The organism is uncultured Marinobacter sp., from assembly GCF_947488835.1.
Taxonomy (GTDB): Bacteria; Pseudomonadota; Gammaproteobacteria; order Pseudomonadales; family Oleiphilaceae; genus Marinobacter.
The window spans coordinates 57059-172401 of sequence record NZ_CANLBK010000002.1; the positions used below are offsets into that span (position 1 = coordinate 57059).

Annotated in this window: 107 protein-coding genes and 3 tRNA genes (2 of these 110 running past the window's edge); 60 read left to right on the forward strand and 50 right to left on the reverse strand. The window is 54.1% G+C overall.

The features are described from left to right. Together Q0824_RS09230 and Q0824_RS09235 are read left to right on the forward strand one after the other, a co-directional pair. Window positions 1–708 carry the 3' portion of an HDOD domain-containing protein gene (locus Q0824_RS09230; RefSeq protein ID WP_298449700.1) on the forward strand. It extends 546 nt beyond the left edge of the window, so only the last 708 of its 1254 coding nucleotides appear in the window; its start codon lies beyond the left edge, outside the window; it ends in the stop codon at window positions 706–708. Next, a complete protein-coding gene (locus Q0824_RS09235) occupies window positions 705–1283 on the forward strand; it encodes an LON peptidase substrate-binding domain-containing protein (protein WP_298449702.1) in 579 nt (192 codons plus the stop codon). Before Q0824_RS09230 ends, Q0824_RS09235 begins: the two co-directional genes overlap by 4 nt. 5 nt (window positions 1284–1288) lie before the next feature. On the opposite strand, the gene Q0824_RS09240 is transcribed toward Q0824_RS09235, so the two are convergent. The 3 genes from Q0824_RS09240 to Q0824_RS09250 are packed head-to-tail and all read right to left on the reverse strand — an operon-like array spanning window position 1289 to window position 4748. Beyond that, window positions 1289–2740 carry a bifunctional DedA family/phosphatase PAP2 family protein gene (locus Q0824_RS09240; RefSeq protein WP_298449704.1) on the reverse strand — a complete coding sequence of 484 codons (1452 nt, stop codon included), beginning with the start codon at window positions 2738–2740 and terminating at the stop codon, window positions 1289–1291. Beyond that, window positions 2737–3735: a GGDEF domain-containing protein gene (locus Q0824_RS09245; RefSeq protein WP_298449706.1), complete on the reverse strand. Its 999-nt coding sequence runs from the start codon at window positions 3733–3735 to the stop codon at window positions 2737–2739. The genes Q0824_RS09240 and Q0824_RS09245 overlap by 4 nt, the downstream gene beginning before the upstream one ends. Continuing rightward, window positions 3732–4748, reverse strand: coding sequence for a diguanylate cyclase (locus Q0824_RS09250; RefSeq protein WP_298449709.1), 1017 nt, complete (start codon window positions 4746–4748; stop codon window positions 3732–3734). Before Q0824_RS09250 ends, Q0824_RS09245 begins: the two co-directional genes overlap by 4 nt. A gap of 133 nt (window positions 4749–4881) precedes the next feature. Between Q0824_RS09250 and Q0824_RS09255 the strand changes: the two genes are divergently transcribed. The 10 genes from Q0824_RS09255 (at window position 4882) to lipB (ending at window position 13956) form a co-directional block, all read left to right on the forward strand. Continuing rightward, complete coding sequence (locus tag Q0824_RS09255; RefSeq protein ID WP_298449711.1) at window positions 4882–6138, forward strand: glutamate-5-semialdehyde dehydrogenase; 1257 nt, start codon at window positions 4882–4884, stop codon at window positions 6136–6138. A gap of 5 nt (window positions 6139–6143) precedes the next feature. After that, window positions 6144–6794: a nicotinate-nucleotide adenylyltransferase gene (gene nadD, locus Q0824_RS09260; protein ID WP_298449713.1), complete on the forward strand. Its 651-nt coding sequence runs from the start codon at window positions 6144–6146 to the stop codon at window positions 6792–6794. Between the two features lie 70 nt (window positions 6795–6864). Continuing rightward, window positions 6865–7215, forward strand: coding sequence for a ribosome silencing factor (gene rsfS / locus Q0824_RS09265; protein ID WP_298449715.1), 351 nt, complete (start codon window positions 6865–6867; stop codon window positions 7213–7215). A 2-nt stretch (window positions 7216–7217) separates the two neighbouring features. Next, entirely contained in the window at window positions 7218–7688 is a 471-nt protein-coding gene (gene rlmH, locus Q0824_RS09270; RefSeq protein ID WP_298449717.1) for a 23S rRNA (pseudouridine(1915)-N(3))-methyltransferase RlmH, read from the forward strand. Between the two features lie 9 nt (window positions 7689–7697). Next, window positions 7698–9593, forward strand: coding sequence for a penicillin-binding protein 2 (gene mrdA / locus Q0824_RS09275; protein WP_298449719.1), 1896 nt, complete (start codon window positions 7698–7700; stop codon window positions 9591–9593). After that, the gene (rodA, locus tag Q0824_RS09280) at window positions 9593–10735 is read left to right on the forward strand and encodes a rod shape-determining protein RodA (RefSeq protein WP_298449721.1); all 1143 of its coding nucleotides are present in this window, start codon (window positions 9593–9595) and stop codon (window positions 10733–10735) included. The genes mrdA and rodA overlap by 1 nt, the downstream gene beginning before the upstream one ends. A 101-nt stretch (window positions 10736–10836) precedes the next feature. Beyond that, the gene (locus tag Q0824_RS09285) at window positions 10837–11760 is read left to right on the forward strand and encodes a septal ring lytic transglycosylase RlpA family protein (RefSeq protein ID WP_298449723.1); all 924 of its coding nucleotides are present in this window, start codon (window positions 10837–10839) and stop codon (window positions 11758–11760) included. Window positions 11761–11807: 47 nt separating this feature from the next. Further along, the gene (locus Q0824_RS09290; RefSeq protein ID WP_298449725.1) at window positions 11808–12989 is read left to right on the forward strand and encodes a D-alanyl-D-alanine carboxypeptidase family protein; all 1182 of its coding nucleotides are present in this window, start codon (window positions 11808–11810) and stop codon (window positions 12987–12989) included. 29 nt (window positions 12990–13018) lie between these two features. Next, window positions 13019–13288, forward strand: a complete 270-nt coding sequence (locus tag Q0824_RS09295) for a DUF493 domain-containing protein (RefSeq protein ID WP_298449728.1) — start codon at window positions 13019–13021, stop codon at window positions 13286–13288. A 5-nt stretch (window positions 13289–13293) separates the two neighbouring features. Beyond that, complete coding sequence (gene lipB, locus Q0824_RS09300; RefSeq protein WP_298449730.1) at window positions 13294–13956, forward strand: lipoyl(octanoyl) transferase LipB; 663 nt, start codon at window positions 13294–13296, stop codon at window positions 13954–13956. Here lipB and Q0824_RS09305 read toward each other — a convergent pair. Beyond that, entirely contained in the window at window positions 13935–15029 is a 1095-nt protein-coding gene (locus tag Q0824_RS09305; protein WP_298449732.1) for a GGDEF domain-containing protein, read from the reverse strand. The genes lipB and Q0824_RS09305 overlap by 22 nt on opposite strands. A gap of 343 nt (window positions 15030–15372) precedes the next feature. Here Q0824_RS09305 and Q0824_RS09310 point away from each other — a divergent pair, with 343 nt between their 5' ends. Further along, the gene (locus Q0824_RS09310; protein WP_298449734.1) at window positions 15373–16818 is read left to right on the forward strand and encodes an AarF/ABC1/UbiB kinase family protein; all 1446 of its coding nucleotides are present in this window, start codon (window positions 15373–15375) and stop codon (window positions 16816–16818) included. Here Q0824_RS09310 and Q0824_RS09315 read toward each other — a convergent pair. Then, a complete protein-coding gene (locus Q0824_RS09315; RefSeq protein WP_200202121.1) occupies window positions 16758–17201 on the reverse strand; it encodes a YqaA family protein in 444 nt (147 codons plus the stop codon). The two genes, Q0824_RS09310 and Q0824_RS09315, sit on opposite strands and share 61 nt — an antisense overlap. Window positions 17202–17396: 195 nt before the next feature. Here Q0824_RS09315 and Q0824_RS09320 point away from each other — a divergent pair, with 195 nt between their 5' ends. Continuing rightward, complete coding sequence (locus Q0824_RS09320) at window positions 17397–17648, forward strand: GrxA family glutaredoxin (RefSeq protein ID WP_298449736.1); 252 nt, start codon at window positions 17397–17399, stop codon at window positions 17646–17648. A gap of 84 nt (window positions 17649–17732) precedes the next feature. On the opposite strand, the gene Q0824_RS09325 is transcribed toward Q0824_RS09320, so the two are convergent. Beyond that, window positions 17733–18995 (reverse strand): 6-phosphofructokinase, encoded by a 1263-nt coding sequence (locus Q0824_RS09325; protein WP_298449738.1) that lies wholly within the window; start codon window positions 18993–18995, stop codon window positions 17733–17735. 155 nt (window positions 18996–19150) lie between these two features. Here Q0824_RS09325 and mpl point away from each other — a divergent pair, with 155 nt between their 5' ends. The 4 genes from mpl (at window position 19151) to Q0824_RS09345 (ending at window position 24502) form a co-directional block, all read left to right on the forward strand. After that, window positions 19151–20545, forward strand: coding sequence for a UDP-N-acetylmuramate:L-alanyl-gamma-D-glutamyl-meso-diaminopimelate ligase (gene mpl / locus Q0824_RS09330; RefSeq protein WP_298449740.1), 1395 nt, complete (start codon window positions 19151–19153; stop codon window positions 20543–20545). A gap of 36 nt (window positions 20546–20581) precedes the next feature. Next, window positions 20582–21253 carry a flavin prenyltransferase UbiX gene (locus Q0824_RS09335; protein WP_298450491.1) on the forward strand — a complete coding sequence of 224 codons (672 nt, stop codon included), beginning with the start codon at window positions 20582–20584 and terminating at the stop codon, window positions 21251–21253. 85 nt (window positions 21254–21338) lie between these two features. Continuing rightward, window positions 21339–22478, forward strand: a complete 1140-nt coding sequence (locus Q0824_RS09340; RefSeq protein WP_298449742.1) for an acyl-CoA dehydrogenase family protein — start codon at window positions 21339–21341, stop codon at window positions 22476–22478. 143 nt (window positions 22479–22621) lie between these two features. Then, a complete protein-coding gene (locus tag Q0824_RS09345) occupies window positions 22622–24502 on the forward strand; it encodes a hypothetical protein (protein WP_298450493.1) in 1881 nt (626 codons plus the stop codon). A gap of 72 nt (window positions 24503–24574) precedes the next feature. Here the strand turns inward: Q0824_RS09345 and Q0824_RS09350 are convergent, their stop codons facing one another. Continuing rightward, window positions 24575–26944, reverse strand: a complete 2370-nt coding sequence (locus Q0824_RS09350) for an arylsulfatase (protein ID WP_298449744.1) — start codon at window positions 26942–26944, stop codon at window positions 24575–24577. A gap of 186 nt (window positions 26945–27130) precedes the next feature. Here Q0824_RS09350 and Q0824_RS09355 point away from each other — a divergent pair, with 186 nt between their 5' ends. After that, a complete protein-coding gene (locus tag Q0824_RS09355) occupies window positions 27131–29431 on the forward strand; it encodes a tetratricopeptide repeat protein (RefSeq protein WP_298449746.1) in 2301 nt (766 codons plus the stop codon). Window positions 29432–29630: 199 nt separating this feature from the next. Here the strand turns inward: Q0824_RS09355 and Q0824_RS09360 are convergent. Continuing rightward, window positions 29631–29717 (reverse strand) — tRNA-Leu (locus tag Q0824_RS09360). Window positions 29718–29971: 254 nt separating this feature from the next. On the opposite strand from Q0824_RS09360, the gene rnr reads away from it, so the two are divergent. From rnr to alr, 8 genes are all read left to right on the forward strand, one after another. Then, complete coding sequence (gene rnr / locus Q0824_RS09365) at window positions 29972–32494, forward strand: ribonuclease R (RefSeq protein WP_298449748.1); 2523 nt, start codon at window positions 29972–29974, stop codon at window positions 32492–32494. A gap of 15 nt (window positions 32495–32509) precedes the next feature. Continuing rightward, window positions 32510–33247: a 23S rRNA (guanosine(2251)-2'-O)-methyltransferase RlmB gene (gene rlmB / locus Q0824_RS09370; RefSeq protein ID WP_298449750.1), complete on the forward strand. Its 738-nt coding sequence runs from the start codon at window positions 32510–32512 to the stop codon at window positions 33245–33247. A gap of 228 nt (window positions 33248–33475) precedes the next feature. Further along, complete coding sequence (gene rpsF, locus Q0824_RS09375; protein ID WP_298449752.1) at window positions 33476–33919, forward strand: 30S ribosomal protein S6; 444 nt, start codon at window positions 33476–33478, stop codon at window positions 33917–33919. 25 nt (window positions 33920–33944) lie between these two features. Further along, the gene (gene rpsR / locus Q0824_RS09380; RefSeq protein ID WP_114613426.1) at window positions 33945–34175 is read left to right on the forward strand and encodes a 30S ribosomal protein S18; all 231 of its coding nucleotides are present in this window, start codon (window positions 33945–33947) and stop codon (window positions 34173–34175) included. Window positions 34176–34201: 26 nt separating this feature from the next. Continuing rightward, the gene (locus tag Q0824_RS09385; RefSeq protein WP_298449759.1) at window positions 34202–35068 is read left to right on the forward strand and encodes a hypothetical protein; all 867 of its coding nucleotides are present in this window, start codon (window positions 34202–34204) and stop codon (window positions 35066–35068) included. A gap of 20 nt (window positions 35069–35088) precedes the next feature. Continuing rightward, the gene (gene rplI / locus Q0824_RS09390) at window positions 35089–35535 is read left to right on the forward strand and encodes a 50S ribosomal protein L9 (RefSeq protein ID WP_298449760.1); all 447 of its coding nucleotides are present in this window, start codon (window positions 35089–35091) and stop codon (window positions 35533–35535) included. 231 nt (window positions 35536–35766) lie between these two features. After that, entirely contained in the window at window positions 35767–37173 is a 1407-nt protein-coding gene (gene dnaB, locus Q0824_RS09395; RefSeq protein ID WP_298449762.1) for a replicative DNA helicase, read from the forward strand. After that, window positions 37173–38249: an alanine racemase gene (alr, locus tag Q0824_RS09400; protein ID WP_298449764.1), complete on the forward strand. Its 1077-nt coding sequence runs from the start codon at window positions 37173–37175 to the stop codon at window positions 38247–38249. The genes dnaB and alr overlap by 1 nt, the downstream gene beginning before the upstream one ends. A 5-nt stretch (window positions 38250–38254) precedes the next feature. On the opposite strand, the gene Q0824_RS09405 is transcribed toward alr, so the two are convergent. Beyond that, window positions 38255–38611, reverse strand: a complete 357-nt coding sequence (locus tag Q0824_RS09405; RefSeq protein WP_298449767.1) for a hypothetical protein — start codon at window positions 38609–38611, stop codon at window positions 38255–38257. A 173-nt stretch (window positions 38612–38784) separates the two neighbouring features. Here Q0824_RS09405 and Q0824_RS09410 point away from each other — a divergent pair, with 173 nt between their 5' ends. After that, on the forward strand, window positions 38785–39663 hold the full coding sequence (locus Q0824_RS09410) for a sugar nucleotide-binding protein (protein WP_298449769.1): 879 nt from the start codon (window positions 38785–38787) through the stop codon (window positions 39661–39663). Window positions 39664–39690: 27 nt separating this feature from the next. Here Q0824_RS09410 and fnr read toward each other — a convergent pair whose 3' ends face one another. Further along, window positions 39691–40446: a fumarate/nitrate reduction transcriptional regulator Fnr gene (gene fnr, locus Q0824_RS09415; protein ID WP_298449771.1), complete on the reverse strand. Its 756-nt coding sequence runs from the start codon at window positions 40444–40446 to the stop codon at window positions 39691–39693. Window positions 40447–40544: 98 nt separating this feature from the next. Then, window positions 40545–41480 (reverse strand): ribosome biogenesis GTPase YlqF, encoded by a 936-nt coding sequence (gene ylqF / locus Q0824_RS09420; protein WP_298449773.1) that lies wholly within the window; start codon window positions 41478–41480, stop codon window positions 40545–40547. A 215-nt stretch (window positions 41481–41695) separates the two neighbouring features. On the opposite strand from ylqF, the gene Q0824_RS09425 reads away from it, so the two are divergent. Further along, complete coding sequence (locus Q0824_RS09425; RefSeq protein WP_298449775.1) at window positions 41696–42142, forward strand: Spy/CpxP family protein refolding chaperone; 447 nt, start codon at window positions 41696–41698, stop codon at window positions 42140–42142. A 96-nt stretch (window positions 42143–42238) separates the two neighbouring features. Here the strand turns inward: Q0824_RS09425 and Q0824_RS09430 are convergent, their stop codons facing one another. From Q0824_RS09430 to Q0824_RS09440, 3 genes are all read right to left on the reverse strand, one after another. Continuing rightward, the gene (locus tag Q0824_RS09430) at window positions 42239–42769 is read right to left on the reverse strand and encodes a hypothetical protein (protein WP_298449777.1); all 531 of its coding nucleotides are present in this window, start codon (window positions 42767–42769) and stop codon (window positions 42239–42241) included. Window positions 42770–42949: 180 nt separating this feature from the next. Continuing rightward, the gene (gene lipA, locus Q0824_RS09435; protein ID WP_298449779.1) at window positions 42950–43993 is read right to left on the reverse strand and encodes a lipoyl synthase; all 1044 of its coding nucleotides are present in this window, start codon (window positions 43991–43993) and stop codon (window positions 42950–42952) included. A 154-nt stretch (window positions 43994–44147) separates the two neighbouring features. Next, window positions 44148–45425: an aminotransferase class I/II-fold pyridoxal phosphate-dependent enzyme gene (locus Q0824_RS09440; protein ID WP_298449781.1), complete on the reverse strand. Its 1278-nt coding sequence runs from the start codon at window positions 45423–45425 to the stop codon at window positions 44148–44150. A gap of 161 nt (window positions 45426–45586) precedes the next feature. Between Q0824_RS09440 and Q0824_RS09445 the strand changes: the two genes are divergently transcribed. Next, a complete protein-coding gene (locus tag Q0824_RS09445; RefSeq protein ID WP_298449783.1) occupies window positions 45587–45919 on the forward strand; it encodes an SMR family transporter in 333 nt (110 codons plus the stop codon). On the opposite strand, the gene Q0824_RS09450 is transcribed toward Q0824_RS09445, so the two are convergent. Together Q0824_RS09450 and Q0824_RS09455 are read right to left on the reverse strand one after the other, a co-directional pair. Continuing rightward, entirely contained in the window at window positions 45916–46347 is a 432-nt protein-coding gene (locus Q0824_RS09450; protein ID WP_298449786.1) for a PACE efflux transporter, read from the reverse strand. The genes Q0824_RS09445 and Q0824_RS09450 overlap by 4 nt on opposite strands. A 91-nt stretch (window positions 46348–46438) precedes the next feature. After that, window positions 46439–46515: transfer RNA gene (locus Q0824_RS09455), tRNA-Met, on the reverse strand. Between the two features lie 265 nt (window positions 46516–46780). Between Q0824_RS09455 and Q0824_RS09460 the strand changes: the two genes are divergently transcribed. After that, the gene (locus Q0824_RS09460; RefSeq protein WP_298449788.1) at window positions 46781–47164 is read left to right on the forward strand and encodes a nuclear transport factor 2 family protein; all 384 of its coding nucleotides are present in this window, start codon (window positions 46781–46783) and stop codon (window positions 47162–47164) included. An 11-nt stretch (window positions 47165–47175) separates the two neighbouring features. After that, window positions 47176–47952 carry a 16S rRNA pseudouridine(516) synthase gene (locus tag Q0824_RS09465; RefSeq protein WP_298449790.1) on the forward strand — a complete coding sequence of 259 codons (777 nt, stop codon included), beginning with the start codon at window positions 47176–47178 and terminating at the stop codon, window positions 47950–47952. Here Q0824_RS09465 and ychF read toward each other — a convergent pair. From ychF to Q0824_RS09505, 8 genes are all read right to left on the reverse strand, one after another. Further along, a complete protein-coding gene (gene ychF, locus Q0824_RS09470; RefSeq protein ID WP_298449792.1) occupies window positions 47942–49033 on the reverse strand; it encodes a redox-regulated ATPase YchF in 1092 nt (363 codons plus the stop codon). The two genes, Q0824_RS09465 and ychF, sit on opposite strands and share 11 nt — an antisense overlap. A gap of 114 nt (window positions 49034–49147) precedes the next feature. After that, on the reverse strand, window positions 49148–49741 hold the full coding sequence (pth, locus tag Q0824_RS09475; RefSeq protein WP_298449793.1) for an aminoacyl-tRNA hydrolase: 594 nt from the start codon (window positions 49739–49741) through the stop codon (window positions 49148–49150). A 21-nt stretch (window positions 49742–49762) separates the two neighbouring features. Beyond that, window positions 49763–50410 carry a 50S ribosomal protein L25/general stress protein Ctc gene (locus Q0824_RS09480; protein WP_298450495.1) on the reverse strand — a complete coding sequence of 216 codons (648 nt, stop codon included), beginning with the start codon at window positions 50408–50410 and terminating at the stop codon, window positions 49763–49765. 186 nt (window positions 50411–50596) lie between these two features. Then, on the reverse strand, window positions 50597–51547 hold the full coding sequence (locus Q0824_RS09485) for a ribose-phosphate pyrophosphokinase (protein WP_298449795.1): 951 nt from the start codon (window positions 51545–51547) through the stop codon (window positions 50597–50599). Between the two features lie 52 nt (window positions 51548–51599). Beyond that, window positions 51600–51674: transfer RNA gene (locus Q0824_RS09490), tRNA-Gln, on the reverse strand. 19 nt (window positions 51675–51693) lie between these two features. Next, complete coding sequence (gene ispE / locus Q0824_RS09495) at window positions 51694–52557, reverse strand: 4-(cytidine 5'-diphospho)-2-C-methyl-D-erythritol kinase (RefSeq protein WP_298449797.1); 864 nt, start codon at window positions 52555–52557, stop codon at window positions 51694–51696. Then, on the reverse strand, window positions 52554–53189 hold the full coding sequence (lolB, locus tag Q0824_RS09500; RefSeq protein ID WP_298449798.1) for a lipoprotein insertase outer membrane protein LolB: 636 nt from the start codon (window positions 53187–53189) through the stop codon (window positions 52554–52556). The genes ispE and lolB overlap by 4 nt, the downstream gene beginning before the upstream one ends. Continuing rightward, window positions 53189–54949: a tetratricopeptide repeat protein gene (locus Q0824_RS09505; protein WP_298449799.1), complete on the reverse strand. Its 1761-nt coding sequence runs from the start codon at window positions 54947–54949 to the stop codon at window positions 53189–53191. Before Q0824_RS09505 ends, lolB begins: the two co-directional genes overlap by 1 nt. A gap of 247 nt (window positions 54950–55196) precedes the next feature. On the opposite strand from Q0824_RS09505, the gene hemA reads away from it, so the two are divergent. Genes hemA through moeB form a run of 4 tightly spaced genes read left to right on the forward strand, consistent with a single transcriptional unit; the run spans window position 55197 to window position 59166 of the window. Then, a complete protein-coding gene (gene hemA / locus Q0824_RS09510) occupies window positions 55197–56486 on the forward strand; it encodes a glutamyl-tRNA reductase (RefSeq protein ID WP_298449800.1) in 1290 nt (429 codons plus the stop codon). Next, complete coding sequence (gene prfA, locus Q0824_RS09515; RefSeq protein WP_298449801.1) at window positions 56483–57571, forward strand: peptide chain release factor 1; 1089 nt, start codon at window positions 56483–56485, stop codon at window positions 57569–57571. The genes hemA and prfA overlap by 4 nt, the downstream gene beginning before the upstream one ends. After that, window positions 57561–58427: a peptide chain release factor N(5)-glutamine methyltransferase gene (gene prmC, locus Q0824_RS09520; protein WP_298449802.1), complete on the forward strand. Its 867-nt coding sequence runs from the start codon at window positions 57561–57563 to the stop codon at window positions 58425–58427. Before prfA ends, prmC begins: the two co-directional genes overlap by 11 nt. Further along, window positions 58417–59166, forward strand: a complete 750-nt coding sequence (moeB, locus tag Q0824_RS09525; protein WP_298449803.1) for a molybdopterin-synthase adenylyltransferase MoeB — start codon at window positions 58417–58419, stop codon at window positions 59164–59166. The genes prmC and moeB overlap by 11 nt, the downstream gene beginning before the upstream one ends. A gap of 224 nt (window positions 59167–59390) precedes the next feature. Here the strand turns inward: moeB and phrB are convergent, their stop codons facing one another. Continuing rightward, window positions 59391–60797, reverse strand: coding sequence for a deoxyribodipyrimidine photo-lyase (gene phrB / locus Q0824_RS09530; RefSeq protein ID WP_298449804.1), 1407 nt, complete (start codon window positions 60795–60797; stop codon window positions 59391–59393). Between the two features lie 156 nt (window positions 60798–60953). Between phrB and Q0824_RS09535 the strand changes: the two genes are divergently transcribed. From Q0824_RS09535 to Q0824_RS09560, 6 genes are read left to right on the forward strand one after another with little or no spacing between them, the layout of a single operon-like run. Then, complete coding sequence (locus Q0824_RS09535; RefSeq protein ID WP_298449805.1) at window positions 60954–61763, forward strand: hypothetical protein; 810 nt, start codon at window positions 60954–60956, stop codon at window positions 61761–61763. 51 nt (window positions 61764–61814) lie between these two features. Further along, window positions 61815–62675, forward strand: a complete 861-nt coding sequence (locus Q0824_RS09540) for a mechanosensitive ion channel family protein (RefSeq protein ID WP_298450497.1) — start codon at window positions 61815–61817, stop codon at window positions 62673–62675. Then, window positions 62656–63153: an ATP-dependent zinc protease gene (locus Q0824_RS09545; protein WP_298449806.1), complete on the forward strand. Its 498-nt coding sequence runs from the start codon at window positions 62656–62658 to the stop codon at window positions 63151–63153. The genes Q0824_RS09540 and Q0824_RS09545 overlap by 20 nt, the downstream gene beginning before the upstream one ends. Beyond that, window positions 63150–64055 (forward strand): 30S ribosomal protein S6--L-glutamate ligase, encoded by a 906-nt coding sequence (gene rimK / locus Q0824_RS09550; protein WP_298449807.1) that lies wholly within the window; start codon window positions 63150–63152, stop codon window positions 64053–64055. The genes Q0824_RS09545 and rimK overlap by 4 nt, the downstream gene beginning before the upstream one ends. A 3-nt stretch (window positions 64056–64058) precedes the next feature. Further along, window positions 64059–65123, forward strand: a complete 1065-nt coding sequence (locus Q0824_RS09555) for a succinylglutamate desuccinylase/aspartoacylase family protein (RefSeq protein ID WP_298449808.1) — start codon at window positions 64059–64061, stop codon at window positions 65121–65123. 15 nt (window positions 65124–65138) lie between these two features. Then, complete coding sequence (locus Q0824_RS09560; protein ID WP_298449809.1) at window positions 65139–65564, forward strand: secondary thiamine-phosphate synthase enzyme YjbQ; 426 nt, start codon at window positions 65139–65141, stop codon at window positions 65562–65564. 30 nt (window positions 65565–65594) lie between these two features. Here the strand turns inward: Q0824_RS09560 and Q0824_RS09565 are convergent, their stop codons facing one another. Further along, a complete protein-coding gene (locus Q0824_RS09565) occupies window positions 65595–66506 on the reverse strand; it encodes a LysR family transcriptional regulator (protein WP_298449811.1) in 912 nt (303 codons plus the stop codon). Between the two features lie 206 nt (window positions 66507–66712). Here Q0824_RS09565 and Q0824_RS09570 point away from each other — a divergent pair, with 206 nt between their 5' ends. The 4 genes from Q0824_RS09570 to Q0824_RS09585 all read left to right on the forward strand — a co-directional run bounded on the left by Q0824_RS09570 (window position 66713) and on the right by Q0824_RS09585 (window position 71849). Further along, the gene (locus tag Q0824_RS09570) at window positions 66713–67339 is read left to right on the forward strand and encodes a glutathione S-transferase (protein ID WP_298449813.1); all 627 of its coding nucleotides are present in this window, start codon (window positions 66713–66715) and stop codon (window positions 67337–67339) included. 362 nt (window positions 67340–67701) lie between these two features. Then, entirely contained in the window at window positions 67702–69492 is a 1791-nt protein-coding gene (locus tag Q0824_RS09575; protein ID WP_298449815.1) for an amidohydrolase, read from the forward strand. A 194-nt stretch (window positions 69493–69686) separates the two neighbouring features. After that, window positions 69687–70466 carry an isochorismatase family protein gene (locus Q0824_RS09580; RefSeq protein ID WP_298449817.1) on the forward strand — a complete coding sequence of 260 codons (780 nt, stop codon included), beginning with the start codon at window positions 69687–69689 and terminating at the stop codon, window positions 70464–70466. 135 nt (window positions 70467–70601) lie between these two features. Further along, window positions 70602–71849 (forward strand): alpha-hydroxy-acid oxidizing protein, encoded by a 1248-nt coding sequence (locus Q0824_RS09585; protein WP_298449818.1) that lies wholly within the window; start codon window positions 70602–70604, stop codon window positions 71847–71849. Window positions 71850–71917: 68 nt separating this feature from the next. Here Q0824_RS09585 and amn read toward each other — a convergent pair whose 3' ends face one another. The 11 genes from amn to betI all read right to left on the reverse strand — a co-directional run bounded on the left by amn (window position 71918) and on the right by betI (window position 86015). Then, complete coding sequence (amn, locus tag Q0824_RS09590; RefSeq protein WP_298449819.1) at window positions 71918–73393, reverse strand: AMP nucleosidase; 1476 nt, start codon at window positions 73391–73393, stop codon at window positions 71918–71920. 62 nt (window positions 73394–73455) lie between these two features. Beyond that, on the reverse strand, window positions 73456–74910 hold the full coding sequence (locus Q0824_RS09595) for an MFS transporter (protein WP_298449821.1): 1455 nt from the start codon (window positions 74908–74910) through the stop codon (window positions 73456–73458). A 156-nt stretch (window positions 74911–75066) separates the two neighbouring features. Next, the gene (locus Q0824_RS09600; RefSeq protein ID WP_298449823.1) at window positions 75067–75645 is read right to left on the reverse strand and encodes a TMEM175 family protein; all 579 of its coding nucleotides are present in this window, start codon (window positions 75643–75645) and stop codon (window positions 75067–75069) included. Between the two features lie 35 nt (window positions 75646–75680). Next, window positions 75681–77105, reverse strand: a complete 1425-nt coding sequence (locus Q0824_RS09605; RefSeq protein WP_298449824.1) for a diguanylate cyclase — start codon at window positions 77103–77105, stop codon at window positions 75681–75683. A gap of 338 nt (window positions 77106–77443) precedes the next feature. Further along, window positions 77444–79075, reverse strand: coding sequence for an alkaline phosphatase (locus Q0824_RS09610; RefSeq protein ID WP_298449826.1), 1632 nt, complete (start codon window positions 79073–79075; stop codon window positions 77444–77446). 58 nt (window positions 79076–79133) lie between these two features. Then, window positions 79134–80315 carry a choline ABC transporter ATP-binding protein gene (gene choV, locus Q0824_RS09615; protein ID WP_298449828.1) on the reverse strand — a complete coding sequence of 394 codons (1182 nt, stop codon included), beginning with the start codon at window positions 80313–80315 and terminating at the stop codon, window positions 79134–79136. Continuing rightward, window positions 80312–81160 carry a choline ABC transporter permease subunit gene (gene choW / locus Q0824_RS09620; RefSeq protein WP_298449830.1) on the reverse strand — a complete coding sequence of 283 codons (849 nt, stop codon included), beginning with the start codon at window positions 81158–81160 and terminating at the stop codon, window positions 80312–80314. Before choW ends, choV begins: the two co-directional genes overlap by 4 nt. Window positions 81161–81260: 100 nt before the next feature. Continuing rightward, window positions 81261–82190 carry a choline ABC transporter substrate-binding protein gene (locus Q0824_RS09625; protein ID WP_298449832.1) on the reverse strand — a complete coding sequence of 310 codons (930 nt, stop codon included), beginning with the start codon at window positions 82188–82190 and terminating at the stop codon, window positions 81261–81263. Window positions 82191–82224: 34 nt separating this feature from the next. Next, window positions 82225–83892: a choline dehydrogenase gene (betA, locus tag Q0824_RS09630; protein WP_298449834.1), complete on the reverse strand. Its 1668-nt coding sequence runs from the start codon at window positions 83890–83892 to the stop codon at window positions 82225–82227. A 63-nt stretch (window positions 83893–83955) separates the two neighbouring features. Further along, complete coding sequence (gene betB, locus Q0824_RS09635) at window positions 83956–85419, reverse strand: betaine-aldehyde dehydrogenase (protein WP_298449836.1); 1464 nt, start codon at window positions 85417–85419, stop codon at window positions 83956–83958. Next, window positions 85416–86015 (reverse strand): transcriptional regulator BetI, encoded by a 600-nt coding sequence (gene betI, locus Q0824_RS09640; RefSeq protein ID WP_298449838.1) that lies wholly within the window; start codon window positions 86013–86015, stop codon window positions 85416–85418. Before betI ends, betB begins: the two co-directional genes overlap by 4 nt. 422 nt (window positions 86016–86437) lie before the next feature. Here betI and Q0824_RS09645 point away from each other — a divergent pair, with 422 nt between their 5' ends. The 5 genes from Q0824_RS09645 (at window position 86438) to Q0824_RS09665 (ending at window position 94800) form a co-directional block, all read left to right on the forward strand. Continuing rightward, window positions 86438–87415, forward strand: a complete 978-nt coding sequence (locus tag Q0824_RS09645) for a TAXI family TRAP transporter solute-binding subunit (RefSeq protein WP_298449840.1) — start codon at window positions 86438–86440, stop codon at window positions 87413–87415. Between the two features lie 98 nt (window positions 87416–87513). Then, entirely contained in the window at window positions 87514–89694 is a 2181-nt protein-coding gene (locus Q0824_RS09650; protein ID WP_298449842.1) for a TRAP transporter permease, read from the forward strand. 85 nt (window positions 89695–89779) lie between these two features. Next, window positions 89780–91594 (forward strand): ATP-binding protein, encoded by a 1815-nt coding sequence (locus Q0824_RS09655; RefSeq protein WP_298449844.1) that lies wholly within the window; start codon window positions 89780–89782, stop codon window positions 91592–91594. After that, the gene (locus tag Q0824_RS09660) at window positions 91591–92943 is read left to right on the forward strand and encodes a sigma-54 dependent transcriptional regulator (protein ID WP_298449846.1); all 1353 of its coding nucleotides are present in this window, start codon (window positions 91591–91593) and stop codon (window positions 92941–92943) included. The genes Q0824_RS09655 and Q0824_RS09660 overlap by 4 nt, the downstream gene beginning before the upstream one ends. 162 nt (window positions 92944–93105) lie before the next feature. After that, entirely contained in the window at window positions 93106–94800 is a 1695-nt protein-coding gene (locus Q0824_RS09665; RefSeq protein WP_298449848.1) for a methyl-accepting chemotaxis protein, read from the forward strand. A gap of 53 nt (window positions 94801–94853) precedes the next feature. Here the strand turns inward: Q0824_RS09665 and Q0824_RS09670 are convergent, their stop codons facing one another. From Q0824_RS09670 to Q0824_RS09680, 3 genes are all read right to left on the reverse strand, one after another. Then, window positions 94854–96209 (reverse strand): PhoH family protein, encoded by a 1356-nt coding sequence (locus Q0824_RS09670; protein WP_298450499.1) that lies wholly within the window; start codon window positions 96207–96209, stop codon window positions 94854–94856. Between the two features lie 68 nt (window positions 96210–96277). Continuing rightward, complete coding sequence (locus tag Q0824_RS09675) at window positions 96278–96775, reverse strand: CBS domain-containing protein (RefSeq protein WP_298449850.1); 498 nt, start codon at window positions 96773–96775, stop codon at window positions 96278–96280. A gap of 66 nt (window positions 96776–96841) precedes the next feature. Next, entirely contained in the window at window positions 96842–97582 is a 741-nt protein-coding gene (locus Q0824_RS09680; RefSeq protein WP_298449852.1) for an START domain-containing protein, read from the reverse strand. A gap of 136 nt (window positions 97583–97718) precedes the next feature. Here Q0824_RS09680 and Q0824_RS09685 point away from each other — a divergent pair, with 136 nt between their 5' ends. Further along, complete coding sequence (locus Q0824_RS09685; RefSeq protein ID WP_298449853.1) at window positions 97719–98726, forward strand: DUF2804 domain-containing protein; 1008 nt, start codon at window positions 97719–97721, stop codon at window positions 98724–98726. 66 nt (window positions 98727–98792) lie between these two features. On the opposite strand, the gene minE is transcribed toward Q0824_RS09685, so the two are convergent. The 5 genes from minE to Q0824_RS09710 form a co-directional block, all read right to left on the reverse strand. After that, complete coding sequence (gene minE / locus Q0824_RS09690; RefSeq protein ID WP_298449854.1) at window positions 98793–99044, reverse strand: cell division topological specificity factor MinE; 252 nt, start codon at window positions 99042–99044, stop codon at window positions 98793–98795. Between the two features lie 3 nt (window positions 99045–99047). Next, window positions 99048–99860: a septum site-determining protein MinD gene (gene minD, locus Q0824_RS09695; RefSeq protein WP_298449855.1), complete on the reverse strand. Its 813-nt coding sequence runs from the start codon at window positions 99858–99860 to the stop codon at window positions 99048–99050. Window positions 99861–99940: 80 nt separating this feature from the next. Further along, complete coding sequence (minC, locus tag Q0824_RS09700; protein WP_298449856.1) at window positions 99941–100690, reverse strand: septum site-determining protein MinC; 750 nt, start codon at window positions 100688–100690, stop codon at window positions 99941–99943. Beyond that, window positions 100687–101076: a HopJ type III effector protein gene (locus tag Q0824_RS09705; protein WP_366521645.1), complete on the reverse strand. Its 390-nt coding sequence runs from the start codon at window positions 101074–101076 to the stop codon at window positions 100687–100689. The genes minC and Q0824_RS09705 overlap by 4 nt, the downstream gene beginning before the upstream one ends. Then, on the reverse strand, window positions 101073–101351 hold the full coding sequence (locus tag Q0824_RS09710; protein WP_298449857.1) for a DUF1244 domain-containing protein: 279 nt from the start codon (window positions 101349–101351) through the stop codon (window positions 101073–101075). The genes Q0824_RS09705 and Q0824_RS09710 overlap by 4 nt, the downstream gene beginning before the upstream one ends. A gap of 115 nt (window positions 101352–101466) precedes the next feature. Between Q0824_RS09710 and dinB the strand changes: the two genes are divergently transcribed. Continuing rightward, entirely contained in the window at window positions 101467–102531 is a 1065-nt protein-coding gene (dinB, locus tag Q0824_RS09715; RefSeq protein WP_298449858.1) for a DNA polymerase IV, read from the forward strand. Between the two features lie 22 nt (window positions 102532–102553). Here dinB and Q0824_RS09720 read toward each other — a convergent pair whose 3' ends face one another. Beyond that, window positions 102554–103105 (reverse strand): phosphatase PAP2 family protein, encoded by a 552-nt coding sequence (locus tag Q0824_RS09720; RefSeq protein ID WP_298449860.1) that lies wholly within the window; start codon window positions 103103–103105, stop codon window positions 102554–102556. A 217-nt stretch (window positions 103106–103322) separates the two neighbouring features. Here Q0824_RS09720 and Q0824_RS09725 point away from each other — a divergent pair, with 217 nt between their 5' ends. The 6 genes from Q0824_RS09725 (at window position 103323) to Q0824_RS09750 (ending at window position 110364) form a co-directional block, all read left to right on the forward strand. Beyond that, on the forward strand, window positions 103323–104360 hold the full coding sequence (locus Q0824_RS09725; protein WP_298449862.1) for an NADP(H)-dependent aldo-keto reductase: 1038 nt from the start codon (window positions 103323–103325) through the stop codon (window positions 104358–104360). 244 nt (window positions 104361–104604) lie between these two features. Then, window positions 104605–104934 carry a hypothetical protein gene (locus Q0824_RS09730; protein ID WP_298449864.1) on the forward strand — a complete coding sequence of 110 codons (330 nt, stop codon included), beginning with the start codon at window positions 104605–104607 and terminating at the stop codon, window positions 104932–104934. Between the two features lie 205 nt (window positions 104935–105139). Then, window positions 105140–107350: an acetyl-CoA hydrolase/transferase C-terminal domain-containing protein gene (locus Q0824_RS09735; RefSeq protein ID WP_298449866.1), complete on the forward strand. Its 2211-nt coding sequence runs from the start codon at window positions 105140–105142 to the stop codon at window positions 107348–107350. After that, a complete protein-coding gene (locus Q0824_RS09740; RefSeq protein ID WP_298449868.1) occupies window positions 107350–107823 on the forward strand; it encodes a peptidylprolyl isomerase in 474 nt (157 codons plus the stop codon). Before Q0824_RS09735 ends, Q0824_RS09740 begins: the two co-directional genes overlap by 1 nt. A 179-nt stretch (window positions 107824–108002) precedes the next feature. Continuing rightward, on the forward strand, window positions 108003–108731 hold the full coding sequence (locus tag Q0824_RS09745; RefSeq protein ID WP_298449870.1) for a response regulator: 729 nt from the start codon (window positions 108003–108005) through the stop codon (window positions 108729–108731). 64 nt (window positions 108732–108795) lie between these two features. Continuing rightward, window positions 108796–110364, forward strand: coding sequence for an ATP-binding protein (locus Q0824_RS09750; RefSeq protein ID WP_298449872.1), 1569 nt, complete (start codon window positions 108796–108798; stop codon window positions 110362–110364). A gap of 234 nt (window positions 110365–110598) precedes the next feature. Here Q0824_RS09750 and Q0824_RS09755 read toward each other — a convergent pair whose 3' ends face one another. After that, the gene (locus Q0824_RS09755; RefSeq protein ID WP_298449873.1) at window positions 110599–111672 is read right to left on the reverse strand and encodes an ABC transporter ATP-binding protein; all 1074 of its coding nucleotides are present in this window, start codon (window positions 111670–111672) and stop codon (window positions 110599–110601) included. A gap of 5 nt (window positions 111673–111677) precedes the next feature. Beyond that, the gene (argF, locus tag Q0824_RS09760) at window positions 111678–112592 is read right to left on the reverse strand and encodes an ornithine carbamoyltransferase (RefSeq protein WP_298449874.1); all 915 of its coding nucleotides are present in this window, start codon (window positions 112590–112592) and stop codon (window positions 111678–111680) included. Window positions 112593–112836: 244 nt separating this feature from the next. Between argF and grxD the strand changes: the two genes are divergently transcribed. Continuing rightward, window positions 112837–113163 (forward strand): Grx4 family monothiol glutaredoxin, encoded by a 327-nt coding sequence (grxD, locus tag Q0824_RS09765; protein ID WP_298449876.1) that lies wholly within the window; start codon window positions 112837–112839, stop codon window positions 113161–113163. 29 nt (window positions 113164–113192) lie between these two features. On the opposite strand, the gene Q0824_RS09770 is transcribed toward grxD, so the two are convergent. Both Q0824_RS09770 and Q0824_RS09775 read right to left on the reverse strand, forming a co-directional pair. Beyond that, entirely contained in the window at window positions 113193–113975 is a 783-nt protein-coding gene (locus Q0824_RS09770) for an energy transducer TonB (RefSeq protein ID WP_298449878.1), read from the reverse strand. 82 nt (window positions 113976–114057) lie between these two features. After that, window positions 114058–115343, reverse strand: the 3' portion of a protein-coding gene (locus Q0824_RS09775; protein WP_298449880.1) for a DUF1631 domain-containing protein. The gene runs 919 nt beyond the window's last position; 1286 of the gene's 2205 nt are visible here — the last part of the coding sequence; the start codon falls outside the window, past its right edge — the gene reads right to left on this strand; the stop codon is at window positions 114058–114060.

Below are 115343 nucleotides of genomic sequence, written 5' to 3' on the forward strand. Positions count from 1 at the left end.
GTGTCTGCCGATCCGGCCATGGCGGCCAAGCTGGTGCGGGCCTGTAACAGCCCGCTTTATCGGGGCTTCAGTGATGTACGCAACGTGCGCGAGACTGTGGTGCGTTTGGGAATGCGAACAACCCGGCAGTTGGTGACGGTGTTTTCCATGCGGGAAGTGTTCAAAAGTCGGCATCCGTCATTGCAAAAGGAAATGGAAAAGCTTTGGCGCCACTCTCGCGAGGTAGCAGCGCTTTGCTGGGTATTGGCCGACCATGCAACCCGCCTGAATCCTGAAGAGGCGTTGCTGGCGGGCTTGCTTCACGATATCGGCGTGGTTCCCGTACTGGTGCAAGCGGAACATCACGTAAACCTGTTTGCAGACGATACTAATTTGCAGAATGCCCTCAGCGAACTGCGGGCTGACGTGGGTACCGCTGTGTTGGGAAGCTGGTCGTTTCCGCCGGCCTTTGTCGAAGCTGTACGTCATGCGGAAGACTGGGGGTACGAAAGCCGGGAGGCCGAGCCGCAACTGGTTGATGTGGTTATTGTTGCGCAGCTACACGCCATGATCGGATCAAGCCAGAACGAAGGTTTGCCTGCATTCGATGAGGTGCCAGCCTATCGCAGGTTGGGCAAACTTGAGCTGAACGCATCCCGCAGCCTTGAGCTTCTCACCGAAGCGCGAGCTCGAGTTGAAGAAGTGCAACAGCTGCTGTCGATTCGATGAAGGTACCTGTCTTCCCACTCAATTCCATTGTTTTGCCTGGCGGCAGGATTCCCTTGCAGCTGTTCGAGCCGCGCTACATCGATATGCTGAGTCGTTGCATGAAAGAGGACCAAGGGTTTGTTATCAGTTTGCTGCGCAACGGCAACGAAGCCGGCCGCAGGGCATCCTTTTATGAAACAGGCACCTATGTGCGCATTGTCGATTTCAAAACGTTGGATAACGGGTTGCTGGGAATCACCGTTGAAGGCGATTCAAAAGTGTCCATCATGGACTCCTGGCAACAGGATGATGGGCTGAATCTGGGTAAGGTGGCGTTTTTGCCGGCCGAACCCGGTGCGGGTATACCCACTGCATTTCATGAGTTGCCATCCGTGCTGCGGGCCTTGTTTCGACACCCCGTGATTGATGAGCTCGGCATGAGTGTTGATTATGAGGATGCCCGCGATGTCAGCTGGCGATTGACGGAGCTGCTGCCTTTGCACAAGCAGGATAAGCAGCAGCTTTTAGAAATGCAGGATCCATTGGCGCGACTTGCTCGTCTGCAGGAACTACTGGATGCGCTTGACGAGAGCTGAGCGCATCAAAGTGCTGGGGCATAATGCTGTATGGTTTCAGTCCATTTGAGCCAGATGTAGCCCCCGCAAAACAACAGCCATGCCAGTGCTGCCGATACGCTCGTTACGTCCAGGGCAATAGGCACCCTGTCGAACCGGCTGAAGCTGGCCCTTATTGCGCCAGTGATCGCCAACCCGAGTAACAGACCCCCTACTATATCGCTGAACCAGTGTACGCCCAGGTAAAGCCGGCTGATGGCGACAGGTATCAACGGTAGTGAGAATAGTATGTAGGTTTGCCAGCGCTTCCGGGTGTGTGTTTCTGCCGCTATGAAGCTGGCCAGCATAGTGAAAAGCACTGTGATGCCTGTCGTGTGGCCGCTGGGAAAAGAGCCTGATGAAGGCGGGTTCATAACCTGATCCGGACGCACAGAGCCAATGGCGTATTTAAGGCCCCATACCAGAAAAATTGTCAGGATTGCGGCTGAAAAAACATGCACAGACGCTGCATAGTGGCCCCTGAACGCCAATGCAACGCACGCCAGGACGGCGGCGGCGATAAGAACAGTAGGGTCACCAAGTAGTGTGGCTGCAATGACTGGCGCATCCAGCAGTGGTTGGCGAAAATCACTGAACCAGTGCATCACCAGTTGATCGAACGGCGTGATCACGTCGGTCATCGTTGCGAGCTGGCCCCAGAGAATGAACAGGGCAAGAGCGCCAAAAGCAAGCATCAGTGAAGCAAGTGGAAACTCGCTCTCTTTTGCTGGGCGTTCGTTGGAATAGAGGCGCCAAAAACGATGCGTTGTTTCGTACTGAGCCATCTTTCGCTGAAGCCACAAGTAGAGGCGGCTGTTGTCGCCAAGGCCCAGCTGAAAGCGGAAGATAACCAGATAGATGACAGCTAGAGTTGCCAGGCTGATGCCGGTAACCAAATACACGTGCGCTGGTGGCTGAAGTTCGCTGGCCAGTGCGCCGCCCACCAGAAAACCCGGCAAAATATAGGCCGGCGCCCAACCAATGGCTGAGCCAATGTTGAAGGCCAGAAAGCGGCGCCAAGGCATCAGCAGCGCGCCCGCAACCAAGGGGATTATGGGGCGCAACGGCCCCACAAAACGCCCGATAATAACGCTCTTTCCGCCATGTAGCAGGAAGAAGGTTTCTGCTTTTCTGATGTGTTCCGGGTAATGGTTTAATGGCCATACACTTGCCAGACGTCCCTGAAACAGCCTGCCAATTGCAAAACTTACAGTGTCGCCGCTGACTGCACCCAGCCACGCCCAAACCAATACGGTCATAAGGGGCATGTCTATTTGAGCAGCCATAACCGAAAGGGTGAACAGGAAGGCAACGCCGGGCACAAGAATGCCGGCAATCGCCAAGGATTCAATAAATGCGGTGCTGAATAAAGCCAGAGATACCCAGCCAGGGTTGGCGCTCAGCCACGCAGTCAGATCTGAAAGCCAGGCGCTGCTCATGTGCGGAGCGTCTCTCCCGGGCTGAACCAGGCCGTATCAGCTCCGCGCTTGCGCGCTTCAAGCATGGCTTGATGGGCACGTTTTCGGAGAGTGTCGGTGCGGGTATCGCTGCTCCCGCGGGTCGTGCAGCCGAGGCTCACTGTAGCCTTGCCCGTCACAGGCCATTCGCTTTCGGAAATTGTCCTCCGGATACGTTCTGCAATTACGCGTACACCTTCTTCAGGCGTGAAAGGCAGGATCAGGAAAAACTCGGAATCGTTCAATGTATACAGAGTGTCGCCAGCACGAATTACACCAAAAAGATGTTGGGTCATGTTGTAAAACAGCGCTTGCATGCCTGGCTCGCCATAGAGTTTAGAGGCTTCGTCGGCGTAATCGATGGTCAGGTTTATTACTGAGAGGCTGTGACCGGTGGCAATGGCCCGGCTGATTTCTTTCTGCAGGGTTTCGTCAAGAAAACGGGCATTGTGAGCGCCGGTAACAGGATCAGTAATGGCAAGATCTTCTGCAGATTGCGCCATGTGGTCATACTGCCATATATAAAGTGCAGCAACCGTCAGGACAATGAATAAGCCGCTGATAGCAATAATCGCATCGGCTGCCGGCTGCTTTATAAACAACTGGATCGACATGGGGATAAGCAGAAGCAAAGAAAGCATCAGGGCGTGGCGAAGGGGCAGTATGAGCAGATTAAGCAGCAACAACGGCATGGCCCAGTGGGTAATACTGGTGCTGCCGATTGTAACCATCGCCGCCAAGAGGCCGCTGTTCAGGCTTGCGAGAATAATCAGGTGGCCTGGTGCCGAGAGTTGGCGCCGGCGACTCATGAGTGTGTAGGCCATGCCGCCAAGAGTCAGGGCGGCCATGCCAGCGGCAAGGTAGAATAGCTCGTAGAAGCCGTATTGAAGGTTTTGCAGAGCCAGAGTAAATATAAACACGGTGGCAATGCCATAGCCAATACTGTGAGTCCAGGTTCTCAGCCGGGTTTCGGTCATGGCGCAGATCCCTCCGCACGAGGCTGGGTTGGGGGTGTAGTTGGTGACCGTGTGCTGTATGCCTGCGTCCGGTTGCCGCCCTGTTGCTGCGCCCGGCGCAGGGCATTTGCGGCGCTCTGCTGGAGGCTGTCGGCGTTGTCACCAATGTTCAGCCCGGCGATGCCGGTACTGACGGTCAGATTCATACCGTGGGTTTCCAGCAGTGCTCCCAGCCCCTTGCGGATCGACTCCGCCCGCAGGATGGCCTCTTGAGTGGCTATGCCGGGTAGTATCACCAGAAACTGCAGGTCTGCGGCCCGGTAGTAGGTATCAAAATCCCGCAGTTGAGAGTGCAGAAAGCGGCCAATTCTCGGGAGAATTGACCGGATATCTTCGTCAGGGTCGTTGTCGCTGGCGTGGGCATCCAGGCCGATCATAATGACGGACATATCCGTACCCTCGCGCTCGCTGCGCTGGATTTCCTTGTGCAGATCGGCAGAAAGATATTCACGGCTGGCGGCTTGAGTTAGCTCATCTGTGCGCCTCAGTGGGGCTAGTTGGCGGGTTTTATACTCGCGCAAAAATATGAGTACCGCAGAAAGCAGCACCGTTAGCAGGAGGGCGCTGATCATCTGATGTCGGTCAGCTATGCCTTCTGCCCAGTGGGCTGCGGTCACCGCAAGAGCTACTATTACAATGGTTGTGGGCGCTGCGATGCTGCGGGGCATCAGGGCAAACACAGCCAGCGGGAGTCCGTAGAGCCAGTGACTGAGAGCCCAGGGGCCTGTCCAGAAGCTGCTCATCAACAGGAGGATAAGCGCTACAAAAAACAGCCTTTGAACCATTGGCCATGGAGTGGTGCCTCGGCCGGGGTGAAAGCTGCGCCCGCTGATAATAACGCCGGCCGCAGCTGCGGCGCTTGCCGCGGTAAGCGGCTCGCCCAGTAAGGCGCACAAAACAGCAATTGCCACAAAAACGGCGAGGCTGGCGCGTGATAACCGGTTCAGCAAAAACTTATCGGCCGTCTGGGCCATGGTATTCGTCCTTTTTCGGGGTTCCCGTTGTACCGCAACGGTATAATATCTGTTTGGGGTGCGTACTTGAAACGGGAAAGGTAAAGTTAACCTCTATTTACTGAATTCTGGCAAAAATACATAGGGTAAAGGGATGGATATTGCAGCTTATATGACCGAAGTCGGGCAGCAAGCCCGGGCAGCGGCGACACTCGTCGCCCGGTCTACCACTGAAGTGCGAAACCGGGCGCTTCTGGCAACGGCGGAGGCGCTGGATGCGGCGCGCAGTGAGCTGGCTGAGGCAAATGCTCGTGACCTTGGTGCCGGGAAAGAAAGTGGTCTGGACGCTGCTATGTTGGACAGGCTGGAACTTACGCCTGCGCGGGTGGATGCCATGATTGAAGGTCTGCGGCAAGTTGCTTCCTTGCCTGACCCCATCGGTGCAATTACCGATATGACCTATCGCCCATCTGGCATTCAAGTGGGCAAGATGCGTGTGCCCTTGGGTGTTATCGGCATTATCTACGAATCCCGGCCCAATGTGACGGTTGAGGCTGCCAGCTTATGCCTGAAGTCTGGCAACGCCACGATTTTGCGCGGTGGTTCCGAATCTATCCATTCCAACCAGGCCATTGCCTTGTGTTTGGCCCGGGGACTCGCAGATGCAGGCTTGCCGGAAACAGCTGTTCAGGTTGTCAAAACGACAGATCGAGCGGCGGTTGGTGAGCTGATTACCATGCCGGACTATGTGGATGTGATTGTGCCCAGGGGCGGTAAGGGACTGATTGAACGCATCAGCCGGGACGCGCGGGTGCCCGTTATCAAGCATCTTGATGGCGTTTGCCATGTGTATATCGACAGCCATGCAGACCCAGAGAAAGCTCTGAATGTAGCAGTAAATGCGAAAACCCACCGCTACGGCACATGCAATACAATGGAAACCCTGCTGGTGGACAAGGAAATTGCCGCCGATATGCTGCCACTGTTGAGCTCTGCTTTTACTGAAAAGGGTGTGGAGCTGCGGGGATGTCAGCAGACCCGGGAAATTCTTCCGGATATAAACGCGGCCACAGAGGCAGATTGGGAAGAGGAATATCTGGCGCCCGTTCTGGCCATTCGTGTAGTGGACGGGTTGGATGGCGCCATTGCGCATATCAACCGATACAGCTCGCAGCATACTGACAGTATCATTACAGAGAACTACACCCGTGCCCGGCGCTTTATCACCGAGGTGGATTCAAGTTCTGTGATGGTCAATGCTTCCACCCGTTTTGCGGATGGCTTTGAGTATGGCCTTGGCGCTGAGATTGGCATCTCCACCGACAAGATACACGCCCGTGGGCCGGTTGGACTTGAAGGGTTGACCTCGCAAAAATACGTGGTGTTCGGCGATGGGCACATTCGGGCCTGATGCAGATGCATGTAATTTATGGTGGAACCTTCGACCCGATACATCATGGGCATTTGCGCCTTGCGCTGGAGGTTGGCGAGCGGCTTCGAGGCGTGCCTGTAAGCTTGATGCCTTGCCATATTCCACCGCATAAGGGTGATACTGGCGCAACAGCCGAGCAAAGGCTGCGCCTGCTTGAGTTGGCGATTGCCGGTGAACCGCGCTTAAGCGTTGACGATCGAGAACTGCGCCGGGGAGGCGCTTCCTTCACAGCGGATACCTTGCGCCAACTGCGCAAAGAGTTGGGTGCCAAGGTGCCGCTGGCTATGGTTGTAGGTACCGATGCCTTTGCCGGCCTTGATCGCTGGAATGACTGGCGGGAAATTCCTGAGTTGGCTCACATTATTGTTGTGCAGCGCCCGGGCATAGTGTTGGACCCGAAAGGTGAGCCGGCCAGGTTGCTGGAAGAGCGCAGTGTTGGTAACGCGGAAGTTCTATACCGCAGTGCCTCCGGGAAGATTCTTAACCTGAATCCGCCCTGGCTGGATATTTCAGCAACCGGCATCCGTGACCGGATTGGCCGTGGCCTGTCACCCCGTTATCTGGCTCCGGATGCAGTCTTGGCGGAGATTCAACGTATGGGGCTTTACGGGGCATGCCCCGCAAAGAACTTTTAGTGCTACAATCGCGATCGAAAATGACTTTTCGGGTGGCCATTCCGGCCGGCACCCGGACAACAGGGTAATTATGCACGCAGAGCAACTCAAAGATCTGATAGTGAATGCACTTGAAGATGTGAAAGCAAAAGACATCAGCGTTGTTGATGTGCGGGACCGTACCAGCGTTACCGATTTTATGGTTTTGGCATCCGGAACATCCAATCGTCACGTTAAATCCCTTGCGGATTCGGTCGTCCTTGACGCCAAAGAGAAGGGCGTTCGAGTCAATAGCGTGGAAGGCGGTGGCGGCAGCGACTGGATTCTGGTGGATATGGGCGACGTGGTTGTACACCTGATGCTCCCCGCCACCCGTGAATTTTATGATCTGGAACGCTTTTGGCGTGACGCGCCGGATGTCGAGGCTGAGGGCAGCGAGTAATCATGCGACTGCGCCTGATCTGTGTGGGGCAAAAGATGCCCGGCTGGGTCAGTAAGGGCTACGACGACTACGCTCGTCGTATGCCTCCGGAAATGCCTCTTGAGCTGGTAGAAATTGCCATGCCTCATCGCGGCAAAAACCCCGATATTCCCCGGCTGATGCAGCGTGAAAGCGACGCGATACTGGCAGCTACCGGTCCTAAAGACAGAGTGGTTGCGCTGGAGGTGACAGGGCGTGCCTGGTCTACCGAAAAGCTGGCCAGTCAGTTGGAAAGCTGGCAGCAAGACGGAAGGGATGTGAGCTTTCTTGTTGGTGGGCCTGATGGTTTGGCCGAGCCTTGCCGTCAGCGCGCAGATCAGCAGTGGTCGCTTTCCCCTCTCACTTTACCTCACCCTCTTGTTCGGATTCTGTTGGCAGAACAGTTATATAGAGCCTGGTCGATTACCCGTAACCACCCGTACCACCGGGCTTAGGAAACATCCATGCCGTGGGGTGAATTCAAGGATACTGCCGCCGAGCGCAGACTGTTCCAGCGTCGTGTCACTGTTATGCTGGTATTGGTATTCCTCCTTTTGTCAGTGCTTGTCGCCCGTATGTATCAGCTCCAGATTGTCGAGCATGATATTTACACCACCCTCTCTGATAAAAACCGTGTACAGGTCCAGTCTGTGCCGCCCCCCCGCGGTCTTGTATACGATCGTAACCAGGTTTTGCTGGCGGAAAATCGCCCCGTCTTCAGTGTAACTGTCGTGCCGGAACGTGTTGGCGATACAGGTGCTGCGCTTGAACAGCTTGTCAGTATTCTTGATATATCCGATGAGGATCTGGAACGGTTTCAACGCCGCTTACGCGAGCCCCGCCGCCCGTTTCAGGAGATTCCGTTGCGCTACGACCTGACCGAACATGAGATTGCTCGTCTGGCGGTACACCGGCACGAGCTGCCGGGCGTAGAGGTTGAGGCCGAACTGGTTCGATATTACCCCCATAGTGAACTGACGGCCCATGCGCTGGGGTTTGTCGGACGAATCAACCGTGACGAATTGCAGCGGATAGACCCGGTTAATTATGCTGGCACCAACTACATTGGCAAGTCTGGTGTAGAGAGGTTTTATGAAGAGTTGCTGCACGGAAAAGTTGGCTACCAACATGTAGAAACCAACGCCCGAGGCCGTACCCTCAGAGTTCTTGAGCACGAAAACCCTGTGCCCGGTGAGGATCTGAAGCTGCACCTGGATTTGCGATTGCAGGAACGGGCGCATGAGCTCCTTGACGGTCGCCGGGGGGCTATCGTCGCCATCGAACCTGCAACAGGGGGGATATTGGCGCTTGCCAGCGTACCGGGCTTTGATGCCAACCAGTTTGTAACTGGAATCAGTGTGGCAGACTATCGAGAGCTGAGTGAGAGCAAAGACAAGCCCTTGTTTAACCGAGCTTTACGAGGGCAATACCCTCCAGGATCTACGCTCAAACCCATGCTGGCGATTGCGGCTCTGGATAGTGGGGCGGTCACAAGGGATCACACCATTTGGGACCCGGGGCACTTTCAAATCAATTCGGCAGGTCGCCGTTGGCGTGACTGGAAGCGGGGCGGCCACGGCTGGGTTGATCTGACCTATGCAATGGCGCAGTCCTGTGACGTCTATTTTTATGAAGCAGCTATCGAAATGGGTGTGGACACCATGGTCGATTATTTGGCTCGTTTCGGCTTTGGCGAGGATGCGACTCTGGATGTGTCCGGCGCTTTAAGCGGCATTTTGCCTTCCCCGGACTGGAAAAGAGGCACACGCAATGAGCCTTGGTATCCGGGAGACACTGTCAATCTAGGTATAGGGCAGGGCTTTATGTTGTCTACCCCACTGCAGTTGGCCACCGCCACTGCGCTGATTGCCAACCGTGGCGAGTGGGTAGAGCCAAGGTTGCTGAAAGATATCCAGGGTGACCGTTCCGCAGACGAGTTTTTGCCTTCCGAAACCCACGAGCCGTTAAAACTCAAAAACCCGAGTGACTGGGAATTCATAGCCGACTCCATGGCCGAAGTGATGCATGGAGTGAGGGGCACCGCCCGTGCTGCAGGCCGCGGAGCTCCTTACCGCATGGCCGGAAAAACCGGTACCGCCCAAGTATTCAGCCTTGCAGAAGATGAAGAGTACGACGCAGAGGAAGTGCGGGAACGATTGCGCGACCATGCTCTGTTTGTTGGTTTTGCGCCGGTTAAAAAACCACAGATTGCGGTTGCTGTGATTGTTGAAAACGGCGGGGGTGGCAGTAGCACCGCAGCCCCTGTGGCCCGAGCTCTGTTCGATGCCTGGATACTGGAGTTTTCTGCCGCTGCAGGTTCCCTCATCAGCAAAACCGATTCGCAAAGTGAGGCACCTTGATGGCCCCCCGGGAAGTGTTCAGCTCAACAGCCAGCAATCCTCTTGGCCGCCCAAAAGGCCTGTGGTCTGCCCTGCATCTGGACCCGATTCTTCTCTTCCTGCTCATTGCCCTGATTTCCAGTGGCCTTTTCGTGCTGTATAGCGGAGCTGATCGGAACCTGGATGTTGTTAAAGCACAGGGCGTGCGCTTTGCCATCGCATTTGTAGTGATGCTGGTTTTCGCTCAGCTTGATCCTTCTGTTTTCCGGCGTTGGGCGCCCTGGCTCTATATTCTCGGGCTCGCGGGCCTGGTTGCTGTGCTATTTGTGGGCGTTGGTGCCAAAGGTGCGCAGCGCTGGTTGGCATTGCCGGGTTTGCCACGGTTTCAACCATCGGAACTGATGAAGCTGGTTGTCCCGATAATGGCAGCCTGGTACCTCTCGCGCCATTTCTTGCCGCCGAGGTTGTCACGCATTGGTGTCGGTCTGGCAATAGTGCTTCTTCCGATGCTTCTGATAGTGAGGCAACCTGATCTCGGGACCTCGCTTCTTGTGGGCATGGCTGGACTGTTTGTGGTGTTTTTTGCTGGCATGAGCTGGAAACTCATAGGCGCATTTATGGCAATGGTGTCTGTGGCCGCGCCGGTAATGTGGTTTTTCGGGATGCGCGAATACCAGAAACAGCGAGTGCTAACGCTGCTGGACCCTCAGAGCGATCCGCTGGGTGCGGGCTGGAATATCATTCAATCCAAAACTGCCATTGGTTCTGGTGGTTTTGACGGCAAAGGCTGGCTTCAGGGCACCCAGTCGCATCTTGAGTTTCTTCCGGAAAGCCACACGGATTTTATCGTGGCAGTTCTGGCGGAGGAGTTCGGGTTTGTTGGGATTCTGCTGTTGCTCAGTGTGTATTTCCTGATTATTTTGCGCTGTCTTTTTATTTCCGTTACCGCTCAGGATTCGTTCAGCCGCCTTGTGGCGGGAGCGTTGACCATGACCTTCTTTATCTACGTGTTTGTCAATGTCGGCATGGTGAGTGGTCTACTACCAGTGGTCGGGGTCCCTTTGCCGCTTGTGTCCTATGGCGGAACATCAACCGTTACCCTGATGGCAGCGTTTGGTATTCTGATGTCCATACATACCCACCGCAGGATGATCTCGGCCTGATGTCAGGCCGGTAATGGTGATAGGGGCCACGAACCCGTTACAATGATCGCGAGCGCTGTATCTTTTATTCGGCAGCGCATATTTCAGAGGGCATCTGTACAGTGACATTTTATCGCTCAGGGTTACGGCTGTTGGGCTTGGCGGCAGTAACTCTTGCCGGCTGCGCTTCGGCCCCAACGCCTGCGCCAAACGGCACCGATCATTCATCACGTTACACGATTACTCAGGACCGGGCGCCCACAGGAAACTTTGATGCCTCGGGCTTGTCAGATGCAGTGCCCGTATATCAGGCTCCAGTCAGGGCGGGGAACAAATCCCCCTATACAGTTTGGGGCAAGCACTACACAGTAATGGACAGCAATGACGGCTATGTCGCTCGCGGAACCGCAAGCTGGTATGGCGAAAAGTTCCATGGCCACAAAACGTCTAACGGCGAAACCTTTGATATGTACGAAATGTCCGCCGCCCATAAATCGCTGCGGATTCCGGGTTATGCAAAAGTGACCAATCTGGATAACGGCCAATCTGTGATTGTCCGGGTTAATGATCGGGGGCCGTTCCACGGCGACCGCCTCATTGATTTGTCTTACGCGGCGGCCAAGAAATTGGGTTATCAGTCTCGTGGAACGGCACGCGTAGAAGTGGCGTCCATCACAGTGAAGCCAGACGGCAGGATGTTCCTGGCTGGTCAGCCTTTTGCGCTGGACGGGCAGCAGAGGAGCAGTCCAGTGCAAACACAAGCTGCTGGCACCGCATTTGACGGGCAGGGCGGCGGGCTGTTTGTTCAGCTCGGCTCCTTCAGCAGTCGCGACCCGGCAGAAAAGTTACAGACCCGCGCCATGGATATGCTCGGTAGCTCTTTAGGTGGTAACTCTGTGCGAGTGCGCGCAGTGGACACAGCCTCAGGGCGCTTTCACCGGGTTCAGGTTGGGCCGTTTCAGGATGAAGGCACAGCACGAAAGACACAGAGCCTTTTGGAAGCTGAAGGATTTGCGCAATCAATTGTGCTGACCGATTCTGACTAATTGTCAGATCACACAAAAAACACACTTAACGACGAACGAATGGACCCATGGCATTAAAATCAGTTTTTCGCTCACTCTCTTTTGTTTCAGCAATCTTTGCGTTTGTGCTGATGCTGACGGTATCAGGTCAGGCAGCTTCACAGACAGTACTGATTCCTTCGCCGCCGCAAATTGCTGGCAGTTCCTACGTGCTGATGGATCCGAAAAGTGGTCGAATCATCATGGAGGAGAACAGTAACGAGCGCTTACCGCCGGCCAGCCTGACCAAAATGATGACAGCGTACATTGTTGAGCGGGAGCTGGACGAAGGCCGGATCAGCATGTCCGACATGGTTCCTATCAGCGTTAACGCATGGAAAACCGAGGGCTCCCGTACGTTTATCAAGGAGGGCACCAGCGTATCCGTAGAGGATCTCCTCAAAGGCGTAATCATTCAGTCGGGCAACGATGCGTCTGTAGCACTGGCGGAGTTTGTTGCCGGCAGTGAGGGTGCGTTCGTGGATATCATGAACCAGCAAGCTCAGCTACTGGGCATGAAGGATACTCACTTCCAGAATGCTACCGGCCTGCCCGCCGCCGATCACTTTTCCACCGCCTATGATCTGGCTGTTCTGGCCCGTGCGATCATTAATGATTACCCGGAGAACTACCCGATATACGCGGAGAAGCACTTTACTTACAACAATATCCGTCAACCTAACCGCAACAGCCTGTTGTGGCGCGATGAAAGCGTCGATGGGCTCAAAACCGGCCATACTGAAGAGGCAGGGTACTGTCTTGTTGCTTCAGCCAAGCGCAACGACACACGCTTTATTGCGACAGTGATGGGAACCAGCAGTTCTGAGGCGCGGTCTCAGGAAATTCAGAAAATGCTGAACTACGGGTTTCGCTACTATGAAAGCGAGCGCTTGTTCCGCGCTGGTCAAGAGCTGATTGAAGCCAAGGTTTGGGGCGGTCAGTCTGACAAGCTTTCGGTGGGCATGCTTGAAGATGCCTACGTGACCATTCCCCGCGGGTCCCGCAACAGCCTTGAATCCAGCGTGGATCTGGATTCCGTGATCAAGGCACCGATTCGTGCCGGCGATGAGCTCGGGCGTGTGAAGGTGTCCTTTAATGGCGAAGTACTGATAGACCAACCAGTTCTCGCGCTGACGGAAGTTCCTGAAGGCGGTTTGTTCAAGCGCATCTGGGACGCCATCAAATTGTTTTTTGTTCAGTTATTCCAGTAAGGGCGAGTTGAGCCCGGGAGAAAAGCGGCATGAGCGAGCCGAAAGCGCCAAAAATAGAGTTTCCCTGTGATTACGGCATCAAAGTGATTGGCGATGCCGCACCGGATTTCAAAGAGTTTGTGGTAGCGGTTGTTGAACAGCACGCTCCGGGAATCAAGGAAGAAGATGTCTCTGTAAAAGACAGCAGGGAAGGCCGGTTCTGCTCGGTACGGCTGAATATTCTGGCGACCGGCGAACCGCAGCTAAAGGCCTTGTTTGAGGATCTCAAGGCCAGCGGCCGCGTTCACATGGTGTTGTAAGCGCCATGCCTGATCTGATTGTCAGGTCTTTGGGGCAACAGCCCTATCTGGAAACCTGGGAAGCCATGAAAAGCTTCACGGCGGAAAGAGGCGACGACGCCAATGACGAGCTTTGGTGCCTGGAGCACCCCCGTGTGTACACCCAGGGCCAGGCCGGCAAGGCGGAACACATTCTGGCGCCGGGTGATATTCCGGTAATCCAGGTAGACCGTGGTGGACAGGTGACCTATCACGGGCCTGGCCAGCTGGTGGTTTACCTGATGATTGGGTTAACCCGTCGCAAGATAGGCGTGAGAGGGCTGGTCGACATTATTGAGCAGGGTATAGTGCGCACGCTTGCTGAGCTTGATATTGCCGCAGAGCCTCGGCCGGATGCGCCGGGTGTCTACGTGGGTGATGCAAAAATTGCCTCCCTCGGATTGCGAGTTCGTCGAGGCTGTTCGTTCCACGGTCTGGCACTGAATGTGGATATGGACATGGAGCCGTTCCGGAGGATTAACCCCTGCGGCTATTCAGGTTTAGCCATGTGCCAAACCAGTGACTTTGCAGCCTCGGCGTCAATTGATGATATTGAGCAGCGGCTGGCAGCGCAGCTCGTTGCAGGGCTGGGCGATACTGCAGTGAGTTATCGGAAGGGCTGGGAAGATCAGGCTGGTTCGTGGGACTGATGAACGCAAACACGGTTGCGCCCGAGCGCTTTTGCACGATATAAGGCTTCGTCTGAACGCTGAAGAAGCTTGTCGATAGACTCCGCCCCCTTGATACTTGCGACGCCAATGCTGGCAGTGCAACGCACTTCTGTGTGTTCCATCATCACAGCTTTTTCAGCGATTGCTTCACGAATCCTGTTGGCAATCTGCATTGCCCCATCTGCGTCGGTCTCTGGTAGCAATACCAGATATTCCTCGCCTCCCCAGCGAGCAGTGGTGTCCAGTTTTCGGGCCCCTCCATGTAATGTTCTTGCAACCAGCACAATCAGCTCATCACCTACATGGTGACCGTAAGTGTCGTTTACGCTCTTGAACAGGTCGATGTCCACCAACAACACGGAAAATGGCCTGCTGGTGCGAAGGTAACGCTCGTATTCCGCTTCCAGTTGCGCCAAAGCCTCTCGGCGGTTTGCCAGTCCTGTGAGCGTGTCGTGCTTGGCGGCGTATTCAAACTCCTGAGCCAGTGCCAGCAAACCAAGTTTGCTGCGGCGCCGGCTCCGATCAAGGATGTAGCAAGTGATCATTTCAAAGCCGAGGGCTACAACCATGGTAATCCGGAAGCTGGTGCTATAGGGCAAATTCAGTAATTGGTCTGAAAGCGGGCTGAAGAACAGCAGCATAACCCCTGTAAATCCGAAAAGGCAGGCGCCAATACCAAACCGCGCATCGCTGATGTAAAAAATGATGGGTGGGTAGGCAAAAAGCCAGATAATCGCTGAACCATTCTCTAATGCGCTGACGGACACATAGATAAACACGGTGGTGGTCAGGCCAATAAACGCGCGTCGCTGAAAGGTTTTATGGCGAAACGCAGTATAAATCAGCAAGTTGGTGACCATCAGAACGGCAAATACTATGAGCAGGCCAGCCGAGAGGTGTTCGCCTTGCTCGACAGACCGAGAGGCAAAAAAACCAAGCAATGGCACTGCTGCAATGCTCAGCCAGTTAATCAGAACCGGGACTGGAATTTCACCCGACACTCGAAGCTGAGAGTGCTCATTTGCAGGAGGGTCAGGCGCAATATTCGACATAGAGTGAACTGGATCTTTTGATGATTATCAGCACGTTTGATTCCGTGTCCATCCAATAGTAGACCGTATTCAGAGCCCGAGTTGTGTCAAAACGTAAAAATAGCCCGAGGCTGACAGCAAACTACTTCGGCGATGGCCAGACTGTATGGATATCAGAGCAGGTATAAACCGACGAGCATGGGTGAGCAATGGCCGGCAAGCCGCAAAACATGGGTCGAATCGGAGAGGTCGGGTGGCTGAAGTATCCGTATAATGACACGAGACACCCACTGCTGTTACGTTTAGAGTGCTAGTCAGAGAGCCATTCAGGGTTGGTAAATTCTCAGATCCGGACAGGTCATACATGTCATCCAGACAGTCAGGTAATTCAGTCTCCCGTATCAAGACCGGCAGCTTTGAGCGTCGGCTGAGCCTAACTCGCGCCGGGCTCTTTGCCGGAACGCGTGTCGCTTCGCATATGGCGACAAACTGGTTCAGCAGCAAGGATAAGCGGGATGAACGCCACCGCGCCATGCTGTCCAAGCAAGCCCATCTTCTGGTGGAAGAGCTGGGGAGGCTGAAAGGCAGTGTGGTCAAAATTGGCCAGGTGATGGCGCTTTATGGCGAGCATTTTCTGCCCGAAGAGGTTACGGAAGCTTTACATACGCTGGAGGATCAGACCACCTCGCTGGAGTGGCCTGCCATCGAGCGTGTTCTCAAAGCCGAGCTGGGCAGTGATAAGTTTGCTGAACTGGATATAGACCCCGAGCCTATTGGGGCTGCATCTCTGGGGCAGGTGCACCGTGCTTTGCGGCGCAGCGATGGACTGGAGTTGGTGCTCAAGGTTCAGTATCCGGGGGTTGCCGATGCGGTTGATAGCGATTTAAATGCGGTGGCTCAGCTACTCAGAGTGGCTCGGTTGGTGAGCTTCGGGCCGGAGTTTGAGGACTGGCTGGAAGAGGTGCGACAGATGATGCACCGGGAGGTGGATTACCATCTCGAGGCGCGCACCACAGAGAAGTTTCGCCAAATGCTCAAGAGCGATCCTCGGTTTGTGGTTCCCCGAGTGTTGCCGGAGTACTCTGGCGCGCAGGTGATTGCGTCCACCTACGAGCATGGCCATTCGGTGAGTGCGGACGTGGTAAAGGAGCTGTCACTGGAACGCCGCAGTGCGCTTGGAGAAGCCGCGCTTGAGCTGTTCTTTCGGGAGTTGTTTGTATGGGGTGAGATACAGACAGACCCCAACTTCGGCAACTACCGTATTCGCATTGCCGGAGAAAGCGGGGAAGGTGTGGAGCATGATCGAATCGTGTTGCTGGACTTTGGCGCAGTGCAATCCTACACCCGCGAATTTCTCGACCCTGTTATCCAGATGATTCGTGCTTCCTATGAAAATGACCTGGAATCGGTGATCGACGGAGGGGTAAAACTGCGCTTCATGAGCACAGACTGGCCCAAAGAAGTCTTGGAGAAGTTTGGCGAAGTGTGTATGTCGGTACTGGAGCCCTTATCGAATGATCACGTAAATTGGCCGGACTACGCAGTAAACAGCAAAGGCGAGTATCGTTGGAAACAAAGCGACCTGCCATCACGGGTAGCGCGGCAAGCTGCACGTTCCGCCATAAGCCGTTACTTCCGCGTGCCGCCCAAGGAATTCGTGTTCCTCAACCGTAAGCTTATCGGTGTGTACACCTTTATTGCTGTGCTGCACTCGGAATTCAACGGCGAGCCCTTGTTGCGCAAGTACCTCTATGGTGACGGTGATGATATGCCCGATGCTTCAGCGACCAGCCAGATCACAAAGGCGTAACGCACACCCTTACCGATTCCCACAAGTACAATGAAGTTGAGCCAGGGCACGCGCATAATGCCGCCAACCAGCGTCAATGCGTCACCGCCCAGGGGCAGCCAGCCCAAGAGTAAAGACCACTGGCCATAGCGGTTAAAACTGTTTCTGGCCTTGTGCAGCTGCGTTTCACTTAGGGGGAACCAGCGCTTGTGTTTGAAACGATCCACCTGCCTGCCGATGATGCCGTTCACCACAGACCCCAATGTATTGCCCAGTGTGGCCCAGAACCACAGCCACCACATGGGATAGCCCTGGACGACCAGCGTGCCTGTCAGTATCTCCGAATAGGCAGGCAACAGAGTGGCCGCTGCGAACGAGGTCAGAAATAACGTCAGGTAAACCACAGAGTTGTCCTTAAGGTGATGGGTGTTTGTGCTTTCGCCCTGCTAAACCCTACTAAGTATGAACCGTTACTATAGCGGTTATTTAGCGCTTCAATTTTTTAAATTCCCTCAATCATGTCATCATGAATTCAGGTTTATTTATACACCTTGTAACCACCCTGGAGTCGTTCAGGGGTAACTTTTTTGGAGGCGTTTATGGAACAAGTAACAATATACGGCCGTTCAAGTTGCGGGTTTTGCGTGCGTGCAAGAAGCCTGTGTGAATCTCGCAATATGCCTTACATCTGGGTTGATATGATCGAGCATGAAATGACCAAGGAAGATATTGCCGACAAAATTGGCCGTGCCGTTCATACCGTGCCCCAAATTCTTGTGGGCGAAACCTACATTGGTGGTTATGACGAATTTTCGGCGTACGTGCGTGAGTTGGAAGCGGGAAAGGTTTAGTAAGTAACGCTTCTGTTAATGAAAAAGGCTCTGCAGTTACCTGCAGAGCCTTTTTTTAACGGCACAGAATGGGCCGAGTATTAATCAGAGCTGAAAGTCGGTTTTCAGTTTCTTTTCCGCGAGAGTGTTCTTAAGCTTCGCAACCCGCGGCAGGCCGTTATCAAACGGAGGGAAGTTCTCGCCGGCGATCAGAGGCAGCAGGTAGTCGCGGCACTCTTGTGTAATGCCGAAGCCATCATCCGTAATGTAGTGGATCGGCATCTTCTTTTCCTGGTTAGCGACTTCACTAAGTGGAGCTTCACCAATCGACCATACGTATGGCTTTGATTTCTCGCGAACAATAGTAGGCATAACCGCCTGCTTGCCAGCCAGAGCCATTTCCACAGCGGCTTTGCCAACGGCGTAAGCTTGCTCAACATCAGTTGCAGAGGCGATGTGTCGAGCGCTGCGCTGGAGGTAATCGGCAACCGCCCAGTGGTACTTGTGCCCCAGAGCCTGCCTGACCATGTTAGCCAGTGCTGGCGCTACACCGCCAAGCTGAGTGTGACCAAAGGCATCTTTGGCGCCGGCATCTGCAAGGAAGCGGCCGTCTTCGTACTGGGCACCTTCTGACGCAACGACTACGCAGTAACCATATTCCTTCACGCAGAAATCGACCCGCTCCAAAAATGCTTCGCGGTTAAACGGAATTTCAGGGAACAGAATAATGTGGGGCGGCTCACCTTCGCCCTGGCCAGCCAAACCACCGGAAGCTGCAATCCAGCCCGCATGGCGGCCCATAACTTCAAGAATGAACACCTTGGTGGACGTCTCGCACATGGACTTAATGTCCAGGCTGGCTTCCAGGGTAGATGTGGCAATGTACTTGGCTACAGAGCCAAAGCCCGGGCAGCAATCGGTAAACGGCAGGTCGTTATCTACGGTTTTGGGAACACCTATGCAGGTAATGGGGTAGCCCAGCTTCTCACCAATTTGTGAGACTTTGTAGGCTGTATCCTGGGAATCACCGCCGCCGTTGTAGAAGAAGTAGCCGATGTTGTGTGCGCGGAATACTTCGATCAGACGCTCGTATTCCCGACGGTTTTCCGAGATGTTCTTCAGCTTGTGGCGGCAAGATCCGAATGCGCCGCCCGGGGTGTGGATCAACTCCTGAATGGCTTCATCACTTTCGAGGCTGGTATCGATCAGCTCTTCGTATAGCGCGCCCAGAATGCCGTTGCGACCGGCAAACACTTTGCCGATTTTGTCCGAATGCTTACGGGCGGTCTGGATGACCCCGCAGGCACTCGCGTTAATTACAGCGGTAACACCGCCAGACTGAGCGTAAAATGCGTTCTTGATGGCCATCTCGGGGTGGAGTCTCCAGTTGATTCAACAATGGTGCAGATGATACGTCAAATGCGCGCAATTTTCATGGCAGGAAGTGCGGATAGCAATGCGCTTGACGGCACCGAATGGATACGGGAGGCTTGTCGGGTTTCAACGTAGAGGACAGACGGCGAATGCATATTCATATACTGGGGATTTGTGGCACATTCATGGGAAGCCTTGCGGTATTGGCAAGGGAACTCGGCCACACAGTTACCGGTTCCGATCAGGGTGTTTATCCACCCATGAGCACGCAGCTAGAGGCCCAGGGCATCAGCCTGATGGAAGGTTTCAGCCCGGAACACCTCGAACCCAAGCCGGACCTTGTATTGATCGGCAATGCCATGTCCCGGGGTAACCCTGAGGTTGAGGCAGTACTTAACCGTAATATCGACTATATGTCTGGCCCGGAGTGGCTGGCGAGAGAAGTGCTGCGGCATCGTTGGGTATTGGCGGTTGCTGGTACTCACGGCAAAACGACCACCACAGCTATGTTGCTCTGGGTTCTTGATCAGGCGGGGCTTGCGCCTGGGTATCTGGTGGGCGGCGTGCCAAAAGATTTTCCGGTTTCAGCCAGTCTGGGTGATAGCGATTTTTTTGTTATTGAAGCTGACGAGTACGACAGTGCTTTCTTCGACAAACGATCCAAGTTTGTTCATTACCGCCCTCATACCCTGATCCTGAACAACCTTGAGTTCGATCACGCCGATATTTTTGAAAACGTAGAGGCGATTGAACGACAGTTTCATCATCTGGTTCGCACGGTTCCTTCCCAGGGCATGATTATTCGCCCAAGCCTGGATGAGCATCTGGATAAAGCCCTTGATATGGGATGCTGGAGCCCGGTTCAGGATATGGCCATCGGCAGCGAAACGGCTGCGTCGGTTGATTGGCGTGCCGAGCTGTTATCCGAGGATGGTAGCCGATTTATGGTGGTTCACCATGAGCAGCCCGTTGCGGTGGTGAAGTGGAATCAAACGGGTATGCATAATGTTCGCAACGCCCTCGCAGCCATTGCTGCTGCGAAGCACGTAGGGGTAACGCCCGATCATGCAGTGGCTGCACTCTGTCGCTTCTCTGGCGTAAAGCGCCGAATGGAACTGCTGGCGGATATTGGTGGAGTGATAGTTTACGACGACTTCGCTCATCACCCAACCGCCATAGAGACCACGCTGGACGGATTGCGCAGTCAAGTTGGCGAGGAGCCGATAATCGCTCTTATTGAGCCTCGCTCCAATACGATGAAGCAGGGTGTTCATCAGCATACGTTGCTGCCGAGTGCTGCTTTGGCAGATAAAGTGTATTGGGCCAACCTGAACAGTATGGACTGGCTACCGGAGTTGGTATCGGCATGGCAGGTCGATAAATCGGAATCCGGCAAGCATCTTGTAGAGGCCACCGTAGAGGGGCTGATTGAGCGTGTTATGGCAGATCTGCCCAGCCCTTGCCACATCGTTATCATGAGTAACGGTGGCTTTGGTGGTATTCACGGTAAGCTTGTCGCCGAGCTTGAGCGTATCCATGGCTGACCTGGCATCCAAGGAGTTACACCTTTGACCCAAGACATGTCCGATAACTTGTCGAAAGCCAGAACCATCAACTTGGCACTCACCGGAGCTTCCGGAGCCCAGTATGGCCTGCGTTTGCTGCAGTGCCTGGTGGCAACGGGCTGCCGGGTTCATGTAATGATCAGCAAGGCAGCGCAAATTGTTATTGCGACTGAAACCGACTTGAAGCTACCGGGAAGCCCGTCAGCAATCCAAAAGGTGCTGACAGAATACGCGTCAGCACAGCCGGGGCAAGTGTTGGTGTTTGGGCGTGAAGACTGGTTTTCCCCGCCCGCCTCCGGCTCAGGCGAGAAGGCACCTCTTGTGGTCTGCCCCTGTAGTACGGGAACGCTATCGGCATTAGCCACCGGTGCCAGTAACAACCTGATTGAGCGTGCTGGCGATGTGGCGCTTAAAGAACGTCGCCAACTGATTCTGGTGACCCGCGAATCACCATACTCACAAGTTCATCTGGAAAACATGCTGAGGCTTACCCAAATGGGTGCGGTCATCATGCCAGCCAGCCCCGGGTTCTACCACCGACCGGAATCGATAGAGGATCTCGTGGACTTTATCGTGGCGCGGATTCTGGATCATCTGGGGTTGCCTCAGGACCTGATGCCGCGCTGGGGCGAGGCTCGGGTGAGCGCCAGAATAAGTCGCAACGATGGTTTTGGCCAGCAGGATTGATGGTTTTAACCATTGAGCAAACCCGCCTGCAAGAAGAGACTTGGTGAACGCTAATTACAACATTGTTCACTGACCGAGGTTTACCATGATTCCACGCACGCTCTTCGACGCAGACCTTGACGGCTTTCGGGACTCTGTCCGGAAATTTCTTGAGCAAGAAGCCGCGCCATACCACGAGCAGTGGGAGAAAGATGGCCAAGTTAGCCGCGAACTGTGGGAGAAGGCAGGCGCATTGGGCTTTTTGTGCCCGACCATGCCTGAGGAGTACGGCGGTGTTGGCGCTGACTTCCGATACAGCGCAGTTATTATGGAAGAAGTCTCCCGTGCCGGGCTTTCGGGCATTGGTTGGACGCTGCACTCCGATATCGTTGCACCTTACATCCTGAATCACGGCTCGGAAGAGCAGAAAAAACACTATCTGCCCAAGATGGCGACTGGCGAGATGATCACAGCTATCGCTATGAGCGAGCCCGGTGCGGGTTCTGATCTTCAGGGGGTGAAAACCACTGCTTTGAAGGATGGTGACAACTACATACTGAATGGCTCAAAAACCTTTATCACCAACGGGCAGATGGCTGATCTGGTGATCGTTGTCGCTAAAACGGATCCAAAGGAAGGCGCCAAAGGTATCAGTCTTCTGCTGGTCGAATCCGACTCGGAAGGGTTTCAGAAAGGCCAGAACCTGAACAAGGTTGGCATGAAGGCCCAGGACACCTCTGAGCTGTTTTTCCAGGATGTGAAAGTTCCGACCAAGAATCTGCTCGGCTCGATGGAAGGGCAGGGCTTTATGCAGTTGATGATGGAGCTTCCTGCCGAGCGCTTGCAGATTGGCATTACAGCAATTGCTGCCGCAGAAGCTGCCTGGCAGTGGACTCTGGATTACGTAACCGAGCGTAAAGCTTTCGGTAAGCCGGTGATCAAGTTCCAGAACACTCGCTTCAAAATGGCTGAGATGAAAGCAGAAATCACGGCTGCCCGAGTGTTCACCGACCGTTGCCTGGAACTTCACCTGGACAAAAAGCTGGATATACCAACAGCGGCCATGCTGAAGCAGTACACCACCGATCTGCAGTGCAGAGTAATGGATGAGTGTGTTCAGTTGCACGGTGGCTACGGTTATATGTGGGAATACCCGATTGCCCGCGCCTGGGCTGATTCACGGGTTCAGCGCATTTACGGCGGAACCAACGAGATCATGAAAGAGATTGTTGCCCGCGCGTTTTAAACCAAGCCAAGGAAAGCCTCGGGCCAGTTCCCGGGGCTTTCTTGTTACTAAACTTTACAGATTGCCAAACCTATCAAGGTCTCCAGCCTCCACATCCCCTAAAGTAACGGCACAACCTCTAACAAGGATAAATGGTTGCCGTGATGAAGCCCCTTATTTTCCTGCCTGTTTCCGTTCTTTTTCTCGCCATTGCCGGCTGCGGCAATGAATCCGATGAGCTGCCTGTGGATGGGCGCGATTTCAACGGTGTGCAATACAGCGAGCCGACACCCTATACGGGACGAGTAATCGACGGCTATCTGAAAAACGCCCGGGTATGGTTGGATATGGATGGCGACAGCCAATTCACGCCGGGGCCCATGGAGTTCGAGTTGGCATCCGGCCGCAAGGTTATCCTGGAGTCTGGAGAACCCACGGCCATGAGTGGCGAGGGTGGTCAGTTCTCCCTGGATATCTCGGAGCTCGTATTGGATCCGGAGATAGGACCAAATATTGATCCAGAAACGTTTCCTTTGTATGCATTGGCATTGCCCGGTAAAACGATGGAACAGCTGCGCACCGGGGACGTTCCGGTTGCCCGGGCGTTTTTGCTATCTGCCGCGCCAGGTGTGAGTAATGTCTCCCCTCTGACGACTCTGGAACGCTATCGCAGGCTCACAACAGCGGGTTTGCTTTCGGGGACCGGAAGTAGCGTGGTACCGGGCCTCGAAGGTGTCAACTTGCGGCGGGATTATGTCCTGGCTAAAGATGATAAGGCACACGCATACGCGCAGGCCTTGGCGCGCTTTTCAGCTAGCCAGTTCCCGGATGACTATAACGATGCGCTGGCTCGGCCAGAAAGCGATGGCAAAGAGCGACTCCTCAGCCCGCAGGGCGCTTATCTTCTCGGGGTTTCCCTGTTGCAGAATGCCGGGGATGTCGTCGCTATTGTAGATTCAGCCGCTCAAGGCAATTATGCAAACGTGGATGTTGATCAACTCGAATTGCCCATGGTGCCGCTGGAGTTGAGTGACCCGGTGTTGCTGACTGGCCAGCGAGTCTATGCTCAGCCCAGACAATCGACTGACCTCCCTACTAACAGTTCAAATTTGATAGTTTCCGCAGAACTTAAGTTTGAATATAGCGAGGATGGACGGCTGCAAGCTATTAGTTCAGAAGGTTGTCTTTCGCCTTCAATACAAGAGATTGCCAGGCTGATCAGCGTAAATGGGTATATGGCTAATCTCAGTACCCAGTGGTTGCCGTCAGCGTCGCTGTCGCCGCAGAGTAAAATTGCCTACGACAATCCCGGTGTGGACGAGCGGTTGGTGTTTGACTGGGCGGCACGCAAAGCAACGTTTGAAACTGGCACCGCCTGTCATCAACTTGAGGGGATTCAGCCAGGATCGACTGAACTGGGGGGTGAGCCCGAGGTAGCGTATAGCTGGAGTTTTAGTAGTGGGAAATTGGCGCAGCTAGAGGCTCGGATTCCCCAGCAAAGCGGCACGATTACCCGAACACTGACGCCAGAGCGGACTAATGCTCTTGAAGGGTTTCCTGGGTACCAGCTAAAGGAAGAGGGTGTAGAGGTGGAGTCGTTGGTATACAGCGATATTTTCCAAAGCTGTGCTATCGGCGACAAAGTTGACCCCGCGACGGCCGCGCATGTGGTTACGGGATTTCAACACTATGACTTCTCTGGCCATGAGCCCCACCCAGCTACATTTACAGGACTTGCCCTGGAATTTGATACCCGGGATGAGCAAGTTCGGCTCCTGCGATACGGTTTTCTGGCGCCGGAAATGTCCGGGCTTGGTAACGTTGATGCCGTTGGTGGTTTCGAGTGGGCGATGTACTACCCGTCAAGATCCAGTGAAACACTGCTTGGCGGCACACCAAATCTCATTCAGAAGGCGTATCTTAAAAACTACAGCTCCAACCAGGCCTGCGGCCGATCCTTCGAGGAATCGCCTTCTGGCGTTTTTGCATGGATAGAGTATGAGTACAGAAATCTTTCCCAGTACCTTGTGGATCAATTGAATTAGCAGATAGTTGGCATTTTAATGTGCCGGCATTAGAGCCACTGGCTTTGCACCAGTGGCTCTCTCCTTGGTTAGTTATTCAACCTCAACTACGATGTCGTGGATTTTACCGGTGAATCGGGTTTCCTCGGGTCCGTAACCGATACCCAGAGCGACGGGCGTCTGGTTGTCCAGACCGACATCGGCTGTTTCATCCGCAGAGAATATGTTCGGCTGGGTCTTTTCAATTCTGCCCTTGGCAACTTGCTTGCCATTGACTGCCAGCGTTGCGTCGCCGCCTTTTCCAAGGCCGCCGCCGTCATAATCAAAATCCAATACAACCGTTGCCTTGCCTGCAGGCAATGGAGTTTCACTTTCCACAACATAACGCTCGAGGCCGAGCCAGTTGTATTCGTAAGCTGGTTTTCCGTCGCGCAAATGCAACGACCAACCACCATAGCGACTGCCCTGAACCAGAAGCGCACCTGATGCGCCGCCTTCTGGCACTTCAATATTGGCAGTGATAGTCAACGATCGGTTCTTTACGTTGATGAAGGTGTTTTCCAGCATTCCGTCCATACCTTCGTACAGCGTCAGTGATTTTCGATCACCGATCAGATCTGGACGCCCGGCTATTGCAGCATTCGTTCGTGCAATGGTCCTGTCGTCGATAGGCAGTACATGGTACTTCTCCGCTTCAACCATGAACTCGTTTTGTAGCTCGGCAAGCTTCTCAGGGTTCGATGACGCTATGTTGGTTGCCAGGCTGAAATCGTCGGGGACGTAGTAAAGCTCCCAGACGTCGTCCTCCAGTGGTGTAAGATCAGACGTTTCCCACGGAGCACGGTGAATTGTTCTTGCCATCCAACCGTCTTTATAGATGCCTCGATTGCCAAACATTTCAAAATACTGAACCGTGTGACGTTCCTTCGCGCCCGCATCGTTAAAGCTATAGAGCAAGCTGGTCCCCTCGATGGGCACCTGCTCTGTGCCGTTGACGCTTTTTGGCTCAGGTAAGCTTGCAGCTTCCAGTACGGTTGGCGCAACATCGATCACATGGCTGAACTGGCTGCGCATCCCGCCTTTCTGCTTGATGCCTTCGGGCCAGTGGACAACCATCCCATTGCGTGTACCACCAAAGTCACTCGCTACCTGCTTGGTCCATTTGAAGGGCGAGTCGAAAGCCACGGCCCAAGCCGCCGCCATGTGCGGGAACGTTTCCGGGCTTCCCCATTTGTCAATAAGTGGCAGCATATCTTCAACTTTTTCCTGCACGCCATTGAAATAGGTCATCTCGTTATACATGCCAATCATGCCGCCTTCGGCACTGGTACCGTTGTCGCCGGCAATATAGAAAATCAGAGTGTTGTCCAATTCGCCAATAGAGTCGACGGCATCAATCAGCCGGCCTATGTTGTGATCGGTATGTGCAACAAACCCGGCAAAGGTTTCAGCCTGTCGCCGAAACAGTCTTTTATGGTCGTCGGGCAGATCTTTCCAGGCGGACAGGTCCGATGGGAGAGGGGGGAGTTTTGTGCTATCTGGTATCACCCCGGCTGCCTTCTGGCGCTCAAAGGTCGCCTGTCGTACAGCGTCCCAGCCGTCATCAAACTGGCCATGAAACTTCTCGATCCACGGCTTTGGTACGTGGTGTGGCGCATGGGTGGCGCCGGTGGCGAAGTACATGAAAAACGGTTTGTCAGGCGTCATGGACTGTTGTGCCTTGACCCAATTGATTGCCTGGTTGGTCATGTCTTCTGTGAAGTGATACCCCTCTATTTTTGGCGGAACGATTCGCTTGGTGCCATCAAAGATCAGCGGCGACCATTGGTCGGTTTCTCCACCAATGAAGCCGTAGAACTTGTCGAAGCCCTGGCGCGTTGGCCAGCGGTCAAAGGGGCCCGAAATGCTGGTTTCCCATGCGGCTGTTTCATGCCACTTGCCAAAAGCGCCAGTGCTGTAGCCGTTTAGGCGCAGCATCTCGGCCAAGGGGGCAACACGGTTCGGAATTCGGCCTGTATTGCCAGGGTAGGCAGTGGCCGTTTCCATTATTGAGCCCGTGTTTGCGGTGTGATGGTTGCGTCCGGATTTTAAAGCAACGCGAGTCGGTGAACACAGCGATGTTGTATGGAAATTGTTATACCGCAGCCCACTCTGTGCGAGTTTGTCCAGTGTGGGTGTCGGGACAGGGCCACCAAATGTCGAGGTTGAACCAAAGCCGAGATCATCAATCAGGACGATCAAGACATTCGGTGCGCCTTTGGGTGGCGTCACTTCCCACCGTGGTGGTGGCTGGGTGTTGCGCACATCCAGTTCGGTGTAATGCTTTGGGTCTGGCTCTGATATGGGCAGGACAGTCCTGTCCAGGTCGTGATCTGCATCCTGCGAGGCAAATGAAATGCCTGGCAAGATAAAACACGCCACTATCAATAGGGACTTCCATATGTTTTCATTGCTATCTTGCACGGTCCTTCTCCTTTCTCCATTTAGATTTCGAGCTTGGGAAGTATAGTTCACGTTAGTATTTGACAAGTAATACTATTGTGTTTTTTTTCAGGTTCAGTGTTGTAGGTATGCGCTGGGGCATCGGGTCTAATCGAACATGGCAATCTGTACCAGACGATTTCAATGAAGAGGCAAGGTCGATCAGGGATGAATACATTGCGGGCCTTTGCAGAATTGATCTGCTTTATCGTCATGGGCGTGGCAGTTTTTGCGCATGCGGCTTCTGCTGACGTTCGTCCAGCCCAGCCATCCGCAGTTTATGTTGGCGAGCCCGTATGCAGTGGTTGTCATGCAGAGCAGTCTGTCAATTGGCAGGCATCGCAGCACGCCCATGCGATGGCGCATGCAACCGATAAGGCGGTACTTGGGAATTTCGAAAACGCCAAATTTCACAACGCGGGTGTTACGACGACGTTCTTCCGCCAAGGTGATGAGTTTTGGGTCAGCACGGATGGCGCAGATGGCAAGTTGGCAGACTTCAAGGTCAGCTACACATTTGGTGTCTATCCGCTGCAGCAATATTTGATCGAATTCCCTGATGGGCGCTTGCAAGCTTTGTCGATTGCGTGGGATGCCCGGCCGAAAAAGGAAGGCGGTCAGCGCTGGTTCCACCTTTATCCGGATCAACGCATCGAAAGCAAAGATGAATTACACTGGACCCGTAGTCAGCAAAACTGGAACTACATGTGTGCCGATTGTCATTCCACCAATCTCCGCCGTAACTACGATACCCATTCGAATACTTATGCGACCACCTGGAGTGATATCAGCGTAGCTTGTGAGAGTTGTCACGGTCCTGGATCTGCGCATGTGGAATGGGCTAAAGCAGTTGATGGCGCACCGTCGGTGCCTTCCATGGGGTTGACGATCCCATTTGATGAGCGCAAAGGGGTTGTTTGGGTTGCGGATGCCGAGACAGGCACTGCGTCACGGAGCCCTCCAATGCAGAATCACCGGGAGGTTGAGACTTGTGCGGTCTGTCATTCGCGTCGAGGCTCGATCAGTACAGATCCGGGGCCCACTGGCAAATTGCTCGATACGCATAAACCATCGTTGTTGGTGGAAGGGTTGTATTTTGCAGACGGGCAGCAAGAGGATGAGGTATACACCTATGGCTCGTTCCTGCAATCGAAAATGTACGCCAAGGGTGTCACCTGCAGTGACTGTCACGATCCCCATACCGCCGAGTTGCGAGCACCGGGAAACACACTCTGCGCCCAGTGCCACGCGCCTGCTAAGTTCGACACGACGGCGCATACCCATCACGAGCCCGACAGCCCGGGTGCGCAGTGTGTAAGTTGTCATATGCCAACACGCGATTACATGGTGGTCGATCCTCGTCGCGACCATTCGTTACGCATCCCGCGGCCGGACCTCAGTGTCAAAATGGGGACTCCAAATGCCTGCAATGATTGCCACACCAAACGCGGGCCAGAGTGGGCCGCCGCCACAATAGAGAACTGGTTCGGTCCCGATCGCAAGGGCTTTCAGATTTGGGGGCCAGTCTTTGATGCGGCGCGTAAAGGGCAGGCTTATACAGTAGAGGGGCTGGAGCGATTGTTTTTTAACCCGGAAATGCCCGGGATAGTGCGTGCTACCGCTTTGACTGAAATGCGACGGTTTCCCGGGCGGGCTCTCTTCACTGCCATCAATGAAGGTTTATACGACGATGACTCGCTGGTTCGGGTTGCGGCACTGGATGCGCTGGCAGACTATCCTCCGGAGGCGCGGTTGGCGGCACTGCCAGCATCAACAAATCACGTACTTGCCGTTAGTGCTGCAGCAGGTCGAGCGCTTGCGCCTGTCGATTCCGGTTCACTGTCGACACAAGAGCGCGCGGCTATTGAGCTCGGCTTCATAAACTACGAAGCGACCCAGTCAGCAGTATCGGAGCGGCCAGAGTCGCATTTGAATCTTGGGCTCTTTCATGCAGAGCGCGGCGATGCAGTTAATTCCGAGGCTGAATACCGGCTGGCCATTCAGCGGGACCCCCAGTTCGCGCCAGCCTATGCGAATCTGGCCGATCTGTACCGAGCTACAAACCGGGATGTGCAAGCGGAGCGTATCCTCGAAGCGGGCCTGACTGCCGTACCTGACAATCCGAGCCTGTTGCACTCGTTGGGTTTAATGCGCATCCGTCAAGGTCGCCAGAGTGAGGCGCTGGAGCTTCTGGCGCGTTCTCGCAAGCTCGCGCCCGGTGATCCCCGGTTTGCTTACATTTATGCGGTCGCATTACGCTCATACGGCCAGCCGGAACAGGCATTACGAATCCTCGACGCAGCACTGGCGGTGAATCCAAATGACCCTGATTTGCTCTATGCGCGCCTTTCCTACGCGTTGGAAGATGGCGACATTCCGACCGCACGAAAACACGCAAGCCGGTTTGTCGCTGTGGCCCCGGAAGACGCCAGGACATCTTTGTTGCTCCAGTCTATTGAGCAGAAGTAACCGGCATTGCATCCATGGTTCGTAAATTTTTCCATGGGGTGCTTGTGCAGGGCTTTAACCGTGCGTGAAAAGGAACTGGAAGGTATTCAGAAGACGGGCGAAACAAACCGTGCCATAAGAAATCTAGCGCGTTAATGCTTTTGATAGACGATAGATGTATGAGTTTAATTCAGATATTTCCATTTCTTGGGGAAAGAAATGGTGCCGAGGAGAGGACTTGAACCTCCACGGGGTTGCCCCCACTAGCACCTGAAGCTAGCGTGTCTACCAATTTCACCACCTCGGCAGGTGATTTGCAGAATTCCCGTTAGTTTGTTGAAAACTGGGCGTTTCTGCCTAAGATGAACAAGGCGTCTCATCCGATGGCGCGTACTTTAGTAATTCCGGCCTAAGCTGTCAAACATTTTTTCAGTAAATGCTTGGCAGGTAATTATGCCTATAAAAGGTGGGTTGTTAGGCAGTTGCTGCCTCCCAACGTATACTGTGTTGCAAATGAATACGAACAGCGCCGCTGTGGCGCCGCATTGAGCAAGGATTTTAATGGTTTCCAGAAATAAAAAACGTAAAGACCCACACGCCAGTCGTGAGGCCCAAAATTATGACAACCCGATCCAAAGCCGGGAATTCATAATTGCGCACTTGAAAGAGCGGGGGGCTCCGGCAACGCACGAAACATTGTGTTCAGAGCTTGGGCAAACAGACCCGGAAGGTATCGAAGCACTTCGGCGTCGTTTGATCGCCATGTGTCGCGACGGGCAGCTTATCTGCAACCGGCGTGATGCTTTTCTGCCGATTGAAGAAGCCGACTTGGTGAGTGGTCGGGTTATAGGGCACAAAGATGGCTTCGGCTTTCTGGTGCCGGATGATGGCGGGTCAGATCTGTTTCTTACTGCCCGGCAAATGCGCCAAGTGTTTCACGGCGATCGGGTAGCCGCCCGGGTAGACAGGGTCGACGACCGTGGCCGGCGTGAAGGCGTTATTGTTGATGTAATTGAACATCGTACACAGCAAACGGTAGGGCGTTTCTTTAATGAAAGCGGCATTGCCTACGTGGTGCCGGAAAACGCCCGCATCAACCACGAAGTGTTGGTGCCGAAAGAGCATGTTGGTGAGGCGGTTCATGGTCAGTATGTCGTTGTCGATATCTTGCGCCAGCCCACCGTGCGTACCCAGCCTACCGGCAAGATAGTCGAGGTTTTAGGTGAACATATGGCGCCGGGGATGGAAATCGACGTGGCTATTCGCTCATACGATATTCCCCATGAGTGGCCCACCGCAGTAGGCGAGCAGACTGCTTCTATTGCTGCTGAGGTTGAAGAGAAGGATAAAAAGAATCGGGTCGATATTCGCAACATGCGTTTGGTGACCATTGATGATGAAACCGCCAGGGATTTTGATGACGCGATTTATTGCGAGCCCAGAGGTCGGGGTGGTTATCGGCTCGTCGTTGCGATAGCAGACGTGTCTCACTATGTGCGCACAGGGTCGCCTCTTGACGAGGAGGCGTTGCGCCGGGGTAACTCTGTGTACTTCCCGGATCACGTGGTGCCCATGCTTCCCGAAAAGCTGTCCAATGGCCTGTGCTCCCTGAACCCGGACGTCGATCGCCTGTGTATGGTCGCAGATATGACCATCAGCGCCGCCGGTAACATCAGTGGTTACACGTTTTATCAGGCAGTTATGCGCAGCCATGCCCGATTGACGTATAACAAAGTCAGCGACATGCTTGAGCGGCCAGATACTGAGCCGGGATATCGCTTGTCTGCCCAGTATGCCGACGTGCTGCCACATCTGCATAACCTGTACGATTTGTACAAGTTGTTGCGTAAGGCGCGTAGAGAGCGTGGTGCTATCGACTTCGAAACCACGGAAACGCGGATTGTGTTCGATGCTGAGCGCAAAATCGAAGAGATTGTGCCGGTGCATCGCAATGATGCGCACAAGATTGTTGAAGAGAGTATGTTGTGCGCGAACGTAGCCGCAGCGCGCTTCCTAAAGAAACACAAAATGCCTGCCCTTTATCGGGTGCACGATGGCCCCTCGGAAGAGCGTCTTAATTCGGTGCGTTTGTTCCTGGGTGAGCTGGGTCTGCAGTTGGGTGGTGGCGATAGTCCAACGTCGGCGGACTACCAGGAGTTGTTATCCCAGATTGTCGATAGACCAGATGCGAATGTGATCCAGACGGTTATGCTGCGGTCGCTGAGTCAGGCGGTTTATAGCCCGGATGAAAGTGGTCACTTCGGCTTGGGCTTCCCGAGTTACGCTCACTTCACCTCGCCAATTCGCCGTTACCCTGACCTGATTGTGCACCGCGCTATCAAGTCACGGATTCATAATCCTGAAGTAACCAAGGATGTGGTGTCTCCAGCTGTACACGATGCAACACTGGTAGAGTATCCCTACGATTACGCCAAGATGGAGCAGCTGGGTGAGCATGTGTCGATGACTGAGCGACGCGCAGATGATGCGACCCGCGATGTTATGGCTTGGCTCAAGTGTGAGTTTCTGAGTGATCATGTGGGTGAAGAGTTTGACGGTGTGATTGCCGCTGTTGTGCCCTTTGGTTTCTTTGTTCAGCTCGCGGATGTGTATATCGAAGGTCTTGTGCATGTGTCCACCTTGAGTGGCGACTATTTTCATCACGATGCTGCCAAGCATCGCTTGATTGGCGAGCGCACGGCCATCAGCTTCCGCCTGGGCGACGAGTTGCGTGTACGTGTAATGCGGGTTGGCATGGAAGATCGAAAGATCGACCTGGAGTTGGTCAGTGAGCCGAAACGGCGGCAAGCTGATCGGGACGGGTTGGGGGTTGCCAAGCGGGATGCCCGTGGCAAGGACGGAAAGCGCGGCGACAAAGTCCGTGGTCGTGGCGGGGCATCTGCGGGGCCAAAATCCGGTAAGAGTGGAAGCACTGGTAAATCCGGGCGTGGCAGCAAGCCTGCGACTGCAAAAGCGCAACTGGTTGCGGAAGCTGCCCGTGATGCTGGCAAAAAGCCCAAGAAGGGTGCGGTCAAGCCAGATGGTGTGAGTAAGCCGCGCAAACCCCGTAAGACAAGCAAATAACAGGAATCCAAACCAGTGTCCCAGGAATTTGTATTCGGTTGGCATGCGGTTGAGGCAGTCCTCAAGCGCGAGCCTGAAAGGTTGCAGCGTGTTTGGATTCAGACCGGCCGGCAGGACAAGCGAGTAAAGTCCATCACAGATGCCCTTGATGAGTTAGGGGTGAAGTGGGGTGTTGTCCATCGCCGTGAGTTGGATGAGCGAGTTGGCGGGGTTCACCAAGGTGTTGTTGCGGCAGTCAGTGAAAGCCGTGAGTGGACAGAGGACGACCTTCTGGCCCAGCTTGCGGCAAGCGACAAGCCTCCATTTCTGTTAGTGCTGGATGGTGTAACCGACCCCCATAATCTGGGTGCGTGTATGCGCACCTGTGATGCGGTGGGTGTGCAGGCTGTTATCGTTCCTAAGGATAAATCCGCTTCGCTTACTCCAGTGGCCCGCAAAGTTGCTTGCGGTGCGGCCGAGACGGTGCCATTCGTGCGCGTGACAAATCTGGCTCGCTTTCTGCGCACTCTGAAGGATCAGGGTGTTTGGTTGATCGGCACTGCCGGTGAGGCGAAGACGACTCTGTATCAGGCTGACTTTAAAGGCCCGGTTGCGCTGGTGATGGGGGCGGAAGGCAAGGGTATGCGCCGCCTTACCCGTGAGCACTGCGATCAACTTATCCACATACCCATGCTTGGCCATGTGGATAGCCTCAACGTTTCTGTCGCTACCGGCGTTTGCCTGTATGAGGCTTTGCGTCAACGCATTGGTTAGCCCTTGCACAGAAGCCCCTGTACGCCTAGAATACGTGACCCCTTTTTTTAGGGGGAGGTTTGTATTGCTTCTAATCAGGTGTACAACACTTCGCTTTTGATTAAGGTTTTTTGTAAGGCCTTATTAATAAAGCACAAAACCGGCAGCTTAGGCTGTCACCTCCTTGCTTTCATGCTTCCCGGTCAGTCCGCGAATTAGAGAAAGCTGTTTAAACCGTAGGGAGAACTCATGCGTCACTACGAAATCGTATTTATGGTACACCCGGATCAGAGCGAGCAGGTGCCCGCTATGATCGAGCGTTATACCAGCCTCATCACTGAAGATGGCGGCAAGGTAGATCGTTTGGAAGATTGGGGCCGTCGTCACATGGCATACCCGATCAACAAGATTCACAAGGCTCACTATGTGCTGATGAACGTTGAATGTTCACAGGCTGCAATGGACGAGCTGACTCACAACTTCCGGTTTAACGATGCCATCATCCGTGACTTGATTCTGCGTCGCGATGAAGCTGTTACCGATATGTCTCCGATGAAAGCCGCTGAGTCCCGTGAGGACCGTCGTTCCGGCGGAGATGATCGTCCGCGTCGTTCGGCTGAATCTTCTGATGACCGTCAAGGCGAGCGCCAAGACGAAGAGCAGTCAGCGGATTCCCAGGACGAAGAAGAGTAATTAACCGGAGTTGAGGAGATACGTTATGGCTCGTTTTTTCAGACGTCGTAAATTCTGCCGCTTCACGGCAGAAGGTGTTAAAGAGATCGATTATAAAGATCTGGACACCTTGAAAGGTTATGTCACAGAAACCGGCAAAATCGTGCCTAGCCGTATTACTGGCACAAAAGCACGTTATCAGCGTCAGCTGGCTACCGCTATTAAGCGCGCCCGCTACCTGGCACTGCTGCCGTACTCGGATAGCCACGATAACTAAGTAACAGAAAGACAGGACTTGGGACCATGCGTGCACTGGCACAATTTGTAATGCGCGGTCCCCTGCAGGCCAGCGGGGTAGCAGCAGTAACAACTGCGGTGCCTTTGCTGTTCTGGATTGGCGCAGCGGTTGTTGGCCTGGTTATTCTCAGGCTTGGCATCAGTCAGGGGCTTAATATTGGCCTTTGGGCACTACTTCCGGCTCTTGGTTGGAGTGTGTTCGGGGGCGATCCTACAGCTCTGGCGGTGCTGCTGCAGGTGATGCTGATGGCATCCATGCTGAGAACAACACTGTCCTGGGAAAGAGCCCTTCTTGGAGGGAGCTTTCTGGCGATCGTCATGGGGCTTATCTTGCCCATGGTGTATCCCGGTTTGATGGACGAACTCGTTCGCACCGGGGTCAGTTTTTACGAACAGTACAATGCTGAAGTGGCCCGTGCGCTTGGGAGCGATCTCGAGACGGTTATACGGGACACCATGAACGCCAGTATGGCCGGTAGTTATCTGGCAATCGGCGTGGGCATGACAATGTTGGCAAGATCGTGGCAGTCGGGATTGTATAATCCCGGCGGATTCCGCAAGGAATTCCACGATCTCAAGCTGTCACCCGCCGTTGCAGTGGTTCTTATCGCCACCATGGTTGTTGGCCCGTTTCTCGGGTTGAATGCTATGTTGCTGGTCTGGATAGCCGGAACGCCGATGTTTTTGGCGGGCCTGGCACTGATTCATGGCATTGTTGGTCGTAAAAATCTGAGTGGCCAGTGGCTTGCAATGTTTTACGTTGCACTGGTGCTTCTGGGCCCAAGCCTGATGATTCTGTTAGTGGTTCTGGCTTTTGTGGATAGCTGGCTGGATATCCGGAGGCGAATAAAGCCTGCCGGGCCGGCTGAATAAAGCACGAAGAGGTTAACGAGATGGAAGTTATTCTGCTCGAGAAAGTTGCAAACCTTGGCACCTTGGGCGACAAGGTAAAAGTTAAGTCCGGTTACGGCCGTAATTATCTGCTTCCGTACGGCAAGGCTGCGCCTGCCACCGAAGCAAATCTGAAGGCGTTCGAAGAGCGTCGTGCCGAGCTTGAGAAAGCAGCAGCCGAGAAGCTGGCAACAGCTCAGGCCCGCGCTGAGGCTCTGGAAGGTGCATCCTTCACAGTAACCTCCAAAGCAGGCGATGAAGGCAAGTTGTTTGGCTCCATCGGTGTACGTGATATTGCTGACGTAATCACTGCTGCAGGTACTGAAGTAGAGAAGAGCGAAGTTCGCTTGCCAGAAGGCCCGCTGCGGTCAACAGGCGAGTACGAGATCGAGCTTCACTTGCACTCTGATGTTGAAGTAACTGTTAAACTGGCGGTTGTTGCCGAGTAAGCTGTCTTCTTCGGAAGCAGTGCCGGGCTTGTCCCGGCTTCGGTAACACGCTGGTGGCTGGTAGAGAGCTCTTCTGGGTTTTCGCCCGGCCAACCCAACAGGCCCGAACCGTTTAATACGGCTTTCGGGCCTGTTGCTTTCTGGTATGCTGTTAACTCCGGTAACCCCCTCCATTGCTGCGACCTTCCGCTTACACTGTCGTGGCTGTGATGTTCAACTGAAGATGTGTTCATGGCGAAGCCTAATCTGAAACCCGCAATTATCGATACCGAAACCAGCCGCATCAAGGTGCCACCTCATTCCGCAGAAGCGGAACAGGCAGTGCTGGGTGGTCTTATGCTGGACAACCGGCGATTTGATGAGATTACCGAGATAATCTCCGCTGCCGATTTTTATCGCCAGGATCACCGGCTGATCTTTGGTGCGGTGGAGCGTCTGGCGAGCGAAAATGAGCCGCTGGATGTTGTTACTCTGGCTGAATTTCTGGAGCGTGCTGGCGATATTGAAGATGCTGGCGGCCTTTCTTATCTGGCGGAGCTGGCGGAGAAAACACCCGGTGCTGCCAATATTCGAGCCTATGCCGAGATCGTCCGAGAGCGCTCAATCCTCCGGCAACTCGTGGAAGTTTCAGGCACGATCACCGATTCGGCGTTTAATCCTCAAGGGCGCAACAGCAGCGAGATTCTGGATGAGGCGGAGCGTAATGTATTCAAAATTGCTGAGTCCAGGGTTAAAGAAGGCTCGGGTCCTCAGTCGATTAATCCGATTCTGACCAAAGCCCTGAGCCGTATTGAAGAATTGTTCGAATCTGGCGAACAGACTACCGGTTTGACGACAGGGTTCAGAGACCTGGATGAGCAAACATCTGGTATGCAGCCTGCCGATCTCATCATCGTGGCTGGACGACCCTCGATGGGTAAGACTACCTTCGCCATGAATATTGTCGAGAATGCCCTGATCAGCACGGGCACACCGGTTTTGGTATTCAGTATGGAGATGCCGGCAGATGCACTGGCCATGCGTATGCTGTCGTCTCTGGGTCGTATTGACCAAAGCAAGGTTCGTGGCGGAAAGCTTGAAGAAGACGATTGGCCAAGGCTTACCTCTGCCGTCAGCCTGCTTAAAGACAAGCCTTTGTATATTGATGATACACCGGGCCTTAGCCCCACTGATCTGCGCTCTCGCGCACGCCGGATTGCCCGTGAGAACGGGGGCAAAATCGGCTTGATCATGGTCGACTACCTGCAGTTGATGCGGGTGCCGGGCAATACTGAAGGCCGGACCGCGGAGATCTCGGAGATTTCCCGGTCTCTGAAAGGCATTGCAAAAGAACTTAGCTGCCCAGTGGTGGCACTTTCGCAGCTTAACCGGAGCCTTGAGCAGCGCCCCAACAAACGCCCGATTAACTCTGACTTGCGAGAGTCTGGTGCGATTGAGCAAGACGCAGACGTCATCATGTTTGTTTATCGTGATGAAGTGTACAACGAAGATACGCCAGATAAGGGCGTTGCCGAAATCATCATCGGTAAGCAGCGTAATGGTCCTATTGGCACCATACGCCTCGCCTTCATTGGTAAATATACAAAATTTGAAGACCTCGCTAGCGGTGACTACGGGGATTATGGTGGAGAATACTAATGCCGCGCAGTACCGTCGCCCGCATTAATCTTGATGCCTTGCGCACTAACTATCGAGCAGCTTGCGAGCGTTCAGGTGGTGCCAAAGTCATGGCCGTTGTGAAGGCTGATGGCTACGGCCATGGTATTGCCCGGGTTGCATCGGCCTTGGCGGATATGGCGCCCAAGTTCGCCGTTGCCTGTATTGAAGAAGCTTGGGCTATTCGCGCGGCGGGCCATGCGCAGCCAGTGGTATTACTTCAGGGTGTGCATGCCGCGGGTGACCTGGCAGACTGCGTACACAGTAACTTTGAGCCGGTGGTGCACGGTGAGCAGCAGCTGGCGTGGATGGAGCAGAGTGGCGATGCGCCGACCTTCTGGCTGAAGGTTAACACTGGGATGAACCGTCTGGGCTTCCGGGGAGATGCTCTGCCTGCCGTTATGACCAAGCTCGAAAAAATGGGTGCTGCGCCCAAGCTTCAAGGGTTTGTTGGCCATTTCGCGTGCGCTGATGATGCCAGTAGCACAATGACACTTGCCCAGACTGCAAACTTTGAGACAGCAACCGCGCCCTGGCCCACACTGATGAAAAGCGTGGGGAATTCTGCAGCCCACTTTATTCCAGGTCAGCCGCTGTTTGACTGGAGCCGCCCGGGCATCATGCTCTATGGGGGCTCACCGATCGTTGGGAAGACGGGCCCCCAACTCGGTCTTGAACCAGTGATGAGCCTTGAGGCGCCGCTTATTACCACGCGGGTTGTGAAAGCGGGTGAAAGTGTAGGCTATGGCGCAGGCTGGGTTGCTGAGCGCGACACCCGCATGGGTATGGTCGCCATTGGCTACGGAGACGGCTACCCCCGCCATGCCGGAACGGACACGCCAGCGGCCATTGCTGGCCGGCGTATCAGGCTGATCGGTCGGGTCTCCATGGATATGCTGGCAGTGGATTTGAGCAATGTGTCAGAGGCGAGGGAAGGAGATCTTGTTGAGTTGTGGGGGCGCACGGTTGGAATCGACGAGGTGGCAAGCTGTGCCGGAACCATCTCTTATGAGCTACTCACGGGGCTTACCAGCCGGGTTCCTCGAGTCTCCCAATAGCCTGCTCAGGTAGTTTCAGGCTCCTGGATGATTTCTTCAATGAAGTCGAGAATGGATGCCAGGCTGCGGTCGTCCAGCTTTTTAAGTACTTTGTGGACAACCATCTTACTGCCTTTGAGCATGCTGCTAATGCCTACTTTGGCCATGCTTAGCATCATCTTGCTGGCCCTCAGTCGCCGTAGAGGCTCAATAAAAAAGAAATCCAGGCCTGCGTCGGTCATGTCTACAATCAGGGCGTAGAGCTTGTCGATCGCTTCTTTGTCAGCTTTGCCACGCCCCCGTAGCTCTTCTACGGTATAGAGGGCCCGCATGCGCAATTCGTCTGGAATTGGGGCAACAATATGGCTCTGTTGTTTCAGCATGGTGATCCTGTTGTTGTATGCTTCTTGAAGGAATAGCAAGTGCAGTGCCGAGCAGGTTCGCCTGACGGCATCTTGAGTTGCGAATCATTCTACGAAACGGCAGCAGGAAGCCATTGGCCAAACAGGGCCCCGTGGCGCGTCATATCAGTATTATCCGGAGGCATTGAACCCTAGTGCATGTACTTGTTGTTCACGATTACGGCCCCTTGGGGAAGGTTCTGCTCGAGCGGCTCAGAAATACCTCTCTGCGTGTTAGCCCGTTGCTGGTCAGCGATCCGGCTGGCGCTAACCTGAGTGCCCTTGAGCGCTGGATCCCGGATGATACTGATCTTATTGTTAATGCGCTCTGGATGGCAGACCCTGAAGTAGCAGAGCGCGATCCTGAAGGCACCCACAAAGCTGCATTTTCGCTTCCGGTGGCCATCGCGGAGTATGCCCGCGACAAAGGCATGGCGCTGTTCCAGCTATCTTCGTGCTACGTGTTTGATGGCCGTAAGCAAAGCGGCTATATCGCTTCTAACCCCGGCCAGCCGGTGAATGAACTTGGCAACTGGCAGTGGGAGTGTGAACAGGCATTGCGCACACTCTTGCCCCGGCACATTATTTTGCGTACCGGCTGGAGTTTGGGGCGCTTCATTCGCAAAGTTCAGGCGAGCACGGCAGCGAATGAGACTCTGACTTTACCCGGGCGTTGTGTGGGGCAACCTGTGTCAGTGCAGGATCTCGCGAGGGTAATGACCGCTGTTATTCAGCAGTTGGATTGCGGTGCTGAGGTGTGGGGAACCTATCAGTACGCGGGCGCCGAAGAAATCAGTCTGTATGAGTTAGGCCTGGCCATTGCTGGCTTGCCGGGTATTCCGGAAGATATTCACGTTGTGGATGATATGCCGTTATGGGGCGCTCTTGAGCCACCCAACACAACGCTGATATGCACCAAAATCCGGAATACATTCGGAATCAAACAGCAGCCGTGGCGCTCCGGGTTAGCGAATGAGCTGACTATGCTGAAGGAAGGCTTGATGCGAACTGAAACTGGCATGCCGACCAAATAGTGGCGGCCAGTTTCAGTCAATAACGGTTTAGTGCTGACAGTTTTGGCGCGAGAACTCTCGGGTTACCAGCTGCAGTGCTTCAACATCCAGCAACTCGACTTCACGGCCGCGGGCGCGGATAAGGCCCTGGTTCTGGAAGCGAGTGAAAACACGGCTGACCGTTTCAACCGCTAGTCCAAGAAAGTTCGCAATATCATTTCTGGCCATGGGCAGGCTGAAGTTGGTTGGCGACATGCGCCGGCGCTGGAAACGGCTGGACAAAGACAGAAGCAGTGCTGCAATACGTTCTTCCGCAGTGTTCTTGCTAAGCAGCATGGCCAACTGATGACTGTTTTGAATTTCCTGGCTCATCAAACGGTACATGTGGTGCTGTAGATCTGGCAACTTGCCAGTCAGTTCTTCCAGCTTCTCAATCGGAAACTCGCATACGCTGGTCCGCTCCAGCGCCTTGGCTGTGCACGCATAGAACTCGCCACTCATGCTGTCCAGACCCACAAGCTCTCCGGGCATAAAAAAGCCGGTAACCTGCTCTTCACCACCTTCGGTGATAATCGACGTTTTGACCGATCCACTTTTCACAGCGAAGCAGGAGCGGAAAGGCGTGCTTTGATCGAAGATATGTTCGCCGCGATCGTACATGCGCCCCTGTTGTACAATGTCTTCCAGGCTGTCGAGGTCATTATCCTGAACGGCAAGCGGTAGGCAGAGGTTGCTCAAGCTGCACTGCTGGCAAGATGCTTTCAGGGGCGAGGGCGCTTGGCGAAATCTGATTGGTTGGGCCATTTCTGGTAGATCGTCCGAATTGATGCAAATCAAAGGATCACTCTAATACGTGGGCACTGGTTTGCCAATGCGCAAATCTAAGGATATGCATATATCGCCTAATGTCGTCGGCCCGAGCGGGCTGCTTTGGCAGCAGCTTTCTTTTCGGAAAGCTTGGCTTCTTTTTCGGCTTCCGCCGCGGCAGCTATCTTTATTTCCCGCTCCACCATCTCGGGTGTCTCCAGTGAGATTCTCCCAAGCGTGCCAGCACGGAACTCATTGAGCAGCACTTCAGAAACTTTGTTCAAGTCCGGAACTCCACCGCGGCCGAGGAACCGCCGCTTTTTGGCGATGCCGTCCATGAGAGCCAGGCCATCTGCCGGCAACTCGTTGAAGCCGTATCGGGCTTTCACAAGCTCGGGGTAGGCTTCTCGCAGGTAGTCCGCTTCAAACATCGCAATGTCTTCAAAATCCAGAACGGAGCTGCGTATGGCTCCGGTAATCGCCAACCGGTATCCACATTCCTCTGGTGAGAGCTTTGGCCACAGGAACCCCGGTGTGTCGTAAAGCAAAATGTTGTCCGGTAATTTGATGGTTTGCTGTGCTTTGGTAACTGCCGGCTCGTTGCCTGTCTTGGCAGCCGGGCGCCCGGCAAGAGTATTGATCAGCGTAGATTTTCCTACGTTTGGTATGCCCAGAATCATTACTCGCAAAGCGCTTTTCTGCCGATCATGGTTCGGTGTCATTTCCCCTGCCAGCCGGAGTATATCCAGCGCCTCGCCACGTTGGTTGTGGGTGAGGGTGATGGTTCGTACACCTCGCTCTCTTTCCAGCCAGGCCTGCCATTGCGCCGTAACGTCTGGATCAGCCAGGTCGCGCTTGTTGAGGACTCTGAGTAGTGGCGTGTCGCCGCGCAGGGCGGGCACCAGCGGGTTTTCGCTGCTAAAGGGGATGCGGGCGTCCAGTACCTCAATGATGAGATCCATTTGAGGCATGATTTGTTTGATCTCCTTGCGGGCTTTGTGCATGTGCCCTGGAAACCAGTTAATAGCCATCTGTTACGCTCCGAAAGTATGTGAATAGGGGCATTATGAAGGGGAATGACCAAACTTTCACATTTGTTTCGAGGCCCTCATGTGGCGGCTTTTCAGCGGCTTGGCTCACAACCTGTAGAAAAAGAAGGGATATCAGGGTGAAAACCAAGGGCGGGATGCTTTAGGCTGTCAAACCAGTCGATTAACCAATCCAAATTGTTAACGGAGATATTTTTATGAAGCTCGCAAAACTGTTCGGCACTGCTCTTGTGGCACTGAGCCTGACTGCGCCCGCATTGGCGCAGCAAGCGCCTGGTGGACAGCCGGATCAGGTAGGTCAGTTGGCCCAAATGGTAGGGCTTTCCGAGGATCAGCAAAAAGAGATCCGCGGCATCCTTGATGAGATGCAAGGTGAAATTGGTACGCTGCGCGAAGAAGCTCGTGCCTTGCAGGAGCAAATGCAGGCTGAGATTAAAGCAGATTACGATGAAGGTGCCATCCGCAAGCAAGGAGAAAATCTGGGCGATGTAACCGGTGAAATTGCCGCGCTTTCAGCGTTGATGCAGGCTAAGGTCGACAGCGTGTTCACGCAGGAGCAGCGTGATGAGCTGGATAAGAAAATGCAGGAAATGCGCCAGCAAATGCAGCAGCGCCAGATGATGATGCAGCAGCAAGGCCAGTAATATGTAGCCTGCTATCTCACCTGTTTATCAGGGGGGGGGGTAAGGAAAGAGGGCAGTGCGCAACCCGTGTGCGCACTGCCTGAGCTCAACCGATAATTAGAAGTACAGGTTGAACATTACGTTGCCAGCACCCAATTCGAGTTGGGTATCACAACCATTACAGCCGGCATCAGAAAGGCCTGCGCCGATTTGCCCGCTGATGGAGATGCCATCAGTAATCATAGCTTCTGCACCAAAGAAAGCACCAAGGGCGAAGCCAGTATCGTCCTGATTAACAAGGCCCAAAGCTCCACCGGCGAATGGGCGAATTTGGTTGGATATGTCACCTAGATACATGCGCGCACCGCCGCCAAGGGCAATCCCGGTGTCGGTTCCGGATCCATCCCTAGCTTGATAGTCGGCTACGGTAAGGTAGGCATAGGGAACTAGGGTCTCGCTTACCTTGAAACCAATCATGTATGAAGGCGCAACGGCTGAACTAACAGCAATATTGTTTGAACTGCTAAAAGGGTTAAAGCCCATCATGATCTTGGAGTCAGATTCCTGAGCAACAGCCATGCCAGAGGACAGGATAGCGGTAGCAGCGGTAGCAGCAACCAGTTTGGACTTGAGAGAGAAAAGCTTCATTATCAGATTTCCATTCTTTGGTGTTTTAAGCAAGAACCGGAGCAGGCCCTGGGGTGATCTAAGGCGCTCCGGTGTCCGGGTCGCGCAGGACCTGAGCGACGGTGTGGATTTTCGTTGCTTTAGCTATGAAACGCAAGGCTGAAGGCAGGGTGAAGCTAAGGGCAGGGTTCAGCTTGTGCACTATTCAACGTGTTTAACGGGAATCTGAATAGCATTTGAGGCTGCTGGTACTTTTGGGGTCGCAAGGCCCAGGTTGTTTTTGTCGAACACTTTGTCAGCCCTGTAGCTTGAGCGCACCATTGGGCCCGACGGTACTTCCATGAAGCCTTTCTCCAAACCTATTTCACGGTACTGGTTAAACTCTTCCGGCGTTACATAGCGCTCTACCGGCAAATGGTTTGGCGTTGGCCGCAAGTACTGGCCCAGTGTCAGAATATCCACGCCTATTTCGCGTAGATCGTCCATGGTGGCCAGGATTTCTTCGTGAGTCTCGCCCAAACCCAGCATCAGACTGGTTTTAGTGAGCACGTCTGGCCGGTATTGCTTGGCGTGAGCCAGCACACTGAGGGTCTTCTCATAGCCAGCACGTGGATCACGAACGCGACGTGTTAGCCGTTCTACAGTTTCAACGTTCTGCGCAAATACCTCAAGGCCGGAGTCCAGTACCTTCTCTACATCGCTCATTACCGCATCGAAGTCGGGCGTCAGCGCCTCTACAGCGACTTCTGGAGTGCGCTTTTTGATGGCTGATACACAGGCCGCGTAGTGGGCGGCACCGCCATCTTCCAGGTCGTCCCTGTCTACAGAGGTAAGTACAATGTAGCGTAGGCCCATGAGCTCAACAGACTTGGCGGTATTTTCCGGTTCGTCTTTGTCTAACCAGCCATTGGGGTTGCCGGTATCCACAGCGCAGAAGCGGCAGGCGCGGGTGCATACTGAGCCCATCACCATGATGGTTGCCGTGCCGGCGGTCCAGCATTCGCCAATATTGGGGCAGTGAGATTCCTGGCACACGGTGCTTAACCGGTTTTCAGTGACGTTTTTGCGCACAGCTTCAAATCGTTCGCCGCCGGGCATTTTGGCCCTCAGCCACCGCGGCTTGCGTTCAACAGATACAGGCTCCTGATTTGCCGAGCGCTTCTGGCCATCTTTGATAGCTGAAAAACCATGCTCGTTACGGAATTTGGAACCACTGGTGACGCGGGGCTTTGTGCTTTCGCTCATTGCAACCGGACTCTCATTGAGGCTTGGGGATCCTGAGAGAATAATCCGCTGGCAGGGCAGTTACAAGGTAGGTAAGGGCAATCACGGGGTGTTATAGGGGGATACCGGGCACGACTTTCGTCGTACCCGGTGGAGGATTGTTGATTAGATGCGGTTAAGCCTGAGCTTTTTCCAGTGCTTGAGACACGTCGGCAAGAATGTCATCTATGTGTTCGATGCCAATAGACAGGCGTACCAGATCTTCACTCACTCCCGCATTTTCGAGTTCTTCCGCGTTTAGCTGGCGGTGAGTGGTGGTAGCCGGGTGGCAAGCCAGTGACTTGGCATCACCAATGTTCACCAAGCGGTAGATCAGATCCAGCGCATCAATAAACTTGGCGCCAGCTTCACGTCCACCTTTGATGCCGAAACTCACAATGCCTGATGCTTTGCCGCCGCAGATCTTGTCGCAGGTGGCCTTGTACGGGCTGTTTTCCAATGCTGCGTAGTTCACCCATGCAACCGCAGGATGATTCTGCAGGAAGTTGGCAACTTTCTCGGCATTCTCGCAGTGGCGCTCCATACGCAAGCCCAGAGTTTCCAAACCTTGCATAATCAGGAATGAGTTAAAGGGCGAGAGGGCAGAGCCCGTGTTGCGCAGGGGCACAACGCGGCAGCGACCGATAAACGCCGCAGCGCCCAGAGCTTCGGTGTAGACCACGCCATGGTATGAGGGGTCTGGCTCGTTCATCATCGGGAACCTGGCGCCGTTGGCTTTCCAGTCAAACTTCCCTGAGTCCACAATGATGCCGGCTACAGTGGTGCCGTGACCGCCAATGTATTTGGTGAGAGAGTGCACAACGATATCCGCACCATGCTCAAACGGGCGGCAAATATAGGGCGTCGCGACAGTGTTATCTACAATCAGCGGAATGCCGTGCTTGTGAGCGATTTCAGCCCAGCGTGCAATATCTACTACGTTGCCGGCCGGGTTGCCAATTGACTCGCAGAACAGGGCGCGAGTCTGGTCATCAATGGCCTTTTCAATTGCGTCAAAGTCGTCATGACGGACCATGCGGCATTCAATGCCCTGGTTCGGCAGTGAGTGCGCAAAAAGGTTGTAAGTGCCGCCATACAGCTGGCTGGTGCTGATGATGTTATTGCCAACCCGGCAGATGGTTTGTAGAGCATAGGTGATGGCAGACATGCCAGAGGCAACAGCAAGGGAGCCTACGCCGCCTTCAAGAGCGGTCATGCGCTCTTCAAGTACCGAATTGGTCGGGTTCATGATTCGGGTGTAAATGTTGCCGGCAACCTTCAGGTTAAACAGATCCGCACCATGCTGGGTGTCGTCAAACGTGTAGGAGGTGGTCTGATAGATTGGTGTGGTTGCGGCCTTGGTGGTCGGATCGCCTTTGAATCCGGCGTGAAGGGCAATCGTCTCGAATTTCATAGTAACTTCCTTGCGAATGGATAGTTGGCGTTGTTGGTTTCGGGCGTCAGTATGCCATATAGATTTGGCGGGGTTTATACCGGTATGCAATCGTGACATGCCTGAACATAATATGCAGGCCTTTGAGGGCGATAAACCATTGAGAGTGAGGGGGATGGGTGATGAATAGTTGGGTATTTCTGGGGGTGGCTATAGTGGCTGAAGTGATAGCTACCTCTGCGCTTAGAGCAAGCGAAGGGTTTACCCGGCTGGTGCCGTCTCTCATTGTTGTTCTGGGCTACGGCTTGGCATTTTACCTACTTGCGTTAGCCTTGCGGACGATTCCGGTCGGAATCGCTTATGCAATTTGGGCAGGTCTTGGCATCGTGCTTATCGCAGCAGTAGGCTGGGTTGTATTTGGAGAGAAGCTAGATGCGTGGGGTCTGGTTGGTATGGGGTTGATTATTTCCGGCGTATTTGTGCTGAACGTCCTTTCCCGGACCGGTGTTCACTAATCGGAAGGTATAGCGGTATCAGAGTCGGGAAACAGGGTGTCGTAGCACCAGGTAAACACAAAGGCATACACCAGATAAAACAGCGCAAATGAGACATCCACCAGAAGTGCTTCCAGCAGGCCTATATCCATCCACCAAGCAATAATCGGAAGGAAGGCCACTAGTAGCCCCGACTCGAAACAGATGGCATGTATGAAGCGATGTTTCAGGGATTTGCGAGTTGAGCCGGTAAACCGTTTTAATGTGTGATCAAATCCAAGATTGAAAATGTAGTTCCATACCGTGGCTAGCGTAGCCCCAATCAGGCCAAGCACGCCGGTCTTTTCAAGTGAGTAACCAAAGGCGAAGGCTGCCAGGGGGACGGAAATGAGCAGCCCGATAACTTCAAAGGAAACCGCTTGCCGGATTCTGTCGCCAGTGGTTCTCATGAGAAGTCTCCACAGAAGCTGGGTGCTGGGCGCTTTTTCTACGCGAAAATAAAAAAAGGCCGCGACGTGAATCGCGGCCTTTTTCGAATACTGGTAGCAAGGGGCGGAGTTGAACCGCCGACCCCAGCATTATGAGTGCTGTGCTCTAACCAACTGAGCTACCTTGCCATCGCTTCACCAAAGGAAGCGGCGCGTATATTATGAAGGGAGGGCTGAACTGTCAAGGGCTGACAGAAAATTCTGATCTAATAACTGTTCCTTCTCTAAGGTGATGTGGTCTTTAAGTGTTATTAAACAAGAGCTTGAAGGTTTTTGTGAAAGGCAGAAGGTGTTCGGATATTACAGGCAGAGACTGGTTTCAGGTGGACCTGCATAATAACGTGTATCATTATGCAATTGTCAGACGTCCCCATATTGGAAGTGGAATCTAACTATGCAATCGAAAGAACTAGTGGCGCAATTCATCGCTGATATCCAGGCGCAGCGTTTTGATGAGGCCAAGACCTTGCTCGCTACTGAAGGCTTTGAGTATGTTGGGCCGAACATGCGGTTCCTGAATCGCGATGACATGCTGTCCTACCAGTTTGGAATGGCTGCCATTCAGAAGGACTTGATTGTCCGTCAGCTCAGTGCCGATGGTGATCACGTATTTGCAATCCTTGACTATCAGACTCACTTCCAGCCAATTGGGGATGTGCGGCTCGCGGTATGGTTCCGTGTTCGAGATGACAAGATCCAGACTGTTGAAGCCTTCTATAATGCGGCAGTGGTTGAGAACATGCTGGGGGGTAACTTGCCTTCAGCGAACCCTTTGTAAAGGGTTTCTCCGTGAAATCGAAGAGCCACCGGCTGGACCGCTTTATTAGTCAGAATAGCGAGTTCTCGATTTCTGATACCCGCCTTTTAGTTGCCCAGAAGAGAATCATTCTGGATGGTTGTGCGGCTAACTCGGTTCAGCAGCGAGTGACTGAGTTCACTCATGTTGTATTGGATGGGCAGTGCTTAAACGATAGCAAGCCCGTTTACCTGATGCTGAATAAGCCCAAAGGAGTTGTTAGCGCGACCAAGGATCTTGAGCACCCTACCGTTCTGGACCTTATCGCGCACCCACGGAAGAGCGAGCTGCACATTGCCGGGCGGCTGGACCTTAATACAACGGGGCTGGTGCTGTTGACCAATGACGGTGCGTGGTCGCGTAAAATAAGTTTGCCTGAGACAAAGCTCGAAAAAACCTATGAAGTAACTCTTTCCAGGCCGCTCAGTGAAGAGTATGTGGCTGTGTTTCGGGAGGGGATATACTTTGCTTATGAAAACATCACAACGCAACCGGCAAGTTTAGAGATACTCTCAGAGTGCACGGCCAGGCTCACGCTGATTGAAGGAAAATATCATCAGGTTAAGCGGATGTTTGGTTACTTCCGGAACCAGGTGTTGGCTCTTCACCGGGTTTCTGTCGGGAATATTACCCTTGAGGGGGCTGAGGGGCAGCTTGCGGAGGGAGGTAGCAGGCCGCTAACGGCTGAAGAGTTGGGTGGTGTGGGTGTCAGGGCTGCCAAACATCCGTTCGACAGCCCCGCCGGCACATCAGTTAGGCTTAAACATTAAAGCGGAAGTGAATGACGTCGCCGTCCTGAACAATGTATTCCTTGCCCTCAAGGCGCCATTTCCCAGCTTCTTTTGCTCCTGCTTCGCCGTTATATTTCACGAAATCGTCATACCCAATGATTTCTGCACGGATAAAACCGCGTTCAAAGTCTGTATGAATCACTGCGGCGGCCTGTGGAGCCGTGGCACCGATTCTAACGGTCCATGCCCGCACTTCCTTCACACCTGCTGTAAAGTAGGTCTGTAGGCCTAGCAGGCTGTAGCCGGCGCGGATAACCCGGTCGAGGCCGGGCTCGTCCATTCCCATCTCGCCCAGGAACATGCTTTTTTCGTCATCTTCCAGTTCTGAAATTTCTGCTTCAATTTTGTTGCAGATCGGCACTACAACGGCGTTTTCTTCTGCTGCGATTGCACGCACTGTATCGAGGTACGGATTATTCTCGAAGCCGTCTTCGCTCACGTTAGCGATGTACATGGTTGGCTTGATGGTTAGAAGACACAGTTCGCGGATCAGCAGGAGTTCGTCTTTATTCAGGCCCATGCCGCGCACTGGCTTGCCTTCGTTCAGCACGGGCAGCAGGCGTTCAAAGATCTCGATTTGTGCTTTGGCTTCTTTGTCTCCACCTTTGGCAATCCGCTGAACACGCTTGATGGCTTTTTCAACGGTGTCCATGTCGGCCAGGGCAAGCTCGGTGTTGATGATCTCAATGTCGGCTGCCGGATCTATTTTGTTGGCCACATGAATGACGTTGGGGTCGTCAAAGCAACGTACCACGTGTGCAATGGCTTCGGTCTGGCGAATATTGGCAAGGAACTGGTTGCCCAGGCCTTCCCCTTTCGAGGCGCCTTCAACCAGGCCTGCAATGTCCACAAACTCCATGGTTGTAGGGACAGTGCGCTGGGGCTTAACGATCTCCGCAAGTTTGTCGAGCCGGGGGTCGGGCATGGCGACGACGCCAGCGTTAGGCTCAATGGTGCAAAACGGGAAGTTTTCCGCGCCAATGCCTGCTTTGGTCAGCGCGTTGAACAGGGTGGATTTGCCGACGTTAGGTAGGCCGACGATGCCGCAGTTAAAACCCATGGAATGCCTCTGCTGGTACTGGAAAGTTTGGCCGGATTATACCGGTGTACGCCAAAGGGTGCGAGTGAGGGAAATCAGGGCTGGTAGATTAGCCTGAAGTGGTCTCTGGTACTCTCAGGCGGTAGTTGGCTTAAAGCTGTGTAAGCGGTTCATTGCGGCTGCGAGGTTGCCAGAAACCGCGTCGGGTAATACCCGCATGGTTTCATTGAATACCTCGTTCAGGTCTTCCGTTTCACGCTTGCCCAAGCGGCCCAGGACATAACCGGTAACCTTGCGGCTGTCGCCGGGGTGGCCAATGCCAATCCGAAGTCGGTGAAATTCGTTGGTGCCAAGGTGGGCAATGGTGTCTCTCAGGCCGTTGTGACCGCCGTGTCCTCCGCCTTTTTTGAGTTTGGCGGTGCCGGGAGGGAGGTCAAGCTCATCGTGAGCAATCAGTATCTGGCTGGGAGTAATTTTGAAAAAATCAGCGAGTGCTTTTACAGAAAGGCCGCTACGGTTCATAAAGGTAGCGGGATTCAGTAGGTGGAGCTCAAGGCCTTGCCACTGAATGCGGGCGTAGTGCCCGTGGTATTTCTTTTCGGGACGGAGCGACTGACCCGCATCGCGGGCCAGTGCTTCAACGAAGAGGGCGCCGGCATTATGGCGGGTATTCTCGTAGTCCGGACCGGGGTTACCCAGCCCAACCACCATGACAATATCCTGTGCCATCTGCCAACGCCTCCGGAGTAATTACTCCTTGTCTTCGCCTTCTTCGCCTTCGGCTGCTTCATCTTCCGCATCGTCAGACTTGACGCCTTTCGGCTTGCTGACAGACACAACAGCCTGGTCGTGTTCTGCGTCGTGCTGCAGAGCAGGAATGCGAACGCCTTCTGGCAGTACCAGGTCGCTCATGTGAATAACCTGGTCCATCTCGACATCAGCCATATCGATGGCGATGAATTCAGGCAGGTTTTGCGGCAGACAAGCTACCTCAACCTCAGTCATCAGGCGGAAAGCAACGCCACCAAAGGTCTTGATCGCAGGTGCTGTGTCTTCGTTCAACAGGTGTAGAGGAACGTGAACAAAGATTTCCTGGTCTTTCTCTACGCGCTGGAAGTCGGCGTGAGACAGCAGCAGCTTGTACGGGTGCCGCTGAAGGTCTTTGATGATAACGCTTTCTTTCTTGCCATTCAGTTCAATGGTCAGAATGTGAGAGAAGAAGGCTTCGTTTTCCAGAGCTTTTTTCAGCTCGTTGTGCCAAATGGAAATCGGGGTCGCTTCTTTACCAGCACCGTAAATGATGGCTGGAATTTTACGCTCTTCGCGACGCAGGCGGCGGCTCGCACCTTTCCCCTTGTCGTCACGAGGAAATGCTTCAATAACAAAGTCCTGAGACATGGTTTTTACCTCAATCGTCATCTGAACTGCCCGCGACCAGGCGTTTGGACAGATGATATTTTCGAAAAGCCGGATTTTTCCGGCTGACTAAAAGAGTCGGGAGCCTTGTAGGGCTCCCGACTCGGTATCTTGATGAAAGCTGCCAGTAACTTGCTGTTTATCAGCGCATTACGGCGAGCAATCTACTCAGGCGTTCTCAAACAGCGCGCTGATAGACTCTTCGTTGCTTACGCGACGAATGGACTCTGCGAGCAGTCCGGCCATGCTGAGGGGGCGGATTTTAGCACAGTTCTTCGCTTTGTCACCCAACGGGATGGTGTCGCACACAACAACTTCGTCAATTACTGACCCGTTGATGTTTTCGATTGCGGGGCCAGAGAGAACCGGGTGGGTAATATAAGCCACCACACGGGTTGCTCCACGCTCTTTCAAAGCATTGGCGGCCTTGCACAGGGTGCCTGCGGTATCAACTATGTCGTCCACAAGGATGCAGGTCTTATCTGCAACGTCACCGATAATGTGCATAACCTGAGATACGTTGGCCTTGGGGCGGCGCTTGTCAATAATGGCCAGGTCGGCGTCATCCAGCAGTTTTGCAATGGCGCGGGCCCGTACAACGCCGCCTACGTCTGGTGATACCACAACAAAATTCTCAAACCGCTGCTTTTCGATGTCATCAAGCAGAACAGGCGTGGCGTAGATGTTATCTACCGGCACATCGAAAAAGCCCTGAATCTGGTCAGCGTGCAGGTCTACCGTTAATACGCGATCGACGCCGATGCTGGAGATCATGTCTGCAACAACTTTGGCGCTGATGGCAACGCGGCTGGAGCGTACCCGGCGATCCTGGCGTGCATACCCGTAATAAGGGATAACTGCCGTGATGCGTGATGCAGAGGCGCGGCGCAGGGCGTCGGCCATCATGATCAGTTCCATCAGGTTGTCATTGGTTGGGTAGCACGTGGGCTGAATAATGAATACATCGTGACCACGAACGTTTTCGTTAATCTCGACGGTAGTTTCGCCATCGCTGAAACAGCCTACAGTGGCCTCTCCCATGGGGATGTGGAGTTTTTTTGCGATAGCGTGAGAAAGCTCGGGATTGGCATTGCCAGTGAAAATCATCAATTTGGACACGACGGCATCCTTCTCGTTTTCGGAGGTTGAGTCAGAAGAAGCGGGAGAAAAATGGCTGGGGTGGCAGGATTCGAACCTGCGCATGACGGGATCAAAACCCGTTGCCTTACCACTTGGCGACACCCCAGTATCGTGCTTTTTCGGCATCATTCTAGCTCTGTCAGCTTTTGGTGAAGTGGTGATATGTTCACCCCTTTAGCTACGAACCCGGTGATGCCGGAAGGTTTGCTTTCCCAGATGATCCGGGCTGCGGATTCTGTAGGGAAACGTCCAAATATGCAAGCCCCGGTTCCGGTTAATCTTGCAGGTCCGAATTGTTTGAGCCAGTCCATGCTCTGCTTGACTTCAGGATATAGTTTTTTAACCACATCTTCACAGTCATTTCGGTACCTCGAGGCGTCTCCCTCAAAAGCGGGCGCTATTGTCATCTTCGGGGTGTTTCTTGTCAACCCTTGTTCTGAAAATATCTTTCCGGTGTTGATGTTGCATGTTGGTTTCAGAACCAAAAACCAGTCTTCTGGCGGGAAGGCAGGGGTTAGTCTTTCGCCAACGCCTTCGCCGAAGGCTGCATGGCCATGCACGAAAACGGGCACATCTGCGCCGAGGGTCAGGCCTATTTCTGCAAGCTCGTCTAAGCCCATTTGCAGTTTCCAGACGTGGTTGAGCCCCAAGAGGGTAGTGGCTGCGTTTGAGCTCCCCCCGCCGAGCCCGCCGCCCATCGGCAGACGTTTGTTGATACTGATACTGACGCCAGGAAGCTCGCCAGCCGCCTTGTGCGCAAGGGCGCGAGCTGCCTTGATAATCAGGTTGTCTTCATCCGGAACGCCAGTAATTGGGTTCTCAAGGCGAACTTCAGGCTGTTCAGGTGTCACGCGGAGCGTTATATCGTCGCCGTAGTTGAGGAATTGAAACAGAGTCTCAAGCTCATGGTAGCCATCCGCGCGCCGGCCAACTATGTGGAGAAAAAGGTTCAGCTTGGCTGGAGAGGGCAGGGTTATCGTTTCGGTCACGGGGCCAGATCCTGCCAGTCGCTGACAACAACGCGCACTCGTTTGTTGTCTTTCAGTGCTGTGATTCTGGCGGGCAGTGCAGGTGTGTTGCCTTGCAGTTCGTGCCAGCGATCGTAACGGATTTCCCAGCCGTCCTGGCGAATTATTGCTAACTCACCGCGGGCATCGAACAGCAACCGGGGGTTGCCAGCCGGCGCTGGCAGGCCGCGTATCCACCAGGTCAGGCTTTCCAGGGGCAGTTGCCAGCCCGTGGCGGCCTCCATAAGTGCATCGGGATCGCCAGAGCGGTAGGTTTCACCGTTGGAGAGGGTCAGTTCAACAAACCCCGGAGTGCCATTCAGCTTGGTGCTGCCCATTCCCAGAAATGAGGATGACAAGGCTAGATCGTAGGCTTCGCCCTTCTGGATCCAGTGGTTGATAATGGCTGTGCCGCTGTCTGTTGGTTGGCGTACCGCCAATTTGCCCGATAACCGCCAATGATCAAACTGCCCCAGTCTCGCGGAGCGGTCTTGCCAATTGGACGGAGGCTGATCTGTCATCCCCTCTGGCAGTGGCTCCAGTTGAATGGTGGTACAGGCATTCAGGATCACCATAAGCAGTACGGCTGCCCATAAGCGAATAGCCTGAGCCATCACTGTTCACCAGTGTTGGTTAGCCGGTCAATGGTTTCTCGCAGAATGTCGTGTTCCATGTCCTGCTCAAGCGCTTCTTTCCAGATTACCTGTGCCTGCTCTTCGGCACCGCTCATCCACAAAGCTTCCCCATAGTGGGCGGCCACTTCCGGGTCAGGAAATGCTTCCCAGGCCCGGGATAGATAATCGAGTGCGGGTTCAATCTGGCCTTCCTGAAGCAGAACCCACCCCATGCTGTCGAGAGTGGCCGGGTTTTCCGGATCCAGCTCCAGAGCCTGCTCAATGTAACCACGGGCTTCGCTCAGGCGGTCAGTACGGGTGGCCAATATATAGCCAAGGGCGTTAAGCGCGACTGCGTTTTTGGGGTCGCTTTCAATGATCAGCTTAAGGTCCGCCTCGGCTTTTTCGGGCTGGCCCAGTGCGTCGAACAGCATGGCTCGTGCATAGCGGATCTGCAGATTTTCTGGATAGTCCTCCAGTGCACTTGTAGCAACTTCTAGCGCTTCTTGCTGGAGCTTTTGGTCAAGTAGCAGGTTGACCTCAAGCAGCCAGAAGTTTTCAGCTTGTGCGGGGTTGGCGCTGCGCATGGAGTGAACATCTTCCAATGCTTCGTTGAGCCTCCCTTCTGCAGTTAGCAGGGCGCTGGCACGCGCAATAGCGGGGAAAAAGTAATTGCCTTCGTCCACGCTCTGGTAGTAACCGATTGCCTGCTCTGCATTACCTGCTTCGTCTTCTATCCTGCCCAGGTAATAGTTGGCTTCGCTGGTGTGGAGCCCCTGCTCGTTTAGTCGGTTAAGCTCTTTTTTTGCCAGCTCCAATTGCCCGTTTTCCAGTGCAACAAGGGCATGCGAAAGGCGCAGGCCGGGGTTGTCCGGATAGCGTTTTACCAGCCGGTTGAACTCGTCCTGTGCGGCTTGCAGCTCGCCTTCGCTGATCAGCATGCGTGCATATAGGGTGCCCATTTGCCGACTGGCGGGGAAACGGCGGGTGTTGACCATCAGGTGCTCAAGCGCTTCGATTTCTCTGTCGCTCTGATAGAGGAGGTCACCCTTCAAGATAATGGCCGGCTGAAAGTTGGGCTCTTCCTTTAACAAGGGTTCAAGGCGACCAAGTGCTGCTTGCGGGTTGCCGGCAATTTTCAGCAGCAAGGCGATGCTGTATTCCAGCTCAGGTATGCCGGGATGACGGTTTGCCATCTCAAGGTATAGGGTCATCAGCTCTTGCTGTTGTTCCGGTGACAGGTTGCCCGCCATGGCCGCAAGGCTATCGAAATCAGCATCTTCCCCCTGGTTCAGAATTTGCTCCATGTACCCCAGGGCAGATTCGAGTTCATTGCGTTTTACTGCCTGAATGGCAGAAACCCGAAGTGCTTGAAGGTTATTGGGATCAATTTCAAGCCAGAGTTCAGCCAGCTGTTTTTGGGCGTTGTCGCCATTGAGCGACTGGGCAATACGCATGGCCCGCTCAATTACGTTGGTGTCTCTGGACTGCTTGGCTGCCCTAAGGTAATTAACCAGGGTAACGTCATACCGGCCGCGTTGTGCTGCGATTTCAGCTGAAAGCAGTAAGTACAGGGTTTCCGGCTCAAAGTCCGCATACTCTATAGGCGGTTCGCTGTTGGCTTTTCTGGAATCTTCCCGAGTGTGCGCGGGGGCTTTTTCATCAACAACCGATGAATGGCCGGAACCGGTTATACTGGCGCAACCTGCCAGTGAGAGGCCAAGCAGGCAGGTAATCAAAAGCGGTGCGGATTTGTACATGCAACTTCCCGTGATTTTTTGACTACGCACCCTGAATAGCTCGGAACTCTCTCTTTTTTTGAGTTGAGTCGGGCCCGGCGTGCGCCGATTCCCTATAATGGCATAAGCTCCTGTTCTTGCCCAACCTGTCCGCACTTCCCGAAGCCTGAGCGGTTATGGGTGGCAGCTGAAGGCCCGGGCCGCTAAAATGCATGCACAATGGCGATCATGCACACCGTTTATTGCTAGAGGATTATAGAACCAAGAAATGGCACTGCTAACGCTGGGAATCAATCATCGCACCGCCCCCATTGAATTAAGGGAGCGAGTTGCGTTTACGCCTGAGCGTATGTCAGAGGCGTTTGCAGAGTTGCGGGCGGCATCAGGTGCCAGCGAGGCTGCCATTCTTTCGACCTGCAATCGCACCGAGTTATATCTTGCGGGCGACCACGACTGCGCGTCGCTGGTATTGCGTTGGTTGGCGGGCTTTCACAATCTGGATGCTGCGGAGCTAGAAGAAGTGCTGTACATCCACCGCGATGCGGATGCTGTGCGACACATGATGCGTGTGGCCGCCGGATTGGATTCCATGGTTCTGGGTGAACCGCAGATTTTCGGCCAGTTGAAGGATGCTTATGCGCTGGCCCGGGAGCACGGCGGGAGTGGTTCTTTCCTCTCTCGCATGTTTGAGCAAACGTTCACCGTAGCAAAGCGTGTACGCACACAAACTGCGATTGGCGAAAATCCTGTTTCTGTTGCTTATGCGGCAGTAAGCATGGCGAGTCGCATTTTTGCTGATATGTCGAAAAACAAGGCACTGCTGATCGGTGCAGGCCAAACCATCGAGCTGGTGGCGCGTCACCTTGCAGATGCCGGCGTTAAAGACTTTATCGTAGCCAATCGCACCCTGGAGCGGGCTCAGGCACTGGCGGATACCAGAGGCGGCCGGGGCATTCTGCTTTCAGAGATTCCGGATTATCTCGCAGATGTGGATATTATTATTTCATCCACAGCCAGCCCCCTGCCTATTCTGGGTAAGGGTGCGGTGGAGCGCTCGCTGAAGAAACGCAAGCACCGGCCATTTTTCATGGTAGACATTGCCGTACCCAGAGATATAGAGCCGGAAGTGGCATCCTTGGCGGATGTGTATCTGTACACCGTTGATGACCTGCGCCAGGTAATTGAAGAAAACATACGTACCCGAGAGGGTGCTGCCCGTGAAGCAGAAAATCTCATAGCCGATGGCGTACAGGAATTTCTCAGCCAGCTCAGAGCGCTGGATGCTGTGTCCACGCTAAAACAGTTCCGCCAACGTGCGGAAGTGTTGAGAGACATAGAAACGGAAAAAGCCCTGCGCGCCCTGCGCAATGGCGGTGATCCCGAAACAGCATTGCGCAGTCTCGCGCGAGGCCTCACAAATAAACTCCTGCACGAACCTTCGATACAGGTTCGCAAGGCCACCACCGAAGGGCGAACCGAGGTGACCGAATGGCTGAGAGAGCTGCATCAGCTTGATGTGTTGGAAGTAGACGCGACCACCACCCCGGAAAAAATATGAAATCATCCATACAGTCCCGCCTCGAGCAGCTTGTTGAACGCTACGAGGAGGTGAGTGCTTTGCTCAGCGACCCTGCAACCATCGCCAAACAGGACAAGTTTCGGGAATTGTCGCGGGAGTATTCCGAGATTGAGCCGGTAGTTCAGTGCTTTCAAGCATGGAAGCGCTCCCTGGACGATATCGATGAGGCAAAAGAGCTGGCGAAAGACGGCGATGCCGAGATGCGGGATATGGCCGCAGAAGAGCTTGAGATTGCCGAGCAGAAAACCGAAGAGCTCGATGAAGAACTGCAGCGACTGATGCTGCCAAAAGATCCGAACGACGGTAAAAACGTGTTCCTGGAAATCCGTGCAGGAACCGGTGGTGACGAAGCCGCCATTTTTGCCGGAGATTTGTTCCGCATGTACAGCCGCTATGCTGAGGGTCGCCGTTGGCAAATTGAAGTGCTGAGCCAGAACGAAGGCGAGCATGGCGGTTACAAGGAAATTATTGCCCGGGTTGCCGGCGATGCTGTCTACGGCGCACTGAAATTCGAATCCGGAGCTCACCGGGTTCAGCGGGTGCCGGAAACTGAATCCCAGGGTCGCATTCATACCTCTGCTTGTACCGTTGCGATCATGCCGGAAGCAGATGAGGCGGAAGCGGTTGAGATCAACAAGGGTGACCTGCGTGTGGACACCTTCCGTGCCTCGGGTGCTGGTGGCCAGCACGTAAACAAAACCGACTCGGCCATCCGGATTACCCACCTGCCCAGCGGCATAGTAGTAGAGTGCCAGGAAGAGCGATCGCAGCATAAAAACCGTGCCAAGGCCATGAGTCTGCTGGCCTCAAGGCTGCAGAATGTTGAAACGGAACGCCATCAGCAATCCATGGCAGAAACCCGCAAAAGCCTGGTGGGCAGCGGGGATCGTTCCGAACGAATTCGAACCTATAACTTCCCTCAGGGCCGGGTAACCGACCATCGAATCAACCTCACACTGTACAAGCTTGATGATGTGATTGCGGGTGACCTGGATTCCGTAGTTGTGCCTCTTCAGCAAGAGCATCAGGCGGAGCTTCTGGCCTCGCTTTCCGATGACGAGTAAGCCTTCACTAACCTGCGAGGCGCTGCTGGGTGACGCAGCGCGCCGCATCGCCGGAGACACCTCCCGGCTTGATGCCGAATTGCTCCTTGATCATGTCACGGGTATTGGGCGTTCGGGCTTTCGTGCTTTTCCTGAGCGCGAAGTCGAGCCACGGCTGGCAACTCAATTCGAAGATCTTGTGGTGCAGCGTGTGCAGGGAATGCCCGTGGCCTACCTGTTGGGGCATCAAGAATTCTGGTCACTCCCGCTAAACGTCAGCAAAAGCACTCTTATTCCACGCCCGGATACCGAATGTTTGGTGGAGCAAGCGCTGGAATTGCCCTTGCCGGAAGATGCCCGGGTTGTTGATCTTGGTACCGGTACCGGTGCCATTGCTCTGGCGCTGGCCAGCGAGAGGCCAGGGTGGGTGGTCAGCGCTTGCGATCTTATGGACGATGCGGTGGCATTGGCGCAGGCGAATGCCAGCTCTTTGAAGTTACCTGTAGAGGTTTTTCAGAGCCGCTGGTTTGCCGGATTGCCTGCGGGCAGTTTTGATCTGATTGTTTCCAATCCACCTTACATTGCTTCCGGCGACCATCACTTGAGTGAAGGCGATGTGCGCTTTGAGCCGGCCTCTGCACTGGTATCCGGAGTGGATGGTCTTGATGATATACGCCTGATTGTGAGCGAGGCGCCTTTTTGGTTGAACCCTGAAGGCTGGCTGCTTCTGGAGCACGGATTTGATCAGGCTGAGTCTGTTCAAGGGCTGCTTGCTACTCGGGGGTTTGTTAAGGTGGAAAGCCGGAAAGACTATGGCGGCAACGACCGCATGACCTTGGGGCAGTGGCCCCGACAAGGAGCCCTCCATGCTCAGTGATGAAGAACTCCTGCGCTTCAGTCGCCAGATTTTGATGCCCCGTTTTGATATTGCAGGGCAGCAGGCTCTGAAGTCCGCCCACATTGTGATTGTCGGATCTGGTGGCCTCGGCTGCCCGGTTGCACTGTACCTGGGTGCTGCCGGTGTTGGCCACATAACGCTGGTGGATGATGACGTTATCGAACTGGCCAATCTGCAGCGTCAGATAGCGTTCGAAACTGCACAAATTGGCGAACCCAAAGCGGAAACTCTGGCTGCCCGCGTGCGCAGCATCAATCCGGGGGTGTCTATTTCTGTGGTTGATCGCCGCCTTGATCTGGATGGCTTTGCGCAGGAAGTGGCGGGAGCCAACTTGGCTTTGGACTGCTCGGATAATTTTGCTACGAGGTTCGCACTTAATCGTGCTTGTGTGGCTGCGGGTGTTCCGCTGATTTCCGGTGCGGCGATTCGGGGCGAAGGTCAGGTTGGTGTGTATGACAGCCGGAATTCGGACTCTCCCTGTTACCACTGTTTATACCCTGAGCAGGGCAATGAAGACTTGACCTGTTCTGAAGCTGGTGTGATCGCGCCGTTGGTTGGGATGATCGGTTCGGTTCAGGCTATGGAGGCCATTAAGGTACTTACTGGCGTGGGAACTCTGCTTGTGGGCCGGTTGCTGATTCTGGATGCCTGGGAAATGCAGTGGCGGGAAATGAAGCTTGCCAGGGATCCTGATTGTCCGGTTTGCGGCTCTCGATAAGTCGGGTCTGGCCGAAGCAGGCGTGGGAGGGACTCTCCAAAACACGCTGTGAATACGTCCGTGTACGCTCGGCTCCGCCCTTTAGCGCTAATGCTCCTGCGTCGCGCTAAAGGTCCTGGGCAAGCCTTCCATGGCTTGCCCGTGAAGTGCTTCGCACTCCACCCATGGCTCCGCACGGTTTTGGAGAGCCCCTCCCACGCCTGCTTCTACATTGTGCGTCCGTCCTAGTCTTTCAGCGCCTGAAACTTCGCTATTGCCTCTTTTCTACTCTCTTTCAGATCAACAATTGGCCTTGGGTATCCGCCCGGTATTACTCCACCTTTTGAAGGATCGTGGATGCGCTTGTTATCCAGCTTTGCTAACTCAGGCACCCACTCGCGGATGAACTCACCTTTCGGATCAAAACGCTCACTCTGCGTAACTGGATTGAACACCCGGAAGTAAGGTGCTGAGTCTGTGCCAGTGGATGCACTCCATTGCCAGCCGCCGTTGTTGGAGGCGAGGAAGCCATCAACTAGTTTCGACATGAAGTAGGCCTCGCCCAGGCGCCAGTCGATAAACAAATTTTTGGTCAGAAACATTGCCGTAACCATGCGCAAACGGTTGTGCATCCAGCCGGTCTGGTTTAGCTGTCGCATGGCGGCGTCAACCAGGGGAATGCCGGTGTTGCCGGATTTCCATGCTTCGAAGTGTTCGCCCGGGTCGTTCCATTGCAGGGCTTCGGTTTCTGGTTTGAAGGCGCGGTGCATGCTCACTCGGGGGCAGTGGTACAGGGTATGGATATAGAAATCCCGCCAGGCGATTTCGTTTATCCAGGTCAGAAACCCTTCCTGATTGCCTCCCATGCCTTGTGCTTGTTTTGCGGCGAACAGGCACTGGCGGCCGGATAGTACGCCGTTGGCGAGGTAAGGGGAGAGCTGGCTGGTGCCATCCATTGCAGGGAAATCTCGTTGTTCTTTGTAGGCGCCGCCGTGTTCATCCAGGAAGCCCTCCAGTTGAGCGTGTGCAGCGTCTTCGCCGGTGTCCACCAGTGCTGCTGGGGCATCTTCAAAACCTTCGGGAATGCTTGTTATGCGCTCCGGTTCAATGGCCTCACCCTGAGCTTTCGGCAATGGGTACAGCGTTGGCTGACTTTCATCAATCCAGGTGCGCCAGCGGCGGGAAAAGGGGGTGAAGACGGAATAAGGTTCACCCTGGCCGGTTAGTATTTCGCCCACCGGTGCTACGGTCTGGTCGCGGTACTTGCGGGTTGTGATGCCCAATTCGTCAAAACGGTGCTTCACTGCTTTGTCGCGCTTGCGCTCGTTGATGCCATACTCTTCATTGAAGTGGAGTTGGCGTACGCCATGTTCACGGCAATGATTCGCCAGCGCGGTAATACTGTCAGTGAACTGATCGGCATGAATAAAGCAAAGCGGTATACCCAGCTTTCCCAGTTCCTCAGCCAGAGCATTTGCATGGGCGACAACAAACTGTACCCGTGCCGGTGACCAGTCGTGTTCCTGCCATTGCGCGGGTGTCAGGATGAAGCAGGCGCGAACATTTGGATGACCTTCCGCTTTACAAGCAGAGGTAAGGGCGGGGTTGTCTGCGATTCGGAGGTCATTCCTGAACCATACCAGTTGTGTCATTGGCTATTCCGTGTCGTGTTCCAGCATTTAGTGTAGGGGTAATTACATCGCACAGAGGCAATAAAATCACCTAGTTAGATATTCGCCCAAGACCCCTGATTGGATTATAGTCGTCACAACTTTAGTGGCCGTATTCGTGGGAGATTAGCAGCGATTATGGAGAATGAAACCGAAAGCTGGCGCGATGGCATTTGGGCGCAGCCGTATGAACTTTTGTCTGGCCAAACCCAGTACCACAAGCTTGGGCATGTGCGGCTGTGGGTAACCCTGCTGGACAATGAATGGCAGGTACGCTCCGTAACGCGGGAGCCTGAAACAGACCCCGTGAGCTGGACGGAATCCATCGGGCATAAGTTGCCACTGACAAGTGTTTCCCTGGAACGCTTTATCCGGGAAGGGGATTCGCCAACGGTAACCTTTATACCGGCGGTGGCTAACCTTCCCACTGTAATCCGTCCGTTCCAGCCGTTGACCATTCCGGCAGGTGGTCGTTGCACAATTTATGTGGGAACGGTTGTGTGGATGAAGGTGTGTGCCGGCGCCAAACAGACCGTTCTGACCGAGGTTCCGCTGGCAGCCCCCTCTCTTACCTGGGTGGGCCGCAATACCATGGAAGGTGAGTTGTGCTATTCATCTTCCAGTTTTGCACGTTTGGTATTGGAGGCGGTTCCCAAGCGGCCTTGGCGCGCAGTAACGCCGGTCACCATTATCAATCGACGGGCGGAACCATTGCTATTGGATCGCTTCAGCCTGCCCACGCCGTTGTTGTCACTGCACCAGAATGAGCGCGGACAGCTTTGGACACCGGGTGTGGTTGTTGAGGTGGAAACCGATATGAATTCAGCCAGCTTGCACGTGGATCAGAGCTTGCTCGTTGCAGCGGGGCCCTGTGAGCAGGTTGCTCCGGCCCGTGTGAAAGCGGCCAAGGGGCGCTTTGTACGAGCGTTCGACCGGGTGTTTGGCTGATGCCTTTTTTACAGGTTAATTATTGTGGCTGAAGAGCTGAAGGCGGGTGCAATGCAGATGTTTACCGACATAGCATGGGGGCAGTGGATTAGCTCCGGCTTTATATTGGTGTTAGGTATTGTTCTGGCATCACTGGCAGCGCGGAGTGTGTCTCGCGTGATGTCCAGGCGCAGTTCCAGACACCACACGGTTATGATTCGACGGTTGGTATTTTACGTCATCTTTCTATTGTTTGGTGTGGCTGCGCTCCGGGAAGCCGGGTTTTCGCTGGACGTGGTGTTGGGGGCGGCCGGTATTCTGACGGTGGCCATTGGTTTTGCGTCACAGACGTCCGCATCAAATATGATCAGCGGGCTATTTCTGCTTGTGGAAAAGCCCTTTGAAATTGGCGATGTCATTGAAGTGGAAAAGACTACGGGTGAAGTGGTGGGAATCGACATGCTCAGTGTGAAGCTGCGCACCCGGGATAACCTCTATGTACGCATTCCCAATGAAACCCTGATCAAAACACCGGTTGTTAACCGCTCACGTTTTCCTATCCGAAGAATCGACCTTCAGGTGGGTATTGCCTATGCTGAAGATGCAGAGAAAGTGGAAAAACTACTGTTGGACCTGGCAGAAAAGAACCCTGCCTGCCTGGAAGAGCCCAAAGCATTTGTGCTGGTTACAGCATTTGGCCCTTCCTCGGTGGATTTACAGTTCTCCTTCTGGGTACCGAAAGACAAGGTGTTGGAAGGCAAAAGCGGTATGCTCGTTGCTGTAAAGAAAGCTCTGGATAAGGCGGACATTGAGATACCGTTCCCCCATACCAGTATTTATGCTGGCAGCCACTCCGAGCCGTTCCGGGTGCAATTGATGGCGCCTGAAAAAGTCACTGAAAAGGAAGAGTTGAATGTCCAAAAAGACAGTTGAAGCCCTCAAGACCGTGGAGCCGATACCTGCTGACAATAAAATCAGCCTGGGCTGGCGAGAATGGGCGGCGCTACCTGATCTGGATATTAACCGCATCAAAGCAAAAGTGGATTCCGGGGCGCGCACCTCGTGCTTGCATACTTTTCGGACGGAGCCCTATACACAGGATGGTGAGCGTCGAGTTCGGTTCTGGGTTCACCCGGTTCAGAACGATATGCATCAGGTTGTGGAGTGCGATGCTCGTGTGCTTGATGAGCGTGAAGTAACGGATTCCGGCGGCCACAAAGAATTGCGACTGGTGATTGAAACCACATTGGTGATTGGCGGCCAAAGTTGGCCCGTTGAGATGACGCTAACGAACCGCGATAGCATGCGGTTTCGTATGCTGATTGGGCGCACCGCGATGGAGGGCCGTTCCATGATATTTCCCGAAGCTTCCTATCTCGCCGGGGAACCGGCTATAAGGCCTAAAACATGAAAATTGCAGTTCTGTCCCGTAACCGGCATTTGTATTCAACCCGACGTCTGGTGGAAGAAGGGGTTAATCGAGGTCATGAAGTGAAGGTAATTGATTGCCTGCATTGCTCCATGAACATCACATCCGCCAACCCGAAAATTCATTATCACGAAGAGGTTCTGGAGAATTTCGACGTGATCATTCCCCGTATCGGGGCGTCCGTTACTTTCTATGGCACAGCGGTTCTACGCCAGTTTGAAATGATGGGAACCTTCCCGGTAAACGAGTCTGTTGCCATCACTCGTTCACGGGATAAGCTGCGCTCCCTGCAGCTACTTGCTCGTAAAGGCGTGGGCATGCCGGTAACCGGCTTCGCCAACAAGCCGGATAACGTGCCCGAGCTGCTTAAAATGGTGGGCGGTGCGCCTGTGGTGATCAAGCTTTTGCAGGGTACCCAGGGCATTGGTGTTGTGCTGGCGGAAACCCGCACAGCCGCAGAAAGCGTGATTGAAGCGTTCATGGGGCTAAAAGCCGACATTCTTGTGCAAGAATTCATCAAAGAAGCCGGCGGTGCGGATATTCGCTGCTTCGTGATTGGCGATAAAGTCATTGCTGCTATGAAGCGACAGGGTGCCGAGGGCGAGTTCCGTTCCAATTTGCACCGTGGCGGTAGCGCGTCACTGGTTCGTATCACGCCGGAAGAGCGCAAAACGGCCATTACGGCAGCAAAAGCCATGGGCCTGAACGTGGCGGGGGTGGATTTGCTGCGCTCAAGCCGTGGGCCGCTGGTGATGGAGGTCAATTCCTCGCCGGGATTGGAGGGCATAGAGAACGCCACCGGCAAAAACGTAGCGGGCATGATTTTGAACTGGATTGAAAAAAATCACGCGCCCTGGCGCACCAAAACCAAAGGCAGAGGATAATCGATGGCGCGCGCGCCCTTTGAGATGGCTGGAGTGCAAGTAAAACCTGGTACCCGGCAACAAGTAGAAATTCCAATTGCGAAGTTGTATACCCACACGCCGCTGCACATACCGGTGGAAATTGTGCACGGGCGCCGCGATGGCCCGGTACTGATGGTGTGTGGAGCCATACACGGCGATGAAATCGCGGGTGTGGAAATTGTGCGCCGTGTGCTCACCAATTCAGCGCTTCGTAATCTGCGGGGTACCCTGATAGCGGTGCCCATCGTGAACATTTTTGGATTTGTGCACCGCACGCGGTATCTGCCAGACAGGCGCGACCTGAACCGCTGCTTTCCTGGCAGCGAAAGAGGCTCTCTCGGTGGCCGTATTGCTTACCTGCTGCGCACCCAGATTATGGAGCATGTAACGCACATCATCGATTTGCACACGGGCGCTATTCACCGGTTCAACCTGCCGCAGGTTCGGGCTGAGCTGAAGAATCCCGAAACCGCGCGCATGGCTGAAGCATTTGCCGCACCGGTGATTATTAATGCAGGCCTGCGGGATGGCAGTCTGCGAGCCTATGCGGATTCGTTGGACATACCCGTCATCACCTACGAAGGTGGTGAGGCTTTGCGATTTGACGATGTGGTTATCGGTAGTGGCGTAAAAGGCGTGATGCGAGTGATGCGCGAGCTGGAAATGGTTCCGCCACGGAAGGGACGCGCAACATCGAAAAAGCGTTCTGAAATTGCAGCCAACTCTCAGTGGGTGAGGGCAGAGATTGATGGCATCATGCGGCCGGTCGCCAAACTTGGGCAGAAGGTACGCAAAGGCCAGAAGCTGGCCATGGTGGCAGATCCTTTCGGCGAATCCGAAACGGCGATTGTGTCACCTTGCTCGGGAATTGTTATTTGCGTGAATAACCTGCCGCTGGTTAACGAAGGCGAAGCCATCTATCACATAGCTCGATTCGATGAGCTTAACGAAGCAGAAAAAGCCATGGATTACTTTCGCAGCTCCTTTGAAACAGAGGTGAGCGAAGCAGTTGTGCCCATGCACCCTTGGGATGAACTTCAGAAATAAACCACAGGAGCCGCCATGATCTGGGATCAGACATTCGTTGACCTGGCACCCTTGCCAAGGGGATTTCATCTGGTAACCAATGAAATTCTCGCTCAGGCGCCAGACATGACCAACTGCGAAGTGGGGCTGCTGCATCTGTTTATTCAGCACACCTCCGCATCGCTGGCGGTGAACGAAAACGCTGACCCGGATGTACGTGGCGATCTGGAACGCCACTTCAATGTGATGGTGCCTGAAAGGGCGCCGCACTATGAACATGTGCTGGAAGGGCCGGACGACATGCCGGCCCATATCAAGAACATTCTTATCGGCCCATCACTTACTCTGCCTGTGAATCATGGGCGTTTGGCTCTCGGCACTTGGCAGGGCTTGTACCTCTGCGAGCACAGGGATAGCGCCGGTAGCCGGCGGATTGTGGCCACTTTGCAGGGGCGCTGGTGAGTGCGGCCATTTTTTAAGCCTGCACCCGCTTTACGCCTCCTGATCCCAGTAGGGCTTGTTCCCAAAACGCTCGGACAACAAATCAACCAGCAACCGAACCTTTGTCGACAAATGCCGGTGGCGGGGGTACAGAACGCTAAGCTCAATATCGGTGGGCGGATAGTCAGCCAGAATCGTGCGTAATTGACCGGATTTCAGGGCTTCGCCGACGATAAACGTCGGCAGCATTGCAATGCCCAGGTGGTTGATCGCTGCATCGTACAGAGGTTCGGCATTGTTGGCCCACATAACACACTGGATCGCGACGGTCTGTTCACCCGTTGGACCGCGTAAACGCCACTTGTTTCCAGAGCCCAGATACCCATAGTGCAAGCAGCGGTGCCCGATCAGGTCGGCAGGAACCGCAGGCTCCCCCCACTTCTCAAGATAATCCGGCGAAGCACAGAGCACGCGCCGGGCAGTTGTCAGCTCCCGGGTTACAAGGCTGGTGGTCGCTTGCGATGCGCCAACGCGCACAGTTACATCGAAGCCTTCTTCAACGGCATTCACAAACCGGTCATTAAGCACTAGTTCCACATGGACATCTGGGTACAACGCCATGTATTCAGCGAGCACCTTGGCTAAATGAAGGGTGCCAAAAGACATGGGCGCGTTGACCCGGAGGTTGCCTGCGGGCTTGCTTTGCGAGGTTGTGATGGCCGATGTAGCTTCATCCAACTCACTTAGGATGTGAATGCAGCGCTCATAGAACGCGAGCCCCGTGTCCGTCGGCGTTACCTGGCGTGTGCTGCGTTGAAGTAATTGCACCCCAAGTTCTTGCTCCAGATTGATGACAGTCTTGTTGACCACCGATCGAGACAAACCCATCTCCCGCGCGGCCGCAGCAAAGCCACCCGATTTGACGACTTGAGTAAAGGCGCGGATGCCCGCGAAATAATCCATGCTTCACCTCTGTTGGACACGTCTCGCCGGCAATCGGCTGCCGAACCCGATAGGTTTCAGAATTAACCTGTCATTACCTGAACCTTACTATTTCTCAACGCCGATCGCTTCAAAAGCTGTTTTAACTATAGTGAAGTAGGGGCGGACAAACCCGATGACCCTAACGTTCAAGGACGCCCCTTAACCGTTGCCAAGGAGATTCGAAAATGCCAACTCTTTACACCATGCCTGGTACCTGCTCGCTCGCACCCAATATTGCGGTCGCCTGGCTCGATGCGCCTGTCGAAATCCATAACATTGCCTACGGTGATCACAAGAAGGAGAGCTATCTCAAGATTAATCCTAAAGGCAAAGTTCCGGCTTTACGCTTTGAGGATGGTGATACCTTAACGGAAGCGTCTGCAATCCTGTCGTGGTTGGGGGCTGCCTACGGTACTGACGCCTATGCACGCAACACGGTTCTCGGTCGTAAAGAGGCCGAAGCATTGTCTTACATGACGTCGGAGGTTCATGCAGCCTATGGCGGCCATTTTGGCCCTGGCAACTTCGCCGATAGTGACGCTGCCCAGGATGAAGTCAAGCGTAAAACCTATGAGAATCTCAATGGGCATTACAAGCTATTGGACGAGCACCTGAAGGCTAACGGCGGCGAATGGTATCTTGGCAAGCGCTCATTTGCCGACGCATTTCTGTATGTGCTGACCCGATGGCTGGAGCAGACGCCACTTTCCATCGATGACTATTCGGCACTTAAAAAATTCCGTGCGCACATGGAAGCCGACGAAGGCGTGCAGAAGGCACTTAAACGCCAGGATATGGAGCCTATCGGCTAATAGGCAAGGTTCCCCGCCGAGCGTTGGTTGCGAATTGACACCCCTGAAATCAATGATAGGTCACCCACACTGTCGCTAATTAAGCGACAGTGTGTCATCGAATGACTATGTTGTACCAATAAAAAGACCAAGCTAGAGTGGTTTCATTATTTCGAATGGTTTTCGTTTCGTGACTCTCAGTCGTAAAAGTTCAGAGCAAAAATACAGGTTTTTCACTTTTTCACCTAAGCTGAATAGTTAGCGATTGCAACAACACCAATAAAGACTCCACCCGAATTCACAGCCAAGCGGGCCTTAACCCGGAAAGAGAGAAAAAGAAGCTATCCCAGGGTCGGAGTAATCCAACCACACGGGGAGACACTATGCGTAAGAATACCAAACTGCCCATTTGCATTGCAGCAGCTGCAATCACCACCGCGGGCTTTGTGAGCGCGGTACAGGCAGAGAACATCGTTCTGCATAACGGCAAGGTTGCCGTCTCCGGAGAAGAGGGGACTTACAGTTTTGCTGAAGCCGTGGCGATTGCCGATGGCCGAATAGAAGCAGTCGGTAAGAGTAAAGAATTGCTGGAAGATGCGAAGGATTCGACCCGGGTTATTGATTTGCAGGGCCGTACCGTTATTCCAGGCCTTAACGACTCCCACACCCATGCGGTGCGTGGTGGGCGATTCTACAACCTGGAACTGCGCTGGGATGGCGTAGGCAGTTTGGAGAAGGCCGTTTTCATGGTTAGTGAACAAGCCGAGCGCACACCAGAGGGTGAGTGGGTAAGGGTGATCGGCGGTTGGTCGCCGTACCAGTTCAAAGAAGACCGCATGCCGACTCCGGCCGAGTTGACCAAAGCTGCACCCAATACGCCGGTATTTGTACTTTACCTTTATAGCCGAGGTTTTTTGAACGCCGCTGCCGTTGAAAAGCTGGGCATCACTGAAAACACCCAGGCACCCACGGGTGGGCGCTATGAGTTGACAGACGACGGCGGAGCCATCCTGTGGGCTGAGCCTAACCCTACAATCCTGTATCAGACCATTGGTGCCTTGCCGGGCCTATCGGAAGAGAACCAGGTCAACTCGACCAAGCATTTTTATCGCGAGCTTAACCGCTTCGGCCTGACCAGCGTGATTGACGCCGGTGGCGGCGGGCATATTTTTCCGGATGATTACTCAGGTACTCAAACGTTATCGGAGCAGGGCGCTATGCCGCTTCGTGTGTCCTATTACCTGTTTCCGCAAAGCCCGGAAAAAGAATTAGCCACCTTCCGCTACTGGACCCGAAATTTCGAACAAGGCGAAAACCAGGCCCACATCCATGGCGGCTATGAGCTTCAGGGCGGCGGTGAATTCCTCACCTGGAATGCCGGCGACTTCGAAAACTTCACGGCTGAACGGCCAGAGATTCTGAGCAAGCCTTACATGCGCCAGGAGCTGTACGAGGTAACCGAATATCTGGCCGAGCGCGAATGGCCCATACGCATACACGCCACATACGACCAGAGCGTAACCAAGATTCTGGATATCTGGGAAAAGGTCGATGAGGAGCATTCGTTTGATGACCTGCGCTGCATTCTCGACCACGTAGAAACCATCAGCGACAGCAACATCGAGCGCGTCAAGGCGCTGGGCTGTGGTATCGCGGTGCAAAGCCGCATGGCCTTCGCCGGTGAGTCCTTCGTTGAAAGGTATGGCAAAGACGCTGCCGCGACCGCACCGCCACTTCGCAAGCTCGCCGAGAATGGCATCCCGGTGGGCCTGGGCAGTGATGGCACCCGTGTGGCCACCTACAACCCCTGGATGACCCTGTATTGGGCGGTTACTGGTAAAACGGCCGGTGGCACAGAACTGTACGGGGCTGATAACCGGTTGTCCCGCGATCAGGCCTTGCGCCTGCACACCGAAGGCAGCGCCTGGTTTTCGGGTGAGCAGGATGCAAAAGGCCGAATTGCACCAGGGCAGTATGCCGACCTGGCGGTTCTGAATGCGGATTATTTTGAGGTGCCGGGCGAGCAGCTGAGGGACATTGAATCGGTTCTCACGCTGGTGGACGGCAAGATCGTTTACGGAGCCGAAGAATACGCAGAGCTGGCGCCTGCGTTGCCTGCAATTCCGCCTCAGTGGTCGCCTGTTGTGCGGTTTAAAGGCTATCAGAGCCACTAACCGGCGTTCGTACAATCCTTAAAACTGTGTACACATTGGTGGTGGCTCGGGCTTTAAAGGGACCACCACCGACCTTCCCAACCCGAAACCAGTGTAGGAGGGGACATATGGCCTAAAACCCGGAATCACTTCTTTGCCGGCTTATGACGAGGCTGGTCGTTCGCACAATAATTCAACCTTTTAAGGATTCCACAATGAAAAGCATCAAACAGCTTGGAAAAAGTTTTCTCGCGTTTGCAGCAGGCGCTGCAATGCTCATGCAACCCATCGCTCTACCTACTCTGGCCCAGGCACAGGAAGCCAATGATCTTCACCTGAAAGGTCTTTCCCACAAGCCGTCCGAGGCCGCCAACGCAGCGCTCCTCGATCCCAATGATGCCGTCTTCCTGTTTCTTGATCACCAAACGGGCCTGTTTCAGACAGTGAACGACATCCCTGTTAGCGAATTGCGCTCCAATACGGTAGCTCTTGCAAAGATCGCTGAGCAGGCTGGTATTCCAATCATCTACACGGCATCAGAGCCCGACGGCCCCAACGGCCCGATCATGGAAGAGCTGCCTGCAGCCATGCCTAGTGCGCAGTATGTCCCGCGTCAAGGTGAAGTCAGCTCGTGGGATAATGCCGATTTCGTGGAAGCCGTCAAAGAGACCGGCAAGAAAACACTCGTGATTTCAGGCGTTTGGACCAGCGTTTGTGTTGCCTTCCCGGCTCTGCAGGCAAAAGCCGAAGGCTACAAGGTTTATGCAGTAATGGATGCCTCGGGTGACGTCAGCAAGATGGCTTCTGATGCCGCACGTGAGCGTATGTCGGCGGCGGGTATCATTCCTGTTACCACTAACACCATCCTGAGTGAGACGCACCGTACCTGGAACCGTCCGGACGCTGCCAAGTGGGGCGGTCTCTATTCCGAGTTGGTACCAGAGTACCGTGCTGCAGTTGAAAGCTACACCCGGGCCCAGAAAGCGGCCAAATAAGGCACTAGCCATTTATGGCTGAATAAGTTGTTGAAGAATGTAATGCCGCGCCCTGACGCGCGGCATTACATGTGTTTCAGTTCAGGAAAATAAAAAATAAACGAATTCGGGAACACAAGGATAAGGGGATATAACATGACCAATCGCAGAAACTTCCTTGGATACGCCGCCACCGCCATTGGTGCCATGCCCTTTGCCGGTGTCGCTTTGGCACAGGCTAGCACTGCCTCTGCATCGACAGCTAAAGCCGCATCCGGGGCTGCCGCAGCTGCGGCTTCGGGCTACGGTGCGTCTACAGCGAATACCAAGCTGGAGATTATCAGCCTGTCAGCGCTGGAAGAGCCGTTCAAAAAAGCCATTCCCAAAGCTGGCTATGTTTTCGTTACGGGTGCCAAAGGAGACGAGTGGACACTGCGGGAAAATCGCCGCGCCATGGAAGACTTTCGCATCGTTACCCACCGCCTGACCGGCGTAAGCCCGGATGAGCTGGACATCTCCGTAAATATTCTCGGTCACAAGCTGTCTTACCCGTTTTTTGTCGCCCCCATGGGTGCTCACCGCATGGTTCACGAAGACGGGGAAGTGGCCACTGCACGTGGTGCGGGCATGGCTGAAACCATCTATTGCTCATCGGGTGCTTCAAACAAAACCCTGGAACAGATCGCAGAGGCTACCACTGGCCCCAAGTGGTTCCAGCTTTACTTCAATCAGGACGTCAGCGTTACCAAGTCACTGCTCAGGCGCGCCAAGAAGGCGGGCTATTCAGCTATCGTGTTGACCGCCGATGCCCTTGGGCCAGGCATGTCGGACAGTTTTCGGGCCATGGGCGCTCCCTTCCGCAGTGATATGACCTTTGGCAATCACGATCCCGCAAAAGGCGGCTCCGGTAACTTTTTTGCCCAGAAAGTCGATCTCACGCCAGACGACATCAAAATGATCAAGAAAGAAACCGGCCTGCCGGTGATTGTAAAAGGCATTCTGCGTGCCGAAGACGTTGACCCGATAATCGACGCAGGCGCTGACGCCATTCAGGTTTCAAACCATGGCGGCCGCCAGGTTGACGGGGTACCGGCCGCCATCAGTGCGCTGCCGCTGGTTGCCAAAGCGGTTGGTGGCCGGGTGCCGGTTATCATGGACAGCGGCATCCGCCGTGGCATTGATGTGATCCGCGCACTGGCCATGGGGGCTGACTGCGTTGCGGTTGGGCGCCCGGTACTTTACGGCCTGGGTGTGGGTGGTGCGCAGGGCGTGACGTCGGTGCTGGAGGCTCTGGCTGATGAGTTGCGTTCGGACATGTTGCTGACTGGTGCCAAATCGATTGCCGATCTGGACGCCTCTTACATTTCCATCACCGGCCCAAGCGCTGAAATGCAGAAAAACTGATGCGTCTGAAAAAGCTTTGATGGTACCTGCGGCTCCGGGAACTTCGGAGCCGATGGATTGGCAACCATTCAACGAAACGGCGGCTCATCAAAGCTACGTAATTTGCGCGAATGCAGGGTGTAACGCTCGCTGCGCATCAGTTCCAGCGCGCGGATGCCAATGTGCAAATGTTGAGTGACTGCGCTTTCGTAAAAAACACCCGCTGCGCCGGGTAGCTTGATCTCACTGTGCAGCGGTTTGTCGCTTACACACAGCAAGGTGCCGTAAGGTACGCGAAACCGATAACCCTGTGCGGCGATGGTGCCGCTTTCCATATCCACAGCGATAGCACGGGCGAGGTTAATCTGTGAGCGCTCCTGCGCCCAGCGCAGTTCCCAGTTTCGGTCGTCGTAGGTTAATACAGTGCCGGTACGCAGCCGGCGCCTGAGGGTATCGCCCTCGTCGCCGGTGATCTCAGCGGCAGCCTGTTGTAGTACTTGCTGTACTTCGGCTAGAGCAGGCAATGGAATGTTCGGTGGCAGTACCCGGTCTAGAATGCCATCCCGGCGCATATAGGCATGTGCCAGCACATAATCACCAATGACCTGAGACTGCCTCAGCCCACCGCAATGGCCGATCATCAGCCAGCAATGTGGGCGTGTTACCGCGAGATGGTCGGTGATGTTCTTGGCGTTGGATGGGCCCACGCCAATGTTGACCAGAGTAATACCCTGGCCCGGCTCAGCCGCCTTCAAATGGTAAGCCGGCATCTGGAATCTGTGCCATACCACGGACTCCACAAGCGCCTGCATTTCGTTTTCGCTCATACCCCGTTCAATCACCACATTTCCCGGCAGCACCATGCTCTGAAAGCGGGAGTGGCCCTGCAGCATATCCAGCCCGTGGCGAATAAACTGGTCAACATAACGGTGGTAGTTGGTCAGCAATATCCATGGCTGCACATGCTTCCAGTCACTGCCGGTGTAGTGCACCAGCCGGCGTAATGAAAAATCCGTGCGCGCTGCATCAAACAGAGATAAGGGCAGTTGCTCAAGCTCTTGCCAGTCGTGCAGTCCGTCGGCTGTACCATCACTGGTGGCAGACAAATCCGTACTGGGGAAGACCTGCGAAAGCTCCCGGGCAGTGACGCCCGAAGCACCCAGCTCATCGCCTTGGTCGACAACATAAGGGTAGGGAATATTAACCTGGCTTTTTCCCACCTCCAGAACAACGGTGAAATCCCTCATGATGTGCCCCAGCTGGCTCTCCAGGTAACGCCTGAAGGCTTCTGGTTGAGTCACCGTAATGCTGTAAACACCAGGCTCTTGCAGCCGCGCGTAGGCACGGATGCCGCTGGGCGCCTCGCCATGAGCGCGATACGTAAGGCGCAGTTCGGGGTAGCGAAAGGCACAGTGAGAATCCCCGGGTAGCTGGCGGTCAACAAGATACTGCTTCAGCGCCCTGCGCAGTGCACTGGTGGCTTGCTCATACAGGGCGGCAAGACGATCGACCGCCTCCTCAGGGGTGCTCACTACAATAAAATCATCATCACTGGAACGTGTCATGACTTGCCTCAGAGTTGTTTAGCAATTTTTATAGTGCCTGCCGCAACGGTTACGGCCAACCGCTAGTGCGGCGTGCGTCTGTCGCGTAAGTCCTTAAAAGCCATGGTCAATGCTAGCAGAGTGATTACTGTGATTGTCAGCAGTCCAATACTTACGGCAGTATGCCACGAGCTGTATGGGCGCAGGGCAAATACAATAGCCGTGATGATCGCAATGCCCACCGAGGTACCAATGCGTTGCCCGGTTTGCATAATTGCCCCCGAGCTCCCAGCGTAGGCCAGTGGTACCTCGGCGAGAGTGAGGGTTTGGTTGGGGCTGATCACTGAGCCTTGGCCTAAACCAAAAAAGCCGAGAGACAACAGCAACCACCAGATGCTCACGCCCAGATACTTATGCAACAGCACCACGGCGATACTGGACAGCAGTCCAAAAACCGCGAACATCAACCCCCCGATAACAACCTTGCGGCCATAGTCATTAACGCGTTTGCCCGCCCAGTTTGAAGACCAGGCAGAAAGCAGTGCCGACGGGATGCCGATCATGCCGGCTTCAAATGCAGAGAAGCCCACACCTTGCTGTGCGTATAAGGGGATCAGGACCCAAACACTGGTCATGCCCAAAAAATACAGCAACATTATGACACTGCCATTACGGTAGCTGGAGGTGGCGAAAATTTTGAGATCCACCATGGGGCTGAAACCGCGCTGGGTGTACCAGCGCTCCCAACGTACCCACAGGTAAAACATCAATAATCCTGCAGGCAGTAACAGCCACATTAATCTGGACGAGCGCGACTCAACAAAAGGATAAAGCACTGCCAGCACACCCAAACCCAGTAGCAGAGCACCTATGGGGTCCAGAGACCCCAGACCTCTGCCGGCCTGCTGCTTGGGCTTGTGAATGAGAGGGCGGGGGAACCATAAAAGTGCCAGCCCTATGGTTAACAAGCCGATAGGAACGTTAATCAGAAACGTCAGCCGCCAGCCAATTTCCGGGCCACCTAAATGAATCAGCAGCCCACCAAGTACCGGGCCAATAGCAACCGAAACGCCCACCGTTGTGCCAAAAAAACCAAAGGCGCGTGCTCGGGCCGGGCCCTGGAAATACTGCTGGATCATGCCAATGCCCTGGGGGTTCAGAAACCCTGAGCCAACACCCTGAACAAAGCGAGCCGCATTAAGCCAGTCCGCATCCGGTGCAAATCCGGCGGCAACTGAGGCAAGGGTGAATATGGTAACGCCCATAATAAAAAAGCCGCCGCGCCCCATAAGATCCCCGGCGCGACCCGCACTCACCAGCACCACACCAAAGGTGAGTGCATAGCCGGATAATACCCACTGGATATCGGATTGACTGGCATCCAACCCTTCCTGGATGGATGCCAGGGCGACGTTAATCACACTCACACTCATCAACGACATAAAAATCGCCATGAGCAACACCAAAAGAACACGCCAGCGCTCGGAGTCGCTAATGGTATCGTTAGTGGTGCTGTGCTGTGGGGTCGGTTCCGTCATTTAATAGCCATAAAAGTTGTGCTTAACGCACAGAGTAATGAATATGGGGGCCTACCGAACTGTGGCTGACTATCTGATGGCCCAGGATGGAGCAGTATTCAATCGATGAAACCGGTGCCTTGGTTCTAACAACGTCTGATGGAAAAACGATCACTTTCACCCTTCATTCATCACCCGTTCTATCCGCCTATCCGGCACAAGCCAGAGAAGCGCCACACCGACATAGATGGCTTGAGCTGCCCAATGGAATTGGAACGACAGACCAACAGCTACCAAATACAGAACCATGGACAGTTTTCCCTTCCAGTCAGAGCCTATTGCCTCATGCAGCACTGAACTGCAGCCATCAGTGGCCATGATGCAGCGCTGCAATATGTTGTAAGCAATGGCGGCCATAAACAGCACAAAGCCATAGACTGCTGTTGGTAAAGGCTCAAAGTGATTGTTGCCCATCCAGGCCGTAGTGAAAGGAAACAATGAAAGCCAGAAGAGCAGATTCAGGTTAGACCAGAGCACGCTGCCCGAAACATGGCCCGCGGCGTGAATTAAGTGGTGATGGTTATTCCAATAAATGCCTACATAGATAAAGCTGAGAACGTAACTGAGAAAACTGGGCAACACTGGAACAAGAACATCCATTCCTGAACCGGTCGGAATCTTCAGTTCAAGGACCATAATGGTAATGATGATGGCCAGTACACCGTCGCTGAATGCTTCTAATCGGTTTTTACCCATAAGCTACTCTGGTTGTGTTCGTGGATTTGCACCGGCTATTGGCTGTATAGCCGGAAGCAGTTTTTACCACTCTTTTTGGCGGCATACATTGCTTTGTCTGCCTTGCTGATCAAGGTGTCCACATTTGCCCCGTCTTTAGGGTAGATAGAAATGCCAATGCTCGCACCTATGGTGGCGACGCCATTATCAAAGTGGAATGGCTTGGTCATGCTATTGATGATACTTGAGGCAACGGCTCCCGCGTCTTCTTCGGATACTCCGCCATTTAATTGAATGATGAACTCGTCGCCGCCAAATCGGGCAACAAAGTCCGCTTCCCGAAGGCTGCTTTTCAGTAGTTTGCCAATCTTTTCAAGCGCTTGATCACCGGCTTTGTGGCCGAAGGTATCGTTAAGTGCTTTGAACCCGTCGATGTCGACAAACAGCAGTGCGACAGTTTCTCCATTCCGTTCGGCATTGGCGATCATGGAAGCGCTTAACTTTCTGAACAGCCTCATATTGGCGAGCCCTGTCAGCTCGTCATAAATGGACTCTTCATAGAAGATATCTTTTTGCTCATGCACCAATCCAATGAGCACAGTAGAGATGATCGACATGGCGAAGATCAATTGAACTTCCAGCATTCCGTAATAGGAGTAGCCGAATAGAACATAAAAGGAAAGTGTGAACAGGTTGCCGATAAACGCATACATCAACCCACAGCCCAGCCCCCACTTTACGGAAGTCCAGATGATGGGGACCAGAATCAGGTAATAGTAGCTTGAGTAGTTTTCACTAAACTTGCCCAGAAACACTACGAAGAAAGAAAGCGAGATTATGATAAGAAATACGGTTAGTTTGTCAGGCCTCAGAATCTCATCGGTAATGGTTCGTTTTAAGCACTTCCAGCCATTTGATTTAATGTATAGGTAGAGTGTGAAAATCGGAAGTGCTGTCAATGCGCCAGTCAGATTCCCGACAAAAAACAAAGGAACCTGTTCCCGCCAGCGGGTGCTCAAGGTGCTGCCTATGTCACTTGAGACCATCACAAAAATCGCAGACGACAAAAGTGCCGTTGCAATGATTATTAACATTAGCGTGTAGTAAAAGGTAGCGCCCAGCTTTTGCTTTTCGGGATTGAGTTTTCCCAGTATCAATCCCGCCGTGCCGTAGATCAGAAACATTCTCAGGTCCGGGATCAGCATGTCCAGGTTGTAGTTGAAAACATCACGCTGTGGCAGGCCGCCAATGAGTATGGCGAAAAAGAATACGGGTAGGTACTTGGCCCCAAAAAGATAAATCAGGAGCATTGCAAAACCGGAAGGCGGGTAAAATATGCTAACACCTTCGGCTACGGTAAAGAGATAGGCTACCTGGTTCAGGAGCCAAAACGACAGTACAAAAAATAGAGCATTCCGGAGGTACTGCCTTTGCCCTGTCATCCAGTTGGTAAGGTCTGTTCTCTCCGGTGAAACAACCATGTTTTCTCCGCACAATACCGTGTACTACATGTATAGCCTACCACCAGCGTGAACACACCCTGGAATATGCCGAAACCCGGCTTCAAATCCTTTGAGAAGCATAAACGAACATCGTGATAAACGGTATTCTAAAGCTACATTTCCTATGCAAGGCTTCCGTAGCATTACTGACTCCACATGTGCGCTAAATTAGCGCTAAGGAACTGAACCTGTATGCGGTAAATAAAGCCAGCGGTACTGGGCCCGCTCATGGTTTTATTGGGTCAGAGCGGTCTTTGAAGGTAATCACAGCGCCGGCTCAGGAAGACCCCAGAGCCGGCATGCTTACTCATTAGCAATCAGTTCTCCATCGCCTCCATGGCAAATTGGCCAATATCCGTATGGTGCAGAATCTTGCCAAAAGGCTCTGCCACTTTAGCTGGCCCCTGGGTGAATACCAGCACCGGGGTATTGGTGTGGGTGCCGGTAGACCAGACTACATTCTGCTGTTCGGCCACTTCACGGGCCAGCAGGTTCTGGCGGTTGTCGTCTGTCTGGTACACGAAGAAGGCGCCGTTTACGTCCATTTTGGGAACGGTTTTAGTGCTCAGGTACGAATGGCCTTCGGTGTAGAAGGGGTTGTCTTCAGTGGCCAGTACCCGGGCAGCCTGTTCTTCGGTAATGTAAAAACTGGTTTCAGCGTTAACAATGCGCGCCAGGTTGGCAGGGGTTTGCTCTTCTTCGCTCAGGCCGTCGAACTGGCTGTAGAAGATGTCACCGTAGGAAGACTTCTGCTCATAGAGCTTATCCAGAGTAGACACATCGCCAAAGTTGAAGCCAGGTTTGAACTGCTGTTCCTTGAACACGCCGCCCGGCAGGTCGCGGCCGTGGGGCAGGTCGTTGGCGGAATAGCTGAAGCCAAAGCCGCCGGTTTCGTGGTCTGCTGTGACAACCACCAGTGTGTCATCGCGGCCTTCGGCCCAATCCAGCACGTAGTTCAGGGTTTCGTTCATGCGCAGCATTTCGTGCAGCATGGTGCCTGTGTCGTTGTAGTGACCAGCCCAGTCGATTTGACCGGCTTCGATCATCAGAAAGAAGCCTTCCTCATTCTGCGACAGCGAACCGATGGCTTTTTCCGACATTTCTTTCAATGTGGGAATGGTGCGGTTCGGGTCGTTTTTGGTCTGGTTCTCAACAATGGCGTTAGGCAGTGATGAGTAGGCAAACAAACCGAGCATTTTGCCTTCGGCCTGGTTCATCTGGTCAAGATTGAATGCCAGATCGTAGTTTTTCTCTTGTGCTTCGGCGATCAGGTTGCGGTTGTCCTTGCGCTTGGATTTGATACGCACAGAGCCTTCCGTCAATGCTTCAAGTTCCAAACGTGCAGCCGATTGCTCATCGTTGGCGGATGCCGGAATCCAGTAGCGCAGGCCGCCTGATAACATTACGTCTACGTTGTTGTTCAGCAGGTCGACGGCAATGTTGTTTTCGAGGCTGCGGTGGCTCTGGTGGGCTGCAAAACCAGCGGGTGTGGCGTGGGTGATTCGGGTGTCAGACACCAGGCCGGTGGATTTGCCGAGCTTTTTGGCGCGCTCCAGAATGCTTTCCGCGGTGTTGCCGTCTTTGTCTGCGCCAATCATTTCGGCGCCAGCGAGCTTGCCAGTGGCCAGTTGGGTGGCAGAGGCCGCAGAGTCCACAACCAGGTTGTCATTGGCGTGGGTCATGGAGATGCCCATAGGGCCATTTTCAGCAATGCGGTCGAAGGCGGTGATGCCATCGGTGATAACCGAGTTGGGTGCTTGCTTGGCATAAGCGAGCAGCAGCCCAACCTGTTGCGGGCCCATGCCATCGCCAATAATCATGATGACGTTTTTGGCTTTCTCAGGCTCAACCGATGCGGCTTGAGAGTCTGTTTGCATGGGTGCACAGGCTGCCAGCAGGAGGGAGGAGGCAAGCAGCCCCGCACCCGCCGTGATGTTTCGGATGTTCATAGAGGTCCTTTTTTGGAGGTTGGTCGTTTTATGATTATTGAGGGGCGATAAAGCTCGCCTAGCTGTCGTCCAGATGCTTCCCCAGCATGGCGTGGTAAAGCTCCCGGTCGCCAATGGCGCCGGTAATCTGGTCGCTTTCTTCCACCAGCAGGCTGTGGCCGGTGAAATATCGAATCTCTACGGCATCCCGCAGAGGTGTGTTCGGGGCGATACGGGTGGGTTGTTTGGCCAGGCTTTCGATGGCTTGGCCTTCCTGCCAGGCTTGGGTCTGGAAGGTTTGGCCGCCACTGGTGACCACGGCCTTTTCCGCCACATCTGGCGTGTGTAGCCAGGTGTCGTAGCGCTTGTTGAGGCAGCGGTTACCTCTGGAATCTTCCTGTATCTGCCCAATGGGCAGTGCCAGTGAGCGGGCAGCCAGTACGTTGAGCGGGTTGGTGCTGGCAACGAAGCTCTTAACGTAATCGTTTGCAGGTTCCAGCACGATGGATTCCGGCTTGCCGTGCTGCACTATCTGGCCGTCTTTCATGATGGCGATGTGGGAGCCCAGCTTCAGGGCTTCGTCCAGATCGTGGCTCACGAATACGATGGTTTTCTGCAGTTCTTCCTGCAGGGTCAGTAGTTCGTCCTGAAGCTGATGACGGATCAGTGGGTCAAGGGCAGAAAATGGCTCGTCCATCAGCAGTATTTCAGATTCTGTGGCCAGCGCCCTTGCCAGGCCTACTCGCTGGCGCATGCCACCGGAGAGTTCATCGGGCCGGCGGTTGGCCCAGCCTGAAAGGCCAACTAATTCCAGTTGGCGGGCTACCTTCTTGCGGCGCTCGGCCTTACCAAGGCCTTGCAGCTCAAGGCCGAAGGCCACGTTGTCTTCTACGGTCAGCCAGGGCATCAGGGCGAAGCTCTGGAATACCATGGAAATATGGCGGGTGCGTATGTCTCGCTGCACCTTTTCGCTGGCCTGGGTGAAATCCACCATTTCATTGTCGTGCTGTATGCGAATGGCACCATTGGTGACATCGTTCAGGCCGTTTATGCAGCGCAGCAGGCTCGACTTTCCGGAACCGGAAAGCCCCATAAGCACACAGATTTCGCCTTTTTTTACACTCAGGTTGGCGTTCTGTACACCCACTACCAAACCGGTCTGGTCGCGAATCTCGGCTCGTTCCAGGCCCTGCTCAATCAGTGGTAAGGCTCGTTGGGGTTGCTTTCCGAACACAACGTTAACGTTCTCGATTTCAATCATACTGGTGTCCCCGTGGTGCCTTTCTGACGGAAAAAACGGTCCATCCAGATGGCCAGTAATACGATAGCCAGGCCGGCTTCAAAGCCCTTGCCTATGTCGACGGTATTCAGGGCCCGTACAACCGGCACGCCCAAACCATCCGCGCCGACCAGCGCGGCAATAACAACCATGGAGAGCGACAACATGATGCACTGGGTTATGCCGGCGCCAATGGAACTCATGGCGGCGGGCAGTTCTACTTTGAAAAGCAACTGGCGGTTGGTGCAGCCAAAGGATTTACCAGCTTCAACCAGCTCGGTCGGCACCTGGGAAATGCCCAGATAGGTCAGCCTTACGGGGGCGGCGATGGCAAAAATCACGGTGGAGATAACACCGGGTACCACGCCCAAACCAAACAGTGTGAGGGTGGGGATCAGGTACACAAACGGAGGAATTGTTTGCATCAGATCCAGCACAGGCTGCAGAAACCGGTACAGCCAGGCGTTGTGGGCGGCGTATATGCCCAGTGGGATGCCAATCAACACGCACAGCACGGTTGCGTAGAGCACCAGTGAGAGTGTGGCCATGGTGTCTTCCCAATAGCCGATGTTCAGGATCAACAGAAAGCTGATAGCGGTGAAGGCGGTGAGCCCCCAGCGGCGATGACGAATATGTGCGGCCGCAGTAAACAGAGCTACCAGTGCAAGAGGTGGAACCCAGAGAAGCGCGTCGGTCAGGCCATGAATCATACTTCTGAGGGTTTCGGAAACGGCGTCGAAAAAGCCGCTGAAATTGATCACCAGAAAATCAACAATGGCTTCCATGAAGTCGCCGAAGGGTAGTTGATGCTCAGTTATCCAGTTCATGGTTTTATGTCTTTTTGGGTGCGGGCCAGAGCCGGCACGGAAAATGAGTGAATCAGGTAGTGCATGGCAGGTGCCCGGGGTTGCCCCCGGGCATTACTGGCTATTTGAGGGATGCTTTAACGGCGGGCAGTGCCTCTTTGCCGTCCAGGGTAGTTACGCCTTCAAGCCAGGCGTTGAGTACCTCGGGGTTGCTGGCCAGCCATGCCTTTGCGGCATCGTTTGGCTCTTCGCCGTCGTTCAAAATAGCGCCCATCACTTCGTTCTCCATGGTCAGGGAGAAGGTGAGGTTGTTCAGCAGCTTGCCAACGTTCGGGCACTCGCTGGTGTAGTTCTTGCGAACGTTGGTGTGCACGGTTGCACCACCGTAGTTGGGGCCGAAGAAGTCGTCGCCGCCTTCAAGGTACGCCAGTTCATGATTGGCGTTCATCGGATGCGGTTCCCAAGCCAGGAACACAACCCAGTTGTTGCGACGGGTTGCGCGGCTTACCTGTGACAGCATGCCCGCTTCACTGGATTCGACTACACGGAAGTCGCCCAGGCCAAAGGCATCTTCATCTACCATCTGCTGGATCAGGCGGTTACCGTCGTTGCCTGGTTCGATGCCGTAGATGCGGCCATCAAACTCGTCGGAGTGCTTGGCGATGTCGGCAAAGCTGGTGACACCTGCATCGTAAACATACTGGGGAACCGCCAGTGTGTATTTGGCGCCTTCCAGGTTGGTGATCACGGTTTCTACATCACCGCTTTCCAGGTAGGGGCGGACATCGCCTTCCATGGTGGGCATCCAGTTGCCCAGGAATACGTCGATGTCCTTGTTTTTGAGTGAGCGGTAGGTCACCGGCACAGACAGGACTTTGGCCGTAGGGGTATACCCCATGCCTTTAAGTACTTCGGATGCCAGCGCAGTGGTGGCGGTTATGTCGGTCCAGCCTACATCCGCAAAGCGTACGGTTTCACATGCGGCATTCGGGGCAGCGGTGGCAGCGCCACTGATCGCAAGGCCTGCACAGGCCATCATGAGTTTCTTCATTGGTTCTCTCCTTTCTTGGTTTTGTGTCACAGCGTTAGCGTTGTGCGTTTTTCCAGTCAGGGTGTTCCCATACCGGTGCGGGTGAGGGAGCGAGTGGCTCAAGGCCACGTATGTGGTCGGCACATTTTTCAGCCAACATGATGGTGGGCGCATTCAGGTTGCCGCTCACCATGCTGGGCATAATGGAGGCATCCACCACACGCAGATTGTTCACGCCATAAACCCGTGCCTGCTCGTCAACTACCGCCATGGGGTCATCGGCTGCGCCCATTTTGCAGGTGCATGAGGGGTGGTAGGCGCTGTCGGCGTATTTGCGGACGAACGCATCAATATCGTCGTCGGTAGTGGCGCTGGCACCGGGGCGCAGTTCTTCGCCCCGGAAAGGATCGAAGGCCGATTGGGCAAAGATTTCCCGGGTCAGTTTGATGCTTTGGCGCATTTCCCAGCGGTCACGCTCGGTGCTGAGCAGCTTGGGATCAATAATCGGGTGGTCGTTCGGGTCCGCCGATTTCAGTTTGATGAATCCGCGACTGGTTGGGCGCATGGGGCCAACGTGGGCTTGATAGCCATGGCACTCGGCGTCTTTCCGGCCGTGATCAATTACCTGGGACGGCAGGAAGTGATATTGGATATCCGGGTGTTGAACGCCCGCTTCCGAACGAATAAATCCGCCAGCTTCCAGGTGGGCGGTGCGGCAGGCGCCCCAATCGTTGTTGATAAACCACTTCATGCCGGCCAGGGTTTTGCCCGGCTGGGTGGTGTACTTGTACAAAGTGACCGGCTGGGTGGATTTGTGCTGAACGTAGATTTCCAGGTGGTCTTGAAGGTTTTTGCCGACACCAGGGCGGTCGGCCACTACAGGAATGTTGTGTTCTTTCAGCTCGTCTTCCGCGCCTATGCCTGACAACATCAACAGTTGCGGCGAGTTGATGGCACCGCCGCTTACGATGACTTCTTTGCGGGCCTTCACACGAAGGGTTTTGCCTTTCTGAATGTATTCCACGCCGACGGCGGTCTCGCCTTCAAACAGAATGCGGGTGGTCATGGCGCCGGTTTCAGCGGTCAGGTTCGGGCGGTTCAGGGCGGGGCGCAGGTAGGCTTGAGCTGCGCTCCAGCGCCGACCTTTTTTGATGGTCATGTCCATCTCGCCAACGCCTTCCTGCTGGTAGCCGTTCATGTCTTTTGTATAGGGGTAGCCTGCCTGCTGGGAAGCCTCAAGAAAGGCGCCAAACAGCGGGTTGGGCTCGTCGCCTGTGTGTACGTTCAGCGGGCCATTGCCACCGCGGTAGTCGTCAGCGCCTTTTTCCCGGCTTTCGGCTTTGCGGAAGTAGGGCAGCACGTCCTGATAGCGCCAGCCTTTGGCGCCTTCGTCGTGCCAGCGGTCGTAATCGTAGGCGTGGCCGCGGATATACACCATGGCATTCAGGGTGGAACCGCCGCCCCACACTTTGCCCCGGGGCCAGTAAAGCTTCCGGTTGTTCATGTGTTCCTGGGGTTCGGTGTGGTAGTACCAGTTGTGCTTGTCGTCCATGAGGTTGAACATGAGCGCCGCGGGCATGTGGATTTTCCAGCCGTTGTCACGGCGCCCGGCTTCCAGAACCAGAACCTGGTCATTTCCACTTTCACTCAAGCGGTTGGCCAATACACAGCCGGCGGACCCGGTGCCGACAATCACATAGTCAAATTCGTTATCAAACTGCAAAACGGTCTCCTTGATGCAAAGGCGGATAGGTCATCCGCAGAGGCTCTGGTTTGAAGGCGCGGGTCAAAATGGCGACTCAAACGGGGCCATTCCAACGTAAACGGATTTGATTTGGGTGTAATGGGCGAGTGTTTCGCGACCATTCTCGCGGCCCAGCCCCGAGAGCTTGTAACCGCCCACGGGCATTTCGGCCGGCGAGGCGCCAAAGCTGTTGATCCAGCAGATGCCTGCTTCAATTTGATGAATAACGCGATGTGCGCGGGTGGTGTCTGTAGTGAACACGGCAGCTGCCAGGCCGTAGTCTGTGTTGTTGGCGCGCTGGATCACTTCCTCTTCAGTATCGAATGGCAGTACAGACATCACCGGGCCAAAGATTTCTTCCCGCACAATGGTCATGTCATCGGTGCAGTCGGCGAAGATTGTGGGCGCCACAAAATAGCCGTCTTCAAAACCAGTCGGTTGCAGGGTCTTGCCGCCGGTCAGCAAGCGCGCGCCTTCAGCTTTGGCGCTGTCGATGTACTTCATCACCAGGTCGCGATGCTTGGCGCTGATCAGGGAGCCGAAGTTGGTGTCCGGGTGTTCCGGGTCGCCGGCGATGATGTTGTTCTCGGTTCTTCTTACCAGTTCCTCAAGGAAGGCGTTGTAGATGGAGCGTTGAACAAACACGCGGGTACCGTTTGTGCACACCTCGCCTTGGGTGTAGAAGTTGCCCAGCATGGCGGCCGAGATGGCTTGTTCCAGATCGGTATCTTCAAACACCACCAGCGGGGATTTGCCGCCCAGTTCCATGGTGACGGATTTCAGGGTGCGGGCGGAATCGGCCATCACGGTGCGGCCGGTTTTGGCTTCACCGGTAAACGATACTTTGGCAATGGCCGGCTCGGCTGTGAGCATCTGGCCGACCCGGTGATCGCCTTGGATCACGTTAAACACACCAGCGGGAACACCCGCTTCGATGTAAATCTCAGCCAGTTTGATCGCGCCCAGCGGTGTTTCTTCTGAAGGCTTGAAGATCATGCTGTTGCCGCAGGCCAGAGCAGGCGCGGACTTCCAGCATGCTATTTGCAGAGGGTAGTTCCATGCGCCAATACCCGCGCACACGCCCAGAGGTTCGCGACGGGTATAGAAGAAATCCGGCCCCAGATGCTGGCTTTCGCCGGTAATACTGGAAGCCTGGCCAGCAAAATACTCGACAGAATCGGCACCGGTTACTACATCGACCACGCTGGCTTCCTGCCAGGGTTTGCCGGTATCCAGCACTTCGATCTTTGCCAGCTCATCGTTGCGCTCGCGCAGAATGTTGGCTGCCCGGTTGAGAATACGCCCACGCTCAAGCCCGCTCATGGCAGCCCAGGCTTTGAAGCCTTCCCGGGCGCTCTTGACCGCTGCCTGCATAACGGATTCATCGGCCTGTTCAACCTGATAAATCAGCTTGCCGGTGGCAGGGTTCACTACGTCGAAGCGTTCGCCACTCTGGTTTGTCAGTGGCTGGCCGTTAATAAAAGACTGGTACACGGGCAATGTCATTTGCTGGCTCCGTTATTCGCCTTGATGGCTTGGTCGATGTAAGTTTTGCAGAGGGCAGCGGCCTGGTCGGGTTCAATCCGGCCCTCACTCATAGCGGCGCGCAGCCAGAAACCGTCGATCATGGCCGCGACTGTTTGCGCCGTCGCTTGCGCCGGCCCAGGGGGCATCAACTGGCGCAAATGGAAAATCAGGTTCGAAAGCAGGCGGCGCTCGTTCACCCTCTGAAGTCTCATCAGCTCCGGGCTGTGCATGGCTTGGGTCCAGAAGGCCAGCCAGGTTTTTGCCGACTGCGCGTGGGTCTGAACGCCGGAGAAGTTGGCGTCAACTATGGCCATCAAACTCTCACGAGGGTTGCTGGGCCGGCTGGCCATCAATCTTGATGCGTCCTGCTGCAGGCACGAGAGCAGGTATCGCATGGTGGCTTCCAGCAGGCCCTGCTTGCCGCCGAAATAATGGCTCACAATGCCCACCGACAATTCCGAGGCCGCTGCAATTTTCCCTATGGTTGCACCTTGAAAACCGTGGGTTTCAATAACGCTCAATGTTGCGTCGATCAGCTGCTGCCGCCTGATTGACTCAATTCCCGGTCGTGCCATGCGCCCTGTGACCTGCTCTGTATTGAATGAGTGTTCAATTTGTTGAATGGCTGTTCAATGAGTGAAGAATAATGGTTTGAATACTAAATATCAAACAGGTTATAGCGGAGAGGAGTCCTTGAGTGGACTGATGTGGATAGGAGATTTGGCGGGTAGTACCTATAAAAAAGTATTTAGAGCGCGAATGATTGCGCCTGGGTTTGTAGGTGTTTTTATGCTGGCGGAAGTTCACCCAATACGGTGCGGTAATGGGTGGAAAAGTACCCAATCTCTCGGGCTTTTTATTGTGGTGTTTTTGGAAGTCTATGTTTTGCATGGGCTTTTTTCTAGTGGCCCGCTATTTGCTAAGTCTTAGAGTTATCGCAGCCCCTTCGGGCTCCGTCGAGCACCCAATAAACAAAACGAATCAGGGAGCAGTCTCTATGAAGAACCAAGCCATTATCGCGGCGGCATTCGCCTCTACTCTTGTTGTTGCAAGCCCCGTTGTTGCCCAGGATCGGGCCGGTTGGCCGGATAACTTTACCGTTGGTACAGCCAGTCAGGGCGGCACCTATTTCGCCTACGGCTCTGGCTGGGCCAACTTTGTAGCAGAAAATCTGGGCGTTTCCGGCGGTGCTGAAATCACCGGCGGCCCAATGCAGAACATGGCACTGGTTCATACCGGCGACCTGAAGTTTGGTTTGACTACAATGGGCCCGGCTCGCGAATCCATGGATGGCAACAGCCCGCTGGCGCCAGGCATGAAGATGGACAACGTATGTGCCATGTTCCCCATGTACGAAACGCCTTTTTCGGTCACGGCGCTGACCAGCTCTGGAATCAAGTCTATTTCTGATATTCCAGATGGTGCCACCATCGGCTTCGGCCCGGCTGGCTCAACCTCCGACACCTATTTCCCGCGCATGATGGAAACCCTGGGTGTGAACTTCAAACGTCGTAATGGCAGCTGGTCGGATCTTGGCGGACAGCTTCAGGATGGCCTGATTGATGTTGTTGCTTTTGCCGCAGGCATCCCCATCCCAGCCGTTAGCCAGCTGGAAGTTCAAACCAATGTGAACATCATTGGTATGACCGATGCCGAAGCCAAAAAAGTGACAGATAACTTCCCGGTGTCTGAGTTCATTATTCCAGCGGCCACTTATCAGTCCCTGGATGAGCCATCGCGTGTTGTATCCATGTGGAACTTTGCCATGGTGAATTGCGATGTACCGGAAAGCTTTGTGTATGAAATCACCAAGCTGACCATGGAGCAGAATGAACGGATGGTTTCTATTCACAAAGCTGCCCGCAACTCCATTCCAGAGAACTACAGCAAGAACAACGTGCTGCCATGGCACAAAGGCGCCGCTCGCTGGTTCAACGAGAACGGCTATACCATCGAAGAAAGCAAGATCAAGTAAGACTGCTGATTTGAATGGTTGAAAGAAAGGGGCCGCAAGGCCCCTGAATAATAGCCGGCAGATTGTCGGCTCCGATTTGCCTGCAGGCAGGACCCCCAATGACACTCGAACGACACCCCAAAGATTTTTCTGATATAGAGGTGGGCGAAGACCACGTGCTTGCCCACGACGTGGACAAAGAGCCAGTAGAAGCAAACCGCAGGCTGTTTGAAGGCGGAATGCTGAAGTTTGTAACGTTACTGGCCATTGTTTACTCCTCCTTCCATCTCTATTCGCTGAATATTGCGCCTTTGGAAACCTGGTCGTTCCGGATTGTGCATATTGCCGGCGCCCTTGTTTTAGGTTTTGTTCTGTTTGCGGGTGCACGTTTTGTTTCTGCTGAAGAAGGCTCTGCACGGCACCGGTGGACAACATGGATCGGTGCTGTTGCGCTTCTACCGGCATTTTATGTGCTGTATCAGACCTACTCGTTTTGGCAGATGGTTCAGAACGGTGCCATGCGGATTCCGGTAGATCTGGAAACCTGGCATTTTGGCTGGCCGCTGCTGGCGGCAACGGGTGTGGGCATTGTGCTGAGCTGGTTCCACCAGCGTGAGCGCTCGCGCTTCAGTCTGCCGGATCTGGTGTTGATTGTGTGCTCGATCGCGGTTGCGGCCTATTTCCTTGTGGCTTTTAACACCTCCATGCGTATGTCCACGGGCACATCCTTTGCGCCGGTGGGCATTTCTTTTGCCGCGGTAGCGGGTACTGCGCTGATAATGGAGCTTACCCGCCGGGTTGCCGGATTGGCGCTGGTGATTATCGGGTTGGTGTTTTTGGTGTATGTGTTTGCCGGGCCGTATCTTCCGGGCTTCCTTGGTTATCCAGGACTGTCGGTACAAAGGTTCTTCAGCCAGGTGTATACCGATGCGGGTATTCTTGGGCCCACCACAGCGGTGTCGTCCACCTACATTATTCTGTTTATTATTTTTGCGGCCTTTTTGCAGTCGTCAAAGGTCGGTGATTACTTTGTGAACTTCGCGTTTGCCGCGGCGGGTCGCTCCCGTGGTGGCCCTGCGAAGGTCTCTATTTTTGCCTCTGGCCTGATGGGCATGATCAACGGCACCAGTGCCGGCAACGTTGTGTCTACCGGCTCGCTAACTATCCCGCTAATGAAAAAAGTGGGTTACAGCAAAAAATCCGCCGGCGCGGTAGAAGCCGCTGCATCTACGGGTGGTCAGATCATGCCGCCGATTATGGGGGCAGGTGCCTTCATCATGGCCGAGATTACCGGTATCCCATATACCGAAATCGCCATTGCAGCCATTATTCCCGCGATTCTTTACTTCGCGTCTGTGTATTTTATGGTGGATTTTGAAGCGGCGAAAACCGGTATGCGTGGCATGCGGGAAGATGAGCTGCCCAAGCTACGCGCCATGGTGAAACAGTGCTACCTGTTCTTGCCGATTATTATCCTGGTAGTGGCCCTGTTTATGGGCTATTCGGTGATACGAGCCGGTACGTTGGCGATGGTGTCTGCGGCGGTTGTTAGTTGGTTTTCACCCAACAAAATGGGCATTCGGCAGATTTTACACGCGCTGGAAACGGCTTCCTACATGGCCATACAGATCATTGTGGTGTGTGCGGCGGCGGGCGTTATCGTCGGTGTTATTTCCCTGACGGGGGTTGGTGCACGCTTCTCTGTGCTGTTGCTTGATGTGGCAGAAGCGAGCCAATTGCTGGCGCTGATTTTTGCCATGTTTATCTCCATCTTGCTGGGCATGGGTATGCCCACGACGGCGGCCTATGCGGTGGCGGCTTCGGTGGTTGCGCCGGGCCTGGTGCAGCTGGGTATCGAACCTCTGACGGCGCACTTCTTCGTGTTCTACTTTGCGGTGGTATCGGCCATTACTCCGCCGGTTGCCCTGGCTTCTTATGCGGCGGCGGGTATCTCAGGCGCCAACGCCATGGAAACCTCTGTGGCCTCTTTCAGAATTGGTATTGCAGCGTTTATCGTGCCGTTCATGTTCTTCTACAACGGCGCTTTGTTGATGGAGGCTGGCTGGTTTGATATCGCACGGGCACTGGTTACGGCGCTCTTTGGCGTATACCTGCTCTCGGGTGGTGTACTGGGCTGGTTTGGAAACGTCACAGCTTCCTTGATCGTCCGTATATTGCTGATTGGCGCCGCACTGATGATGATTGAAGGGGGAATGGTGTCTGATCTGGCTGGCATTGGGCTTGCCGCAATAGCGTTTGTGATGCAGCGTCAGCGCAAAGGTCGCCTGGCTGCTGCCTGAACTATGCCCTCGTCGCCCGACCCTTGTCCTTCAAGGGGCCGGGCGATACTCTGGCGTCCTTTAACGGTATTTCGGGAACCGGGTTATGTCCTACCGGATAGGCGCTTTTGTTATATTCGCGATCACCCTTGCGGTGTCCTGGATCCTGGGTGGTTGGGTTGGTTACCAGCAGGTTGAACAGGATAGCCTCGAAGAATCGTTCCGCTATCGCCAACTCGTGGGGAACGAGCTTAACCGTTATCTGCCTATTCCGGAGCTGATGGCTGAACACCCATTGCTTGCGGCAGCCCTTAATGCTCCGGGCAACCCTGCGATTATTCACCAAGCCAACGAAGAAATGCAGCGTATGGCTACCATCGTTGGAAGTTCGGATGTGTATCTGATGGACACAGCCGGGCTGACGATTGCGGCCAACAACTACCTGCAGGCAGGCAGTTTTGTGGGGCGCAACTTCAGTTTTCGCCCCTATTTCTTTGAAGCCATAAAATCCGGCAGGTCTGCCATTTATTTCGCATTGGGTTCCACCTCTCGGGTTCGGGGGCTGTACTTTTCTCATCCGGTGCGCGGAGAGGAGGGCCAGTTACTGGGTGTGGTGGTTGTGAAAGTGTTGGTGCACGAACTGGAATCCCAATGGCACAGACCGGCTTCCGTGCGTGAAGCCGAAATGGTGGTATTGGATGAGGCCGGTGTCAGCTTTTTGGCCAGTAAGCCGTCGTGGTTGTACCGGGATTTCACAGGCAGTGCTGAAAAGGCGCCTGGTGAAGCATCTCGTCAACGCTACCCTGACCGGGATCTAAAACCTGTGTCCCTGCAATATCAGGGCAAGCCTTTTGGCTTGTCTGGCGCATCCGAGACTTTGCGTATCAAGGAAGATGGCAGTGCTCAAGAGTATCTGAGCGTTCGAACACCGCTGCCGAGGCTCGACTGGACGTTGAGGGTAATGGTCAGCACATATTCGGTAATGTGGACGCGCCTCGGCTTTGTAATGGGCGGCATCGCGATCTATTTTGGTGTTCTGCTGGCGTGGCTGTATCTGCGCGAGCGCTATCGCCGAGAGGCGGAGTTAGCCCTTAGAGGTGAGCAGTTGGAGCTCAGTGTCACTGAACGAACGGCCGACCTCGAGCAGTCCAACCGTAAACTCATTGACGAGATTCGAGAACGTGAACGGACCCAAAGCGAGTTACGGGAAACCCAGCAGGAGTTAATTCAGGCAGCCAAGCTGGCGGTGCTGGGACAGATGTCAGCTGGGCTTAATCACGAAATGAGCCAACCGCTTACGGCAATCCAGACATACGCCAGAAACAGCCGCCGCTTTCTGGAAAAGGGTGCCGCCGATATGGTGGATGAGAACCTCAGCGAAATTGTACTTCTGTGTGACAAAATGGCCGAGCTGACCCGCCAGTTCAAGGTGTTTGCCCGGAAGTCCGAGGGGCCACCCACTATTGTGGATTTTCGCTTGTCTGTGGACGCCTCTCTAAAAATTATCGCAGCACAGAAAAGCAGCGCGGGCATTGATATTCGTTGGAGTCGCCCTGAGCAGCCAGTGCTGTGTCACGGTGATCTGATCCGCATTGAGCAGGTTATGGTCAACTTGCTTGCTAATGCAGTGCAAGCTGTTGAAAGCCAGAAGCAGCCGGTAGTCACTATTGATGTTGAGGAGCAGGGAGAGTGCTGGCGCTGTTTTGTGCGGGATAACGGGACCGGATTGCCGGCGAACACCGAGCAAATTTTTGAGCCCTTTTTCACGACCAAATCGGTGAAACAGGGGCTTGGGCTGGGGTTGTCTATTTCAAGGCAAATTGCTGATGCTTTGGGTGGCCGGCTTACGGGGCGCAATCGCAGTGACGCACCGGGTGCGGAATTTGAATTTACCCTGCAAAAAAGGGAGGCCACGGAATGACAGAACCCTCGGTTATTTTTGTTGACGATGACCCGCACATACGCAAGTCCATTGCCCAGGCACTGACTCTGGAAGACTTGCCTGTGCAGTGCTATGAAAGCGCCGAGGCGGGGCTGCAAGCTATTACAGCTGAGTACAGTGGCGTAGTGCTGTGTGACTACAATATGCCGGCAATGGATGGGCTGGAAATGCTGGGTGCTGTTCAGGCGCTGGATAAATCCATACCCGTTATTATTCTGACCGGCCAGGGCGACATCAGCACGGCGGTTTCAGCCATGCAGCAGGGCGCCTATGATTTTATTGAAAAACCCTTCAATCACGATGAACTGATTGAACTTTTGCGGCATGCCTTGGAAAAGCGTCACCTCGCCCTGGAAAACCGTCGACTCAAGGCCCAGTTACGCCATTTAGCCCGGCCCGGCCCCAGAATCCTGGGGGACACGCCGAGCATGCAGAAAGTGATGGACACCATCACTCCGATTCTGGACATTTCCGCCAACACACTGTTGTTTGGCGAGACAGGCTCCGGCAAGGATGCGCTTGCTCGCTACATTCATGAGAACAGCCCTCGAGGGGCCCACAACTTTGTCGCGATCAATTGCGGAGCCGTGCCGGAAAATCTCATTGAAAGCGAGTTGTTCGGGCACGAAGCGGGAGCGTTTACCGGAGCAGACAAGCTACGAATTGGCAAAATAGAGCATGCCCACAGGGGTACCTTGTTTCTGGACGAGGTTGAGAGCATGCCAATGCCTCTGCAGATCAAGCTGCTGCGGGTACTCGAAGAGCAAAAAGTGGAACGCCTTGGCAGTAATCAGGTACAGGATGTCGATGTTCGCATTATTGCGGCCACGAAAGCCGACCTGAAGGCGCTCAGCGATGAAGGAAGCTTCCGTGCGGATCTGTATTACCGATTGAATGTGGTGAAAGTGGATATACCTCCTTTGCGGGAGCGTAAAGAAGATATCCCTATGCTGTTTCACCACTTCGTCCTGATTGCAGCTGCCCGCTATGATCGGGAGAGCATTCCTCTGGATGCCAGTCAGGCCGCACGGTTAATGCATCACAGTTGGCCGGGAAATGTACGTGAGTTGCGTAATCTGGCGGAGCGGTATGTATTGTTGGGGCCCGCAGCACTTGATGACAGTGAGCCGGTTGCCAAAGCCGATGTGAGCGGGCGGCGAACCCTTACCGAAATGATGGACAGCTTCGAACACTCGGTGCTTACCAGTGCCTTGAATGCGTGCCATGGCAGCATCAAAGACACTATGGTGCAGTTGGGTGTTGCCCGAAAAACCCTCTACGACAAGATGAAAAAGCACGGTTTGGATAAGGCTCAGTTCAAAGACTGAGCCGGGCATTTGATACGCAGACGCACGAACGTTTACACGCTGGATACAAAATACGCAGTACCCTCAATGATATTATCCGCGCCTCTTCTGTAGCATCTCGCCTCCTTGCAATGGGTTAGACCTTCTGCCCACTCCTTCCAGCAGATACAAGATACATTCGATATGAAAAATCTTACCATTCAGATGCGCGTGCTGTTGCTGGCACTTATCCCAGTGATCCTGCTCACCGCATTCCTGACCACATACAATCTCAAACAGGCTCAAGGCATAGGTACCGAAGCAGTGGCGGGTTTCTCCTCAGATATGGAGACCACCAAGCGCCAAGAACTAAAAAACTATATTGAATTGGCGCGCACATCCATTGCCCATCTGTATAACCAGCCCGCTTCAGCGAACGATCCTGAAGTTCGGGAGAAAGCTTGGGAAATACTGCGCCAACTGAGGTTTGATGATTCCGGCAGCCCCGGCTATGTGTTCGCCTATGACACTAGCGGTGTCAGTGTTATGCATGGCGTTAATCCGGCACTGGAGGGCAAGAACCTCTGGGGTTTTAAAGATCCTAATGGCAAATATCTGATTCGCGAGCTCGTAAACGTGGCCCGCAATGGCGGAGGTTATGTCCCCTATCACTGGGAAAACAGCGATACCGGCGAAGCTGCTCCAAAGCTTGGTTACGCCGAGATGTTGCCAAAATGGAATATCGTGATCGGTACAGGGTTTTGGGTCGATGGTCTGGAGGACCAAGTCGCTGCCATGGACAGCAAAGTCGGCGGGGCATTGGGCAAAGCAGTCGTTGGCTCAGTAACTACCTCGCTAATTGCGTTAGCTATCATTGTGTTTTTTGCCCTGATCGTAGTCCGCAGCATCATTCGGCCCCTGAAATCGGCGGTGTCTGCAATGAGCGATATCGCCAATGGGGATGGTGACCTGACACGTCGATTGGAGGCGGGAAGCAAGGATGAATTAGGTCAGTTGGCGACGGCGTTCAACAGCTTTGCAGAGCAAGTGCACGGGTTGGTTGAAGGGGTTCTTTCGTCCACCCGCACTCTGAATGAAGCGTCTGCGGAGCTGAATCAGATTATGGATGAGGCGGGGCAAGGTGTAGAGCGTCAAAAATCCGAGAGTGATCAAGTCGCAACTGCCATGAATGAGATGACGGCCGCGGCTCAGGAAGTGGCAGGCAATGCCAGTGAAGCCTCCAGTGCTGCAGATCATGCCACTGTACAGGTATCCGATGCTCAGGGCCTGGTACATCAGACGATCGAAGTGATTGGTGGCTTGTCCGAGCAGGTCGAAGAGGGCGTTAAAGTTATCGAAAAGCTGGGCTCTGATTCCCACAAGATCGACAGCGTTCTGGAGGTTATCCGTGAGATAGCTGATCAGACAAACCTGCTTGCCCTGAATGCGGCCATCGAAGCGGCACGAGCCGGTGAAGCTGGTCGAGGCTTCGCCGTTGTGGCTGATGAAGTTCGTACGCTGGCGAGCAGGACTCAAAGGAGTACTCAGGAAATCCAGGAAACCATTGAGCGGCTGCAAACCGGTGCTGGCAATGCCGTGAAGTTGATTGGCTCGATCAGTGAACGCAGTGAGGCCACTGTTGTGGAAACGCGCAAGGTGAATGACGCATTGCAGAGAATCAACCAGGCGGTTGGAACGATCAATGATATGAACAGCCAGATTGCCAGTGCCGCTGAGGAGCAGACCAGCGTTTCCGAGACCATCAATCAGAATGTCCATGAGATTGTTGCAATCACGGAGCAGACTGCTAAAGGGGCATCCCAGGCAGGCTTGGCAGCACAGCGTCTCAAGGCGCTGGCGGCAGATATGTCAGACCAGGTCAGTCGATACCGAGTGTAAACTAAGCACTGGCGCATTAAAAGCCGGGCCGTGACCCGGCTTTTGATGCTGTGTCAGAGGTTGGCTTCGGCAAACTCCGCAAGCAGTGAGCGAGGTACACCTTGCAGGTGTATATGGCCACCGTGGCTGAAGGTTTTGAAACGTTCGGTCATGTAAGTCAGGCCTGAGCTCAGGGCACTCAGATACGGCGTATCAATCTGCGCCAGGTTGCCCAGGCAGATCACCTTGGAGCCGTTGCCCGCGCGGGTGATGATGGTCTTGATCTGATGCGGAGTCAGGTTCTGGGACTCATCAATAATAATCAGACTGTGCTGGAAGCTGCGGCCACGAATGTAGTTCATGGATTTGAAGTGCAGAGGAACCTTGCTGAGAATGTAGTCCACACTGGCTGTCATGTTCTCGTCGTCTTCGTGCAGTGCTTCCAGGTTATCTACAATGGCCCCTAGCCAAGGCTCCATTTTTTCCGCCTCAGTGCCTGGCAGGAAGCCAATGTCTTCATCCAGGCCTTGGGTTGAACGCGTGGCGATAATCCGCTTGTAGAGCTTGCTGGCCACAGTCATTTCGATGCAAGCGGCCAGCGCAAGAATGGTTTTACCTGAGCCTGCTGACCCGGTCAGGTTCACCAGATGAATGTCTGGGTCCAGCAGCAGGTGCAGCGCCATGGCCTGATAGATATCCCGCGGCACCAAACCCCAGACTTCTTCGTTCATCAGATCGTGCTGATGCAAATCCCGGATAACGACCTGGGTGTCGTTAATGTTAACCACTCGGCCGATAAACCCCTGCTCATCAAGAACAAACTCGTTGATGTTCAGTTTGGCCAGCTCGCCTTCGCGTTTGAGGATGTGTTCGGTTGCCCCGTCTCGCTGCAGAGTTTCTACTTTGGCAATGGTGTCCCAAAATGAGTTCGGGAACTCGATATAGCCCTTGGGGAGCAGGTCAATGTCATCAACCAGTTGGTCGTTCTGGTAGTCCTGGGCCTCAACACCAAACCCACGGGCTTTCAGCCGCATATTGATGTCTTTGCTTACGAGAATGATGTCCCGGGATGTGTGTCGCTCCTGAAGCGCAGCAAGGGTATTGATAATTTTGTTATCGTTCAGGTGCTCCGGCAATGAGTGCCCACTGGCGTGCTCAGTGCTCATCAGTATTGAGAGTGTGCCCAGGGGCTTTGCCATTTTGGCCCTTACTATGGGCACACCTTGTTCTATCTCTTTGGGGCTGGCGTCCCCGAGCAGTCTGTCGATGGTGCGGATTGCCTGGCGACAGTCGGCTGCGACACTTTGTTTGCCGGATTTAAGACCGTCGAGTTCTTCAAGAACGGTCATCGGGATGATGACATCGTGTTCTTCAAAGTTGAGAAGGGCATTGGGATCGTGGATCAGAACGTTGGTGTCGAGGACGTACATGGTTCTACGGGCTTGCGGTGCACTTTCCGGTGTTCTGGGCATAGGGGGCGCTACCTCTGTGGTGGTTCTCAGCTGTTACTGGCGCAGCGTTTCGTAAGCTCCTCATTCGAGACGATTTTCAGCATATCATAGGTTGTTACAATGCCGGTTATCTTCGAGTCCTTGGTGACAAATATCCGGTGCAGGTGTTCTTTCATCATGATGTTGGCGATGTCGCGCACCGGTGTTGTTTCGTCAACCGATAATACAATGGGGGTCATGATATCCCGTACTTCTACCGGTACTTTGCCCATCTCTTCGAAAAGTACCATGCGTAAGCGCCGCGCTTCCTGTTGCTCTTCTGCCGTGAGTTCATCCGTAGTGCTCGTATTGGAGCGCGAGGCGTTCCAGCGGAACTCGGTGATATCCTTTAGGGTGGCGATGCCAATAATTTCACCGGATTCATCCGTAACAGGGCTGCCTGTGATTTCATTGTCGGTCAGAAATCTGGCGAGACGATCCATTGTCCAGGATTGTGGCACTGCCTTAATGCTAGGCGTCATTATTTCGTGTGCGAGCACTGTCATCAGGTGATCCCTGCTTTGCGAAGTCCTTTGCCAGAGCTTAGCGTTTCATACCCGGCTCGTCACCCTTCAGATATCGCTGGTTTGCCGTACATCAATCAGGCGGCCGCTCTCGTCATAGATCAGGCTGAAGCCCTGATAGCGCTCTTTGCTTGCTACCCGTTCCAACTCTTCCAGAGAGCTCACCGGTATATCAATCAGAAGCGTGTTAACCAGCCAGCCGGGCAGGGCGCCATTGGGGTCTGTGTGCTGAAGCCAGATCATTCGGGTTTTGCCATTTTCAGGAATCAGACGATATTGGGTGTTTGATAACCCAACCCGAACGCGGTTGCTGACTTCTGCACGCATTTCAGGCACAGCGCTCATTTCCATAATGACTTCGCCGGAAGCTTTATTGCCCTTTGTGCTAATGCTGATTACGTAGTCCCGATCAGATACGGGCCAAGGCAGGTCATTGACGGAGTAGGCGTAGCGCTGATGAAAATTGCCTTTTCCGATCGCGTAAGATTCGGTGCAGTTGAGCAACCATTCCATGCAGGAGGCGGGGTTCTGCATCACGGCCATAATAGATTCGATGGGGGCATCAATCAGGGCTTCGGCTTTAAATGCCTGAAAGCTGGAGTTGCTCTGGCTCATGGTGTAAATGCGTATGTCGCCGGATTCTTTGCGCAAGCTCCAGACCTCGCTGTCTTCGCCTGGTAAGCCGGCGCTAGCCGTGGTGGTCGCCATTGCAGAAACCAGCAGGGCGAAGATCACACCACTGATGACTGAGGCCCAGTCTTTAATGCTGTGGGCTTCGGTCTTGTTCATAAGCTACACTTCCTTGAAAAAATTGGGCAGAGTCTATCACGGGGTGACGGGCAGTATGGGCCCGAAGCAGGGGATTGTGAACCAGGTTGTTGCCCGGTGAAACAGTACGATAAATTGGCCTGATTTGACGATTATTATGACGATAAAGAAACTGATTGATAGCAAGGGGCGCTTTGCTCCCGGCGTACTGAGCCAGCCGGTCGAAGAAATAAACTATATGGATTACGACCTGCGTACGGTAATGGATAAACCTCGCACCAGGTTCGCACGGCGTTGGCGGTTTAACCAGTTCCAGTTTGTGAGTGCCACTGGCCCCGGGTGGGTGTTTGGTATGGCGCTGGTGGATTTAAAACTCGTGGGAAGCGGTTTTTTCTACCTCTACGATTTTGCATCCGGGCAGATGCTTGAGCAAAGCTTTATGAGCCCTTTGGCAATGGGAACCCGAATAGAGCCTTCCCCTGAGCGTGGTCAGGCCTCGTTCAGAAAGGGCAAGGTTTCCATGCGTATACTGCCCTTCGCGGGCGGCAGGGCGATTTCGGTATCCGCCCCCGGAGGAATCCGTGTGGAGCTTGCGCTGAAAGAGGATAATGACCCACTCCGGCTGGTGTGCCCTGCGGGCTACAATGGCTGGGTGTTCACCCGGAAGTCGGCGGGCTTGCCGGTTGAGGGTGAGATTCGTTGGGGCGATCAAATTTGGCGCTGTGATGAAGGCACTCGCGGCGCTATTGATTGGAGTTGCGGCTTTATGCGCCGCGAAACGGCCTGGAACTGGGCGAGTCTGGCGGGGCAACTGCCGGGCGGCCGATCACTCGGGCTTAATTTAGCCGCGGGCGTTAACGAAACCGGCATGACAGAAAACGCTCTGTGGTTGGATGGGCAGTGCCAGACACTTGCTGCCGCCCGGTTTAGTTTTGATCGCTACAGTGCTGGAAGTGACTGGCATGTAACCACGGCAGATGGTCGGGTAGACCTGCGCTTTGTGCCGGCCACGGCTCGTAAGGAAAAGCTGAATGCAGGGATATTGGCGTCCAACTTCCGGCAGTATGTAGGCACCTTCAATGGAACCGTCACCGATGAAGGCGGTAACAAGATTGAGGTTGAGGGTTTGCAGGGGTTTATGGAAGACCACTTCGCGCGGTGGTAACGGCAAAGAGCGCCAGCCTGCAGGAAGCTGGCTGGCGCTCGCTCACATCACCGGGACTGAACTGGCTCAGCGTTCGGGCAGTGTGACATTCAGCTCCAGAACGGAGCAACTGCCATTACGGTCGACTTCCACCTGAACCATGTCATCGCTGATCTGGACGTATTTACGAATGACCGCCAGTATTTCTTGCTGCATCTCCGGCAAATAATCCGGCTGGTCGCGCTGCCCGCGTTCGTGGGCCACAATGATTTGCAAGCGCTCTTTTGCCACATTGGCAGAGCCTGATTTCTTGCCTCTGAAATAGTCGAGGAAACTCATCCGTTAGCCTCCCTTGAACATCCGTGAAAAGAAACCCTTTTTCTGGTTGGTCATGAAGCGCTGCTCGCGCTCCTCACCCAGAAGGCGTGCAACTGCGTCGTCGTAAGCCTGGCCAGCATCGCTCTCGGTTTCGAGAATAACGGGCAATCCCTGGTTTGAGGCGTTGAGCACAACCTGGCTTTCGGGGATTACGCCGAGTAGCGGAATGGCGAGAATCTCCTCGACATCTGCCACCGACAGCATCTCGCCTCGCTCGACCCGATCCGGGTTGTAGCGGGTTAGCAGCAGGTGCTCCTTAACCGGGTCTTCGCCCATTTCTGCACGGCGGGATTTGCTTTGCAGAATGCCAAGAATGCGGTCGGAATCTCGAACGGAGGAAACTTCCGGGTTGGTTACTACAACGGCCTCATCCGCATAGTACAGGGCCATAAGCGCCCCATGCTCAATCCCTGCGGGTGAGTCGCAAATGATGTAGTCGAAGGTCTCAGCAAGTTCGTTGATAACTTTTTCAACACCTTCTTTGGTAAGCGCCTCTTTTTCCCGGGTTTGTGAGGTCGGGAGTATGTAGAGGGTATCAACCCGCTTGTCACGGATCAGCGCCTGATTGAGCGTCGCATCACCTTGTATAACGTTTACAAAGTCATACACCACGCGGCGCTCGCAGTTCATGATCAGATCGAGGTTGCGCAGGCCTACATCAAAATCTACCACTACAGTTTTGTGGCCGCGTTTGGCAAGACCGGTGCTTATGGAGGCGCTGGTGGTGGTTTTACCAACGCCGCCCTTTCCTGAGGTTACGACAATAATTCTAGCCAAGGTCTATTTCCTGTATCTTGTGGATTCGTCGTGTCAGCCGGATGTGTCGCCCGGTCAAATTATTTTGCTCGATTCCAGTATCAGGCCTTGTCCAGTGGTGCTACCACCAGCAGGTCGTCCCTGAGCTGAATCTGCACAGCGCTTTTCCAGCCGTTATTTTGAAGATCTTCGGAGATTTTATAGTGTCCGGCGATGGACACAAGCTCTGCCTCAAGGGATTGGCAGAAAATTCTTGCAGATTCCGAGCCATGAATGCCCGCCAGAGCCCGGCCGCGCAATGGACCGTAAACATGAATGCTGCCCGCTGCCAGTACTTCTGCACCGGCTTGAACCGGTGCGAGAATAACCAGATCGCCCTCGGGTGCGTGAACCTGTTGGCCTGAACGCACCGGTTGGCTGATGATTTTTGCCGGAGCAGCTTCTTTTGCTGTCTGAGCTGCAGGCGCTGCAGGGGCGTCAGCTACCTCTGCTGTGGTTTCGTGGTCCTTGTCTCTTTGTCCGCTCCCGGGCATTAGTGCCAGAGAGGCTCCGCGAGCAAGACGGCGCTGATCGTCATTCCCGCCACGAACGCCGATCACATGAATGCTGTTGCGGCGGCAGGCGCCGATGATCTTGAAAAAATCCAGTTCACTGTCGAGGCCTTCGTACTTTTCCAGGCTTATGATCAGAGGGATATCCCGAAAGAAGCCGGGAGCCTGGCTGATTTTGTTCCTCAGCGTTTCCTCAAACTCGTCGTTGTCGAAGTAATACAGTTCCAACGCTGTCATGGAAACGCTGGCGCTTTTCAGCTGGAATACCTGCTGTACCCCGGATGCAGTGGTGTTGCTCATGAATGGGTGTCGTCCTTGATGGATGGCTCGGTCGGGCGGCGCAGGCGCAGCGGCGTTTCTTCAAAGCGAATGCCAGACCAGCCGGTGCCAATGAATTGGCGAATGTTGCTGTGGCTTTCACCGGCAGGGTTGTCTAATACCTGCTGATAATGTTGAGCAAACAGTTTCAGCGTGTCTGCCTCATTCAGTGTGCAGTAAAGGCCGAGCCCAAACACTTTGCACGAACCTGCATTTTCACCGGCCGAATTAAATAAAGGTCCGTTCTGGAAACTGGCGGGTGTGTAATCAAAGTGCCGCTCTATCAAAGCGAGAGTGTCATCAAAATTGGCATGGCCACCCCCTATCGAAGCCAGGTGAATACGTACTGCTTCATTTACATTCATCATTTGTGATCCTGTTTCGGACCTGTTTGATGTAGGGCTTTCCACTCTTCGTACGGCATGCCGTAAATCTTTTCCCTGGCAGCAGGGTCAGAAATCTCAATGCCGCGCTCACTGGCTTCTGCCCGGTACCATTTGGAAAGGCAGTTGCGACAGAATCCGGCCAGATTCATCAGATCAATGTTCTGAACCTCGGGGTTGTCTCCCAGGTGCTTAACCAGGCGGCGAAAAGCTGCAGCTTCGATTTCAGTGCGCTTGGAATCTGGAATAGAGTTCGACATGGTGCCTCGTTATGAGATTCTGTGGTTGTCTTGGAGATTCCTGACATTCTCAGCATCTTACTTTAAGATACAAGACTGTATAAATGTACAGAAACCCGACGCGAGCCCAATGATTATGCCTCAACGCAAGATCATCCACGTGGATTGTGACTGTTTTTATGCGGCAGTTGAGATGCGTGATGACCCAACGCTGCGTGAGGTGCCGCTGGCGGTAGGCGGCGAGGGTGGTCGTGGCGTAGTGACTACCTGCAATTATAAAGCCCGGGCTTTTGGTGTGCGCTCGGCGATGCCTGGCGGCGAAGCTCGGCGGCTATGCCCCGGCCTGGTTACCGTGCCTCCTGATATGGCTCGCTACAGAGTGGCATCACAAAAGGTCATGGGCATTCTGCGAGAGTTGACCGATCTGGTTGAGCCCCTATCACTGGATGAAGCCTTTCTGGATGTTACTGATGTGACCGAACATAAAGGGAGCGCCACATTAATGGCCCGCTACCTGCGGGAGCGTGTGGAAAAGGAAGTGGGGATTACGATTTCTGCCGGCGTCGCCCCCAATAAGTTTCTCGCCAAGATTGCCAGTGATTGGCAAAAGCCAGACGGCCTGTTTGTGGTCAAGCCTGATGAGGTAGACGGGTTTGTCCGCGACCTTAAAGTTGAGAAGCTGTTTGGCGTAGGGCAGGTGACGGCGGCTAAATTACATGCGCTTGGTGTGAAAACATGTGGTGATTTGCAGGCACTGGGCGTTGATGTGTTGATCGAACGCTTTGGTAAACAGGGGTATCGGTTGCATGAAATGGCCCATGGCCGGGATGAGCGGCCGGTGGTGGTATCCAGAATTGCCAAATCGGTGAGCGTTGAGCGTACGTTTTCTCAGGATTTACCAGATATTGCCGCCTGCGAAACGGTTTTGGCATCACTGGCGACAGATCTTAATCTCCGCCTTACCCGTAAGGGTCGTGATAAGCCAATCCATAAGCTGTTTATAAAAATACGCTACAGCGATTTTTCCACCCACACATTGGAGCGGGTACGGGAAAACATAAAAGAGCCAGGATATGAAGACTACCTCCCACTGCTTACCGAGTTGGTGAGTAATCGAGAGCGGCCGGTTCGGCTGCTGGGCCTAGGGGTGCGCTTTCGCAATGATGATGCACCGGTGACCCAGCTCAGATTGTTTGATTGATGTCAGCCCGAGAAAAGGCACGCTAGTGGCTGAAAAAGCATGTCACCGATAGATACCCCATCAGGCCACCAATAAATGCGCCCGCGAGAACGTCAGAGGGATAGTGCAAACCCAGTACCACTCGGGATGCGGCCACGCTCAGTGTAAAGGGAGCGGTTGCCAGTGCCAGCTTTGGCATTGTCATGAACAAAATGGTCTGAAAGCAGGCGGCGTGCAGGGTGTGACCTGAAGGAAAGCTGTAGCGGTCCAATGGTGGGGTGCCGCAACTAATGGAGGGGAATGAGATGAAGGGTCGTTCGCGGATCAGCCAACGCTTAAGTATTTTGTAAGTCAGGGTGCAGGTTAGCCCGGTCAGGGCCATCATCAGTGCCAGGCCTTGGCCAGTCTCTCGCTTCAGAAAGGGAATGGCCAATATCAGTGCGTACCAGAACCAGCCATCCCCAAGCCGACTTGCCAGTTGGAAATAGCGCATGATCGGCCGAAATTTGGCAATTTTGTTTATGTGCTGGCAAAAGGCGTATTCACGCTGATCTGCGAGCTCAAAGAAGCGGATTGCCTTGCTGCTTTCTGACATGGGTTCGAGCCTTATCGTTCTCCACCCCGCGGCAACAATCGCCCTTGAGTGGCTATATAGATTATATCCGGGTAGCTAGCTTGCCAGACTGGCTTGAATCATGACGTTCCCTCTGGTTTTTATTACTATGGCTCTACTATGGGAGCTTTGGGTGACAGGCACATGACACCCCTGTGACACGTTTATTACGCATTCAACAATCTTGAGCGGAGGCGCAATGCAAACCCGAAAGCTAGGCCGTACGGATCTTGAAGTCAGTCTTATATGTCTGGGCACCATGACATGGGGGGAGCAAAACACCGAGCAGGAGGCTTTCGAGCAGCTGGATCATGCCACTTCTGAAGGTGTGAATTTTATTGATGCGGCGGAGATGTACCCGGTTCCTCCGCGGGCTGAGACTCAAGGTCTCACAGAGACCTATCTGGGGAACTGGCTGGCGCAGCGCGGCCGACGAGACGATCTGGTGATCGCCTCTAAAGTCGCCGGGCCTGGGAATGGGCTCAGTTACTTGCGAAATGGCCCCCGACTTACCCGCGACCATATTATTGAAGCATGTGATGCCAGCCTGAAGCGTCTGCAGACGGATTATATCGATCTCTATCAGGTGCACTGGCCGGATCGCAGCACCAATTTTTTCGGGGAGCTCGGCTATCGGCCAGACCCGAAAGAAAAGTCGACGCCAATTGAGGAAACCCTCGGCGCACTCAGTGAGCTGGTGGCGGCAGGGAAGGTTCGGCATATCGGGATTTCGAACGAGACGCCTTGGGGCACGATGGAGTATCTCCGCCTGGCAGGGGAGAACGGGTGGCCGCGCATTGCCAGTATTCAAAACCCTTACAACCTGCTGAACCGTTCTTTTGAAGTGGGGTTGGCTGAAATAGCTCATCGTGAGCAAACAGGCTTGCTGGCGTACTCCCCGCTGGCGTTTGGCATGCTGTCTGGCAAGTATATGGGTGGTAAGTGGCCGGAAAAGGCTCGCCTCACGCTTTATGAGAGGTTCAGCCGCTATACCAGTGAAAGAGGGGTTGATGCGACTCGAGCCTATGCAGAGCTTGCGAGGCACATAGGACTATCTCCGGCTCAAATGGCGCTGGCGTATGTTAATAGCCGCAATTTTGTGACCAGTAATATCATTGGTGCCACCAACATGGAGCAGCTCCGTGAAAATCTGGGCTCGTGCAGTGTGAAGCTTAGTCAGGATACGTTGGAGGCTATTGACGCGATTCATAACGAATTTACCTATCCTTGCCCCTGAAGACCGTCGAAAATCTGTGGTTTCTCTTAAGCTGTTGATGCTAAAAGGAATTAGCTGGCTTTAGAGAAGGGGACGTTACATTCTGAAATATTGGCGATCATATATTGACAAAATGTGTGCGAAAGCGTGACAAAAAAGAGGCATGACTGCGCGCGATTTCACATCTTTTTGCCGCTAAGGGGTTAGACTTTAGTCAATGGGGTGAGTAAACTTCTAATCCGTTTAAAAGGTCGCTGTAAGTATCATGATTATCCGCATATTTGTCACATTGCTTGTTCTCAACGTCGCCGCGTTTGTGGTTCGCGCCGAGGCGTCTGAACGCGCGTTTGAGGCGACCAGCGAAACCATGACAGTAGAATATGTTTATGAGCTCCAGCAGCGGATGTCCCGTGATTTTGAAGAAGACGATGCTGATGCGGTTGCCGTTGCCGAAATTGGTTCTCGTTTGTTGAGTCTTTCTTTGGTGCGCGCGAACGATAATGGCAAGCACTATGCCTCCCAGCCGGCGCAGGCTGATCATGGAATCGCGCTGCTGAATGAAGGTGCATGCCTCAACCTGAAATGGAATTTCTGAATCTGTAGTCGCCCGGTTCCGGTTGCCTCCTTTGCTTCATATCGATTTCCCGCTCATCTGATTCACCCTTTCGCTGTACTGGCTTTTTCCCGCAATACATTGGTTTAACGCCAGATTAATGATCTGGTGCATTGTCTGTCTGCATGTCTCATGTGATGATTCTCTGATAGTGGTTATACGTTGAATAATCAGTGGGGATCTCTTTATGGCGGTAAATAGCAGACAGCGCTCGAATAACGCGGAGCGTTGCGTGGATGATGTAATCCGCCGGGTGGGCAAGAATATCACCTTGGGGTTGCCACTAGGTCTTGGGAAGGCTGTCCGCTTCGTAAATGCGCTTTACCAGAGGGCGAAAGACGATCCTGAAATAAACCTGCATATTTTCACTGCACTTTCATTACTTGCGCCTTCTGGCAGTTCGTCCCTGGAAAAGCGCTTTATGGCGCCGTTTGCTGAGCGCCTCTATGGCGGCATTCCGACCCTCCAATATGCGCAGGATGTTAACAAGAATAATCTCCCTTCCAATGTTCAGGTGTCGGAGTTTTTCTTCAAAGCGGGGAGTTACCTCAATAACCGCAGTCAGCAGCGTCATTACGTGTCGACCAACTATACCCACGCCGTTCGTGACCTGATGGACCTGGGCGTTAATGTCGTGGCGCAAATGGTCGCCCCGGGCGAACTGTATGATGCGCCGGGAATGGTAAGCCTGAGTTGTAATCCCGATCTGAGCCTCGACTTGCTGCCTCTTCTGAGGGAGCGGGAAGCGTCTGGAACCCCGGTGGCTATTGTGGGCGAAATCAATCGCCAGATGCCCTGGTTCGGTCGCGATGCTGCTATTGCGGAAGACGAGTTTGATCTGGTGTTCGAGCATCAGGCTACCGAGTACCCATTGTTTTCGGCGCCCCAGATGGCCATTAGCCCCGCAGACCACTTGATTGGCTTTTACGCCAGCACCTTGCTTAAAGATGGCGGCACGCTGCAGGTGGGTATTGGTTCGCTTGGTGCGGCGCTTGTCCACAGTGCCATATTACGCCACAAGAATAACGCAGCCTGGCGGGCTGTTTACGACAACTTGAATGTTGCGGAGCGATTCCCGCTGGCGGAAAAGGACGGCGGAACCGGCCCCTTTGAAAAAGGACTTTATGGTTGCAGCGAGATGATGGTTGATGGCTTCCTGTACCTTATGGAGGCAGGGGTGTTGCGGCGTGAAGTATATGATCACGCGGACCTGCAAATACTGATCAACAACGGCGAAATTGAAGAGCAGGTTTCTCTGGATACCCTTGATGTACTGCGGCGGGAAGGGCTGATTGATTCACCCATGCGGGCCCGGGATGTCACCTGGCTGAGGCGGTACGGCATTCTCCGTGATGCGGTTGAGTTCAAAGGTGGCCGGCTGCGGATTGGGGATCATTCCCTCAATGCCGATCTGGATGATCCAGAGGCGAGAGAGGCAATGAAGGCGCTGGCGATCGGTGAGCGGCTAGCTGGCGGGGTTGCAATGCACGGGGGGTTCTATGTGGGTCCCCAGCAGTTCTACCAGTCCCTGCGCGAGCTTTCCGATGAGGATCGCGATCGCATTTGCATGACCAGTGTGAGCTTTATCAATCATCTTTATGATCATCGTTTCGGTAACCAGCGGCTCAAGGCAGCTCAGCGAATTCACAGCCGGTTTATCAACACGGCAATGATGTATACCCTTAGTGGCGCTGCGGTTTCCGACGGGCTTGAGGATGGCAGGGTGATCAGTGGTGTGGGTGGTCAGTACAATTTTGTCTCTATGGCGCACGAATTACCTGGTGCCCGCTCTATCATACCCTTGCGCAGTACCCGTAATGCCAAGGGTTCAGTGGTGTCGAATATCGTGTTTAATTACGGCCACTGCACCATCCCCCGGCATTTGCGGGATGTAGTGATCACTGAATACGGTATTGCAGATCTTCGTGGTCAATCGGATGAGCAGGTCTATCTGCGCTTGATCCGCATTGCGGATTCCCGCTTTCAGCAAGATCTGCTCGATCAGGCACAGAAGGCGGGTAAGGTGGATGCGAAGTTCCGATTGCCAACAAATTGGTTGAACAATACGCCAAATGCCGTCACCAGTGCGTTCACCAGCACCGGCGATAAAGATTGGTTCCCGGCATTTCCCTTTGGCCGGGATTTTACCGACCAGGAACTGGTGCTGGGCAAAGCGCTGAAGCGGCTCAAGGCTGAAACGGCGACCCGTCGTGGTAAACTGTCGACTCTGCTTCAGGCCTTGCGGACGAAAGATGAGAAAGGCCGTTTTGCAGAATTGTTGCAGCGAATGGACCTGAGCCAGCCTTCAGGGCTGCGTGAAAAACTGGATCAGCGCCTTGTGATCCATGGTCTGACATTGATTGAAAATTCATCGAATACGGGAAACTCGAAAGTCTGATGCAAGCTCCTCAAGAAAAGCCTGACGTTTTTACGGTTCACTATGTACTCAAGAACAAGATTGGCGAGTTAGTTGATACCTCAGAGGGTGGTGAGCCCTTACACTTTCTGTACGGTAGCCCTGATGTTATAGAGGGTATCCAGAAAGCGGTAAAAGAGCGCCATGCCGGAGACTGTCTGGAGGTTACGGTGCCTCCCTCGATGGCATACGGTGAGCACCGTGATGACCTGGTTCGAAAGGTGCCCCGGTCAATGTTTGAGGGGGTAGAGAAGCTGCAGGTTGGCATGAAGTTTCAAACCAATACTGGTGAAAATGCCCAGATTGTTCAGGTTATGGGATTTGACGGCAATCTTGTCCGAATTGATGCAAATCATCCACTTGCGGGTTTTACTCTGTATTTTGATCTGGAAATCATCGGGCGCCGCGAAGCGACTGATGATGAAGTCGCCCAAGGTCGACCGCTGTTCGAGTGAATTGGGTGCCCGCACGCCGAATTCGTTAGAGTTTAGAGGGTGTAACCGGGTGTAACCGCATGGCAGTTCCATGTATATTTCTGAATAGCATGTATAATTGCTGTTACATCAGGTTGTCTGTATCGTGACATGCAGACGAAATAATGGACCCGGAAAAATAAAATAAGAGATGGACGCCTGTGGAACAGACGAACGAAAGTTGGCGAATTCTTATTGTTGAAGATGATGAGCGACTGGCTGAGTTAACCCGTGAATACCTCGAGAGTAACGGTTTGTCCGTGTCCCTCGAAACCCATGGTAGCCCAGCGGTTGAGCGAATCCGAAATGAACAGCCGGATCTTGTTGTGCTGGATCTGATGTTGCCCGGGGAAGATGGTCTGTCCATCTGTCGCCGCGTGCGGCCATTATATTCTGGCCCCATCATCATGCTCACCGCGCGCACTGACGATCTTGATCAGGTGTTGGGCCTTGAGATGGGGGCGGATGATTACATCAGCAAGCCTGTCAAGCCTCGAGTGCTTCTTGCCAGAATCCGTGCATTGCTGCGCCGCGTAACGGAAAATGCGCAAAACACCGCAGATGAAGCAAGCGCGGAAGAGCCAACGCGCCTGCAGTTCAACAACCTGGTTGTTGATCGCTCTATGCGCGAAGCCTGGCTGAGCGAAGAAAGCATCGATCTGACCAGTGCCGAGTTCGATCTACTGTGGCTACTGGCGAGTAATGCCGGCCGCGTCTTGAGCCGGGAAGAGATTTTCACTGCCCTGCGGGGCATAGAATACGACGGACAGGACAGGTCTATTGATGTTCGGGTCTCCCGGATCCGCCCGAAAATCGGCGATGACCCTGTCCATCCCCGCAGGATCAAGACCGTTCGAAGCAAAGGCTACCTGTTTGTGAAGGAAGTCTGACGATTCAGTCTTTGGCGTCGGCACGGGTGTTCCGGCCGACGTTTCCCTGGCAGGGTTCGTTGACATGCCCCTGAAGTTTTTCCTGAAATTATATGCCCGCCTTGCCGGCCTCACAGTGCTGGTGATACTGCTCTGTATTGTTTTGTTTGTCGGTATGAATTCCGTACGCTCCCAATTCTGGCATGAGCGTTTTTCCGATCCTTTAATGCGTTGGCTTGCGTCTTCGCCTGCTCCCGAACAGCAGTACCACTGGCTGGCTTCCCGGTACGATTTTCGGGTGGCCAGCACGGAGGAGATGTCGGACTACCCCGTCGTTCGCGAGCGCCTGGGCTATGGCCAGGTGGTGGCGATTGAAAGTAGCTTGGGTTATCGCTTTTTGGTCACCGGGCTCCATGGTGAAGCGCTGCAATTCAGAGCATCTCAGCCCTATCGCGATATTACTGTAGCATCCGCACAAATTCTGCGGATTCACCTTGATGCGGTGGGTCCGGAAGAGCGAGAAGAAGCGGTCAGGCAGTTGGAAGACGGCTTGAACTTGAGTGTTTTGAGGATTCAAGGATCTTCGGCACTGCCAGATGATGAGGTTCTGGAGCGCGTAGCCAGTCAAGGCTCTGCATTTTATAGCAGCAATGGGGGAGGGCGAGTACTCGTTCAGTTATCTGATGGCGAACTGGTTCAGGCTAGCGTTCCCGCTCCCTTTAATCCGTGGGCATGGCCTGTCATTTTGTTGATGTTGGTAATTTCTGGAAGTGTATTGGCTTTGGCGTTGCTGTTTGTACTTCGGAATCTGGATAGCAATTTGCGCAAAGTGGAATCTGTGGCTGTGCGCATTGCGCGGGGTGAAATGGGAGCCCGTGTAGAGGCAGGGGAAGGTACCATCGTCTCCCGTTTATCTGCAGCGTTTAATGGCATGGCGGAGCACATCCAGCGTCTTGTGAACGTTCAACGTGAGATGATCCATGCGGTCTCCCATGAATTGAGAACCCCTGTTGCCCGTATACGTTTTGGTGTGCAGATGATTGAAGACTGCGAAAGCCAAGAGGCCCGGCAGAAGCAGTTGGATGGGATTGATGGTGATATTCAGGAGTTGGATGAGCTAATTGACGAAATCCTCACCTACGCGCGGCTCGAACAGGGTGGGCCTGTTTTTTCCCTTGAAGAGGCCTCGGTAACCGACATTGTCAGGCAGGTTGTCGCCGAGCAAAAAATTGTGCGCCCAGCTCTGTGTATTGAAGGCGAGATTGATGAATCCACAGAGCTGCTTGCTATGGCAGACGTTGAGCCACGTTATCTCCATCGTGCTGTCCAGAATCTGGTAGGCAACGCAGGGCGCTACGCATCGGGGAAGGTACTTGTTCGCTGTCATATTGATGAAGAGCATTGTCGGGTCGATGTAGAAGACGACGGTCCTGGCATTCCAGAAGATGAGTGGGAAAAGGTTTTTACAGCCTTCGCACGGCTTGATGACAGCCGTACCCGGACCTCTGGTGGGTACGGGCTTGGCCTCTCTATCGTGCGGCGAATTCTTTATTGGCACAACGGGCAGGCATTCGTGAGCCGGAGTGACAGCCTGGGTGGCGCGCGCTTCAGCTTGGTTTGGCCCCGAAGAAAACCACTGGAACAGAACGAGTGAAGAGGGTCGAGAGCCAGCTTCCGGGCTCTCACCAGATGTTACAAAGCGACTACACAAGTACTACTGAACATTTGGGTGGCTGAGGTAATAATTTAAAGCGTAAGGGATGACTTTTGAGGTTGTGGTTCTTACGAACTTTCCTTGTTTCATTCGTCATTTGAGGGTCGGTTTTCCGGCCCTTTTTTTTGCATTTTTTTTGACGAATTCAGTGTTTTTCTCTGCGGTTCCTGTTGGTCAGACTCCACGCTCAAATGCTATCAGGTGGTCAGCTTCTACCCGCACAGGTACGGTTTCGCCCAGGTGGAAATCCAGATGGCTACGGAACAGTGCCTCAAATTCGGTATCTTCAGAGCATCGGAAGCGATAAAGCGTAGAGGTGCCTGCGAAAGTTTTCTCTACAACTTTCGGGCGCAGGTCGGACTCGGCATCGTAGACAATGTCATCAGGGCGGATAAGCACATCTACCAGAGTGCCGGCAGGCCATTTGTAGGCCCGATTGCCGTGAATAATGCCCAATTCGGACTCTATGATGTCTGGCCCCACGGCCTTTCCCGGTATGAACCCGCCTTGTCCCACAAAACTCGCCACAAAGCGGTTTACTGGCTCGTGGTAGAGATTGTACGGCACATCCCACTGCTGGATTTTCCCGCCTTGCAAAACAGCTACCTGATCGCACATGGCGAAGGCTTCTTGCTGATCGTGAGTTACCAGAATGGCGCTGATCCCAAGGGTCTTCAGAATCTCACGAACATCGAGGCTCAGTCTTCGGCGGAGATCGGTGTCCAGGTTGGAGAAAGGCTCGTCGAGCAGAATAAGTGTTGGTTCAGGCGCGAGGGCCCGAGCCAAGGCAACCCGTTGTTGCTGGCCGCCTGACAGCTCGTGAGGATAGTTGTCTGCCAGATCCTGCAGGTGAACCACGTGCAGCAGTTCCATCACTCTGTGGCGCTTCTCGGTTTTATCCAGCCCGCGCAAACCGAATCCTACGTTGTCGGCAATGCTTAAATGCGGAAACAGGGCGTAGTCCTGAAACACCATGCCTATGCGGCGTTTCTCAGGCGCGAGCGTGCGGCCAGGGAGGCTGATAGGTTGGGACTGTAACCGTATCTCGCCGCTGGTCAGTGGAAGAAAACCGGCCAGAGCTCGCAAAATTGTGCTTTTCCCGCAACCGCTAGGCCCGAGCAGGCAGCCGATATCTCCATGGCTGAGCGCGAAATTAACGTCTTTTACAACGGCATCCCCTCCATAGCCACAGGTCAAATTGTCTACTTCAAGCAACCAGGTGTCCGCAGTCGTTATCGGCGCGCTCATAAATCTTAGTCCAGGCGGTTCAAAATCAGGAATTCCAGCAGGGCTTTCTGAGCGTGAAGCCGGTTTTCAGCTTCGTCCCAGATGACGGAACCCGGGTGCTCTATCATATCAGCTGCAATTTCCTCACCGCGATGAGCGGGCAGGCAGTGCATGAGGAGCGCGTCCTTTGCTGCTATGTCCATCAATGCCTTGTTGATCTGGTATTTGCTGAACGCCTTCTCACGGGCCTTCTGCTCGTCTTCCTGACCCATGGATGCCCACACATCGGTGACCAGGAGGTTTGCGTTGCGTGCCGCCTCCTCGGGTTCACGCATTAACGTGATGCGTGAACTGTGGGCCTTTACCAGTTCCGGATCCGGCTCGTAACCCTCGGGGGTTGCCACGTTCAGGTGGAAATCGAACTGGGTGGCGGCATTGATGTAAGAGTGGCACATGTTGTTGCCATCCCCTATCCAGGCCACGGTAGCGCCCCGGATGCTGCCGCGATGCTCGCGATAGGTTTGCATGTCGGCCAGCAGTTGGCACGGATGAAAGTCATCAGTGAGCGCGTTGATAACCGGTGCCCGCGAAGCCCGGGCAAACGTTTCAACGGTTTCGTGGGCGAAGGTGCGGATCATCACCGCATCAACCATGCTGGAGATGACAATGGCAGAGTCCTCTATGGGTTCGCCGCGGCCAAGTTGCGTGTCTCGCGGGGAAAGGAACATCGCAGAGCCCCCCAGCTGAGCCATGCCTGCCTCAAAGGAAACCCGGGTACGGGTTGAGGACTTTTCAAAAATCATCGCCAAAACACGGTTTTTGAGTGAATCCCTGACCTTGCCCTGGCGCCATTCGTTCCGGAGCCTGGTGCCATGATCCACCAGATCTTCCAGTTCGGTTGTGGACATGTCATTCAGTGTCAGAAAATGCCTTACTGCCATGGGGTGGCCCTTACTAGGTGAAGCCCTGGATGAGTATAAGTACTGGTGAAAAAAAACGGGGGGATCAAGTCTAGCCCTTCGCGCGTTTGATGACAACGCTGCGGGTATCAGGCTTGTTCGGTATCAAATTCCACGGTTTGTTGAGTAGCCTGTCCGACGTGTACAATAGGCGCCAGTCAAGGCAGGTGCAACAGCGCAAACCGGCGCGGCAGACTGTTCTGTTTTCAACCAGAGGTGAATGTTCATGGATATTAACGAAACCATTAAAAATCAGCTCGCAGAAAACCCGATTATTCTGTACATGAAAGGCTCTCCTCAAGCGCCGCAGTGTGGCTTTTCTGCTAAAACATCGCAGGCGTTGATGGCCTGTGGCGAGCGCTTTGCGTTTGTGAATATTCTTGATAACCAGGAGCTGCGCGAAGGCCTGAAAGTCTACTCAAGCTGGCCTACCTACCCGCAGCTGTATGTTAACAGCGAGCTGGTTGGCGGTTGTGACATCATTATGGAGATGTCAGAAAATGGCGAACTGGCTACTTTGGTAAAAGGTGCTGCAAAACAGGCTGAGGCCTGATCTCACCTGCCTGAAATGCGGGCCCTCAATTAGAGCCGCGACGGAGAAAACACCAGTTTTACTTCGAAGCGGCTTTTGCTTCTTTGGTCAGGTGGCGGCTCCGGGTAAGGGCTCGCTGAAAGCGCGGCTTGGTAGGCTGCAAGATCTATTTGTTCAATGCCTGTCGATTTGACCACTCTCGCACGTGTTAACGCCCCATTGCTCAGTAGCTGAAGCTCTAATGCCATGGTGCTTGTGTCCGTCAGCTTCCTGATGGCGGGTATCCTCAGTGTTTCAAGTTTCGTTGCCAAATGTGTTGCCAGTTTTATCAGGTAAGGATCCTGTTCGCTGGGCGACAGAGTGATTTTGGTGACGTCTTCTGTTGTTTCCTTGTTTGAAACCTGAGTGCGGGCGCCGGATTTGGACGGTGTACTTGAGGCTGTGGGCATTGTCTCGGTTTGGGTCGAGTCCTTTCTGTTGTTTGGCACGGCAGCTTGTGAGTTGTGGCTGGTAGCGGTTTTCTGATCAGAGTTGGTTGTTGCCAGCTCAGGCGTTGTCAGCCCGGGGTTGTTGACGGGTGGTACCTCAAAGGGCGGGTTGCGAGCCACTGACTTTTCGTTTGGTTGTTGCAGGTTTGTAGACGCGGGTGTTTTCTGGCTGCTATCTACTGCCACCAACTCAAGATTTATTTGGTGTCGGTGCTGTGTGGGCGAATCCGGAAGAATGGCTGGAAATCCAGATAATAGCAGCGTATGAATCAGGAAGGCGGTTGATAAAGCTAGGGCGATCCGATGCTTCGCCGGAAGGCTGTTGTTGCTGCCATGCTCCAGCATTGAACTCAGGTATCTCCTTTACTGCCAGATGATCACTGCGCCAGGCGCCGGACCCGCATGGTAAATGCGGGCCTCGGCCCGGTCAGGCAGTTTTGCTACGAAGGGAGCCGACGACGGCGTCCAGTGCCCGATCGATGAGGGCCCCTTGCTCAAGCCGTGTCATTCTTCCGCGTCGCATTTCGTGGGCAAGGTCCGTGCGGGTTTTTTCGATGACCTTTAGCCCCATACGATTTACAAAGACAAAGCAGTCCGCTTCGTCAATGATGGCGGAAAGCTTGCAGCGGAAGCTTGCACCATTAACCAGCCTGAACTCAACCCAATGACCAATTTCCAGCATATCAATCTGGGCCATGAACTCGGCAATCACCGCATCTTCAGGCTGGGGCTCAGTTTGGTTCTTTGTTTCATCCAGGGTCTCTTCATGAGCGGGTAGCTCTTCGGCTGCCTCCATGTTGGAGCTTGCGCGGAAAGCTTCTGCCAACTCATGCTTGAGTAAACTCATTGTGTCGTCAAGCTTGGTGGCGTTATAGGAAACTTCTTCCAGCCCCGCTCTAAGCGATTTGAGAAGGCCGGGTACCACGCGAACCCACTGATCTCTTTCAGTGTCTTCCTGGTGCGGATGAAGGCACCAGATAAGATCATCAACAACTTTGACGCTTTCTTGCCAGCGATGTTCTACATCGTCCCGCAGGTAAGCGAGGAACATGAATCGGCTCCAGCCATTGATAAGAATGGTATGGACGGATTCCGGGAGGCGGTAGCGCGCTACGCGTTCTTTTATGACCCGGTCGACCATTTCCTGGGCTTTCTGGGATTTGATGCGGCCACGTTCCGATTCACGGGTACGTTGCTCTACCAGAGACGATTTCCGGTTTTCTCTGGCAAGGAACTCCTCAAACTCTTCATTCAGAGTTTCGAAAAGTGCAATATCGCCATCAAATTCGCACAGGATTCGCTGCACAATGCTGTGAATTTTTTCATACAGCTTGTCCCGCGCCTTTTCGTCGCTGTTGCTCCAGCCTATACCCGCACGGGCCAGTCCATTGAGCAGTTTGCGCGCAGGGTGCGTCGTCTTGCTGAAAAAGCTTTTGTCTTTGATAACAACTTTCAGAATCGGAATCTGCAACCGGCTGATCAGAACCTGAACCGGTGCTGACAAGCTGTAATCGTCAAGAATGAACTCAAATAACATGGATACGAGGTTGATCAGATCCTCATCCATTTCCTCCAGCGCAGGCTTTTTGCCGTCGTTTGTTTTGGCTTGGGCCAGGATCTGTTGCACGACGCTAAGGAGATCGATGGTAAGCGGATCGCCTTCGCTGAGGTTAAGCTGAGAGTCTGCCTGGGTATTTAGAGGTAGTGCGGCCA

Coding starts and splice junctions, on each gene's coding strand:
- Q0824_RS09235 (WP_298449702.1), top strand. CDS start 705: ATGAAGGTACCTGTCTTCCCACTCAATTCCATTGTTTTGCCTGGCGGC.
- Q0824_RS09240 (WP_298449704.1), bottom strand. CDS start 2,740: ATGAGCAGCGCCTGGCTTTCAGATCTGACTGCGTGGCTGAGCGCCAAC.
- Q0824_RS09245 (WP_298449706.1), bottom strand. CDS start 3,735: ATGACCGAAACCCGGCTGAGAACCTGGACTCACAGTATTGGCTATGGC.
- Q0824_RS09250 (WP_298449709.1), bottom strand. CDS start 4,748: ATGGCCCAGACGGCCGATAAGTTTTTGCTGAACCGGTTATCACGCGCC.
- Q0824_RS09255 (WP_298449711.1), top strand. CDS start 4,882: ATGGATATTGCAGCTTATATGACCGAAGTCGGGCAGCAAGCCCGGGCA.
- nadD (WP_298449713.1), top strand. CDS start 6,144: ATGCATGTAATTTATGGTGGAACCTTCGACCCGATACATCATGGGCAT.
- rsfS (WP_298449715.1), top strand. CDS start 6,865: ATGCACGCAGAGCAACTCAAAGATCTGATAGTGAATGCACTTGAAGAT.
- rlmH (WP_298449717.1), top strand. CDS start 7,218: ATGCGACTGCGCCTGATCTGTGTGGGGCAAAAGATGCCCGGCTGGGTC.
- mrdA (WP_298449719.1), top strand. CDS start 7,698: ATGCCGTGGGGTGAATTCAAGGATACTGCCGCCGAGCGCAGACTGTTC.
- rodA (WP_298449721.1), top strand. CDS start 9,593: ATGGCCCCCCGGGAAGTGTTCAGCTCAACAGCCAGCAATCCTCTTGGC.
- Q0824_RS09290 (WP_298449725.1), top strand. CDS start 11,808: ATGGCATTAAAATCAGTTTTTCGCTCACTCTCTTTTGTTTCAGCAATC.
- Q0824_RS09295 (WP_298449728.1), top strand. CDS start 13,019: ATGAGCGAGCCGAAAGCGCCAAAAATAGAGTTTCCCTGTGATTACGGC.
- lipB (WP_298449730.1), top strand. CDS start 13,294: ATGCCTGATCTGATTGTCAGGTCTTTGGGGCAACAGCCCTATCTGGAA.
- Q0824_RS09305 (WP_298449732.1), bottom strand. CDS start 15,029: ATGTCGAATATTGCGCCTGACCCTCCTGCAAATGAGCACTCTCAGCTT.
- Q0824_RS09310 (WP_298449734.1), top strand. CDS start 15,373: ATGTCATCCAGACAGTCAGGTAATTCAGTCTCCCGTATCAAGACCGGC.
- Q0824_RS09320 (WP_298449736.1), top strand. CDS start 17,397: ATGGAACAAGTAACAATATACGGCCGTTCAAGTTGCGGGTTTTGCGTG.
- Q0824_RS09325 (WP_298449738.1), bottom strand. CDS start 18,995: ATGGCCATCAAGAACGCATTTTACGCTCAGTCTGGCGGTGTTACCGCT.
- mpl (WP_298449740.1), top strand. CDS start 19,151: ATGCATATTCATATACTGGGGATTTGTGGCACATTCATGGGAAGCCTT.
- Q0824_RS09335 (WP_298450491.1), top strand. CDS start 20,582: ATGTCCGATAACTTGTCGAAAGCCAGAACCATCAACTTGGCACTCACC.
- Q0824_RS09340 (WP_298449742.1), top strand. CDS start 21,339: ATGATTCCACGCACGCTCTTCGACGCAGACCTTGACGGCTTTCGGGAC.
- Q0824_RS09345 (WP_298450493.1), top strand. CDS start 22,622: ATGAAGCCCCTTATTTTCCTGCCTGTTTCCGTTCTTTTTCTCGCCATT.
- Q0824_RS09355 (WP_298449746.1), top strand. CDS start 27,131: ATGAATACATTGCGGGCCTTTGCAGAATTGATCTGCTTTATCGTCATG.
- rnr (WP_298449748.1), top strand. CDS start 29,972: ATGGTTTCCAGAAATAAAAAACGTAAAGACCCACACGCCAGTCGTGAG.
- rpsF (WP_298449752.1), top strand. CDS start 33,476: ATGCGTCACTACGAAATCGTATTTATGGTACACCCGGATCAGAGCGAG.
- rpsR (WP_114613426.1), top strand. CDS start 33,945: ATGGCTCGTTTTTTCAGACGTCGTAAATTCTGCCGCTTCACGGCAGAA.
- Q0824_RS09385 (WP_298449759.1), top strand. CDS start 34,202: ATGCGTGCACTGGCACAATTTGTAATGCGCGGTCCCCTGCAGGCCAGC.
- rplI (WP_298449760.1), top strand. CDS start 35,089: ATGGAAGTTATTCTGCTCGAGAAAGTTGCAAACCTTGGCACCTTGGGC.
- dnaB (WP_298449762.1), top strand. CDS start 35,767: ATGGCGAAGCCTAATCTGAAACCCGCAATTATCGATACCGAAACCAGC.
- alr (WP_298449764.1), top strand. CDS start 37,173: ATGCCGCGCAGTACCGTCGCCCGCATTAATCTTGATGCCTTGCGCACT.
- Q0824_RS09405 (WP_298449767.1), bottom strand. CDS start 38,611: ATGCTGAAACAACAGAGCCATATTGTTGCCCCAATTCCAGACGAATTG.
- fnr (WP_298449771.1), bottom strand. CDS start 40,446: ATGGCCCAACCAATCAGATTTCGCCAAGCGCCCTCGCCCCTGAAAGCA.
- ylqF (WP_298449773.1), bottom strand. CDS start 41,480: ATGGCTATTAACTGGTTTCCAGGGCACATGCACAAAGCCCGCAAGGAG.
- Q0824_RS09425 (WP_298449775.1), top strand. CDS start 41,696: ATGAAGCTCGCAAAACTGTTCGGCACTGCTCTTGTGGCACTGAGCCTG.
- Q0824_RS09430 (WP_298449777.1), bottom strand. CDS start 42,769: ATGAAGCTTTTCTCTCTCAAGTCCAAACTGGTTGCTGCTACCGCTGCT.
- lipA (WP_298449779.1), bottom strand. CDS start 43,993: ATGAGCGAAAGCACAAAGCCCCGCGTCACCAGTGGTTCCAAATTCCGT.
- Q0824_RS09440 (WP_298449781.1), bottom strand. CDS start 45,425: ATGAAATTCGAGACGATTGCCCTTCACGCCGGATTCAAAGGCGATCCG.
- Q0824_RS09445 (WP_298449783.1), top strand. CDS start 45,587: ATGAATAGTTGGGTATTTCTGGGGGTGGCTATAGTGGCTGAAGTGATA.
- Q0824_RS09450 (WP_298449786.1), bottom strand. CDS start 46,347: ATGAGAACCACTGGCGACAGAATCCGGCAAGCGGTTTCCTTTGAAGTT.
- Q0824_RS09460 (WP_298449788.1), top strand. CDS start 46,781: ATGCAATCGAAAGAACTAGTGGCGCAATTCATCGCTGATATCCAGGCG.
- ychF (WP_298449792.1), bottom strand. CDS start 49,033: ATGGGTTTTAACTGCGGCATCGTCGGCCTACCTAACGTCGGCAAATCC.
- pth (WP_298449793.1), bottom strand. CDS start 49,741: ATGGCACAGGATATTGTCATGGTGGTTGGGCTGGGTAACCCCGGTCCG.
- Q0824_RS09480 (WP_298450495.1), bottom strand. CDS start 50,410: ATGTCTCAGGACTTTGTTATTGAAGCATTTCCTCGTGACGACAAGGGG.
- lolB (WP_298449798.1), bottom strand. CDS start 53,189: ATGGCTCAGGCTATTCGCTTATGGGCAGCCGTACTGCTTATGGTGATC.
- Q0824_RS09505 (WP_298449799.1), bottom strand. CDS start 54,949: ATGTACAAATCCGCACCGCTTTTGATTACCTGCCTGCTTGGCCTCTCA.
- hemA (WP_298449800.1), top strand. CDS start 55,197: ATGGCACTGCTAACGCTGGGAATCAATCATCGCACCGCCCCCATTGAA.
- prfA (WP_298449801.1), top strand. CDS start 56,483: ATGAAATCATCCATACAGTCCCGCCTCGAGCAGCTTGTTGAACGCTAC.
- prmC (WP_298449802.1), top strand. CDS start 57,561: ATGACGAGTAAGCCTTCACTAACCTGCGAGGCGCTGCTGGGTGACGCA.
- moeB (WP_298449803.1), top strand. CDS start 58,417: ATGCTCAGTGATGAAGAACTCCTGCGCTTCAGTCGCCAGATTTTGATG.
- phrB (WP_298449804.1), bottom strand. CDS start 60,797: ATGACACAACTGGTATGGTTCAGGAATGACCTCCGAATCGCAGACAAC.
- Q0824_RS09535 (WP_298449805.1), top strand. CDS start 60,954: ATGGAGAATGAAACCGAAAGCTGGCGCGATGGCATTTGGGCGCAGCCG.
- Q0824_RS09540 (WP_298450497.1), top strand. CDS start 61,815: ATGCAGATGTTTACCGACATAGCATGGGGGCAGTGGATTAGCTCCGGC.
- Q0824_RS09545 (WP_298449806.1), top strand. CDS start 62,656: ATGTCCAAAAAGACAGTTGAAGCCCTCAAGACCGTGGAGCCGATACCT.
- rimK (WP_298449807.1), top strand. CDS start 63,150: ATGAAAATTGCAGTTCTGTCCCGTAACCGGCATTTGTATTCAACCCGA.
- Q0824_RS09555 (WP_298449808.1), top strand. CDS start 64,059: ATGGCGCGCGCGCCCTTTGAGATGGCTGGAGTGCAAGTAAAACCTGGT.
- Q0824_RS09560 (WP_298449809.1), top strand. CDS start 65,139: ATGATCTGGGATCAGACATTCGTTGACCTGGCACCCTTGCCAAGGGGA.
- Q0824_RS09565 (WP_298449811.1), bottom strand. CDS start 66,506: ATGGATTATTTCGCGGGCATCCGCGCCTTTACTCAAGTCGTCAAATCG.
- Q0824_RS09570 (WP_298449813.1), top strand. CDS start 66,713: ATGCCAACTCTTTACACCATGCCTGGTACCTGCTCGCTCGCACCCAAT.
- Q0824_RS09575 (WP_298449815.1), top strand. CDS start 67,702: ATGCGTAAGAATACCAAACTGCCCATTTGCATTGCAGCAGCTGCAATC.
- Q0824_RS09580 (WP_298449817.1), top strand. CDS start 69,687: ATGAAAAGCATCAAACAGCTTGGAAAAAGTTTTCTCGCGTTTGCAGCA.
- Q0824_RS09585 (WP_298449818.1), top strand. CDS start 70,602: ATGACCAATCGCAGAAACTTCCTTGGATACGCCGCCACCGCCATTGGT.
- amn (WP_298449819.1), bottom strand. CDS start 73,393: ATGACACGTTCCAGTGATGATGATTTTATTGTAGTGAGCACCCCTGAG.
- Q0824_RS09595 (WP_298449821.1), bottom strand. CDS start 74,910: ATGACGGAACCGACCCCACAGCACAGCACCACTAACGATACCATTAGC.
- Q0824_RS09600 (WP_298449823.1), bottom strand. CDS start 75,645: ATGGGTAAAAACCGATTAGAAGCATTCAGCGACGGTGTACTGGCCATC.
- Q0824_RS09605 (WP_298449824.1), bottom strand. CDS start 77,105: ATGGTTGTTTCACCGGAGAGAACAGACCTTACCAACTGGATGACAGGG.
- Q0824_RS09610 (WP_298449826.1), bottom strand. CDS start 79,075: ATGAACATCCGAAACATCACGGCGGGTGCGGGGCTGCTTGCCTCCTCC.
- choV (WP_298449828.1), bottom strand. CDS start 80,315: ATGATTGAAATCGAGAACGTTAACGTTGTGTTCGGAAAGCAACCCCAA.
- choW (WP_298449830.1), bottom strand. CDS start 81,160: ATGAACTGGATAACTGAGCATCAACTACCCTTCGGCGACTTCATGGAA.
- Q0824_RS09625 (WP_298449832.1), bottom strand. CDS start 82,190: ATGAAGAAACTCATGATGGCCTGTGCAGGCCTTGCGATCAGTGGCGCT.
- betB (WP_298449836.1), bottom strand. CDS start 85,419: ATGACATTGCCCGTGTACCAGTCTTTTATTAACGGCCAGCCACTGACA.
- betI (WP_298449838.1), bottom strand. CDS start 86,015: ATGGCACGACCGGGAATTGAGTCAATCAGGCGGCAGCAGCTGATCGAC.
- Q0824_RS09645 (WP_298449840.1), top strand. CDS start 86,438: ATGAAGAACCAAGCCATTATCGCGGCGGCATTCGCCTCTACTCTTGTT.
- Q0824_RS09650 (WP_298449842.1), top strand. CDS start 87,514: ATGACACTCGAACGACACCCCAAAGATTTTTCTGATATAGAGGTGGGC.
- Q0824_RS09655 (WP_298449844.1), top strand. CDS start 89,780: ATGTCCTACCGGATAGGCGCTTTTGTTATATTCGCGATCACCCTTGCG.
- Q0824_RS09660 (WP_298449846.1), top strand. CDS start 91,591: ATGACAGAACCCTCGGTTATTTTTGTTGACGATGACCCGCACATACGC.
- Q0824_RS09665 (WP_298449848.1), top strand. CDS start 93,106: ATGAAAAATCTTACCATTCAGATGCGCGTGCTGTTGCTGGCACTTATC.
- Q0824_RS09670 (WP_298450499.1), bottom strand. CDS start 96,209: ATGTACGTCCTCGACACCAACGTTCTGATCCACGATCCCAATGCCCTT.
- Q0824_RS09675 (WP_298449850.1), bottom strand. CDS start 96,775: ATGACAGTGCTCGCACACGAAATAATGACGCCTAGCATTAAGGCAGTG.
- Q0824_RS09680 (WP_298449852.1), bottom strand. CDS start 97,582: ATGAACAAGACCGAAGCCCACAGCATTAAAGACTGGGCCTCAGTCATC.
- Q0824_RS09685 (WP_298449853.1), top strand. CDS start 97,719: ATGACGATAAAGAAACTGATTGATAGCAAGGGGCGCTTTGCTCCCGGC.
- minE (WP_298449854.1), bottom strand. CDS start 99,044: ATGAGTTTCCTCGACTATTTCAGAGGCAAGAAATCAGGCTCTGCCAAT.
- minC (WP_298449856.1), bottom strand. CDS start 100,690: ATGAGCAACACCACTGCATCCGGGGTACAGCAGGTATTCCAGCTGAAA.
- Q0824_RS09705 (WP_366521645.1), bottom strand. CDS start 101,076: ATGATGAATGTAAATGAAGCAGTACGTATTCACCTGGCTTCGATAGGG.
- Q0824_RS09710 (WP_298449857.1), bottom strand. CDS start 101,351: ATGTCGAACTCTATTCCAGATTCCAAGCGCACTGAAATCGAAGCTGCA.
- dinB (WP_298449858.1), top strand. CDS start 101,467: ATGCCTCAACGCAAGATCATCCACGTGGATTGTGACTGTTTTTATGCG.
- Q0824_RS09720 (WP_298449860.1), bottom strand. CDS start 103,105: ATGTCAGAAAGCAGCAAGGCAATCCGCTTCTTTGAGCTCGCAGATCAG.
- Q0824_RS09725 (WP_298449862.1), top strand. CDS start 103,323: ATGCAAACCCGAAAGCTAGGCCGTACGGATCTTGAAGTCAGTCTTATA.
- Q0824_RS09730 (WP_298449864.1), top strand. CDS start 104,605: ATGATTATCCGCATATTTGTCACATTGCTTGTTCTCAACGTCGCCGCG.
- Q0824_RS09735 (WP_298449866.1), top strand. CDS start 105,140: ATGGCGGTAAATAGCAGACAGCGCTCGAATAACGCGGAGCGTTGCGTG.
- Q0824_RS09740 (WP_298449868.1), top strand. CDS start 107,350: ATGCAAGCTCCTCAAGAAAAGCCTGACGTTTTTACGGTTCACTATGTA.
- Q0824_RS09750 (WP_298449872.1), top strand. CDS start 108,796: ATGCCCCTGAAGTTTTTCCTGAAATTATATGCCCGCCTTGCCGGCCTC.
- Q0824_RS09755 (WP_298449873.1), bottom strand. CDS start 111,672: ATGAGCGCGCCGATAACGACTGCGGACACCTGGTTGCTTGAAGTAGAC.
- argF (WP_298449874.1), bottom strand. CDS start 112,592: ATGGCAGTAAGGCATTTTCTGACACTGAATGACATGTCCACAACCGAA.
- grxD (WP_298449876.1), top strand. CDS start 112,837: ATGGATATTAACGAAACCATTAAAAATCAGCTCGCAGAAAACCCGATT.
- Q0824_RS09770 (WP_298449878.1), bottom strand. CDS start 113,975: ATGCTGGAGCATGGCAGCAACAACAGCCTTCCGGCGAAGCATCGGATC.